At 64.4% G+C, this 114,449-nt stretch carries 104 protein-coding genes, 4 pseudogenes and 1 riboswitch (2 of these 109 only partly in view); of the genes and pseudogenes, 69 read left to right on the top strand and 39 right to left on the bottom strand.

The annotated features are described in order from the left end of the window. The 5 genes from BO1_RS07815 to ansP all read left to right on the top strand — a co-directional run. Positions 1-282 carry the 3' end of an RraA family protein gene (locus BO1_RS07815; protein WP_028217095.1) on the top strand. It extends 399 nt beyond the left edge of the window, so 282 of the gene's 681 nt are visible here — the last part of the coding sequence; its start codon lies beyond the left edge, outside the window; it ends in the stop codon at positions 280-282. Then, on the top strand, positions 282-923 hold the full coding sequence (locus BO1_RS07810; RefSeq protein ID WP_028217094.1) for an RraA family protein: 642 nt from the start codon (positions 282-284) through the stop codon (positions 921-923). The genes BO1_RS07815 and BO1_RS07810 overlap by 1 nt, the downstream gene beginning before the upstream one ends. After that, complete coding sequence (locus BO1_RS07805; RefSeq protein ID WP_028217093.1) at positions 923-2,140, top strand: pyridoxal phosphate-dependent aminotransferase; 1,218 nt, start codon at positions 923-925, stop codon at positions 2,138-2,140. The genes BO1_RS07810 and BO1_RS07805 overlap by 1 nt, the downstream gene beginning before the upstream one ends. 84 nt (positions 2,141-2,224) lie before the next feature. Then, entirely contained in the window at positions 2,225-3,031 is an 807-nt protein-coding gene (locus BO1_RS07800; RefSeq protein WP_028217092.1) for an alpha/beta fold hydrolase, read from the top strand. A 151-nt stretch (positions 3,032-3,182) separates the two neighbouring features. Next, positions 3,183-4,688, top strand: a complete 1,506-nt coding sequence (gene ansP / locus BO1_RS50035; protein ID WP_281179160.1) for an L-asparagine permease — start codon at positions 3,183-3,185, stop codon at positions 4,686-4,688. Positions 4,689-4,742: 54 nt separating this feature from the next. Here the strand turns inward: ansP and BO1_RS07790 are convergent, their stop codons facing one another. Beyond that, on the bottom strand, positions 4,743-5,675 hold the full coding sequence (locus BO1_RS07790) for a LysR family transcriptional regulator (RefSeq protein ID WP_028217091.1): 933 nt from the start codon (positions 5,673-5,675) through the stop codon (positions 4,743-4,745). 119 nt (positions 5,676-5,794) lie between these two features. Here BO1_RS07790 and BO1_RS07785 point away from each other — a divergent pair, with 119 nt between their 5' ends. From BO1_RS07785 to BO1_RS07770, 4 genes are all read left to right on the top strand, one after another. Then, complete coding sequence (locus BO1_RS07785; protein ID WP_028217090.1) at positions 5,795-6,331, top strand: phosphonopyruvate decarboxylase; 537 nt, start codon at positions 5,795-5,797, stop codon at positions 6,329-6,331. An 18-nt stretch (positions 6,332-6,349) separates the two neighbouring features. After that, positions 6,350-6,928, top strand: coding sequence for a thiamine pyrophosphate-dependent enzyme (locus BO1_RS07780; RefSeq protein ID WP_245643727.1), 579 nt, complete (start codon positions 6,350-6,352; stop codon positions 6,926-6,928). Positions 6,929-6,947: 19 nt separating this feature from the next. Further along, positions 6,948-8,426 carry an aldehyde dehydrogenase gene (locus BO1_RS07775; protein WP_028217088.1) on the top strand — a complete coding sequence of 493 codons (1,479 nt, stop codon included), beginning with the start codon at positions 6,948-6,950 and terminating at the stop codon, positions 8,424-8,426. A 158-nt stretch (positions 8,427-8,584) separates the two neighbouring features. After that, positions 8,585-9,889 (top strand): MFS family transporter, encoded by a 1,305-nt coding sequence (locus BO1_RS07770; protein WP_043284069.1) that lies wholly within the window; start codon positions 8,585-8,587, stop codon positions 9,887-9,889. A 126-nt stretch (positions 9,890-10,015) separates the two neighbouring features. On the opposite strand, the gene BO1_RS50030 is transcribed toward BO1_RS07770, so the two are convergent. Together BO1_RS50030 and BO1_RS07760 are read right to left on the bottom strand one after the other, a co-directional pair. Further along, a complete protein-coding gene (locus tag BO1_RS50030) occupies positions 10,016-13,063 on the bottom strand; it encodes a helix-turn-helix transcriptional regulator (RefSeq protein ID WP_084687807.1) in 3,048 nt (1,015 codons plus the stop codon). Positions 13,064-13,081: 18 nt separating this feature from the next. Beyond that, positions 13,082-13,339 carry a DUF4242 domain-containing protein gene (locus BO1_RS07760; protein WP_028217086.1) on the bottom strand — a complete coding sequence of 86 codons (258 nt, stop codon included), beginning with the start codon at positions 13,337-13,339 and terminating at the stop codon, positions 13,082-13,084. A gap of 213 nt (positions 13,340-13,552) precedes the next feature. On the opposite strand from BO1_RS07760, the gene BO1_RS07755 reads away from it, so the two are divergent. Both BO1_RS07755 and BO1_RS61865 read left to right on the top strand, forming a co-directional pair. Beyond that, positions 13,553-14,935 carry an FAD-binding oxidoreductase gene (locus tag BO1_RS07755; RefSeq protein ID WP_043284065.1) on the top strand — a complete coding sequence of 461 codons (1,383 nt, stop codon included), beginning with the start codon at positions 13,553-13,555 and terminating at the stop codon, positions 14,933-14,935. A 43-nt stretch (positions 14,936-14,978) separates the two neighbouring features. Beyond that, a pseudogene (locus tag BO1_RS61865) lies at positions 14,979-15,077 on the top strand (IS6 family transposase); the annotation flags it as partial. Positions 15,078-15,081: 4 nt separating this feature from the next. Here BO1_RS61865 and BO1_RS50025 read toward each other — a convergent pair. Then, positions 15,082-15,963 (bottom strand): annotated as a pseudogene (locus tag BO1_RS50025) (amidohydrolase family protein); the annotation flags it as partial. A 51-nt stretch (positions 15,964-16,014) separates the two neighbouring features. Continuing rightward, positions 16,015-16,512: a MarR family winged helix-turn-helix transcriptional regulator gene (locus tag BO1_RS07745; RefSeq protein WP_043284063.1), complete on the bottom strand. Its 498-nt coding sequence runs from the start codon at positions 16,510-16,512 to the stop codon at positions 16,015-16,017. Between the two features lie 121 nt (positions 16,513-16,633). On the opposite strand from BO1_RS07745, the gene BO1_RS07740 reads away from it, so the two are divergent. The 5 genes from BO1_RS07740 to mhpT all read left to right on the top strand — a co-directional run bounded on the left by BO1_RS07740 (position 16,634) and on the right by mhpT (position 24,046). Next, entirely contained in the window at positions 16,634-17,461 is an 828-nt protein-coding gene (locus BO1_RS07740) for a p-hydroxycinnamoyl CoA hydratase/lyase (RefSeq protein WP_028217083.1), read from the top strand. A 41-nt stretch (positions 17,462-17,502) separates the two neighbouring features. Beyond that, positions 17,503-18,954 carry an aldehyde dehydrogenase gene (locus tag BO1_RS07735; protein ID WP_028217082.1) on the top strand — a complete coding sequence of 484 codons (1,452 nt, stop codon included), beginning with the start codon at positions 17,503-17,505 and terminating at the stop codon, positions 18,952-18,954. 96 nt (positions 18,955-19,050) lie between these two features. Further along, positions 19,051-20,955, top strand: a complete 1,905-nt coding sequence (locus BO1_RS07730) for a feruloyl-CoA synthase (RefSeq protein ID WP_028217081.1) — start codon at positions 19,051-19,053, stop codon at positions 20,953-20,955. 12 nt (positions 20,956-20,967) lie between these two features. After that, positions 20,968-22,749 (top strand): acyl-CoA dehydrogenase, encoded by a 1,782-nt coding sequence (locus tag BO1_RS07725; protein ID WP_028217080.1) that lies wholly within the window; start codon positions 20,968-20,970, stop codon positions 22,747-22,749. Positions 22,750-22,819: 70 nt separating this feature from the next. Next, positions 22,820-24,046, top strand: coding sequence for a 3-(3-hydroxy-phenyl)propionate transporter MhpT (gene mhpT / locus BO1_RS07720; RefSeq protein ID WP_028217079.1), 1,227 nt, complete (start codon positions 22,820-22,822; stop codon positions 24,044-24,046). A gap of 110 nt (positions 24,047-24,156) precedes the next feature. Here the strand turns inward: mhpT and BO1_RS07715 are convergent, their stop codons facing one another. The 3 genes from BO1_RS07715 to BO1_RS07705 all read right to left on the bottom strand — a co-directional run bounded on the left by BO1_RS07715 (position 24,157) and on the right by BO1_RS07705 (position 27,100). Continuing rightward, positions 24,157-25,101 (bottom strand): PDR/VanB family oxidoreductase, encoded by a 945-nt coding sequence (locus BO1_RS07715; RefSeq protein WP_028217078.1) that lies wholly within the window; start codon positions 25,099-25,101, stop codon positions 24,157-24,159. Positions 25,102-25,186: 85 nt separating this feature from the next. After that, the gene (locus tag BO1_RS07710; RefSeq protein WP_028217077.1) at positions 25,187-26,239 is read right to left on the bottom strand and encodes an aromatic ring-hydroxylating dioxygenase subunit alpha; all 1,053 of its coding nucleotides are present in this window, start codon (positions 26,237-26,239) and stop codon (positions 25,187-25,189) included. Positions 26,240-26,329: 90 nt separating this feature from the next. Then, positions 26,330-27,100: a GntR family transcriptional regulator gene (locus BO1_RS07705; protein WP_028217076.1), complete on the bottom strand. Its 771-nt coding sequence runs from the start codon at positions 27,098-27,100 to the stop codon at positions 26,330-26,332. Positions 27,101-27,381: 281 nt separating this feature from the next. Between BO1_RS07705 and BO1_RS07700 the strand changes: the two genes are divergently transcribed. Both BO1_RS07700 and BO1_RS07695 read left to right on the top strand, forming a co-directional pair. Then, positions 27,382-28,629: an MFS transporter gene (locus BO1_RS07700; protein WP_043284061.1), complete on the top strand. Its 1,248-nt coding sequence runs from the start codon at positions 27,382-27,384 to the stop codon at positions 28,627-28,629. Between the two features lie 125 nt (positions 28,630-28,754). Then, positions 28,755-29,867: a porin gene (locus BO1_RS07695; RefSeq protein WP_043284060.1), complete on the top strand. Its 1,113-nt coding sequence runs from the start codon at positions 28,755-28,757 to the stop codon at positions 29,865-29,867. A gap of 460 nt (positions 29,868-30,327) precedes the next feature. On the opposite strand, the gene BO1_RS07690 is transcribed toward BO1_RS07695, so the two are convergent. Further along, positions 30,328-30,846 carry a hypothetical protein gene (locus BO1_RS07690; protein ID WP_156992171.1) on the bottom strand — a complete coding sequence of 173 codons (519 nt, stop codon included), beginning with the start codon at positions 30,844-30,846 and terminating at the stop codon, positions 30,328-30,330. 342 nt (positions 30,847-31,188) lie between these two features. Here BO1_RS07690 and BO1_RS07685 point away from each other — a divergent pair, with 342 nt between their 5' ends. The 3 genes from BO1_RS07685 (at position 31,189) to BO1_RS07675 (ending at position 33,974) form a co-directional block, all read left to right on the top strand. Beyond that, positions 31,189-31,509, top strand: coding sequence for a hypothetical protein (locus BO1_RS07685; protein WP_245643726.1), 321 nt, complete (start codon positions 31,189-31,191; stop codon positions 31,507-31,509). Between the two features lie 530 nt (positions 31,510-32,039). Continuing rightward, the gene (locus BO1_RS07680) at positions 32,040-33,110 is read left to right on the top strand and encodes a porin (RefSeq protein WP_028217071.1); all 1,071 of its coding nucleotides are present in this window, start codon (positions 32,040-32,042) and stop codon (positions 33,108-33,110) included. A 123-nt stretch (positions 33,111-33,233) separates the two neighbouring features. Next, positions 33,234-33,974: an SDR family NAD(P)-dependent oxidoreductase gene (locus BO1_RS07675; RefSeq protein ID WP_028217070.1), complete on the top strand. Its 741-nt coding sequence runs from the start codon at positions 33,234-33,236 to the stop codon at positions 33,972-33,974. A gap of 52 nt (positions 33,975-34,026) precedes the next feature. Here the strand turns inward: BO1_RS07675 and BO1_RS07670 are convergent, their stop codons facing one another. The 12 genes from BO1_RS07670 to BO1_RS07615 all read right to left on the bottom strand — a co-directional run bounded on the left by BO1_RS07670 (position 34,027) and on the right by BO1_RS07615 (position 46,149). Further along, positions 34,027-34,779 carry an SDR family NAD(P)-dependent oxidoreductase gene (locus BO1_RS07670; protein WP_028217069.1) on the bottom strand — a complete coding sequence of 251 codons (753 nt, stop codon included), beginning with the start codon at positions 34,777-34,779 and terminating at the stop codon, positions 34,027-34,029. Positions 34,780-34,811: 32 nt separating this feature from the next. Further along, a complete protein-coding gene (locus tag BO1_RS07665) occupies positions 34,812-35,945 on the bottom strand; it encodes an FAD-dependent oxidoreductase (protein WP_028217068.1) in 1,134 nt (377 codons plus the stop codon). A gap of 46 nt (positions 35,946-35,991) precedes the next feature. Next, a complete protein-coding gene (locus BO1_RS07660; protein WP_028217067.1) occupies positions 35,992-37,155 on the bottom strand; it encodes an alpha/beta hydrolase family protein in 1,164 nt (387 codons plus the stop codon). Positions 37,156-37,192: 37 nt separating this feature from the next. Then, positions 37,193-37,555, bottom strand: a complete 363-nt coding sequence (locus tag BO1_RS07655) for a Rieske (2Fe-2S) protein (RefSeq protein ID WP_028217066.1) — start codon at positions 37,553-37,555, stop codon at positions 37,193-37,195. A gap of 24 nt (positions 37,556-37,579) precedes the next feature. Further along, positions 37,580-38,512 (bottom strand): VOC family protein, encoded by a 933-nt coding sequence (locus BO1_RS07650; RefSeq protein WP_028217065.1) that lies wholly within the window; start codon positions 38,510-38,512, stop codon positions 37,580-37,582. Between the two features lie 66 nt (positions 38,513-38,578). After that, a complete protein-coding gene (locus tag BO1_RS07645; RefSeq protein ID WP_028217064.1) occupies positions 38,579-39,523 on the bottom strand; it encodes an NAD-dependent epimerase/dehydratase family protein in 945 nt (314 codons plus the stop codon). Then, complete coding sequence (locus BO1_RS07640; protein WP_028217063.1) at positions 39,520-41,394, bottom strand: phytoene desaturase family protein; 1,875 nt, start codon at positions 41,392-41,394, stop codon at positions 39,520-39,522. Before BO1_RS07640 ends, BO1_RS07645 begins: the two co-directional genes overlap by 4 nt. Further along, positions 41,391-42,416, bottom strand: coding sequence for a fumarylacetoacetate hydrolase family protein (locus BO1_RS07635; protein WP_028217062.1), 1,026 nt, complete (start codon positions 42,414-42,416; stop codon positions 41,391-41,393). Before BO1_RS07635 ends, BO1_RS07640 begins: the two co-directional genes overlap by 4 nt. 40 nt (positions 42,417-42,456) lie before the next feature. After that, positions 42,457-43,227, bottom strand: a complete 771-nt coding sequence (locus BO1_RS07630) for an SDR family NAD(P)-dependent oxidoreductase (protein WP_043284057.1) — start codon at positions 43,225-43,227, stop codon at positions 42,457-42,459. A 7-nt stretch (positions 43,228-43,234) separates the two neighbouring features. Continuing rightward, positions 43,235-44,518, bottom strand: a complete 1,284-nt coding sequence (gene hisD, locus BO1_RS07625) for a histidinol dehydrogenase (protein WP_028217060.1) — start codon at positions 44,516-44,518, stop codon at positions 43,235-43,237. 57 nt (positions 44,519-44,575) lie between these two features. Then, a complete protein-coding gene (locus BO1_RS07620; RefSeq protein WP_028217059.1) occupies positions 44,576-45,619 on the bottom strand; it encodes an SMP-30/gluconolactonase/LRE family protein in 1,044 nt (347 codons plus the stop codon). A gap of 59 nt (positions 45,620-45,678) precedes the next feature. Continuing rightward, positions 45,679-46,149, bottom strand: a complete 471-nt coding sequence (locus BO1_RS07615) for a VOC family protein (RefSeq protein ID WP_084687806.1) — start codon at positions 46,147-46,149, stop codon at positions 45,679-45,681. 157 nt (positions 46,150-46,306) lie between these two features. On the opposite strand from BO1_RS07615, the gene BO1_RS07610 reads away from it, so the two are divergent. Together BO1_RS07610 and BO1_RS07605 are read left to right on the top strand one after the other, a co-directional pair. Further along, positions 46,307-47,248: a LysR substrate-binding domain-containing protein gene (locus BO1_RS07610; protein WP_028217057.1), complete on the top strand. Its 942-nt coding sequence runs from the start codon at positions 46,307-46,309 to the stop codon at positions 47,246-47,248. Between the two features lie 176 nt (positions 47,249-47,424). Continuing rightward, positions 47,425-48,651 (top strand): MFS transporter, encoded by a 1,227-nt coding sequence (locus tag BO1_RS07605; RefSeq protein WP_028217056.1) that lies wholly within the window; start codon positions 47,425-47,427, stop codon positions 48,649-48,651. Here the strand turns inward: BO1_RS07605 and BO1_RS56885 are convergent. After that, positions 48,583-49,410 carry an SDR family oxidoreductase gene (locus BO1_RS56885; protein ID WP_028217055.1) on the bottom strand — a complete coding sequence of 276 codons (828 nt, stop codon included), beginning with the start codon at positions 49,408-49,410 and terminating at the stop codon, positions 48,583-48,585. The two genes, BO1_RS07605 and BO1_RS56885, sit on opposite strands and share 69 nt — an antisense overlap. Positions 49,411-49,780: 370 nt before the next feature. On the opposite strand from BO1_RS56885, the gene BO1_RS07595 reads away from it, so the two are divergent. Together BO1_RS07595 and BO1_RS07590 are read left to right on the top strand one after the other, a co-directional pair. Then, positions 49,781-50,896, top strand: coding sequence for an alkene reductase (locus tag BO1_RS07595; protein WP_028217054.1), 1,116 nt, complete (start codon positions 49,781-49,783; stop codon positions 50,894-50,896). Beyond that, positions 50,897-51,283, top strand: coding sequence for a DUF1330 domain-containing protein (locus tag BO1_RS07590; protein ID WP_218002793.1), 387 nt, complete (start codon positions 50,897-50,899; stop codon positions 51,281-51,283). A 173-nt stretch (positions 51,284-51,456) separates the two neighbouring features. Here BO1_RS07590 and BO1_RS07585 read toward each other — a convergent pair whose 3' ends face one another. Then, on the bottom strand, positions 51,457-52,200 hold the full coding sequence (locus BO1_RS07585; protein WP_028217052.1) for a TetR/AcrR family transcriptional regulator: 744 nt from the start codon (positions 52,198-52,200) through the stop codon (positions 51,457-51,459). 396 nt (positions 52,201-52,596) lie between these two features. Between BO1_RS07585 and BO1_RS58875 the strand changes: the two genes are divergently transcribed. From BO1_RS58875 to BO1_RS07550, 7 genes and pseudogenes are all read left to right on the top strand, one after another. Further along, the gene (locus BO1_RS58875; RefSeq protein WP_156992170.1) at positions 52,597-52,947 is read left to right on the top strand and encodes a hypothetical protein; all 351 of its coding nucleotides are present in this window, start codon (positions 52,597-52,599) and stop codon (positions 52,945-52,947) included. Positions 52,948-53,195: 248 nt separating this feature from the next. Then, positions 53,196-53,531: pseudogene (locus tag BO1_RS57180) on the top strand (naphthalene 1,2-dioxygenase); the annotation flags it as partial. 121 nt (positions 53,532-53,652) lie between these two features. Then, positions 53,653-54,699 (top strand): gentisate 1,2-dioxygenase, encoded by a 1,047-nt coding sequence (gene gtdA / locus BO1_RS07570; RefSeq protein WP_028217050.1) that lies wholly within the window; start codon positions 53,653-53,655, stop codon positions 54,697-54,699. 16 nt (positions 54,700-54,715) lie between these two features. Beyond that, positions 54,716-55,432 carry a fumarylacetoacetate hydrolase family protein gene (locus tag BO1_RS07565; RefSeq protein WP_028217049.1) on the top strand — a complete coding sequence of 239 codons (717 nt, stop codon included), beginning with the start codon at positions 54,716-54,718 and terminating at the stop codon, positions 55,430-55,432. Beyond that, positions 55,429-56,691 (top strand): aromatic ring-hydroxylating dioxygenase subunit alpha, encoded by a 1,263-nt coding sequence (locus BO1_RS07560; protein WP_028217048.1) that lies wholly within the window; start codon positions 55,429-55,431, stop codon positions 56,689-56,691. Before BO1_RS07565 ends, BO1_RS07560 begins: the two co-directional genes overlap by 4 nt. After that, positions 56,691-57,164 (top strand): aromatic-ring-hydroxylating dioxygenase subunit beta, encoded by a 474-nt coding sequence (locus BO1_RS07555; protein WP_043284053.1) that lies wholly within the window; start codon positions 56,691-56,693, stop codon positions 57,162-57,164. Before BO1_RS07560 ends, BO1_RS07555 begins: the two co-directional genes overlap by 1 nt. An 866-nt stretch (positions 57,165-58,030) precedes the next feature. Further along, the gene (locus BO1_RS07550) at positions 58,031-58,801 is read left to right on the top strand and encodes a TauD/TfdA dioxygenase family protein (RefSeq protein WP_028217046.1); all 771 of its coding nucleotides are present in this window, start codon (positions 58,031-58,033) and stop codon (positions 58,799-58,801) included. A gap of 112 nt (positions 58,802-58,913) precedes the next feature. On the opposite strand, the gene BO1_RS07545 is transcribed toward BO1_RS07550, so the two are convergent. From BO1_RS07545 to BO1_RS07520, 6 genes are all read right to left on the bottom strand, one after another. After that, a complete protein-coding gene (locus BO1_RS07545) occupies positions 58,914-60,119 on the bottom strand; it encodes an MFS transporter (RefSeq protein WP_028217045.1) in 1,206 nt (401 codons plus the stop codon). Positions 60,120-60,209: 90 nt separating this feature from the next. Further along, positions 60,210-60,434 carry an AEC family transporter gene (locus tag BO1_RS07540; RefSeq protein WP_028217044.1) on the bottom strand — a complete coding sequence of 75 codons (225 nt, stop codon included), beginning with the start codon at positions 60,432-60,434 and terminating at the stop codon, positions 60,210-60,212. Between the two features lie 8 nt (positions 60,435-60,442). Next, positions 60,443-61,165 (bottom strand): AEC family transporter, encoded by a 723-nt coding sequence (locus BO1_RS07535; protein WP_156992169.1) that lies wholly within the window; start codon positions 61,163-61,165, stop codon positions 60,443-60,445. A 75-nt stretch (positions 61,166-61,240) separates the two neighbouring features. Continuing rightward, positions 61,241-62,110, bottom strand: coding sequence for an alpha/beta fold hydrolase (locus tag BO1_RS07530; RefSeq protein ID WP_043284052.1), 870 nt, complete (start codon positions 62,108-62,110; stop codon positions 61,241-61,243). A gap of 2 nt (positions 62,111-62,112) precedes the next feature. Further along, positions 62,113-62,442 (bottom strand): DUF4148 domain-containing protein, encoded by a 330-nt coding sequence (locus BO1_RS07525; protein ID WP_028217041.1) that lies wholly within the window; start codon positions 62,440-62,442, stop codon positions 62,113-62,115. Between the two features lie 262 nt (positions 62,443-62,704). Further along, entirely contained in the window at positions 62,705-63,655 is a 951-nt protein-coding gene (locus tag BO1_RS07520) for a LysR family transcriptional regulator (RefSeq protein ID WP_043284051.1), read from the bottom strand. A gap of 225 nt (positions 63,656-63,880) precedes the next feature. On the opposite strand from BO1_RS07520, the gene BO1_RS57175 reads away from it, so the two are divergent. From BO1_RS57175 to BO1_RS07500, 4 genes are all read left to right on the top strand, one after another. Further along, on the top strand, positions 63,881-64,078 hold the full coding sequence (locus tag BO1_RS57175) for a hypothetical protein (RefSeq protein WP_174490585.1): 198 nt from the start codon (positions 63,881-63,883) through the stop codon (positions 64,076-64,078). 43 nt (positions 64,079-64,121) lie between these two features. Next, on the top strand, positions 64,122-64,664 hold the full coding sequence (locus BO1_RS07510; RefSeq protein ID WP_028217038.1) for a 2,4'-dihydroxyacetophenone dioxygenase family protein: 543 nt from the start codon (positions 64,122-64,124) through the stop codon (positions 64,662-64,664). Positions 64,665-64,704: 40 nt separating this feature from the next. Further along, complete coding sequence (locus BO1_RS07505; RefSeq protein ID WP_245643725.1) at positions 64,705-65,604, top strand: alpha/beta fold hydrolase; 900 nt, start codon at positions 64,705-64,707, stop codon at positions 65,602-65,604. A gap of 105 nt (positions 65,605-65,709) precedes the next feature. Continuing rightward, complete coding sequence (locus tag BO1_RS07500) at positions 65,710-66,486, top strand: enoyl-CoA hydratase/isomerase family protein (protein WP_028217036.1); 777 nt, start codon at positions 65,710-65,712, stop codon at positions 66,484-66,486. Positions 66,487-66,588: 102 nt separating this feature from the next. Here the strand turns inward: BO1_RS07500 and BO1_RS61740 are convergent, their stop codons facing one another. Further along, the gene (locus BO1_RS61740) at positions 66,589-66,711 is read right to left on the bottom strand and encodes a hypothetical protein (protein WP_281179157.1); all 123 of its coding nucleotides are present in this window, start codon (positions 66,709-66,711) and stop codon (positions 66,589-66,591) included. A 312-nt stretch (positions 66,712-67,023) separates the two neighbouring features. After that, positions 67,024-67,158: riboswitch (guanidine-I (ykkC/yxkD leader) on the top strand. Between the two features lie 57 nt (positions 67,159-67,215). On the opposite strand from BO1_RS61740, the gene BO1_RS07490 reads away from it, so the two are divergent. From BO1_RS07490 to BO1_RS07460, 7 genes are read left to right on the top strand one after another with little or no spacing between them, the layout of a single operon-like run. Then, entirely contained in the window at positions 67,216-67,980 is a 765-nt protein-coding gene (locus BO1_RS07490) for an urea amidolyase associated protein UAAP1 (RefSeq protein WP_028217035.1), read from the top strand. A gap of 10 nt (positions 67,981-67,990) precedes the next feature. Next, complete coding sequence (locus BO1_RS07485) at positions 67,991-68,644, top strand: urea amidolyase associated protein UAAP2 (protein WP_028217034.1); 654 nt, start codon at positions 67,991-67,993, stop codon at positions 68,642-68,644. Further along, on the top strand, positions 68,644-72,288 hold the full coding sequence (gene uca / locus BO1_RS07480; protein WP_028217033.1) for an urea carboxylase: 3,645 nt from the start codon (positions 68,644-68,646) through the stop codon (positions 72,286-72,288). The genes BO1_RS07485 and uca overlap by 1 nt, the downstream gene beginning before the upstream one ends. Next, the gene (gene atzF / locus BO1_RS07475) at positions 72,279-74,126 is read left to right on the top strand and encodes an allophanate hydrolase (protein ID WP_028217032.1); all 1,848 of its coding nucleotides are present in this window, start codon (positions 72,279-72,281) and stop codon (positions 74,124-74,126) included. The genes uca and atzF overlap by 10 nt, the downstream gene beginning before the upstream one ends. A 56-nt stretch (positions 74,127-74,182) precedes the next feature. Further along, positions 74,183-75,229: an ABC transporter substrate-binding protein gene (locus tag BO1_RS07470; protein WP_084687803.1), complete on the top strand. Its 1,047-nt coding sequence runs from the start codon at positions 74,183-74,185 to the stop codon at positions 75,227-75,229. 28 nt (positions 75,230-75,257) lie between these two features. Then, positions 75,258-76,229, top strand: coding sequence for an ABC transporter permease (locus BO1_RS07465; RefSeq protein ID WP_028217030.1), 972 nt, complete (start codon positions 75,258-75,260; stop codon positions 76,227-76,229). Positions 76,230-76,280: 51 nt separating this feature from the next. Next, positions 76,281-77,207: an ABC transporter ATP-binding protein gene (locus BO1_RS07460; RefSeq protein WP_028217029.1), complete on the top strand. Its 927-nt coding sequence runs from the start codon at positions 76,281-76,283 to the stop codon at positions 77,205-77,207. A gap of 51 nt (positions 77,208-77,258) precedes the next feature. On the opposite strand, the gene BO1_RS60975 is transcribed toward BO1_RS07460, so the two are convergent. Both BO1_RS60975 and BO1_RS50020 read right to left on the bottom strand, forming a co-directional pair. Continuing rightward, positions 77,259-77,456 (bottom strand): DUF3225 domain-containing protein, encoded by a 198-nt coding sequence (locus tag BO1_RS60975; RefSeq protein ID WP_245643731.1) that lies wholly within the window; start codon positions 77,454-77,456, stop codon positions 77,259-77,261. 203 nt (positions 77,457-77,659) lie between these two features. Next, positions 77,660-78,121: pseudogene (locus BO1_RS50020) on the bottom strand (ABC transporter permease); the annotation flags it as partial. Between the two features lie 14 nt (positions 78,122-78,135). Between BO1_RS50020 and BO1_RS07445 the strand changes: the two are divergent. Then, a complete protein-coding gene (locus tag BO1_RS07445) occupies positions 78,136-78,339 on the top strand; it encodes an FCD domain-containing protein (protein WP_028217027.1) in 204 nt (67 codons plus the stop codon). 679 nt (positions 78,340-79,018) lie between these two features. Here BO1_RS07445 and BO1_RS50015 read toward each other — a convergent pair. Next, positions 79,019-79,672 carry a TetR/AcrR family transcriptional regulator gene (locus BO1_RS50015; protein WP_167338319.1) on the bottom strand — a complete coding sequence of 218 codons (654 nt, stop codon included), beginning with the start codon at positions 79,670-79,672 and terminating at the stop codon, positions 79,019-79,021. Positions 79,673-80,116: 444 nt separating this feature from the next. On the opposite strand from BO1_RS50015, the gene BO1_RS07435 reads away from it, so the two are divergent. The 10 genes from BO1_RS07435 to BO1_RS07390 all read left to right on the top strand — a co-directional run bounded on the left by BO1_RS07435 (position 80,117) and on the right by BO1_RS07390 (position 89,389). Further along, entirely contained in the window at positions 80,117-81,205 is a 1,089-nt protein-coding gene (locus tag BO1_RS07435; RefSeq protein ID WP_028217026.1) for an aromatic ring-hydroxylating dioxygenase subunit alpha, read from the top strand. A 26-nt stretch (positions 81,206-81,231) separates the two neighbouring features. Next, positions 81,232-82,056 carry an alpha/beta fold hydrolase gene (locus BO1_RS07430; protein ID WP_028217025.1) on the top strand — a complete coding sequence of 275 codons (825 nt, stop codon included), beginning with the start codon at positions 81,232-81,234 and terminating at the stop codon, positions 82,054-82,056. Then, positions 82,053-83,108 (top strand): M29 family metallopeptidase, encoded by a 1,056-nt coding sequence (locus BO1_RS07425; RefSeq protein WP_052409381.1) that lies wholly within the window; start codon positions 82,053-82,055, stop codon positions 83,106-83,108. Before BO1_RS07430 ends, BO1_RS07425 begins: the two co-directional genes overlap by 4 nt. Before the next feature lie 30 nt (positions 83,109-83,138). After that, a complete protein-coding gene (locus BO1_RS50010; protein ID WP_043284048.1) occupies positions 83,139-83,918 on the top strand; it encodes a maleate cis-trans isomerase family protein in 780 nt (259 codons plus the stop codon). Continuing rightward, entirely contained in the window at positions 83,915-84,553 is a 639-nt protein-coding gene (locus BO1_RS07415) for an isochorismatase family protein (protein ID WP_028217023.1), read from the top strand. The genes BO1_RS50010 and BO1_RS07415 overlap by 4 nt, the downstream gene beginning before the upstream one ends. Positions 84,554-84,600: 47 nt before the next feature. Then, positions 84,601-85,926: a purine-cytosine permease family protein gene (locus tag BO1_RS07410; RefSeq protein WP_218002791.1), complete on the top strand. Its 1,326-nt coding sequence runs from the start codon at positions 84,601-84,603 to the stop codon at positions 85,924-85,926. A 176-nt stretch (positions 85,927-86,102) separates the two neighbouring features. After that, the gene (locus BO1_RS07405; RefSeq protein WP_028217021.1) at positions 86,103-87,200 is read left to right on the top strand and encodes a porin; all 1,098 of its coding nucleotides are present in this window, start codon (positions 86,103-86,105) and stop codon (positions 87,198-87,200) included. A gap of 46 nt (positions 87,201-87,246) precedes the next feature. Continuing rightward, entirely contained in the window at positions 87,247-87,810 is a 564-nt protein-coding gene (locus tag BO1_RS07400; protein WP_028217020.1) for a cyclase family protein, read from the top strand. Between the two features lie 82 nt (positions 87,811-87,892). After that, entirely contained in the window at positions 87,893-88,834 is a 942-nt protein-coding gene (locus BO1_RS07395; protein WP_043284046.1) for a PDR/VanB family oxidoreductase, read from the top strand. A gap of 105 nt (positions 88,835-88,939) precedes the next feature. Further along, positions 88,940-89,389: a hypothetical protein gene (locus tag BO1_RS07390; RefSeq protein WP_028217018.1), complete on the top strand. Its 450-nt coding sequence runs from the start codon at positions 88,940-88,942 to the stop codon at positions 89,387-89,389. 616 nt (positions 89,390-90,005) lie between these two features. On the opposite strand, the gene BO1_RS07385 is transcribed toward BO1_RS07390, so the two are convergent. The 3 genes from BO1_RS07385 to BO1_RS07375 all read right to left on the bottom strand — a co-directional run bounded on the left by BO1_RS07385 (position 90,006) and on the right by BO1_RS07375 (position 93,990). After that, complete coding sequence (locus BO1_RS07385; RefSeq protein WP_028217017.1) at positions 90,006-91,604, bottom strand: GMC family oxidoreductase; 1,599 nt, start codon at positions 91,602-91,604, stop codon at positions 90,006-90,008. Positions 91,605-91,880: 276 nt separating this feature from the next. After that, complete coding sequence (locus tag BO1_RS56235) at positions 91,881-92,822, bottom strand: helix-turn-helix domain-containing protein (RefSeq protein WP_167338318.1); 942 nt, start codon at positions 92,820-92,822, stop codon at positions 91,881-91,883. Between the two features lie 256 nt (positions 92,823-93,078). Continuing rightward, on the bottom strand, positions 93,079-93,990 hold the full coding sequence (locus BO1_RS07375) for a LysR family transcriptional regulator (protein ID WP_028217016.1): 912 nt from the start codon (positions 93,988-93,990) through the stop codon (positions 93,079-93,081). A gap of 108 nt (positions 93,991-94,098) precedes the next feature. Between BO1_RS07375 and BO1_RS07370 the strand changes: the two genes are divergently transcribed. From BO1_RS07370 to BO1_RS07340, 7 genes are all read left to right on the top strand, one after another. Next, the gene (locus tag BO1_RS07370) at positions 94,099-95,325 is read left to right on the top strand and encodes a CaiB/BaiF CoA transferase family protein (RefSeq protein WP_028217015.1); all 1,227 of its coding nucleotides are present in this window, start codon (positions 94,099-94,101) and stop codon (positions 95,323-95,325) included. 15 nt (positions 95,326-95,340) lie between these two features. After that, a complete protein-coding gene (locus BO1_RS07365; protein WP_028217014.1) occupies positions 95,341-96,480 on the top strand; it encodes an acyl-CoA dehydrogenase family protein in 1,140 nt (379 codons plus the stop codon). A 230-nt stretch (positions 96,481-96,710) separates the two neighbouring features. Next, the gene (locus BO1_RS07360) at positions 96,711-97,598 is read left to right on the top strand and encodes an isocitrate lyase/PEP mutase family protein (protein WP_043284043.1); all 888 of its coding nucleotides are present in this window, start codon (positions 96,711-96,713) and stop codon (positions 97,596-97,598) included. After that, positions 97,595-99,004, top strand: a complete 1,410-nt coding sequence (leuC, locus tag BO1_RS07355) for a 3-isopropylmalate dehydratase large subunit (RefSeq protein ID WP_028217012.1) — start codon at positions 97,595-97,597, stop codon at positions 99,002-99,004. The genes BO1_RS07360 and leuC overlap by 4 nt, the downstream gene beginning before the upstream one ends. Beyond that, the gene (gene leuD, locus BO1_RS07350) at positions 98,997-99,638 is read left to right on the top strand and encodes a 3-isopropylmalate dehydratase small subunit (protein WP_028217011.1); all 642 of its coding nucleotides are present in this window, start codon (positions 98,997-98,999) and stop codon (positions 99,636-99,638) included. Before leuC ends, leuD begins: the two co-directional genes overlap by 8 nt. Positions 99,639-99,698: 60 nt before the next feature. Beyond that, complete coding sequence (locus BO1_RS07345; RefSeq protein WP_043284041.1) at positions 99,699-101,156, top strand: MmgE/PrpD family protein; 1,458 nt, start codon at positions 99,699-99,701, stop codon at positions 101,154-101,156. A 37-nt stretch (positions 101,157-101,193) separates the two neighbouring features. Then, a complete protein-coding gene (locus BO1_RS07340; protein ID WP_028217009.1) occupies positions 101,194-102,627 on the top strand; it encodes an MFS transporter in 1,434 nt (477 codons plus the stop codon). Positions 102,628-102,669: 42 nt separating this feature from the next. On the opposite strand, the gene BO1_RS50000 is transcribed toward BO1_RS07340, so the two are convergent. After that, the gene (locus tag BO1_RS50000) at positions 102,670-103,509 is read right to left on the bottom strand and encodes a GntR family transcriptional regulator (protein WP_043284039.1); all 840 of its coding nucleotides are present in this window, start codon (positions 103,507-103,509) and stop codon (positions 102,670-102,672) included. Positions 103,510-103,615: 106 nt separating this feature from the next. Continuing rightward, positions 103,616-104,725 carry a porin gene (locus tag BO1_RS07330; RefSeq protein ID WP_028217008.1) on the bottom strand — a complete coding sequence of 370 codons (1,110 nt, stop codon included), beginning with the start codon at positions 104,723-104,725 and terminating at the stop codon, positions 103,616-103,618. A 253-nt stretch (positions 104,726-104,978) separates the two neighbouring features. On the opposite strand from BO1_RS07330, the gene BO1_RS07325 reads away from it, so the two are divergent. The 3 genes from BO1_RS07325 (at position 104,979) to BO1_RS07315 (ending at position 106,841) form a co-directional block, all read left to right on the top strand. Beyond that, positions 104,979-105,332 carry a BON domain-containing protein gene (locus BO1_RS07325; protein WP_043284037.1) on the top strand — a complete coding sequence of 118 codons (354 nt, stop codon included), beginning with the start codon at positions 104,979-104,981 and terminating at the stop codon, positions 105,330-105,332. A gap of 83 nt (positions 105,333-105,415) precedes the next feature. Further along, entirely contained in the window at positions 105,416-105,985 is a 570-nt protein-coding gene (locus BO1_RS56880) for a YbhB/YbcL family Raf kinase inhibitor-like protein (protein WP_043284035.1), read from the top strand. An 85-nt stretch (positions 105,986-106,070) separates the two neighbouring features. Then, on the top strand, positions 106,071-106,841 hold the full coding sequence (locus BO1_RS07315) for an alpha/beta hydrolase (RefSeq protein ID WP_028217005.1): 771 nt from the start codon (positions 106,071-106,073) through the stop codon (positions 106,839-106,841). Positions 106,842-107,023: 182 nt separating this feature from the next. On the opposite strand, the gene BO1_RS07305 is transcribed toward BO1_RS07315, so the two are convergent. After that, positions 107,024-107,896 (bottom strand): GNAT family N-acetyltransferase, encoded by an 873-nt coding sequence (locus tag BO1_RS07305; protein ID WP_028217004.1) that lies wholly within the window; start codon positions 107,894-107,896, stop codon positions 107,024-107,026. 259 nt (positions 107,897-108,155) lie between these two features. Between BO1_RS07305 and BO1_RS07300 the strand changes: the two genes are divergently transcribed. From BO1_RS07300 to BO1_RS07280, 5 genes are all read left to right on the top strand, one after another. Continuing rightward, positions 108,156-109,634, top strand: a complete 1,479-nt coding sequence (locus BO1_RS07300) for an aldehyde dehydrogenase family protein (RefSeq protein ID WP_028217003.1) — start codon at positions 108,156-108,158, stop codon at positions 109,632-109,634. A gap of 266 nt (positions 109,635-109,900) precedes the next feature. Further along, positions 109,901-110,569, top strand: coding sequence for a haloacid dehalogenase type II (locus BO1_RS07295; RefSeq protein WP_028217002.1), 669 nt, complete (start codon positions 109,901-109,903; stop codon positions 110,567-110,569). Positions 110,570-110,635: 66 nt separating this feature from the next. Continuing rightward, positions 110,636-111,910: an NAD(P)/FAD-dependent oxidoreductase gene (locus BO1_RS07290; protein ID WP_028217001.1), complete on the top strand. Its 1,275-nt coding sequence runs from the start codon at positions 110,636-110,638 to the stop codon at positions 111,908-111,910. A gap of 74 nt (positions 111,911-111,984) precedes the next feature. Further along, positions 111,985-113,601 carry an ABC transporter substrate-binding protein gene (locus tag BO1_RS07285; RefSeq protein ID WP_028217000.1) on the top strand — a complete coding sequence of 539 codons (1,617 nt, stop codon included), beginning with the start codon at positions 111,985-111,987 and terminating at the stop codon, positions 113,599-113,601. A 67-nt stretch (positions 113,602-113,668) separates the two neighbouring features. Then, positions 113,669-114,449: the 5' portion of an ABC transporter permease gene (locus tag BO1_RS07280; RefSeq protein WP_028216999.1), read on the top strand. The gene runs 176 nt beyond the window's last position; 781 of the gene's 957 nt are visible here — the first part of the coding sequence; the start codon lies at positions 113,669-113,671; its stop codon lies off the right edge, out of view.

Here is a 114,449-nt window from a genome sequence, read left to right as displayed (position 1 = left end):
ACCGCGGGGCGCTTCATGCGCACCGGCAAGGATCGCGTGCAGGTCGAATCGGTCAACACCACGGTGGGGATCGGTACCGTGCGCGTGGCTGCGCGCGACATCGTGGTCGCCGACGCCAACGGCGTCGTCATCGTGCCGCGTGGCCGCGCACGCGAGGTCGCCGAAACCGCCCGCAAGATCGAAGAAACCGAATCAAGCATCCGTGAACAGCTTGCACAGGGCAAGACGCTGGGCGAAGCACGTGCTGCGCTCGGTTATCACACACTGCAAAGGAAGGCATGATGTCTGCGATCAAAACCTGGGATGCCGCGGTTCTGGAGCAGGCCCGCAAACTCGGTACCTCAACGCTGTACGAAGCGTCGGGAATTTCCACCAGCTCGGTTGATCCGACCGTCCGCACGGTATGGCCGGGCGCGTCGGTCGCGGGTCCGGCCTATCCGCTCGAGTGCTCGCCCGGTGACAATCTGTCCATCCATATCGCGATGGAGCGGGTGCCGCGTGGCAGCGTACTCGTCATCTCGACCGGCGGCTTTGTTGCGGGCTACTGGGGCGAGGTGCTGACGGTCGCCGCCGAGGCGGCTGGCGTGGCGGGTCTCGTTATCGATGGTGGTGTTCGCGATATCGCCGCGCTTACGGCGCGACGGTTCCCGGTGTTCACCCGGGGCATTTCCATGCGCGGCACGATCAAGGCCAGTGCTCCGTCCGTGGGGCAGCCTGTCAGCTTCACAGGCACTCCGGTGTCGGCCGGAGATCTGGTCGTGGCGGACGACGACGGTGTCCTGATCATTCCGGCGACTCGCGTCGAGTACACGCTGACCCAGGGTCAGGCGCGCGCCGACAAGGAGGCCCGGATGATGGAAGCACTGACGAAAGGGCAATCCACCCTGGAGCTGATGGGTCTGACGAACTGGAGGGAAGCGTGATGACGGCGGCAGCCTATGGGTTGAATCGTTTTCTGGCCGCAGCCAGGCCCTCGGCCACCTATCGCGTGATGGATCGCGTGGCGGCACGGCGCGCGAGCGGCGCACAGGTCATTTCGCTGAGCGCCGGCGAGCCGGATTTCGACACACCCGAGCACGTGTGCGAGGCGGGCATTGCGGCCATTCGCGCGGGCCATACCCGCTATACGCAGGTGGCGGGACTGCGCGCACTGCGGGAGGCGATCGCTACCAAGTTCCAGCACGAGAACGGCCTCGACGTGGACTGGCGTAACACGCTGGTGTGCAGCGGTGGCAAGCAGGTGATCTTCAACGCGCTGGCCGCAACGCTCAACGAGGGCGACGAGGTGATCGTGCCTGCGCCGTACTGGGTCAGTTACCCCGAGATCGTGCAGCTGTGCGGTGGCAAGTCGGTGATCGTCCCGTGCGGCAGCGACAGTGGCTTCAAGCTCACGCCGCACGCGTTGCAGGCCGCGCTCACACCGAATACGCGCTGGCTGATCCTGAACTCGCCATCGAACCCGACAGGCGCTGTTTATAGCCGGGCAGAGCTGCTGGCGCTGGCCGAAGTATTGCTCGCGCATCCGCAGGTGCTGGTCCTGTCCGACGACATCTACGAGCATCTGATCTTCGATGGCATCGAGTTTTTCACGATCGCCCAGGTCGAGCCGAGACTACGCGATCGCGTCCTGACGATGAATGGCGTGTCGAAGGCCTATGCGATGACGGGCTGGCGTATTGGCTTCGGCACGGGTCCTGGCTGGTTGATCGAAGCGATGGCGAAGCTGCAGGGGCAACAGACCTCGGGGGCCTCGACGATTTCCCAGTACGCCGCGCTCGCCGCTTTGACGGGGCCGCAGGATTTTATCCTGCACTCACGCGTGGCGTTCCAGCGTCGGCGCGATTCCGTGGTCGAACAGCTCAATCAGGCGCCGGGGCTGCACTGCGAGGTCCCGCAAGGCGCGTTCTACGCTTTTGCGTCGTGCGAAGGCCTGATTGGCAAGATGACGCCGGCGGGTACGCACCTGGACAGTGACGAGGCCGTCGTGAATGCGCTGCTCGACGAGGCCGGTGTAGCAACCGTACACGGAAGCGCGTTCGGACTCGGGCCGTATATTCGTATCGCCTATGCACTGGACGACACGTCACTCTCGCGTGCATGCACAGTCGTCCAGGACTTCTGCCGGACGCTGACGGATTGAGCCACGTTGCAACAATCTCCGGTCCCGATTGCCGGGAAGCATTGAGGCCGGGGCAAAACGATCCTCATCTGGAGAGTGAATTCCATGAGCCTTGAATTTACCAGGCCGCGGTTCTCGTTCACCGTCGACGGTACGGCGGTGGACGTTTCAGCCATTCATCGCGATGGCGACAAGGCACCGATCGTTTTCCTGCACGGTTTCGGTTCAACGAAAGAGGATTACGCGGACATTGTGCGATATGCGCAATTCGACGGGCACCCGTTCGTCGCCTACGACGCACCAGGCTGCGGCGAAACCGTTTGTGCCGACCTGTCGAAGATCAGCATTCCGTTCCTCGTGGAAACAGCGCTGGCCGTGCTCAAGCGCGTCGCGTTTGATCGCTTCCATCTCGTTGGGCACTCGATGGGCGGTCTGACTGCATTGATGCTCGCACATCGCCATCCGGAGCGGGTGCTCAGCTTCACCGACATCGAGGGAAACATTGCGCCCGAGGACTGTTTCCTAAGCAGACAGATCGTCGAGCACCCACGCGAAGACGCCGACCGCTTCTTCGACGACTTCATCGAGCGAACCCGTCATGCACCGGCTTATGCAAGCGCGTTGTATGCGGCGAGTTTGCGTCACAAGGTGCGGGCTGAGGCCGTGAGCGGCATCTTCCGGTCGATGGTCGATCTGTCCGACAACGCGGACCTGATGGAGAAATTCCTCGGTCTTCCGTTTCCGAGAATGTTCATGTACGGCGAACAAAATGCCTCGCTGTCCTATCTGGGGCCTATCCGGGAGCAGGGGGTCGAACTGGCTGAAATCCCGCATTGCGGACACTTCCCGATGTATTCGAACCCGGTGCTGATGTGGAATGCCATCGCGGCGTTTCATGCGCGTGCAGGCTGACTTGCCTTTCAGTTGATGCGGACCGGTGATGCGGTCGTCGATATGACGTCCGCGTCGCATGCGGCCGTCCACGGAAGCTTGATTGGCAAGCGTATCAACCAGCACGAGACTGCATCAGCTGCAAGGATCAAGACTGATGGCGGAGACTATTTTGAATATCGATAAACAGAAAAGAGCACCCGTTGCGCAGGGCGACGACGCGGTTAGCCGCAAGGAGTGGCTGGAATCTCACGAATCTGGATATCACCAGACCCTGGGCAAGCGCCAGATCCAGATGATCGCCATTGGCGGAGCAATCGGCACGGGCCTCTTCCTCGGAGCAGGTGCACGTCTGCAGGCCGCGGGGCCGTCTCTCGCAATCGTCTATCTTGTATGCGGCGTGTTTTCCTTTTTTATCCTGAGAGCGCTCGGCGAACTGGTGATGCATCGGCCGAGCAGTGGCAGCTTTGTCTCGTATGCCCGTGAATTCCTCGGCGAGAAAGCGTCGTTTGTGGCCGGCTGGATGTACTTCCTCAACTGGGCGATGACTGGCATCGTCGATATCACCGCGGTTGCCCTGTACATGCACTATTGGGGCGCATTCGGCGCAGTGCCGCAATGGGTATTCGCGCTGATCGCGCTCCTCATCGTTGCCGCAATGAACCTGATCGGCGTGAAGTGGTTCGCCGAGATGGAGTTCTGGTTTGCGCTGATCAAGGTCGCGGCGATCGTGGTGTTCCTGCTGGTTGGCACTGCGATTCTCGGCAGCGGCGGCAGCGTCGCGGGACACGACACTGGCATGCACCTGATTAGTGACAACGGCGGCTTGTTTCCGCATGGAATGATGCCTGCGCTGGTGCTGGTCCAGGGCGTCGTGTTCGCATTCGCGGGCGTCGAACTGGTTGGCACTGCCGCCGGGGAAACGAAGGACGCGCGCAAGGTGCTGCCACGCGCCATCAACAGCGTGATCTGGCGGACCGCGCTGTTCTATGTCGCGTCGGTCGTGCTGCTGGTGTGTTTGTTGCCATGGAGTGCATACAAGGCCGGGCAAAGCCCGTTCGTGACGTTCTTCGCCGCGCTCGGCGTACCGGGCATCGGGGCCACGATGAATGTGGTTGTGTTGTCAGCCGCACTGTCGAGCCTCAATTCCGGGCTGTATTCCACCGGCCGCGTGTTGCGATCCCTGGCGATGGGAGGCTCTGCGCCTGCGTTTCTCGCCCGGATGAGCGCACAGTCTGTGCCGTATGGGGGCATTCTCGTAACTGTCGCGATCTATGTGGTGGGTGTGGTGCTGAATTATCTGGTGCCGTCGAGTGTATTCGAGATCGTGCTTAACGTCGCGTCGCTCGGTGTGATCAGCACGTGGGGTTTCATCATCGTATGCCAGATGAAGTTCCGTGCGGCAGTCGCGCGTGGGGAGGTCGACGACGTGTCGTTCCGGATGCCCGGCGCGCCATTCACGTCGTGGCTGACGCTGTTGTTCCTGCTGGGTGTGCTCGTGCTGACGGCATTCGACTATCCGAACGGTACGTGGACCGTTGCAGCGATTCCGTTTGTTGTGCTTCTTCTCGTCGTCGGCTGGACGTGGATGAGCGGACGCGCGCGGCGGGCAATGATCACGCCAACGATTCCTTCGGTCGCGCTCACGCAGGATCTGCTGGAAAACGAAGGAAATTGATAGTGTGCGATGTGATTCCCCAGGATGCCTGAGCGGGGGACGATCCCGCCGACACTACTCGCCGAGCCAACGCGCGGAAGGCCAGTCTCCCCGCTCGACGGCCATTCTCATTTCGTTGACCAGCAATGCCGTTGTACAGCGTACTGCGGTTGCCAGGCGGCGCGTATTCGGCAACGCCAGGACGATACGGCGTTGCAGCGCCGGCTCGCAAAGAGGGGCCATCTGCAATTGGCCGCGCGCGACATCTTCTTTCACGGCGATGGCCGGCAGAACGGTGAAGCCGTGCCCACTTGCCACGAGCGTCTTTTGCACGTCCATGGAATTCGTCTCCGCCACGACGCCCAGCGTAATGCTGGCATCGCGGCAAGCCTGCTCGAGAAGACTGCGAATGCCGTGGGGCGCGCTCGTCAGGATGATTGGCCACTTACCCAGTTCGACGAATGGAACCGGGTGTGACGGATCCAGTTTCGACGAAGGCGGCCCGACCACGCACAAACTTTCTTCAAGCAGGACCTGAGCTTGAAGGGTCGGCGTCGCTTTGGGGTTGTATAGCAAGGCGGCGTCGACTTCGCCCGATTCCAGCCACTTCTGAAGATGGCCCGCATAACCCACCGCGATCCGTAAGCGGATCGCGGGATACTGGGCTTTGACGGCACTGACGAGCGGGCCGGCGAGCAGACTCGACGTGCTTGGCAACAGCCCGATCGTTGCGACACCCGAGACCTGCGCGTTGTTTGGCTGGATTTCAGTCCGGGCCCGGTCCAGTTCCTGCAGTGCGCGCCGTGCATATTCCACAAGAATCTCCCCGGCCTCGGTGAGCTCCATGCCATAGCGCCCACGATCGAACAGGGTCGTGCCGACGTCCTCTTCCAGCAGTTTCAAATGCCGCGACACGGCCGGTTGCACGATATGCAGGGTCTCAGCTGCCCGGGTCACGCTGCCCGTCTCGGCGACGGCGAGAAGCGCCCGCAATTGCTTGATGTCCATCCTGATCTCCCCCGTCATCCCATGCTGTTTTGTGATGCCTGAATCACAAATCTCTATTTCATGGCGGTTCATATCGCATTCTATGATGCGTCCATGAACTTTGCTAAGGAGCAAATCGTATGAGTACTGCAACGGGACAAGCGCCGGCGTGGCAGGAGTCCATTTTTTCGGTCCTCAAGGCCGGTGACGTACGGCAACTCGCGTACGTGCCGGACGCGGGGCATTCGCACGTGATTCGCCGTGCCAAGGAAGACCCCGATATCGAGGACGTCGTGCTGACGACCGAGGAAGAGGGGGTAGCCGTGGTTAGCGGCGCCTGGCTGGGCGGCCAGCGGGCCGTGCTGCTGATGCAGAGCAGCGGCGTCGGCAATTGCGTGAACATGTTTTCGCTGCTGCGCAGCTGCAATTTTCCTTTCTTCACGCTCGTCACGATGCGCGGCGAGTACGCCGAATTCAATCCGTGGCAGGGGCCGATGGGCAAGACGACGCAGGCAGCGCTTGAATTGATGGGAATTACGGTGCTGCGTGCAGATCGCCCGGAGGACGTAGAGGAAATCGTGAGTGCCGGTTTCGATGCGGCATTCGAGGCGGGGGAGCAGGTCGCGGTCCTGCTTTCTCAAAGCCTTATTGGTCGCAAGAAGTGGGAGAGAAAGTAAATGAGTGAGCAGAGCAGAATGGCGATGATCGATCGCCGCCGATTCGTGGCCCAGGTGATGGCGGATGTACCGGATGCGCTGGTCGTGACCGGGCTGGGCTCGCCGTCTTATGACGTGTTCGCCGCGGGTGATCGGGCCGGCAACTTCTATCTCTGGGGCGCGATGGGTGGCGCGGCGGCGATGGGCCTGGGGCTTGCGCTCGCGCAGCCCCAAAAGTCGGTCCTCGTCGTGACCGGCGACGGGGAGCAACTGATGGGTATAGGCGCACTCGGCACGATTGGCGCGAAGCAGCCGAAGAACCTGACGATTGTTGTTCTCGACAACGGCCACTACGGCGAGACCGGCATGCAACAGAGTCACTCGAGCCTCGGTACCGACATGGTTGCAGTGTCGAAGGGCTTTGGCATTGCCGATTCGTTCGCCGTGTGGAAGGAAACGGACTATTCGCAGGTCGTCGAACGCGTGAAGGCTCGCCAGGGAACGAGCTTGGCGCAGGTCCATATCCGGGCCGACGAGCCGCCGCGTGCACTCCCTTCGCGCGATGGCGTTTACATCAAGAATCGATTCCGGGCAGGGCTCGGTTTCCAACCTTTCTGATGGTACTGGCGAGACCGACATGCAGCGCTATTCACTCTATATCGGCGGCCACCTGTGCGAGCCCGCGAGTGGTCAGTGGTTCAACAGCGACAACCCCTATTCCGGTGCACCGTGGGCAGAGATTGCACGCGGAAATGAAGCCGATGTGTACCGTGCAGTGAAGGCCGCACATCGTGCATTTAGTGCGGGCTCGTGGAAGGATTTGACTCCGAGTGCCCGCGGGCAGCTGTTATGCAGGCTCGCCGACCGCATCGCCGAGCACGCGGCCCGCCTGGCAGAAATCGAAGTACGGGATAACGGCAAGCTGTTCGCCGAGATGCATGCGCAACTGCAGTATCTGCCGCAGTGGTACCGCTACTACGGAGGCCTCGCCGACAAGATCCAGGGCGACGTGATCCCGCTCGACAAGAAGGGCCACTTCAATTTCACGCGTCGTGAGCCGCTCGGTGTGGTGGCAATCATCACGCCGTGGAACTCGCCGCTGATGCTTCTGACCTGGAAGCTCGCGCCGGCGCTCGCGGCGGGATGCACGGTCGTGATCAAGCCGTCCGAGTTCACGTCGGCTTCTACGCTCGAGTTTGTCGCGCTGCTCGAGGACGTGGGATTCCCCGCCGGCGTGGTGAACGTCGTGACGGGATTCGGCAATGAAGTAGGCAGTGCGCTCGTCGCACATCCGCTCGTACGCAAGATTACGTTTACCGGAGCCGACTCGACCGGGCGGCGGATCAATGAGCAGGCCGCACGCGATTTCAAGCATGTCGGCCTCGAGTTGGGAGGGAAGTCGCCCAATATCATTTTCGACGATGCAAAGCTGGACGATGCAGTGAATGGTGCGGTCTCGGGCATCTTCGCTGCGACCGGCCAGACCTGTATTGCAGGCTCACGCCTGCTCGTGCAGTCCGGCGTTCATGACGAGGTGGTCGAGCGCGTCGTGGCACTCGCGAAGACTGCGCGGATGGGCGATCCGATGCACGCCGACACCCAGGTCGGTCCCATCACCACGCCGCCACAATACGAGAAGGTGCTGGACTACATCGGCATCGCGCAGGCCGAAGGAGCGCGGCTTGCGCTGGGTGGCAGGGCCGCGACGCGAGAGGAATGTGGCGCGGGGTGGTTCGTCGAGCCCACCATCTTTGCCGATGTGACTAACGACATGCGCATCGCGCAGGAGGAAGTGTTTGGTCCGGTGTTATCAGTCATACGGTTCGATACCGAGGAGGAGGCCATCTCGATCGCGAATGACGTGCGCTTTGGCCTTGGCGCCGGCGTCTGGACAAGCGACATCGGGCGTGCCTTCAGGATGGCCGAGCGTATCGAGTCCGGCACCGTGTGGGTGAACACGTACCGCGCGGTGAGCTACCTGTCGCCGTTCGGTGGCTACAAGGACTCGGGCCTTGGGCGCGAGAACGGCATCAACGCAATCGACGAATATCTGCAGACCAAGAGCGTCTGGATCAATACCGGCGCCCCCACCGGCAACCCATTCGTACTTCGCTAGCCCAGATTCCCGGGATGGGCGTGACGTGCTCGCCCCGCTAGCCAACCCATATCGGATTTTCTCAGGCGGCGACAGATCGCCAGCGGAGTCCTTGTGGCCGCGAAGCATGGGATCAGGGTAAGTGCAAAAGCACCGACTCTGATCGACAGGAGACATATATGAAAGCCAATACACTCGCATCAAACGCGATGCCAACCAGTGCCGACACACGGCGCACCATCCGTGCGATCGTCGGGGCGTCAGCCGGCAATATGGTCGAGTGGTTCGATTTCTTCATCTACTCGTTTTGCTCGTTGTATTTTGCGCATACCTTTTTTCCTTCCGGAAACAGAACGACCGAATTGCTGAATACAGCGGGCGTGTTTGCAACTGGATTCATGATGCGTCCCGTAGGCGGCTGGCTTTTTGGCCGACTCGCCGACAGGCACGGCCGGCGCAAGGCGATGCTGACGTCGGTGCTGATGATGTGCGGGGGCTCCCTTGCGATTGCCGTTTTGCCAACCTATGAGCAAATCGGCGTGGCCGCGCCTGCGTTCCTGCTGGTCGCGCGTTGCATCCAGGGCCTCTCCGTCGGCGGCGAGTACGGTACGAGTGCGACCTACATGAGCGAAATCGCGCAGGCGGGGCGCCGGGGATTCTTCGCGTCCTTTCAATACGTCACGATCATTGCCGGCCAGATCGCGGCGCTCATCGTGGTCGTTTTGTTGCAGCAATTCCTCTCGCATGCGCAACTGGTGTCATGGGGATGGCGGATCCCTTTTGCAATGGGTGGAGTCGGTGCGCTGGTGGCCGTCTATCTACGCCGCTCGCTCGAAGAGACCACGACCGCACGCAGCCAGCACAACGCGCAAGCGGGAACCCTCTCTGGCCTCGCCATGCACAAGCGGGCAGTGGCGACCGTAATCGGCTTTACGGCGGGCGGTTCACTGGCTTTCTACACGTTCACGACATATATGCAGAAATATCTGGTCAATAGCGCGGGTATGTCGGCGAGAACCGCTAGCGGTCTGATGACCGTTGCGCTTTTCGCATACATGGCGATGCAGCCGATATTTGGAGCACTGTCCGATCGGATAGGCGTGAAGCGTTCAATGATCCTGTTCGGCGTACTCGCGACGCTCGGTACCGTTCCCTTTCTCAATGCGCTCAGGACGGTCTCCAATCCCTACGAGGCGTTCGCGCTGATCGTTCTCGCGCTCGCCGTACTCAGCCTGTATACGTCGATTAGCGGCTTGATCAAGGCGGAGTTGTTCCCATCCGAGGTGCGTGCGCTGGGCGTCGGCCTGCCATACGCACTGGCCAACGCCATATTTGGCGGAACGGCTGAATTTGCTGCATTGTATTTGAAGGCACGGGATGCCGAGCAGGTGTTCTTTTGGTACGTCACCGCGCTGTGTGCCATTGTTGCGCTTGTCTCTTTTCTGATGCGTGATCCGGCAACCAACGGCTATCTGCGGCGATAGCCTCTCGCGCGTGCGGGTTTCGGCAGCGAGGCGCCGCGCGAGCGCCATTCGGCACCATCGCCCTGAGTGGTGGATCGAGGCTCCCTTGCGACAGGTGGCGCGCTTGTCAGCGCGCCTGGTGCAGCCTCAGATTAAACCGTTACGGATCGCGAACGCAGCGGCCTCTGTACGATTGGCGGAATCCGTCTTGGCCAGGATCGCCCGAATATGGTTGGCAACCGTGTTCGGACTCAGGAAGAGCCGTTCGGCGATTTCGCGATTTCCAAGCCCGCTCGAGACGAGGCGCAGCACCTCGGCTTCCCGCGTGCTCAGCCCGGCCGGATAGGCTGGCGATGCCGCTTGCCCGATCGCGCGTCGTACGCCATCGATCTCCTCGGTTAGCGCGCGCATGCCCATGCGCTCCGCCGCGGCACGTGCGTCCTCGAGCAGCGCACGCGCTGCATCGCTGTCACCGTCGGCATTGCGGGCAAGCCGCATCGAAGCGTAGCGCAAGCGTGTCCGCGCGAGGGCCGGTTCGGCGCCCTGCCGTAGATTCATCGTCAATGCGGACTCGAAGTGACGTTGGGCGTCTTGCCAATTGCGCCGCGTCGTTGCGAGCAAGCCGAGCAGCGACGCGGCTGCCCCGAAGCATCCGACCGTCGTCCCGATCAGGAGATTGCGGCCTTCATATGGCAGCAGCATCGCATACAGGGTCTCCGCGCGCGCCTTGTCATCGAGCCGCGCACACACCTGGGCCAAATACGCGAGGGTCGCCGCGCGCAAGCTGTCCTGGCGGATAGTGAGAAAGCCGTCCGCTGCGAGCGCTTCGAATTCGCCGCGCGCCTCGTCGAGCAAGCCGATCTCCTCATAGAGCAACGCCAGACCGGGACGCCATAGGCCGGCCTTGGGCATCGCATGCACGAATGCCCGTACGAGCGGCGTCAGCTCGCGCAATCGGCCCTGCTCGTAGCGCAGCGTAAACATCTGCATGCCATAAACGCCCGGCGCGTCCAACCCCGGCATGCGACGGCCAATTTGCAATGCCTGTGCGATCAGACGCTCGGCGTCCTCGAAGCGGCCCTCCAGCAGCGCAAAGGTTGCGCGCGACGTGGCGACCACGTAGCGCACGAATGGCTGCCGCAACTCGGCTGCCCGGCACTCGAATTGGTCGAGCCGCACGGCCCAGGTCGAGAGATCCCCCAGTTCCATCAGCTCGAACAACTGCCAGGCCTGCACGTCGAGTGCGCGCAGGACGTCGCCTGCGGCCTCGGCCAGATGAAGCGCTTCATCGATGTCCCGTAGCCGCTGCGCACTGCGCTCGGGCTGCCAGCGTATGGACAGCGTCGAGGCCAGTGTCGAGACGAGCGCGCCCGTGTCACCGCTGCGCCGCGCCATGGCGACTGCCTGCTCACGCACGATCGCCGCCTGGGCATCCTCGCCGCTGAAAATCAGCGCGCGCGCCAGCGAGCTGAGCAATTGCGCCTTGGCGGTGCTGTCGCCGCTGGCCTGGGCGGCGAGCGCTTCGCGCAGCAGCCGTGCCGCTGCCTGCCCCGGAAGGCCCGGCGACCAGGTGGCCATCTCGAAGCCGAGCGCGGCGCTCATCATCCCGTCGATCTCTCCCGCGGCGCTTGAAAGCGACATCGCCTGTTCGAACGCGGCGCGCGCCTGCAAATATTCGCCCACGAACGTGAGCGATTCGCCAAGCGCGTTGAGCAGCCTGCTCTTCAATACCGGATCGTCGTCGCTCATCATGTCCGCCGCCTGAAGCGCGAGCCGGTAATAGCGGGCCGCTTCCTCGTGGGCGAGCAGCCGGGTCGCGCGTTCGGCCGCGCGCCGCGCGACGTCGGTCGCGCGGGCGGCGTCCGCACTGGGCAGCGCACAGGCGTAATGGTGCGCGAGGACCGGCAAATGACGGTCCGCGTCGTCCGCATTCAGACTTTCGATGGCCTGCGCGACTCGCAAATGCAGGCCACAGCGGGTGGGTATCGCGATTTCGTCGTACAGCGTCTCTCGAATCAGCGCGTGCGAGAACTGGTAACAGCCCGGCTGCTCGGCCGATTCGAGTATGCGGGACCGGAGGGCTTCCTCGATCGTATTCTGGAGGCGGCTCACCAGCGGTTCGTCCAGGACGCATCGCAACAACTGAAGATCGAACGTCCGGCCGATCAGCGCGGCACGCTCGAGCACGCGGTTGGTCTGTGGCGACAACTGGTTCAAGCGCCTTCCGATCACCTCCTTCACCCCTTCTGGAATACGGATCAACGCCACCGCGCGCGGTTCAGCCGGCTGCTTTCCCACGTTGCGTTCCAGCACGCCCTCCTGAATCAGCAGACGAGTCATCTCGGCGATGAATAGCGGGTTGCCTTCGGTCTGGCTGTAAATCGCGTCGAGAAGTGCGGGTGTAAAACCGTTGCCACCCGAATGCGCGATCAGCGCCTCCGTCTCGCGACGGCTGAGTCCAGCAAGACGAAACCGGTGGAAATGACCGTACCGGGCCAGGTCGCCGAGCGTGTCCGACAGCGGATGCTGGCGGTTCAATTCGATGTCGCGATACGTGGCGAGCAGCAGGATGCGGTTGTCGCCGATTTCGGGGGCGAGAAACTCGAGCAAGCGCAGCGACGACGCGTCGGCCCAATGGAGGTTGTCGATGATCAGCAATAGCGGCTCGCGCGCTGCCGCGAGCCGCCAGAAGCTGGCCATCGCATCGAACAGCCGGAAGCGCTGCTGCAATGGATCGGACGTCGGCAGCAACGGCGCCAGATCGCCGACGCGCAGCCCGATCTCGGGGAGAATCTCCGCGATGGGCGCGGCAGTGGCGCCCGGCATGGCGTGCAGCGCCTCGTCGTCATGGCTTTCGAGCCAGGCCCGCATGATCTGCAGCCACGGCCAGTATGGCGGGGCGCCCGGCTCCTCATTGCAGCGCCCCCAAAGTGCGCGCACGCCGGTGGCGCGGCTGGCCAGCGCCTGCGCGGTGTGCGACTTGCCGATGCCGGGCTCTCCGGCCAGCATGGTGATCGCACCACGGCCGCTCACCATTCGTCCGAGCAAATCGGCAAGCGCGGCGAGTTCGGTTTCACGGCCGACGATCGATGCCTGGGACGTCGCATCCTCTGCATACGGTGTAAGGCGCGTACCGCAGGCATCGCAGAAGCGGGCGTCCGCGCGACTGTCCCGACCACAGAGAGCGCACCGCATCAGGCCTGCCTCCGAAGCCTAGATGAACGCTTCGGGCCGCAACTCGCTCACTTCGACCACCACGTCGGCCGGCAAGCCAGCGCGTCTGGCCGCTTCGCGGATCGCATCGGCGCTCGCCGCCTCATAGAGACAGTAAGTCTTTCGTCGGTCCGCCGACAGGAACGAGAATAGCCAGTTGACGCCGCTCGCGTCGTTGATTTCCTTGAGCGCCGCCGCATCGGCAGCGTCCAGCTTCAGTTCTTCGGCGAACTGGCGTTCGATGAGAAATAGGGACACCGGTTTCTCTCCTCTGACGGGACGCTTACGGCTCGCCATATGTACGTTGTAGTGACGCCCCTGCGACGCGTCAAGCACGCGCTTGCATCATCGTAGTCAGAATTGACTAGCGAGCCTGTCGCCGGGCAACGGGCAATTTGATCAATCCTGTGGATGGTCTGTGGTCGCCCGTACGCCTACAGTGAGTGCCATGAAACCTGCGAGGAGATCGACATGTTCGACGACGACGATCTGGGCGCCTGGCGCGCAAGCCTTCGTGGAGACGTCATCCAGCCGGCAGATGCTGGCTACGATGACGCCCGCAGAGTCTTCAACGCAATGATTTCGAAACGTCCGGCCTTGATTGCTCGATGTGCCGACGTTGCGGACGTGATCGCGTCCGTGAACTTCGCGCGCCAGCATCGGCTGCTGCTGGCCGTGCGGGGCGGCGGCCATAACGGCGGCGGCCTCGGCATTTGCGACGACGGCCTGGTGATCGATCTTTCCGACATGCGGGGCATCCGCGTCGACCCGGTCGCGCGCACCGTGCGCGCGGAGGGAGGCTGCCGATGGCGCGACGTCGATCACGCGACGCATGCGTTTGGGCTCGCCACGCCGAGCGGAATCATCAGTACAACCGGCGTCGGCGGCCTGACGCTCGGGGGCGGCATCGGTCATTTGACGCGCCGCTACGGGCTCTCGATCGACAACCTGCTGTCCGCCGACGTGGTGCTCGCCGACGGACGGTTCGTCACCGCGAGCGAACACAGCAACGAGGCGCTCTTCTGGGCACTGCGCGGTGGCGGCGGCAATTTTGGGGTGGTGACGTCCTTCGAATTCCGGCTGCATCCGGTATCGACCGTGGTCGCCGGGCCGACACTGTGGCCGCTCGAGCGCGCCACGGAGATCATGAAGTGGTACCGCGCATTCATCGTCGATGCGCCAGACGAGCTCAACGGCTTTTTCGCGTTCATGACCGTTCCGCCAGTGGCGCCGTTTCCGGAGTCCTTGCACCTGCAAAAAATGTGTGCGGTGGTCTGGTGCTGGACCGGTGATCTCGCACTGGCCGATGCGGCTTTCGCCCCGGTGCGGGCGACCGCTCCCGCGCTGCACGGGGTTCACGCGCTGCCATTCCCGATGCTGCAACGCGCGTTCGACGGCCTCTATCCGCCCGGGCTGCAGTGGTATTGGCGTGCGGACTTCTTCAACGATTTGTCCGACGAAGCGATTGCACTGTACGCGCAGTATGCCGAACGACTGCCGACGATGCACTCGACCATGCACCTCTACCCGATCGACGGAGCCGCGCACCGGGTCGGCCGCAACGAAACCGCGTTCAGTTACCGCGATGCCCGTTGGGCGGCGGTGTTCGTCGGCGTCGATCCCGATGCGGCGAATGCGGACCGGATTAGTGCGTGGGCGCGCGACTATCAGACCGCGTTGCATCCCCACTCGGCCGGAGGGGCGTATGTGAACTTCATGATGGAAGAGGGAGAGGGACGGGTGATGGCCAGCTTCCGCGACAACTACCCGCGTCTTTCTGCAGTCAAGCGCACGTTTGACCCCGATAACCTGTTCCGTGTGAACCAGAACATCCAGCCGGCTTTGTCAGGTTGAAGAGGACGTGGGCGGCGGGATCAGGTGATGAAGAAGACGAAATCCGCGCAAGATCGTCACCGATCAGTTGCGCAGCTATCCGGCGGCAAAAGCCGGGATCCCGGAGCTTGCGAACGTGCAGCACGTTCATCGCAAACTTGCCCCGCCGCCGGCACTTGGAGATTCAATAAGCGAATCGCGTTCTCCTTGAGGATCAGCGGTCGCACTTCCGGTTTCACATCGAGCGTATCGAAATCGGCCAGCCAGCGATCCGGCCGGATCAAGGGAAAATCGGAAGCGAACAATACACGCTCGCGCAGCAGCGTATTCGCATACTTCACGAGTTCCGGCGAGAAGTACTTCGGCGACCAGCCGGAAAGATCGATATACACGTTGGGTTTGTGCAGCGCGATGGAGAGCGCCTGCTCCTGCCAGGGCCACGATGGATGCGCGATCACGATCTTCATGTCGGGGAAATCGGCGGCTACATCGTCGAGATGGATGGGCTCCGAATACTTCAGGCGCAACCCGCCGCCGCCGCGCATGCCCGAGCCCATGCCCGAATGGCCGCTGTGAAAGACGGCCGGCAAGCCATGCTCGGCGATCACCTCGTAAAGCGGCCAGGCAAGGCGGTCGTTGGCAAAAAAGCCCTGCATCGTGGGATGAAACTTGAAGCCGCGCACACCGTGCGCTTCGATCAGCCGTCGCGCTTCGCGCGCGCCGAGCTTGCCCTTGTGCGGATCGATGCTGGCGAACGCGATCATGATGTCGGCGTTCTGTTGCGCGAAGTCCGCGATCTCTTCGTTCGCAATGCGTCGCCGTCCGATGTTCGCCTCGCAATCGACCGTGAACATCACGAAGCCGATCTTGCGCTCGCGGTAGTGCGCGATCGTTTCCGGAATCGTCGGACGGCGGCCCTGCCTGAGCACGGTGCCGAAGTACTTGTCGGCCGCCTCGTCAAATTCGCGCGCGAAGAGGTCGGGCGGCTGGCAGCACGACACTTCGGCGTGCACGTGGGTGTCGATGGCAACGAGCTGGTCAATGTTCACGCGTGTCTCCTGCGGTCTTTTTGAGTCGCTTTTTTCGAGTGGCCGTGGGCGCTACGCCGCACGCAGATTACGCACGCAGGCGTGCAGCAACGCGTGCAGCTGCTGCGCCGTTTCGGTGTCCATATCGTCGAGCATTGCGCCTTCGACGTGATCGGCGGCGGCGTCGCATTCGCCCAGCAGCGCATGGCCGGCCTGCGTGAGCGAGAGCAGCACCACGCGCCGGTTCAGCGGGTCGGCCTCACGCATGACCCAGCCGTTCGCCTCCATCGTCTTCACGACTTCGTTGGCGGCCTGTGGCGTGATGAACGAGCGCTCGGCGATCTGCGCGTTCGACGAACGGCCGCGCGCGCGCAGCACGGAAAGCGCGGTGTATTGGGGCAACGTGATGCCGTGGCGTGCGAGCGCTTCGGAAAGCCGGCGCGAGACGACGCGGTCGAGCTGGCCGATCAGATAGCTCAGGCGCATGGGCTGGGCGACATGCAGTCCGCCTTCGGCGGACTCTCGCGTGCGGGCCGCGCGTGGCGCGGCGGCGGAAGTTTTCTGTGTCATCGGGTTCAAAAACGGCTTACGGGTTTGTACCAACGAGATCATATTCTACTTTACATATCAGGTAGCCTGATAGTAAATTGATTTCAAGCCGCGAGTGCGGCAGTGTCCACGGAGATGAAAGATGAGTTACGAAGGTCGCTGGGAAACGGTCAAGGTCGCGGTGCAGGGCGGTATCGCGTGGGTGACGCTCAATCGCCCGGAAAAGCGCAACGCCATGAGCCCGACGCTCAACAAGGAGATGATCGACGTGCTCGAAACCCTCGAGCTCGATGCCGAAGCGCAGGTGCTCGTGCTGACCGGCGAAGGCTCAGCGTGGACGGCGGGCATGGACCTGAAGGAGTACTTCCGCGAAGTCGACGCCGGCCCCGACGTGCTGCAGGAGCGCATCCGCCGCGACGCGAGCCGCTGGCAATGGCAGCTGCTGCGCATGTATTCGAAGCCGACCATCGCGATGGTCAACGGCTGGTGCTTCGGTGGCGGTTTCTCGCCGCTGGTGGCGTGCGATCTCGCGATTGCCGCCGACGAAGCGGTGTTCGGTCTCTCCGAGATCAACTGGGGCATTCCGCCGGGCAACCTGGTGAGCAAGGCGATGGCCGATACGGTCGGCCATCGCGAGGCGCTCTACTACATCATGACGGGCGATACCTTTACCGGCCAGCAGGCCGCGAAGATGGGCCTCGTGAACAGGAGCGTGCCGCTCGCGCAGTTGCGCGAGGAAACGCTGGCGCTGGCCGCGAAGCTGCTCGACAAGAACCCGGTCGTGTTGCGCAACGCCAAGCACGGCTTCAAGCGTTCGCGCGAACTGACGTGGGAGCAGAACGAGGACTATCTCTACGCGAAGCTCGATCAGGCGAACCACCGTGACCCGGAAGGTGGCCGCGAGCAGGGCCTCAAACAGTTCCTCGACGACAAGAGCATCAAGCCGGGTCTGCAGACCTACAAGCGCTAAACGGCGGCATCGAAGAGAACGGACGGAGAGGAAACCACGACATGCACGAAACCAGCCTGCTGATTGGCGGCGCAGCGCAGCCTGCGGCGCACGGCAAGACCTTCACGCGCATCAATCCGGCGACGGGCGAGGTCGCTACGCGTGCGGCGGCCGCGACGGTGGAGGACGCCGATGCCGCAGTCGCGGCGGCGGCGCGCGCATTCCCGGCCTGGGCGGCGCTCACGCCCACCGAGCGCCGCGGGCGCCTGCTCGCCGCCGCCGGGCGCATGGACGCGCGCACCCCGGACTTTATCGCCATCGGCGCCGCGGAAACGGGGGCAATGGCCAACTGGTACGGGTTCAACGTGATGCTCGCGGCCAACATGCTGCGTGAGGCGGCGGCGATGACCACGCAGATCGACGGCGCCGTGATCCCTTCGGACGTGCCCGGCAACCTGGCGATGGCTGTGCGCCAGCCGTGCGGCGTCGTGCTCGGGATGGCGCCGTGGAACGCGCCCGTGATTCTCGCCACGCGTGCGCTGGCCATGCCGCTCGCATGCGGCAACACGGTGGTGCTCAAGGCCTCGGAGGGCTGCCCCGGCGTGCACGCGCTGATTGGCGAAGTGCTGAACGAGGCGGGCCTGGGCGAGGGCGTGGTGAACGTGCTCACGCATGCGCCCGAAGACGCCCCCGCGATCGTCGAGCGCCTGATCGCGAATCCGGCCGTCAAGCGCGTGAATTTCACGGGGTCGACGCGTGTGGGGCGTATCGTCGCCGAGCTCTGCGCGCGGCACCTGAAGCCGGCGCTGCTCGAGCTGGGCGGCAAGGCGCCCGTGCTGGTGCTCGACGACGCCGATCTCGATGCGGCCGTCGATGCCATCGCATTCGGCGCGTTCTTCAATCAAGGGCAGATCTGCATGTCGACTGAACGCGTGATCGTCGATCGCAAGGTCGCCGATGCGTTCGTCGCAAAGCTCGTTGCGAAGGCGCGCACGCTCAGGGCCGGCGACCCGACGCAGCCGGGTTCCGTGCTCGGCACGCTCGAGAGCGAGGCTTCGGCGCGGCGCATTCGCGCGCTGGTGGAGGACGCGCGGGAGAAGGGCGCGAACCTGCCGCTGGGCTGCGAGGTGAATGGCGCGGTCATGCAGCCCGTGATTGTCGAAAACGTCACGCGCGAGATGAAGCTTTATGCCGACGAGTCGTTCGGCCCCGTGGTGACCGTGCAACGGGTGGAGGGCGACGACGAGGCGCTGAAGGTCGCGAACGATAGCGAATACGGTCTTTCGGCCGCGGTGTTCAGCCGCGACATCGCGCGCGCGATGAACGTGGCGAAGCGCGTGGAGTCGGGCATCTGCCACATCAACGGGCCGACCGTGCACGACGAGGCTCAAATGCCGTTCGGCGGCATGAAGGCGAGCGGGTATGGGCGCTTTGGCAGCAAGGCGTCGATTGCCGAGTTCACCGAGCTGCGCTGGATCACGGTGCAGACGGGACCGCGCCACTATCCGGTCTGAGCCATCCGGGCGATCCGAACGCTTCACGCATAACGATATCGATCCCGTACCGGCGCGAGCAACCACGCCGGCACGGGTCTTCCAAGGAGACAGGCTTTGAATCCGGAGCCGACCCTCAAGCATGGCAGTGACGCCGCAAACCCGGCCTTCGCCGGCTACCGGCGCGTCGCCACGGGCTCAGCCGCGCCGCTCATCGAACGGCATGGCGAGAGCTGGTACCTGCGCTCGAGCGAGCCGCTCGGCGCGTATCCCGGGCGCCTCACGGACCGTCTCGTGAGCGGCGCGCAGGCCCATCCCGAGCGCTGGCTCGTCGCGCGCCGCGGCGCCGATGGCCACTGGATCGGCATCAGCTACGCGCAGATGCTCGAGCGCGCCCGTTCGATCGGGCAGGCGCTGCTCGATCGCGGGCTCTCGGCCGAACGTCCCGTGGCGATCCTGTCCGGCAACGACCTCGAACACCTGCAGCTCGCCTTCGGTGCGATGTGGGCCGGAGTGCCGTTCGTGCCGGTTTCGCCCGCGTACTCGCTCGTGTCGAGCGACTTCGGCAAGTTGAAGCACGTGCTGCAACTGCTGAACCCCGGGCTCGTGTTCGCCGCCGACGGCCCAGCGTTCGCGAGAGCGCTCGATGCAGCCGTGGCGCACGATGTCGAGCGCGTGGTCGTGGCGCCCCCGGGCGGCGCGCCTGCCGGGACGCCGTTCGATGCGCTGCTCGCGACGCGGCCCGTCGACGTGGACGCGGCGCAAGCGCGCGTGAACGGCGACACGATCGCGAAGTTCCTCTTCACGTCGGGCTCGACGCGCTTGCCGAAGGCGGTGCCCACGACGCACCGCATGCTGTGCAGCAATCAGCAGATGCTGTTGCAGACGTTCCCGCAGTTCGGCGAGGAGCCGCCGGTGCTGGTGGACTGGCTGCCCTGGAATCACACGTTCGGCGGCAGCCACAACGTGGGCATCGCGCTATACAACGGCGGCACGCTTTATATCGACGACGGCAGGCCGGTGGCCGGCCACTTCGAGCAAACCCTGCGCAACCTGCGCGAGATCTCGCCGACGCTCTATTTCAACGTGCCGAAGGGCTGGGAGGAACTGACTGCGGCGCTCGAAGCCGATGCGCAACTGCGCGAGACATTCTTCGCGCGCGTCAAGATGTACTTCTTTGCCGGCGCGGGTCTTTCGCAGGCCGCGTGGGACCGGCTCGAGCGCGTGACCGAGGCGCATTGCGGCGAGCGCATCCGCATCATGGCCGGGCTCGGCATGACGGAGACGGCGCCCTCGTGCCTGTTCACCACGGGGCCGGTCATGGGTGCAGGCTACATCGGGCTGCCCGCGCCGGGCTGCGAGGCGCGGCTCGTGCCCGTGGACGGCAAGCTGGAAGCGCGCTTTAGCGGGCCGCACGTGATGCGCGGCTACTGGCGCGCGAGCGGGGACGAGCAGCGCGACGTGTTCGACGAGGAGGGCTACTACCGGACCGGCGATGCGGTGCGCTTTTACGATCCGCTGCGGCCAGAATTGGGGCTGATGTTCGACGGGCGCATCGCCGAGGACTTCAAGCTCAGCTCGGGGACGTTCGTGAGCGTCGGCCCGATGCGCGCGCGCATCGTGAGCGGCGGCGCGCCCTGCGTGCAGGACGCGGTGGTGACCGGCATGAACCGCGATGACATCGGCGTGCTGATCTTTCCGCGCATCGATGACTGCCGTCAGCTTGCGGGGCTCGGGCCGGATGCGAGCCCCGCGCAGGTGGTCAGTGCGCCGGCCGTGCGCGCATTCTTCGCCAGCCTCCTGAACCGGCTCAATCGCGACGCGACCGGCAGCGCGACGCGCATCACGCGCCTGCGCGTGATGGACGTTCCGCTGTCCCTCGATCTCGGCGAGGTGACGGACAAGGGTTCGATCAACCAGCGTGTGGTGCTCGCGCAGCGCGCGGCGCTCGTGGACGCGATGTATCGCACGGATCGGGCCGATCCCGCGGTGATCCTCGCGCAACCTCTGCAACAGGCATGAAGGACGCCAGCGATGAGTCTCGACTACTGCGCACCGTTGCGCGACATGCGCTTCGTGATCGACGAATGGATCGGCGCGCCCGAGTGGTGGTGCGGCGTGCCCGGGTGGGCGGATCTGGACGCCGCCACGGCGCACCAGGTGCTCGAGGAGGCGGCACGCTTCGTCATGGAGCGCATCGCGCCGCTCAACGCGGGCGGCGATCTCGCGGGCTGCCGCTTCGAGAACGGCGAACTCACGCTGCCGGAGGGGTTTCGCGCGTCGTACCGCGACTACGTGGAGGCTGGCTGGCCGACGCTCGCGCTCGATGCCGGGCATGGCGGCCAGGGCCTCCCGTACCTGCTCGACGTGGCGCTACAGGAGATGCTGGCAGGCGCCAATCATGCCTGGCTGATGTCGCCGGGCCTCACGCACGGCGCGGCGGCTTGCCTGATCGCACACGGCTCGGCGGATCTCAGGGCCACGTGGCTGCCGAAGATCGCGAGCGGCGAATGGCTCACGACCATGTGCCTGACCGAGCCGCAGGCCGGCAGCGACCTCTCGCTGCTGCGCGCCCGTGCGACGCCCGATGCCGCGCACGACGGCTATCGTATCGACGGCAACAAGATCTTCATCACCGGCGGCGATCACGATCTGACCGAAAACATCGTGCACCTCGTGCTCGCACGGTTACCCGATGCGCCCGCCGGCTCGAAGGGGCTTTCGCTCTTCATCGTGCCGAAATGGCTCGAGGACGGCGCGGCGGGGCGCGTGCGCAACGGCGTGCACTGCGAGGGCATTGAAAAGAAAATGGGCCTCAAGGCGAGCCCGACCTGCTCGATGCGCTTCGAACAGGCGCTTGGCTGGCTCGTGGGGGAGCCGCATCGCGGGCTCGCTTCGATGTTCGTGATGATGAACGCCGCGCGCCTGCAGGTGGCAATGCAGGGCATCGGCCATGCGCACAGCGCCTGGCAGCGCGCGCAGGCCTACGCCGCGCAGCGCGTGCAGATGCGCGCGGTAAGCGCGCCGCCCGACTACGCCGGTGAACCGGGCCAGCCGGCGCCCATCGCCTTTCACCCGGCCATGCGTCGCACGCTGCTCGACCTGCGTGCGGTGGTGGAAGGGGAGCGGGCCATCGGCTACTGGATCGGCCACTGGCTCGATGTGGCGGCCCGCCATGCGCAAGCGCGCGAGCGCGAAGCCGCCGCGCGGCTCGCGTCGCTGCTCACGCCCGTCGCGAAGGCCTTTTTTACCGCGAACGGCTTCGCGGCGGCCTCCGATGCACTTCAGGTGTTCGGCGGCTACGGTTATATCCACGAATACGGCATCGAGCAGACGGTGCGCGACAGCCGCGTCGCCATGCTCTATGAGGGGACGAACGAGATCCAGGCGATCGACCTGCTCGTGCGCAAGGTGCTGGCCGATCGCGGTGAGACGCTGCGTGCGTTGCTTGACCACATGCGGACCGAGGCGCAGCAATGCGGCGCCGTTGCACTCGCGCAGCCGCTGGGCGCGCGGCTCGGAGCGCTGGCGGACGAAGTCGGGCGCGTGAGCGGCGGACTGCTTCGCGCAAGTAGTCAGGATGCCGAACTGCCGTATCGCGTCGCCGGCGACTACCTTGCACTGCTTGGCTGGCTGCTGCTTGGCTTCGCATGGGCGCGCGCGATGCGCCTTGCGTGCGGCGCGAGTGCAGACGATCCGTTCTACGCCGAAAAGCGCGCTACGGCGCAGTACTTCTTCGACTACCCGCTCGCGGCGTTCGATTATCGCCTGCGCCTGATCGAAGCAGGCTGCCAGGCACCGCTGCCGCACGTCTGACCCATCTTCAGCGCACCCGGCGCCGGCGCGGTGAAAGGCCGCGGCAATCCAAAACATACCAGGAGACAACGTGTCGTCATCGACTACGCAATGGCCCGCGCGCACCGCGGCGGGCACCGCATGGGTATTGGGGCTGTGTCTGATCGTGGCAGTTCTGGAGGGCGTGGACCTGCAGTCGACCGGCGTGGCCGCGCCGCGCATGGCGCGCGAGTTTGGGCTCTCCGTGAGCCAGATGGGGCTCGCGTTCAGCGCGGGCATGTTCGGCCTGCTTCCCGGCGCCATGCTGGGTGGGCGGCTCGCCGACCTGCTGGGCCGCAAGCGCGTGCTGCTGCTTTCCATGATTGCGTTCGGCGTGTTTTCGCTGCTTACGGCGCAGGTGTCCACGTTCCCGATGCTGCTCGCCGCGCGCCTGTTGACCGGGCTCGGGCTCGGCGGCGCGATGCCGAACCTCATCGCGCTCTCGGCGGAGGCCGTGGCGCCGCGCCAGCGCAACACGGCGGTGAGTGTCATGTACTGCGGGATGCCGCTGGGCGGCGCGCTTGCCGCGCTGATCGGCGTGCTGGCCGCGGGCGACATGGGGTGGCGTCACATCTTCTACGCGGGCGGACTCGGGCCGCTCGTCGTGGCGCCGCTCATCCTCCTGTGGCTGCCCGAGTCCGCGGCCTTTGCCGCCGAAGCCTCACGCACCCGCTCCCCGGACGGGCCAGTACCGACACTGCGCGTGCTGTTCGGCGAAGGCCGCGCCGCGCCGACGCTGCAAATCTGGCTCAGCTTCTTCTGCACGCTGATCGTGCTGTATTTCCTGCTCAACTGGCTGCCGTCGCTGATCGTCAGCCGAGGACTGAGCCGCAGCCAGGCGGGCATCACACAGATTTTCTTCAACCTCGGCAGCGTGATCGGCGTGCTTGCGATCGGCATGCTGATGGATCGCCTGCGGCCGACGCGCGTCGTCACGGCCGTCTATGCGGGCATCGCGATCTCACTGTTCATGCTGGCGGGCGCTGGCAGCATGGTGTGGCTCTCGATTTCCGTCCTGCTGGCCGGCATGGGCGTCGTAGGTGCGCAGTCGATGCTCTATGCGCTCTCGGCGGCGAGCTATGCAACCGCCATGCGTGGAACGGGCGTGGGCGCGGCCGTGGCCGTCGGGCGCGTGGGCTCGATTGTCGGCCCGCTCGCGGCCGGGCAACTGCTCGCGGGCGGCGCCAGTGCGGCCACCGTGATTGGCGCGAGCGTGCCCGTCACCGTCGTGGCCGCGATAGCTGCGATGGCCGCGTTGCGGCGCGCGCATACGCAATGACCGCCCGACAGCCGCGCGCTCGCCGTGAGGCACAGCGGCCACGGCGCGCCGCATCCACGCCGCCGCGCGTGTGACGCGGCGTGGCGCCGATGCGGCGGTCGCTGGCGGCATCAGAGATCGAGCACCAGCATCGGCGTGCGCGCGCGCGAGCAGCACGGCAGCAGTTGATCGTTGGCGGCGCGCTCGTCGTCGGTCAGATAGACGTCGCGATGGTCGGGCTCGCCACTGAGCACGCGCGTAAGGCACGTGCCGCACACCCCCTGTTCGCACGAGACGCTCACCTCGACGCCGCCTGCGCGCAACGCCTCCACAATCGTCGTGCCGGCCGGCACCTCCACGATGCGCCCCGAGCGGGCGAGCGTGACCTGGAAGGGGCCGTCCGCGTCGCGTGGCGGCTGCGCGGCGCCGAAGTATTCGCGATGCACGTTCTGCGCGGGCCAGCCATTTGCCGAGGCGGCAGCGAGCACCGCTTCGATGAAGCCGGCCGGACCGCAGACATAGACATGCGTTTGCGCGGACGGCCGCGCGAGCACGGCCTGCAGATCGATGCGCCGCTCCTCGCCTTCGCTGTCGAAGTAGAAATGCGTGCGGCCGGCGAATCCCGGCTCGGCAAGACGATCGCGGAATGCCGCGCGTGCGGGCTCGCGCGCGCAGTAGTGCAGCTCGAACGAACGGCCTGTCTCGCGCAGTTGCTCGGCCATCGCGATGAGCGGTGTGATCCCGATGCCGCCCGCCAGCAGGAGCGTGTGCGCGGCGCGGGTATCGAGCGGGAAGTGATTCTTCGGCGTACTGATTTCCAGATGCGTACCGGATTCGAGCGCATGCATCGCGGCCGAGCCGCCTCGCGACGCCGGATCGCGCAGCACGCCGATGTGGTAGCGGCCAGCTTCGGTGGCACGGTGGCACAGCGAGTACTGACGCACGAAGCCGTCGACATGCACGTCGATATGGGCGCCGGCCTCGAACGGCGGCAGGGGGGCATCTGCGGCTCCGGCCAGTTCGAAGACACAGATATCGGTTGCAACCGGGACTTTGCGGATGAGGGTGACTTTCATGGTGCGTGGCGAGGACAGGGGGGAGGCAAGCGCCGCGCGCGCAAGACGCGCGGCGGCGGGCTCAAGTGGGCACCCGGGTGAACACTCAGGCGGGCACGCCGGCGTCTGCCGCCTGGCGCTCCTTTTCGATCAGCCGTTCGATCACGCGACGCGACTGCACGCCGCCCGCATCGATGTTGAGCTTGAGAAGCGGCCGCTCGGGCCACGTGAGCAGATTGCGCTGTTGCGCCTCGAGCATGCCAAGATCCTCGGCGAAGATCTTCCCCTGGCCGGTCCGGATCGTGTCGGTCAGCGCGGTGTCGTGCACGGCGAAGTTGCGCGCCATGCCCCAGAAGTACCAGATCGACGTCTCGGACTCGGGAGTGATGAAGTCGACGACGATGCTCGACGCCTTGTCGCGCGCATCGGCCTCGTAGCCGCCCTTGCCCGCGTGCGCGACCCCCACTTCGATCATCACGTGGCTCGGCGGCGTGAAGTGGCAGATCTGCCAGCGGTCGCACGGCACATCGTCGGCGAGGCCGTTGCCACGCAGCGCTGCGGCCCAGAACGGCGGCGGCACGATGTTGTGCATGAAGCGGCTCGTCGTCACGGTGTCGCCGTCCACCTTCGTCGCGGGCGGCGCTTCCTCGATCTCGGGCTGGCCGATGCTCGACGCGTGCACGTAGGTCTCGTGCGTGAGGTCCATGAGGTTGTCGATCATGAGCCGGTAATCGCATGCGATGTGGTAGAGCCCGCCTCCATAGGCCCACGCGGGGTTGTGGGCCCATTCGAGATGATGGATCTTCGCCGGATCGGCGAGGGCCGCGTCGCCGGGCCAGACCCAGATGAAACCGTAGCGCTCGACAGCCGGAAAGACCCGCACGGACGGAATGCCGCCCACGCGCTGGCACGGCATGCTCACGCATTTGCCGTTGGCACCCATCGTCAGGCCGTGATAGCCGCATACGAGCTGGCCGTCGCGCACGCTGCCGAGCGAGAGCGGCGCGCCGCGATGCGGGCAAAAGTCTTCGAGCGCGGCGACGGCGCCATCCGCAGCACGGTAGAACACCATGCGCTCGCCGCAGATCATCCGGCCGAGCGGCTTGCCGGCGATCTCGTCCGGCGTGCAAGCGACATACCACGCGTTTTTCAGGAACATGTGTCTCCTTCGGGGCGTATCGACACGCCTCTCGTCAAGTTGAGGCGGCGGTGCCGCCGCCCGTCATGGAAAGCCGCAATGGCCCGCACGTCAGCGGACGTTGCGACGAATCAGGTTGCCGCCGATCAGCCTCGTCATTGCACGCTGGTTGTCGAGCACGCGCTTGAGGTTCCCATGGGCGATATGCGAGTGTTCGCGCATGAGCGCTTCGGCGCGCGCACCCTCGCGGCTCTCGATGGCCTCGAGCACGGCACGGTGCTGTGCCTGCGCGACGATCAGCGTTTCCCGCGCGCGCGGATCAAGCGACTGCACGACCACGAACGCGCTTGCCGACGCAAAGGGCAGCGTCGACACCTTCTCGATCTGGCGAGCCACCACCTCGCTGTCCGACGCCGCAGCGAGCAGGCGATGAAAGCGGCGGTTCGCGTCGACATAGCGCGAGAACGTGTCCTCGGTGAGCTCGCCCACGAGCAACTGGTCGATCTCGTCGATGCAGTCGTGCAGATCGCGAAACATCGAATGCGTAATGCCGCGTTCGGCCGCGAGCCGAGCGGCAAGCCCTTCGAGCGTGCCGCGCAATTCGATGGAGTCGCGAATCTCGTTCTCGGAGAAGGAGCGCACCGCGTAGCCGCCGGTGGGAATCGCGTCGAGCAGACCTTCTTCCTGCAGGCGCATGAGCGCCGCGCGCACGGGCGTGCGCGACATGCCGAGGCGCTCGACCACCCAGAGCTCGGAGAGGCGTTCTCCCGGCCCCAGTTCGCCGCCGAGGATCAACTCGCGCAGCCCGAGCAGGGCCTTGACGGTTTGCGAAGCAGAAGAGGCGGCTTTTGCGCCGGAAGCGGGCTGATCGAGATCGTTCATGGATCGTTCGGGGAGCGTGATGGGCGGGACGCATACCTCAGTAACGTCTGACGTATTGCGTCATTCATGCGTACCGATTGTATACAACTAGATGGCGCGATCAAGCGAGATTCGGAGTTTTAAAGGGTAAACGAGCATAAGTAAGGGGTGTGAAAAGAAAAATTGTGTACAACGAGGGTCGTTTGCAATTGACACCGGCATACCTGCTTCCCTAGCATCCTGCTTCGAAGTTCTATAAACGAAACTGAGTTCGTATATCGAACGAGACAAAGGAGACGGAGATGACGAAGCTGGATGACGGACACGACAGTCGAAACGAACGCAGGACCCTGGTGTTGCTCGCGACAGGCTTCGGCCTCGTCGGGCTCGACCGGTGGATGATTGCGCCGTTGTTTCCGCACATGATGAAAGACCTCGGACTGGGCTATCAGCAGCTGGGGTCGCTGATCGGCATCCTCAGCATTGCCTGGGGCGTGTGCTCGATCGCGATGGGCAGGCTCTCGGACCGCATTGGGCGCCACAAGATCATGATCGCGGCGATGGTGATGTTCTCGCTGCTCTCGAGCTTCTCGGGCTTCGCGAGCGGGTTCCTCAGCCTGCTGCTGATCCGCGCGGTGATGGGCGTAGCCGAAGGCGCCTTCACGCCTGCCAGCGTGGCCGCAGTGGGCGAGGCGTCGCATCCGTCACGGCGCGGTTTCAATCAGGGGCTCCAGCTCAGCATGTTCGCGCTGATGGGCCTCGGCCTCGCGCCGATTATCGCGACGCAACTGCTGCGCGTCGTGCCGTCCTGGCACTGGGTCTTCGCGGTATCGGCGATTCCGGGACTGATCGTGGCCCTGCTGATTGCGAAGCTGCTGCGCGATGCCCCGCAGCCCGCGCCCGTCGCAATGCGTGCGGCGCACGCTGATCCGCGCTGGGGGGCGCTCTTTGGCAGCCGCAACGTCGTGCTCGCGATGCTCGCGACGCTGTGCGCCATGGCCGGCATCTTCGTGATTGGCGCGATGGTGCCGAATTACCTCGTCGACTATCTCCACCTGGATACGGCGCATATGGGCTTCGTCGTGTCGGCCATCGGCTTCGGCGGCTGTCTCGGCGAGTTCGGCCTCGCTGGCCTGTCCGACTTCGCCGGACGGCGCGTGACTTCGGTGATCGCCTTCGTGGGCGCGGCGGTCTCGCTCTATGTTTTCGCCCGCACGGGCGCGAATCCGTGGGCGCTCTTTATCGTGCTGTTCGTCGTGTCGTTCTTCGCACTCGGCATGCTGGGCGTGCTGACGGGCCCCATTGCGACCGAGGCGGCGCCGGCCGGCCTCGTGGCGTCGGCAATCGGCATCACGTCGGGCGCGGGCGAGATCTTCGGCGGCGGGATCGCGCCGGCGATCGCGGGCTTTATCGCGCAGCACTACGGCATTCAGTTCACGCTGCAGTTCGCGCTGTGCGGCCTGATAGGCGGCGCGTTTGTGTCGCTCTTTCTCATCGAGACGGCGCCGCGCGCGCTGGCGCGCCGCTCCCCGGCCGTCGCGCTGCAGTAAAGCAGGCGCTGAGCGCGTGACGGTGCGGACGCATCGTCACGCTGTCGCAAGACACACAAGCAAATAAATTAAGTAGGTATGCGAATTAATAGTTCGTTTTGGACAAAGATAAAGGAGAGAGCAAAATGAAGAACCTCGCACTATGGTGCACGGCCGTTTCGGCTTTGGCCTGCGTTCAGGCGCACGCCCAGGGCGCACCTGCCGGCGACAGTGTCACGCTCTATGGCATGGTGGACGCTGGAGTGTCCTGGGTGAGCAACGAAGGCGGCCATTCGAATCTCAAGTTCGATGACGGCATCTTTACGCCTAACCTGCTCGGCATCCGGGGCAGCGAAGACCTGGGCGGCGGCCTGCACGCCATCTTCGATCTCGTCGATCAGTTCTCGATGGGTACGGGCGCGATCATCTCTGGCCAGGGCCTGTTTGGCCGCAATGCTTATGTAGGTCTGTCGAGCGACCGATACGGCAAGCTTACGCTCGGCAACCAGTACGATTTCATGACCGACTCGCTGTTCTTCGGCCACGATGACGCGGCGATGGAGGTGGGCGGCCTCTACAACTTCCGCGCCGGACCGTTCTCCAGAATTGGCATTCCGGGCAATCCGCCGTTCGCTTCGCAGTTCAACTGGGATCGCATGGCCGGCGCGACGGTACAGAACTCGATCAAGTATCAGTCGCCGTCGATCGCGGGCTTCAGCTTCGGAGGGCTCTATGGCTTCGGCGGCATTCCGGGTGCGCTCGGGAGCGGCGACTCGGTCAGCGCGGGCGTCAATTACGCCCAGGGCCCGCTCGGGTTGGGCGCGGCCTACACGGAGGTGAAGTATGTGGAGTCGGGCGAGCCCGACGTGGGTATACGCAATTGGGGCGTCGGCGCGCATTACGACTTCGGCAAAGTCACGGCGACGCTGCTCGTGACGACCGTGCGCAACACACAGAACGGCGGCGCCATCGCGGAGGCCGAGACGGGCGCGAGCTGGCTTCTTGCGCCGGACTGGGCCATCGGCGGCAGCTACATGTATATGAAAGGCAACGGGTATCTGGACAACAATCACGGGCATCAGATCAACGCGATCGTCGATCACTTCCTCTCGAAGCGGACGGTGGTGTATGCCGAGGCTGTCTGGCAGCGCACCAACGCGGGTGCGCAGGCGCTGATCAGCGGTGTGCTCGATCCGGACGGCACCTCGGGCGGGCCGAATCAAGTCATCGCGCGCGTAGGGGTGCAGACCCGCTTCTGATGGACCCTCCACCATCGTGGATTGCGCGAACGAAAACCGCGGCAAGCCGTGCAGAATGCGCGGCTGGCCGCGCGCCGTATTGCCTGATGTTTCGCGCTATTTTGTTGTCTATTGATCATCTGCTGCTGAGGCTGCTCTCGCGTCACGCCTTCGGCATGCCAATGCTGACGCATGGGTTCGACACTTCTCAACACTCATTTTGCGGAGCGCTGCCGTCCGAATCCGATACCGGTTGCGCGGCGAGGTATAGGGGGGCGAACAAGGTAAGCGTTTATGCGGCAGAGGATAAACGCTTATCTTGCCGCTACCGCAAAAAAAGCCGCAGACACATGTCTGCGGCCGAAAAACATACACCCATCGCGGCAAGGGCATCACGCCGCCTACCGAAGTCTATACGCGCACCTTCCGATTTCATCCAGGGAATGCACCGACGCAACGTAAGACAACATTGTTGGGGGCCTCAGAACTCAATGCCGACCCGAATGGAACGCTCAAGGTGCGCTTCGCCTTCGGCGATGAGTTCGTCAGCCGTCTCCAGCACTTCGGCCATCCGATACAGAAACTCGTCGCGCCACTCCATGCCGTCGTCAAACGCTGGAGGCTTCGCGAGGGCTTCAAGCAGTGAGCTAGCCGTTTCGAGAAAGAGGAGCGCGTTGTGGTAACGCTGGACGGCAAGCGTCGCTTCGTCGATGGCCTGTTTCAGCGCGCGCAGATAGTCGTCGGCATGCACGTTGTTCGGTGGCGACTGCGCCGCGGTGGCGAGCTGGCCGATGCGTGACGCGCCAAGCGCTTCAAGGTGCAACGCGCGCTGTTGGAGGTCCGCATACTGCTCGCGCAGTTCGGTTTCACTGAGCATTGGGATATCCGCTGGTTCCATATTCATGGACGGTATTTTACGGCACCCCAAAAAGAGACCGCAGACCCTTCGCGAAGGTCCTGACGTCATGAACGAGGCATTGGGTGGAAGATCTGTGCGCATGTGCCCGATCTCCACCTGTTACACGCGCCGCCGTTCTGTTTCCAGCGCGACTCGACACTGTTCGAAGTGGCGCGCTATCAACGATGCAGATTTCATGCATTTTTTTCATCCGGTACCGTATCCGAGTTCGATTCAACTTTTGTTCCCGCCCTTGAAGGCTGCCGAATTCGCAAGGCCGGGACTCTACAAGAAGATATTCTTTCGCCGTCTGCGCCTGACGGCGTTGAAAACACCGCGTGAAGCGTCGTTATGGATGCAGACGCGACGGGACCGCGCGCAGCATATACTTCGCGAGTATGGCGTTAGCCGGACGTTGGCCCATTTGATATGGAGGCGGTGCATATGAAATCCCTACCGTTTGCAGTCGCGCTTCTCTCCGCCATCAGCATGAGCGGCTGTGAAACGTCGTGCAGCACGGCGTCGGCAGCGTCGGGCACGTCGGTGAGCAGTTCGTCGACGTCCGGCAAGAGCGAGGCGACCCTGATGGGCACGAACGGCCAGGCACAGGTCGCGGGCGATACGGTCGTGCTGAGAGACGGCACCGTGTTCGTCAACGGCACGTCGTACGGCGCCGTGTCGGCTACGCAACGGGTGCAGTACATCGTGACGGGCAACACGAAGACGCTGCTGGTCGACGGCAAGCAGCGCGCGCCGGCACCGTGACAGGCGAGGCCGCGCGAGCGGCGACGGGTGACGGTCCGCTGGAACCAGGCGTTAGAACATCTGGCTGGCGATGAGCGAGAGGTCGCCAACGGCGGCAACTCGTACCGATGCCGCACGAGTTCCTCGAGCAGGACGTTGACGATATCGGGCCGCTCGGCCCTGGTGCGCGCCGCCCCGAAGACCCATATTTTGGCGACAATTTCACGAATCCCGGCCGACCCTCCAAGTCGCACAGGCGCCACCGTCCGCAGCACCTTCCGACACGATCAATTCTTGCCTTCATCCAGAATGGATTGTCGTGAACATTCAGGCTCGGTACATTCGCAATAGGGCCAGCGCCCGAACACCAATCCGGTTTGAGTTGCTGCCAACAGGATCAGACACCTGGCGGCGCTGAAGCGATAACCGCCCGGCGCGCAATGAGCCTACCCAGTATGGGGCCTCCGGCATTGGCATTGAGAGTCAAACCGAAGAGAAAAAATAAGCAGTACGAAAGACCATAATTATATTTATCAGGTAAGGAGACGTTAATGAAGAAGGTGCACGTAGCCAGGTCTGCCATTGCGGTGGCTTCCGGTCTGATTTTCGCTGGTGCCGCTCATGCGCAAAGCAGCGTCACGCTGTACGGCATCGTGGATGCAGGTCTGATTTACATGAACAAAACCACTGGAAACAGCGGAAGTCTGGCGGCCTTCAATGACAGCGGCAACATGCCGTCGATATTCGGCCTGACGGGTATTGAGGATCTTGGCGGTGGAATCTCGGCGGTGTTCAAGCTCGAAGGCGGTTTCTCCGCCGCGAATGGCAGCTTCAACAACTCCAACGGCAACTTGTTTGGCCGCGACGCCTACGTCGGGGTGAAAGGCAGCTTTGGTGAGATCCACGCTGGCCTGCAGCAATCTCCCTTCTTCATGTCGCTGATTTATCAGGACCCGCGCAACCTGTCGAACTTTGGCAGTTCGATGCTGTTTCTCGCGACCACTGCGGGCGCGACGAGCATTTTCACCCCGAATGCCATCACTTACACAAGCCCGGTGGTCGCGGGCTTTCAAGGTAGCGCGCTGTTCAGCTTTGGCGGCGTGGCGGGGGATTTCCAGTCCGGCCGTCAATATTCCGCCAATCTGAGCTACCACGGGGGTGGGCTAGGCTTGAACGCCGCTTATTTCAACGGGAGCGCGGGCGGCACGGTGTCAACAACGCCGCCAACCACCGAGGGCCTCACTGGCGAGTTGCTTGGCGCGACATACACGCTCGGTTCGTTGACCGCGAAGGGCTCGTACACGAAGATCAAGGTTGCGGGCGGGAAAAACGAAGATGTGTATGGTGGCGGCCTCGATTACTGGGTCCGCCCGGATATCGACGTGAATGGCGGACTCTGGTATGCCAACAACCGCAATGAATCTGGCAGCCATACCTGGTTGGGGTCGATAGGCGCCTATTACTTCCTCTCGAAACGGACGTCGGTCTATGCCCAGTTCGGCATGGTGAACAACCACGGTACGCAGGATATCGGTCTTTCGATGGGTCTGGGTAGCTCCACCATGTTCGGCACAACAGGGACAACGACCGGAGGCTCCATCGGGATCACCCACACGTTCTAAGCGGGCCGCCCGGGGAAGGGGGCGCACAAGCCCCTGATCGGAACCTGAGCGAGACGATAAACTGTTTAATGGCGGCGGCATCGAGCATGCGGGCCGCCTGTTTCTTTTAGCGAGCACGGCAACATGAACCACACAGGCAGACTGGCCGGCAAAACGGCATTGATCACGGGTGCGGGCAACGGCATTGGCCGCGGTTGCGCGGAACTTTTCGCCAGTCAGGGCGCGCGCGTGATCGCGGTGGATTTGAATCGCGACGCACTCGCGGGACTTGATCCTGCCATCAAGTTGCATGGCGGCGTCAATCTCGTGAACGAGGACGAAGTGGGGCGGCTCATAGGCGGTTTACAGACGCTCGATATCGTCGTGAATGCTGCCGCGTTTGCCGAGTTCGCGTGGATCGAGGAGATGAGTTATGAAGCGTGGCGACGCACGTTGACTGGCGAACTCGATATCGTCTTTCTGATGTGCCGTGCGGCATGGCCGCTGCTCAAGAAAAGCGGTGTGGCTTCGATCGTGAATTTTGCGTCGGCCAATGCGCGTCATGCGCTCGATGGTTCGCCGGCGCTCGCGCATTGTGCCGGCAAGGGCGGCGTGCTCGCCATGACGCGGCAGCTCGCGATGGAAGGCGCGCCCCACGGCATCCGGGTGAATACGATTTCGCCGGGCTTCATTCTCACCGCGGCGACGCGGGCGCACCTCGCACGTGATCCGACGATCGAAGCAAAAGTGCTGGAAAAGAACATGCTGAAACGTCTTGGCGAACCGGCCGATATCGCGGAGTGCGCACTCTGGCTCTCCTCCGACGCGGCACGTTATGTGACGGGCGCGGATTTCGCAGTCGATGGAGGCGCGACGGCGTGGTAATGCGGTAGTGCGTGTAAAAAGAGGGGCGTTGCCCCTCTTCGCTCAGTGACAGTCAGAATCCGAAACCGCCGCCATCCACATTGAGCACCTGGCCCGTGACGAATCGCGCATCGTCGGAAACGAGAAACGCGAGCGCGCCGGTCAGGTCGTCGGGCTCTTCGGTGCGCGGAATGAATTGACGCACACGCACGGCTTCGAACGCCTCGGGCGGCAGATTCGCCGCGCTGCCCGGATGACGCGTCAATCCCGGCGAGATGGCGTTGACGGTGACGCCATGCGCGCCAAGCTCGGCCGCCAACGCGCGCGTGAGCCCGATCACCGCCATCTTGCTGCTCGCATAGGCGCTCATGCCGGGCGGCGGCCCCCACACGGTACTCGAAGCGAGATTGACGATGCGGCCCCAGCCGCGCTCGATCATGCCTGCGAAAAACGCCTGCGCGAGTAGAAACGGCGCATCCACATTGACGGTCATGATCTGCCGCCACAGCGTCGCGGTGATATCGGCGAGCGGCGCCATTGGCATGAAGGCCGCGTTGTTCACGAGCACGTCGACCTTGCCGGTCTGCTCGAGCACGCGTGAAGCAAAGCGCGCGACATCCGCCGGTTCGCTCAAATCGCAGGGCAGGGCGATGGCGCGGCCGCCCTCGGCTTCGATGCGCGCGGCGAGCGTCTCGCATGGTTCGCGGTCGGTCAGCACGAGCGTGTGCCCCGCGGCGGCAAGGCGCAGGGCAAAGGCGGTGCCCAGGCCCCCCGCGGCCCCTGTGACGACCGCCACGCGGCCGTTGTTGGTAGTGAAAGCTGTCATGACGGATTCCGTAGATTCAATGTTGCGGCGCTTCAGATCGGCTCGCGCAGCGCCTGGATCGCATCGACCATGGTGCGCGTATGCTCGTCGCGCGAGCCGCCCGCACGTTCGATCTCGCCCAGACGACCGGAAGCGGACACGACGAGCCGCGCACGATCGTAGTGGCGGCCCGCATAGGCGAGCAGCGCGCCTTCGAGCGAATGGCGGCGCGCCAGTTCGGCGGCGAGCACGAGCGCGCCCTCGACGGCGATGCCCGCGCCGGAGGCCAGATGCGGCGTCGTGGCGTGCACAGCGTCGCCGAGCAGCACGATGCGCCCGCGATGCCATGGACCATCGATCATATGCCCCATGAGCGGCCGGTACAAAACGCGGTGATCCTCGAGCGTTCCGTCGAGCAAGCCCTCGCGCAGTTCGGCGAGCGGTCCGTCGAATTCTTCGAGCAGTCCGGCGAGCAGTTGCGGCCACTTGTCCTGCGTGATGAAGTCCATACCCTCACGCTTGTCGAGCAGAAACAAATAGCTCTGCGTCGCGCTGATCGGATTCATGCCGGCCTTGGTGGTCTTGCCCATGTAGATCGATGAGTTCTCGCGCAGCCGCGGCACCACGGCGCGCCACGATCCCTGGCCCGTGAACTGCGGCCCCGCGAAATCCGGCTTCACGTAGCGGCGCACCGCGGAGTTCACGCCATCCGCGCCGATCACGAGATCGTAGCGCGCGCGGCTGCCGTCGGTGAACCCGACGTCCACGCCTTCGGCATCCTGTGCGAGCGTCTCGAAGCTCACGCCAAGACGCACGCCTGCACCCGCGCTGCGCGTTGCATCAGCGAGGATGGCGGCGAGTGCGCTGCGCATGATGCCCGCGCCGCCGGGCAGGTCATCGGCGCCGTGGGCCGCCGCGATCGGCACGGTGGCCGTGAGCTGGCCGCTCGCGTCGCAGAAGTCGACGGCACGCCACGAACCGCCGACGCGCAGCACTTCATCGACAACGCCGACTTCGCGCAGTGCGCGCAGCGTCGGCCCGCTGATGGTGATGCCCGCGCCGTCGGGGGCCCATTGAGGATTGAGTTCGACGAGGTCGACGTCGATGCCTTGCCGGCGCAGCAGGATCGCCGCGCACATGCCGCCGATGCCGCCTCCGACGATCAGAACCTTGTTGACGAGTGCCATGGTGTCTCCCGGTATTTATCGTTTGCGTAGGTGTTTGTGTCAGGGCTCAGGCGAGCGTGCCGCCCAGTTGTTCTGCGAGCCAGTCCGCAATGCGGTTGCCGGCATGCAGCGGATTGTCGAGCGAACTGTGTTCGACGCCGCCTTCGCGTTCCGTGAAAATGAAGAGATCTTTCTTCGGACAATTGACTAGTTGATCAAAAGTTTCGTGCGCGTACTTGAGTGGAATCTGGCGATCGTTCTCGCCGTGCGTGACGAGAAACGGCACGCGGATGCGATCGAGCACGCCGTTCAGATGCATGTGTTCGGCCTTGGCGAAGAAGTCGTCCTGATCCTTCGCGCCGAATACCCATTGCACGTGCTTCCAGTAGTGCGGCACTGGATTTTCGCCTTCGCGCTTCAGGCGCGCCTGCTGCACCGCACGCCAGTCGTGGTTGGCGCCCCACACGGCCCCGCAGGCAAAGCGTGGCTCGAACGCGACCGCGCGCGGGCAGTAGTAGCCACCGAGCGACACGCCGAGCGCACCGATGCGGCGTGCGTCCACTTCCACGTGCTGTTCGAGCCAGTCGACAAGCGTCGCGGCCCAGATTTCCGTGTTGTGCACGGCGTGAAGTTCTTGCAGACGCAAGGCTTCGCCGGTGCCCGGTTGATCGACGAACAGCGCCGAGAGACCACGCCGCGCGAACATCGTGCCCATCACGCTCTTTTGCAGCATCTCCTTGGTCGAATCGAGTCCGTTCATGACGACGACCACTGGCGCGCGGTGTCCGGGCTGCAAGCCCTCTGCACGCACGTAAAGCGCGGCGAGATGCGTGTTGCCATAGGGGATTTCCACGCGCGCGCAATTCTCGCGGCCCAGCGTGCGGCCGCGCTCGAATTGTTCGAGCGAGCGGCGGTAAATGGCGAGACGCGCTTCGAAACCATGTGCCTGCATGCGCTCGGCCACGCCGTAATACAGGCCCGCTCGCGCATATTTTTCTCCGGCGGAAAGCGTGTGGCCGCGCGCGAGATCTTCGTCGGCAAGTGCGGAGAGCTTGTCGGCGCCGGCCTTCCATGCCTCGTAGAACGCGACCGTGCCGGGATCGTCGCCGGCCAGCGCGGCGTCGCGCAGCGGTGCGCACATCGCATCGACCTCGCCGATGTTGCCGCCGTGCGTGAGGGCGATCATCGTCGAAAGGCTCCACACGTAGTTGGTGGGAAAGTACTGGAACATGGTGGTCTCGGTCCGGTGGTGATTCGGTGGTTTGGTTTCAGTCGAAGATCGAGGGCAGTTCGGCGGCAATCCACACCTCGCCGTTCTCCACGCGTGTGGGCACCTTGACGAGCGACTGGCCCGCACACGGCCCCGCGAAACACAGGCCCGTGCGGATGTCGAAGTGCGCCGAATGCGCGTAGCAGACGATGTGCGTGCCATCGCCCGAAAGAAAGTGGTCCCGGCGGTATTCCATGGGCCGATGCTCATGCGGGCAGTCGTTGAGCCACGCGAACACCTCGGCGCCATGGCGCACGACGCACAACTGATCGTCGAGACCTGCGCGCAGCAGGCCGCGCGCGCCGCCATCGGGGATGTCCTCGAGTCTGCAAAGCAGACGTTCGTCAGCGCGCGCGGTCATGCTTGCATTCCCTCGTTCTTGCATTTACTCGCCCGGTGCCCATTTGTTGCGGGCGTCGAACAGGAAGATCTGCGAGTTGTCGGCGCCGGGATCGACGGCGCGCGGCGTCCAGGTTTCATCGTGGAGGTCCATGTCGGCGTCGAACTCGATCGTCGCGCCGAACGGGCTGTTGAAATACCAGAAGTAGTTGCTGCCGAGCACGTGACGCCCCGGTCCCCAAAAAGTCTGGTAGCCCTTCTTCACGAAGTTCCAGCCGTGCTGCAGCACTTCGCCCGACGAGCCGAGGTGGAACGTGAAGTGATTGCAGCCGATCATGTGATCGTTCTGGCTCTCGATCATGAAAAGCGTGTGATGGTCGTTCGTGCCGGCGGGACGCATGAACGGGCCGAGATGATTGAAGCGGTCGGTCACGGTGAAGCCGAGTCGCGCGTAGAACGCCTCAGCCTTCTTCACGTCTTCGACGAAATACACCACGTGCGAGAGCGTGCGCGGCTTGATGAGTTCACCGTGATTCGCTGCGCAGTCATTGGGTGCGCGGCCCGGCGGCTGGCCGGGTACGTTGAAGCCCAGATAGCGGGCTTCGTACGGTCGCCGCTGCGTGACCATGAACGCGACGCCGAAGCCCGCGTCGTCGATGCAATGCACGGTGCCGTCTTCGTCCACCTGCACCGCGCGCTCGGCTTCGAGATGCGCGCGGATCGTGGCGAGCGTGTCTGCGTTGTCCACGCCGTAGACCGTTTCGCGCAGGCTGGGCGTGGCCGCTTTGGGCGGCAACGGCGGCAGGCGCGGATCATCGGCGGCGCGCATCACGAGGCCCGTGCCATCGAGCGCGGTGAAAACGCCGCCACGCACGGGGTCGTATTCGACTTCGTCGAGGCCGTAATCGAGCAGGTATTGGCGCGCTCCCGCCATGTCGTCGATACCGAAGACGAGGAATTCAAGTCCAACGATCTGCATGATAAGTAATCCTTTTTATTTGCCGCGTGCACCGCTTGCATTGCGGTGCTGATGAAGCGGGTAGGGTCAGTGCGCCATTGCGCGTTCGATCAGCCGGTCCACGCCGCCGTCGTGGCGCAAGCCGAGCTGTTCGGCTTCGGGCGTGAAAAGTGGCGGATAGGCTGCAAAGAGCCGCTCGACGAACGGGTCGGGCGCGTAGGTCACGAGCGCTTTGCGTTCGCTGCCGAAGCGCGCGGCCAATGCATCGACCACTTCGGCGATGGTGAGGCGCAGCACCGGCATCTGATAGCTGCGCCGGGCGTTGAAGCGCTCCGCATCTACGCTCGCCGCATGCAGCAGGTTGTCGACGCACGCGCCCACGGAAATCCACCACGCGACGCCTTCGGGCGAGACGGGGACCGTAAGCGGTTCGTTTGCGGCGAGCTTCCAGAAGAGCTGGCTCATGAACGCGGACATCAGACCGGCGCCGTCGCCGGGCCGCGCGACTACGCCGGGCAGGCGCAGCGAGCAGCCTTGAACCCAGCCGAGTCGCGTGGCATCGGCGACCAGCGCCTCGCCCATCAGCTTGTGCGCGCCGTAGCTCAACGCCGGCGCCGGCAGCGTCTGTTCGTCGACGACCTCGGGCAGCTTTTCGCCATAAACGGCGACCGTGCTCGCGAATACGAAGCGCGGCGCACGCGGCTGGCCGCGCAAGTCTTCGAGCAGGCCGAGCGTGGCGTCGAGATTGATCGCGCGGCCGAGTGCGTAGTCGCGCTCCGCTGCGCCGCCGGGAATGCTCGCGAGATGGAACACGGCGTCCACTGGCGAGGCATAGGCCTGTGCGCGAACTTCAGCGTCGGCGATGCTGCCCGCGATCTGATTCACGCGCGCGTCCGCGGGCGCGGCGTCGAAGCCGATATCGAGAAGCGTGAGCTTCGACACGGCGCGCCTGCCAATGCCATCAGCGAGCAGCCGCTTGACGAGCGCGCGGCCCACGAAGCCCTGTGCGCCAGTAACGACGACATGGCTCATTGCGCACCTCCCTTGCGAAACGGTAGCGTCGCGAGAAAGGCAAGGCGCGAAGCGCCGAGCATCTTCAACCCGGCGCGTGCCGAAGCGGCATCGAGACGCGCTTCCATCGGCATGGTGCCGAAGCTCTTGCCCTTGATGACGAGTTCGTTGCCTACGCGCTCGAGCGACTCCACGTGCATCAGCTCTTCGTCGGCTGGGCCGCGCAGCACCATGCCTTCCTTCTTCGCAGCGCGACCGTTCACGTGGTTGGCGGTGGCAGGAACGCCGCTGTCCTGGCGCGCGCCCTTCGCCACGCTGCCGAAGTCCATGCCGAGTTGCTCGAACATCCTGATCGCCGTGGCGCGGCCCGCGCCGTACACGCCGCCGCCTGGATGCTGGAACGGCCCCGCGAGATAGAGGCGCTCGACGCCGGGCACGGTGAACTGCCCGAGGTCGGGCGTGGGCCGATGGCCTGCGCTCTGGTAGAAGTAGGGCGCCACGCCGTGCAAGTCGCCGCGCATCATGCTGTTCGGGCTCGAGCGCTCGAGATCGACGGGGCTCACGATGCTGCGGGCGACGATGTTCTCGCTCGTGAGGTTCGAGACGAACTGGCGATAGTGCGCAAGCGAGAGATCGCCGATCTCTTCCTTGAACTCGTCCCAGTGACGGCCGGCCCAGCGCTTGTCCTTCACGCTGTACGGCGCGAACGTGATGCCGTGGAACATGCCCTTGCCGGCCGGCACGCGCGTCTTGTCGCCGATGCTTTCGTCGCCGCCCGCGCACAGTCGGCGCTCGGTGATGAGGCCGCGCTTGAGGTCGTCGAAATCAGCGAGCATGTCGTCGAGTTTGTCAGTCGCCATGAACTCGAGCATGGTGGCGTAGCCCACTTCCTCGCCCGCGTAATAGCGCGCGTTCTCCTTGAGATCATAGTGGCTCACCATGATCGAGAAGGGCGCGAGCGTGGCGCGTTCCGCGCGCTTGAGCACCGGCTCTGGCACGCCTTCCACGAAGCGGCGAATCACGTGCGGATGAATCGCGCCGATCACGGCGTCTTTCGCGAGGATCGTTTCGCCGCTCGCAAGCTGCACACCGCTGGCCCGGCCCGCGCTCGTCAGTATCTTCGCGACCTCGGCATTGCAGCGCACTTCGCCGCCGTACGATTCGATGCAGCGCACGAGCGATTCGGTCAGCTTGCCGCTGCCGCCGATGGGCTGCGAAACGCTATACGTGTGGATGATGCCTGGCATCAGCAGCACACCCATGCCGGTGCCGAGTTCGTTCGGCGCCTGCAGGTTTTCGCTCACGAGGCGCAGCAGATGAATCTTGATCTTGTCGCTCTCATAGAGTTGATTCACGAGATCGAGGCAATCGCGATTCATGTAGTCGAGCATGAGGCGGCCTTCGTCGCTGCGATCGAGCATCGCGACGAGTTCGCCCAGCGGAGGCGGCGGCGCATAGAGACCCGGCATGAACATCTGCAGGACCTGCTGGCTCATCTTCACGAATTCGCGGTAGGTGTCGGCGTCTTTCTGCGAAACCTTCGCGAAACATTCGCAGGTCTTGTCGATGTCCTTGTACGTGAACAGCACCGACTGATCGGGAAAGATCGTGGCATGCGGCACGGGTGAATAGTGGTACTTCAGGCCGTGTTCCGAAAGCAGGCCCAACTCGTCCTGGCGCAGCATCGGATTGCCCTGGATCATGATGTGCACGCTCGAATGCTCGTCGTGCCAGTAGCCCGGCGTGTTCAGTTCGCGCGTGCTCACGCCGCCGCCGGGCCATGCCTTGCGTTCGAGCACGAGCACTTTCTTGCCCGCTTTCGCAAGATACGCGGCGGCGACGAGGCCATTGTGCCCCGCGCCCATCGCGACGATGTCGTATTGCTCGCTCATGCGCTTGCTCCTGCCTTTTCCACTGTTGCTTGTTGATTCACATAAGCCGCCTGCACGAAGCGATGATCGATGGCGCCGAAGATCGACTGGCCGTCACGGTCTTTCATTTCGAAGCGCAAGCGTTCGCCGAATTGCAGCCACGGCGTGCGCGATTCGCCATGTTCCAGCGTTTCGATGGCGCGTTGCTCCGCGAGGCACGCCGAACCCGTCGCCCGATAATCAGCGTTCGAGAACGTACCGGAGCCGAGCAGCATGCCCGCGCGCAGATTGCGGTTGTACGCGATATACGCAATGAGGTCGTGAAAGCCGAAACTCATCTCGCGGCCGTTCGGCGCGCCGAAGCGCTCGCCGTTGCGCGCGACCTCCAGGTCGAGCTGCACGCGGCCGTCGCGCCATGCGTCGCCGAGTTCGTCGGGCGTGACCGCCACGGGTGCGAAAGCCGTAGCGGGCTTGGCGAGGATGAAGCCAAAGCCCATGCCGAGTTCGCGAAAGAGATGCTTGCGCATGCTCACGTCGTTGAACAGCGTGATGAGGCGCACGTGGGCGAGCGCGTCGGCGGGGCGCGTGCCCATCGGCACGTCGCCGAGAATCACGCCCACTTCGCCTTCGAAGTCGCAGTTGTCGGCTTCGTCGGGGAAGGCGTAGTCGTCGTGCGGGCCCGCGAAGTCATCGGCCTGGCGCTGGATCAACACGGGAATCGACGGGTCCGACTTCTTCTCCGGGTGATACGCCTGCGTCATGATGCGGCCGTGATTGAGGAAGGCCGAGGCGTCGATGAACTGATGCGTGCGCGGCAGCGGCGCTGTGCAAGCATAAGGGTCGAACCCGAATGCATCGGCAGCCGTGCCCGCGTCAAGCGCATTGTAGAGTGCCTGCAAGGCCGGTTCTGCACGCGACCAGTCATCGAGCGCGGCGCGCAGCGTCGGCGCAATGGCGGTTGCGCGAACCGCACGTTGGAGATCGCGCGAGACGACGATCAAGGCGCCATCGGGGTGACCGGTGTTGAGCGACGCAAGTTTCATGTTGGCTGTCTCCTTCGTTGTCTCTTTGATGTTGACTCTTTTAGCGCAGTGGACGGCCGCCGTCGACTGGCAGCACGCAGCCGGTGCTAAAACGCAGATCGCGCGCGGCGGCGAGCACGGCTTGCGCGATTTCCTGCGGATCGGCGAGGCGGCCGAGCGGCGTGCGCGCCGCTTGCTCGTCGCGCCAGGCGGTGTCCATCGACTTCACGAACTCGGTGTCGACGAGTCCAGGCGACACCGAAACCACGCGAATCTGCGGGGCCAGAGCGCGTGCCAGCGATTTCGTGAGATTGTCCAGCGCGGCCTTCGAGGCGCAATAAATCACATTGCTGCCCATTGCCGTTTGCGCCGCGATCGACGAGATGTTGACGACGACCGCGCCGCCCGCGAGCGCGCTTTTCGCGAGCAGCGGGCGCAGCGCGCGCACCATCGCGAACGGACCGCGCACGTTGGTCGCGAGCACGTCGTCGATGAGCGCGTCGTTCATGCCGTCGAGATCGTCGTGGGCGACGAAGCGTGTCGTGCCCGCGCAGTTCACGAGCACGTCGCAGCGGCCGTAATGCGTGGCGACGGCGTCGGCCAGGCGCGCAAGTGCGGCGCTGTCCGTGACGGGCGCGGCGAGCGCGCGATGACCCACGCCGTCGAGTTGCGCAACTAGCGTTTGCGCCACGTCGGCCGAGCTGCGATACCCGGCGACGACGGCGCAGCCCGCCTGCGCGAGTGTGCGGCAGATCTGCTCGCCGAGGCCGCCCGTCGCGCCGGTCACGAGCGCGACCGGGCGTTCGCCGGAAGGGGTGGTGAACGTTGTCATGCCGGCCTCAATCGCGCTTGCCGAGGCGGCGCACGCGAATATCGGCCTGCTCCTTGTGGCCCGAGAAGTGCTCGAGCGCGCACAGCCGCGAGCACACTTCGCCGATCTTGACCGAGGCTTCGTCGGTGAGGATGCGCTGGTAGCTGTGCGTCTTGATGAACTTGCCGACCCACAGGCCGCCCGTGTAGCGCCCCGCGCCCATCGTCGGCAGCGTGTGGTTCGTGCCGATCACCTTGTCGCCGTAAGAAACGTTGGTGCGATGCCCGAGGAACAGCGCGCCGTAGTTCGTCATGCGCTGCAGGAACCAGTCGGGGTCGCGCGTCATGACCTGGACGTGCTCGGAGCACAGGCGCTCGGCTTCCTGAAGCATTTCCTCGTCGGTATCGCACACGATGATCTCGCCATAGTCGCGCCACGCGACGCTGGCAACGGGCGCGGTATCGAGGCGCGCGAGCACGGTTTCGATCGCAGCGGGCAATTCGGCGGCAATCTTCTTGCTCGTCGTGATGCAATACGCGGGCGACGTCGGGCCGTGTTCGGCCTGGCCGAGCAGATCGACGGCCACCAGTTCGGCGTCCACGGTGTCGTCGCAGATCACGAGCGTTTCGGTCGGACCCGCGAACAGGTCGATGCCCACGCGGCCATAAAGCTGGCGCTTCGCCTCGGCAACGAACGCATTGCCGGGGCCGACGATCATGTCGACGGGCGCGATGTGTTCCGTGCCGAGCGCCATCGCGGCTACGCCTTGCACGCCGCCCATCACGTAGATTTCGTCGGCACCCGCGAGCGCCATCGCCGCGATGATCTCCGACGAAGGCTTGCCGTCGAACGGCGGCGCGCAGGCAATTACGCGCTTCACACCAGCGACCTTCGCGGTGAGCACGCTCATATGGGCCGAAGCGAGCAGCGGATATTTGCCACCGGGAATGTAGCAGCCCACCGAATTCACCGGAATGTTCTTGTGGCCGAGCACGACGCCGGGCAGCGTTTCCACTTCCACGTCGCGCAGCGAAAGCAGCTGGATTTGCGCGAAGCGGCGAATCTGCGCCTGGGCGAACTTGATATCCTCGATCGCTTGCGGCGAAAGCGCGTCGATGCACGCCTGGATCTCTTGCTGCGAGAGCCGGAAGTTCTCGGGGTTCCATTTGTCGAACCGTTCGGAATACTCACGAACGGCGGATTCGCCGCGTGCTTCGATGTCGGCGATGATCTTCTCGACCGTCATGCGCACTTGCGCGTTGTTGTCGGCTTTGACCTGGGCCGTCTGGCCCTTCTTGAGATGTTCGATCATGTCGTTCTATCCGTGCAGATAAGGTGAAATCGTGGCGCGGCGCGGGCCGCGAATTCGTTATCCGGCGTGCGTGGGCGATGCGTGCCAGTGCGCGAGCGGCAGGCCCGGCACGGGCGAGCGGAAGCTCGCGAGCGTGTTGCCGCCAAGGCTCCCCAGATACACGGTGCGCAAGTCGGGGCCGCCAAACGTGAGGCTCGCCATCATCGGAGCGAGTGTGCCGCGGCAGGCGCCCATGAGTTCGGGCGTCGTGCTGCCGTTGCGATAGTGTTCTTCGTAACGCGCGATGGCTTCGGGGTTGCCGTCGTCGAGCAGCGTGAGGACTTCGCCCTCGGGCGTGAGGGCGATGAGCTTCTCAGTGAGGATCAGCGTGATCCACAGATTACCGTGCGCGTCGAATGCGAAACCGTCGGGAAATCCGCCCAGATCATGCGGGCCGTAGATCTCGCGGTCGGTGAGCGAACCGTCGTCCTGCACGCGCAGACGCGAGATGCGGCGCGCGTTGGTCTCGACAACGTAGAGCCATTCCTCGTTTGCGTCGAGGCGAATCTCATTCGTGCCCACAAAGCCGTCCGCGACGATGCGGATACCATTTTCGTCGATCAGGCCCACGTAACCGTCGGCGGTTTTTTCGTTGATCGAACGAGTCCACGGCAGCTGGCGCGTGGTCACGGTGAACCAGATGCGCCCGCGCGTATCGGTGAGCACGAAGTTGGTCTTGCCGAGCGGCTTGCCGTCGATGCTGTCGTACAGCGTGCGCGAAGCCCCTTCACGCGTCATCAGTTCGATGGCATCGGTGCCGAAGTTCGCGATGACGATGTTGCCGTCGCGATCGAAGGCGAGGCCATTGGGCAGCGTGCCGCCCAGCATGAGTTGCTTCGCGTCCTGCGAAGAGGGCTTCTGCGCATGCTCATTTTGTTGCGCGATCAACGTTTGCGTACCGTCGGGTGCGATGCATACGACGCCGCCGCGTGCGTCGGCGGTCCAGAGCGTGCCGTCGGGCTCGGCGAGAATGCATTCGGGGCGCAGCAGATCGTGGCCGACCATGCGGATGTCGTTGCGGTTGACCTGCCAGCCATGCAGCGGGTTATGCGAAGTCGTCATGGGAACGGATGCGCGTGAGCGTGTGAAAGTAAGACCTGTAAGGGACTTGGCGAGCCGATTCAGCGAAGATCGCGATCGGCGGCGAACGGTTCGAGCAGCTCGATCAGGTTGCCGCTCAGGTCGCGAATGAAGGCGGTGGGATTGCCGTCCACCTTCAGTTCGAAGGCGATGTCGGCGCCCGCCTCGCGTAGTGCGGCCACGGCCGCGCTCACGTCGGGCACTTCGAAGCACATGTGCTTGTTGCCGTGCGTGCGCAGATCGAGGTTCGGCTCGCGACGTTCGGCGGGCAGGGGCGCGGCGCCCGGCACTTCGAAAAGCTCGATGCGGTAGTGATCGCGGCGCACGAAGGCGATGCGCGCGGGAATCTTTTCGACGGTGAGTTGCTGCTCCAGGGTGAAGCCGAGCATGCGGCCATACCAGTCGACCGCGGCATCGAGGTCGGGCACGCTGATGCCAAAGTGATGGGGCCGCAACATGGGAAGCAGCGGTTGGGATGGCTCGCGAAGCTGCGTGAAAGGCACCGACTGCATGGGGGTTGTCTCCGGCTCTGTTTGGAGCCGACGCAAGCGAAGGCCCGATGAATCATTCCGTATGGACGTACTGTAGGGTGATTCACTTGTCGCTTCCATCAATTCCTAGTGGAAACACGCATTGATGCAATCGGATGATTGCGGGATAGTGCGCCCCATGAGACTGGGTCACTTCGACATGAATCTGCTGGTCGCGCTCGATGCGCTGCTCGACACGCGCAGCGTCACGCGCGCGAGCGAGCGGCTGCACATTGGCGCGTCGGCAACGAGCAGCGCGCTGGGCCGCTTGCGCGAGTACTTCAACGATCCGCTGTTGATGCAGGTGGGGCGGCGCATGGAACTCACGCCGCTGGGGCGCAGTCTCGCGCAGCCGGTACGTGAAATTCTGCTGCGCGTGCAGTCGACGGTGGTCGCGCGGCTGGAGTTCGACCCGGCGCAGGCGCGTCGCAACTTCGTCATACGCGCGTCGGACTACCTGACGACAGTATTGCTGATCGATGTGGTTCAGCGCCTGCAGCGCGAGGCGCCGGGCATCACGCTGCACATCGCCAACATGACCGACGATGTGCCCGACCGGCTGGATCGCGGCGAACTCGATCTGGTGATTTATCCGAGCGTGTCGGTCAACCCGGATCACCCCTCGCAGGCGCTCTTTGAGGAAACCTACAGTTGCGTGGTGTGGGAGGGCAACCCGCTAGTCGGCGAGACGCTCACAGCCGAACAGTACGGCGAACTGGGCCACGTCGCCGCGACTTTCGGGGACAGCCGCAGTGCGAGCGTCGAAGGGTTTCTGCTGGCGAGCCGCGGCATCTCGCGCAATATCGAAGTGACGACCACCAATTTCAGCACGCTGCCACAACTGGTCATCGGCACGACGCGCATTGCGACCGTGCTCACACGGCTTGCGAAGATCTACGCGCATTTCCTGCCGCTGCGCGTGCTGCCGCTGCCGATGGACCTGCCGCCGCTCGTCGAGATGATGCAGTGGCACGCGATCAACGACGGCGACCCGGCGCATGCATGGCTGCGCCGCGTGCTGCTGGAGCAGGCGCAAGCGAGCGCGCAGGCGCCCGGCGCAGCGCTCCAGCAACGTGGCTGACGCCCGCGCGACGTGAAGCGGGGGCATCGATTCGACGACATCAAATGGTCTTGTCAACGCAATCTGATTGTGTCGTAACGTTGCGGGCGGAATCATTCGTCTCACACAAACGGGAAGCGTGCGGTTCTGCATGGCAGCACCGTGTGCCCCACTTTGAATAAAACGGAGACGACCTCATGCATGTCCAGGTGGAAAGGCGCGCCGGTGCGCCGGCGAATCGCGAAGCGAACGTCCTTCACGCGCTCATTCTGTTGAGCACAGTAATCTGCGGCACGCTGGCGCCAACGGTGATCGGCCCGGTGCTGCCCGCGATGCAGCAGCATTTCGCGAGCGTGCCCGGCATCGAAACGCTGGTGCCCGTGGTCGTGACCATGCCGATGCTCGTGCTCGGCGCGCTGGCGATGGTGATCGGCGCAGTCAGCGACAAGATCGGCCGCAAGCGCGTGCTGGTTGGCTCGCTGGTGCTCTATGCGATCGCCGGCACCGCGCCGCTCTATCTCGACTCGATTCATACGATTCTCGCGAGCCGCGCGCTGGTCGGATTCGCGGAAGCCGCGGCAATGACCGTGAGCACGTCGTTCATCGGCGACTACTTCACGGGCGCGAAGCGTGACCGCTATGCGGCACTGCAGGTCACGGTGGCTTCGACCTCGGCCTTCGTCTTCAACCTGATGGGCGGCGTGCTGGGGGCCTACGGCTGGCGCGCACCGTTCATCGCGTATGCGCTGCCGCTGCTGCTCGCGCCGCTCGTGCAGATTTTCATCTGGGACACGCGCGGCACGATTCCCGATGGCCATGAACGTGGCGCCGCCGACGAGCCCGAATTCCGGCCGTGGCTGCTCGCGCTGATCTGCCTCGCGGCATTCGGCGTTGGACTCGTGTTCATGATCGTGCCGGTGCATCTTTCGTTCATGCTCGTTCAACTCGGCGTGCATTCAACGAGCGCAATCGGCTTTGCCTATGCAATGAACAGCGCCGGAATCATCGTGGGCACACTCGGCTTCGGCTGGTTCATTGCGAGCCGCAGCCCGGTGCTCCAGCAGTTCGTGCTGGGGTTGCTCGTGTGCGGGCTCGGCTTCGTCTGCATGGGCACGGCGCACGACGAGACGATGCTGACGGTGGGCGGCGCGATCAACGGCCTCGGCTGCGGCATCGCACTGCCCGCGCTGGTGAGCTGGGGCCTGCGCTCGATGCCGTTCGCGCGCCGCGGCTTTGGGACGGGTGCGTTCACGGCTGCACAGTTCATCGGCTACTTCTGCAGTCCGATCATCGTCATGGGCATGGTCATGCACTGGGGATCGCGCTTCGCGGTCGTACAGGCCTGGGGAATTGCGCTATTCGTGCTTGCGGGGGTGTGCGTGACGGGATCGCTGCTGCGCGTGCGCCGTCTGAAACTCGGCTGAGCGAATCGGTCTCGCTTTTGAAACGGGCCACCCACCAGAGAAGTCGACAACTGCACCCGTCAGGAAGCGAGACTCGGTTGACGCAAGGTATCTGATCAGCTCTCCAATTTCATCTGGACGCCCAAGTTGGCCAATCGGGACTTCAGATGTCACGTAATCGCGTCCGATCGGATTCTCGACAAACGTCGCGCGCGGGTAGTAGGCTTCGCTGTAGAGGAAGTTCGGAGCAACGGCATTGACCGCAATGTTGAGTGGCGCGAGTTCAATGGCAAAGGAACGCACAAGTGCATTGGCGGCCGCTCGAGCCGCGTCCGGAATAGCTCCGCCGGACATTGGGAGGTGTGTCCGGCACGACGTGACCATGACGATGTTTCCTCCCCCTTGAGCGTGCAATCGAGGGATCGCCGCTCTGATAAGTGCGAACGGGTCAACAACGAGCTTCTCAAGCGTCTGCCGCAGGTCATCCAGCGTCACCTCAGGCGACGGGCGGTGAATTGCGGGGAAGTGGTCATTGCTGACGATGACGTCCAGACGTCCATAGGTACGCCATATAACGTCCAGGCGTTGCTCGGGTGTCTCAGCATCGATACGGCTCACGCCAGGGTGGGCATTCAGGAATCCTTGCCAAGTTGACTCATCTTCGAACGTGTCGTCCTCGACCAGTACCTGGAACCCCCCCTCGAGAAGTGCGGTCGCTGCCGGCGGACCCGCATAGTCAGAGGCGTTTGTTACGAGCGCCACTTTACGGACTTGTTCCATTGCAGTCTCTGGTTGGTGATTCAGGCAAGATATGGGCTGGTTGCGTCGGCAGATGCGCGCATGCGGTCACTTCCGCACCGAATCTTCTCCAATCTGGAACGCGAAGAGAAGCTGGCCGCGAGATATATCAATAATTCCAGATCGGAATGCTACTGCATATCACGTGTGAGTGCTGTTTCTGTTTCGACGTCAAAGCGCAAGCGCGTGAGAAGCACCTTCGTGCCGGTATCCGGATTGCCAGAACTCGGCTGTCGCGAGTAAGCGCTCCCTATTCCGCTCAGGAATTATAGCTATTGCGTCATGGTCCCTACTGCCCGTGGGCACTTGCGGTCAATATATTCGCACTTCACACTCTTTTGGGGATGTCTCCATGGGCAAGCTCTTCAGCCGTACGCAAGTCGGCCGTTTCGAACTTCAACATCGGGTGGTGCTCGCGCCGCTCACGAGAATGCGTACCGATCCGGGCAACGTCCCTGGCGATCTGATGGTGGAGTACTACACGCAGCGCGCGACGGAAGGGGGGCTGCTCATCACCGACGCAACGGCGGTGTCCCCGCTCGGCATCGCCTACGTTGACGCCCCGGGGATCTATACCGAGGAACAGGTCAGGGGCTGGAAACGGGTGATCGAGGCCGTTCATGCGAAGGGCGCCCGCATCTTCCTGCAAATGTGGCACGCAGGCCGTCAGGCGCATCCGGCAAATACCGGCGGCATCACGCCGGTTGCGCCTTCGGCGTTGCGTTCGCTCGAGCACGCGGCGATTCGCGACGACAGCGGGCAGATCGCCGAGGCGGAGCTGATCGTACCGCGTCCGCTCGAAAAGGCCGAGATTCCCGGCATTGTTGACCAGTTCCGCCACGGCGCCGAACTTGCGAAGCGGGCTGGATTTGACGGCATCGAACTCCACAGCGCGAACGGCTACCTGTTCGAGCAGTTCCTGCTCGACGGGACGAACCATCGCGACGACGAGTACGGCGGCTCGATCGAGAACCGGGCGCGCTTCCTGTTCGACACGCTCGATGCGGTCGTTTCCGTCTGGGGGGCGGGCCGTGTGGCCGTTCGTCTGTCGCCGAGCGGCACTTACGGCACGATGTCCGACAGCAATCCACATGCGACCTTTGGTTATGTGGCGGACCGACTGAACCAGTATGACCTGGCCTATGTCCACGTGATCGAGCCTCGCATTCGCGGCATCGTCGAGCAGGAGACGACGGACGTCGACGTCACATCGAAGGACATTCGCCGGATCTACAAGGGCACGATTATCGCTGCCGGCGGCTTCACGGGCGAGAGTGCTGAGCAGATCGTCACCGATGGTCACGCGGACCTCGTTGCCTTTGGCCGCATGTTCATCTCCAACCCCGATCTTCCGGAGCGGCTGCGCACCGGCGCGCCGCTCACGCGATACGATCGGTCGACGTTCTACGGCGGCGACGCCCGCGGTTATACCGATTACACGTCGCGCGCCGACGCGGTCGCTGCTTGAATCAATTGCGCAGGGGAAGCGTGGGGGCACGGCGGTCGTCGACCGTTCGGCCCCCTGAACCGTCGAAGCCGTGCTCTCTCAGGACGCGAGGCGCCAGCTTACATCGTAAGGAGAGTTCGATCATGGTCGCTGACAAACCAGGCGGAGCTTGAGGCTTATGGCCGTAAGGCGCCGGCCGCTGCGAATGGGCACAACGTGTCTTTTCTGACCCTCTACGGGAAGCACGAGATGCTTGAGGGGCTGGCAATGGAGGGTGCCGCCATCCTGCAGTTCCCGACCGTCGAGGAAGCTCGACGCTGGTACAACAGCGAAGCCTGTCAGGAGGCGGCGGCACATCGACATGCTGGCGCCGACTACCGGGTCTTCATCGTTGAAGGAACTGAGTAGTCCGCTGGCACCTCGATTGTCGTTGAGTATGCCGACGGGGCGTCGTGATGAAAGCGGCCGTGCTTGCATCAATCCTCACGCACGTCGCCCCGGCCCTTGGCTGGCGTTGAGGCGGTCAGGAATTGACGAGCGGCTGTCGGCCGGAAAGGAGACGCACGCGCCGGAGCGTCGTTTCAGGTGCGGCGCGCGCGCAAACGCTTCGCTGCCGGTTCCCGGATTACATTCTTCAGGGCGGTCGGCGTGCCGTTCAGGAACGCGTCTACCTGGCGCTCGACATGAGCGTCCATGTCTTTCGGCACGGGCAGGCCATAAACCCACTTGCGCACGCCGACATAGAAGATGCTCGCGTGCAGGCTCCAGATCAGTTCCAGTTCCGCTTCCCGCTCAGCCGGAGTGGTGGGGGCCGGAAGACGGTAAGTGTCGCGGATCTCGGCCATGACGGGCTGAAATACGCGCTCGCGCAGCTTCTCCAGATAGCGCTTGTTGATGCCTTCGCGGGTCAGTCCCGCGAAGATGAAGGTGCGTATCCACTCGCGCTGCAAGATAACCTGCGAATACGCCTTGTACAGCGAGCAAAGACGCTCCTGCAGCGGAAGGCTGCGGTCGACGATCAGCTTCTCCCACGTGGGGTCCCATCGATAGACCTCACTGTACACGCGGTCGATGAGCGCTTCCTTGCTGGGGAAGTACCGGTACAGCAGAGGCTGGGTCACGCCGATTTGCTTTGCGAGCTCGCGCGTGCTGCCGGAGAATCCATGTGTGGCGAAATGCTCGATGGCCTTGTCCACGATCTGCTGTTCGCGTTCCTCTGGCGCCATGCGGCGAGCCGGCGGCGTGATGGGCCTGACAGGTTCGCTTGAGCGAACCTGTTCGGCAAACTGGGGTTTCGCGGCCGCGGGCCGCTTCTGGGCTGGCATATCGCTTTTCGTGTTGGGTGATCGATCGTCTGGCACAAACTATAGCAGCCAGGGCGGCCGCAAGAACGCTAGTGCAAGTCAGCTATCGAATCGCCATCCGCGGTGGCCGACGCAGGGAGATGCGGCCCGTGTTCGACTTCTACCGACTGGCTGTGCATCCGCAAAAGGGGCGCTCGGCAAGTCCAATAAAAGGGTGGAGACGAGCGTTCCCGGATCCCACCGGATATACGGCTCTATAAGTCGCACATCCTCGTTTAGAAGCCAGGATACCCGTTTGTACAATGGTTTTCAACGGCCTCAACGACTACCTTGAGCTCATGACGAGCGAGGCCGTCGTGCGTCGCTACGCATCTGGGGAAAAGTGGTGAGCAAGGGAAATGATGGATGGGGTGGCCAATGGGTACGACGACCCTCCCCTGTGAAGAACACCGCTTTCAGAACGATGCAGGGACAGTCAGCGTATTTTCCAGGCGATTGTTCAATACTCGCGTACTTGTCATCTGTGGATGGTCGTTGCTCGAAACGCTGCCAGAGACAGGTGTGTCTGATTCACCCACACGGCTGCTCGCATTATCTCTTTTGAAGCTCGTAGTGATCGGCACGGGAGTCGCTGCAGTTTCCAAAGTGCGTTTTGCTCGTGAGACGTTTTCGTTTGTCTGCAGTGCGAGCCTGCTAGCCATCGCACCCGGATTGCTGATGGAATTCAAACTGTCCTTTTCCCATTCAAAAATCTCATGCAAAAACTGAGAAAAATACGTTTGCCCGGTATATGCCGGGTGAGCAGGATATAACGGCAAGAAGGGCAGACATTGGTGTAGTCCCCTGTACGCCGACCCACAATGGATCGACGGTGACCACGTCGTCTGGAGACGTTCTCGTTCAGTTCGATCACATCATTCACCGTATCAATGTTCAAAATTGACGATATCGTCTTTACCAATGTCAGGCCGGTTTCTATGATTTAGCCACTGCCGCTTTTGCTGAGAATAAATGCCATGGAGCTCGTCGTCCGTCCCCTTGATCGCACGCTGACTGTCCCGCCAGGTGCCAATCTGTTCGCACGCATGAGTCTATTGACTGAAAGTTGCGAGATCGAGGTTCCCGAGCCGGACGAGGTGGTCGTTCATCCCGCACGCGTGCTGAAGGCCTCGGTCGTGGCAGTCGAAGACATGACGCACGACATCAAGCGCATCGTTCTGCGACCGGCAAAACCCCTGTCGTTTTCTCCCGGGCAATACGCGCAGGTCCAGTTCTCGCCAAATCACATTCGGCCGTACTCGATGGCCCGCCTCCCGTCGGATGAAGAACTGGAGTTCCACGTGCGTCTGGTTCTGCGGTTCGCCACCGATGGGGGAGGCCGCCACACGGCTTCTCAAACAGCGCGGGGTACCACCCGAGCATGTCTACGCCGACGCGTTTTATGCGAGCGGCTCGTAATCCGGAGACAATCACATGCGTGACCACACCATAGAACCTGCGCAAGTGCAGGCAAGACGCGAGTACTACGATCGCATCGACAAACAGAACTTGACTCCGCTGTGGGAAGTTCTCGACCGACTGGTCACGCCGGAGCCCGTCTCTCCGGTGGTGCCGGCGCTGTGGCGCTACGCAGAGGTGAGAGAGCCCCTCATGGAAGCGGGCCGCCTCATTAGCGCGGCCGAGGCAGAGCGCCGTGTCCTGATTCTGGAGAACCCGGCGCTGCGCGGACGCTCCGCAATCACACAGACGATGTACGCAGGCCTGCAGTTGATCATGCCTGGCGAAGTGGCCGCAGCGCACCGGCACACGCAGTCGGCACTGCGTCTCCTGCTTGAAGGGGAGGGCGCCTACACCGCGGTGGACGGAGAGCGCACGACGATGCGCCGCGGTGACTTCATCCTCACGCCGGCTTGGACATGGCATGACCACGGCAATCCTGGTATCCAGCCCGCCATCTGGCTTGACGGACTCGACGTGCCGCTCGTGCGCACGCTCGATGCCAGTTTTTCGGAAAGGTCCAGCGTGGCAGCCCAGTTGCAGGCGAAACCGGAAGGCGACGCCCTGAAGCGCTACGGCGCCAATATGTTGCCGATCGATTATCAACCAGCCGCTGTTTCGCCGAGCCCGGTATTCGTCTACCCCTATGAACGCGCCCGGGAGTCACTGCTGGGCATCGCGCACGGCGAGCCGGACTCGCACCTCGGCTTCAAGTTGCGTTACGTAAATCCTGCCACTGGCGGGTCTCCGATGCCGACGATCGGCGCCTACGCTCAGCGTCTTCCTGACGGCTTTGAGACGCGGCCGTATCGGTGCACGGACGGCACCGTCTACGTATGTCTGGAAGGCTCGGGCGAAGCCGAGATCGACGGCGAACTCCTTCGCTTCGGCACCAACGATATCTTTGTCGTTCCCTCGTGGAACGTGCTGCGCATCCACGCGACGTCGGATACGCATTTGTTCAGTTTCAGTGACCGTCCGGTTCATCAGGCGCTCGGCCTTTGGCGCGAAGCGCGGGAGTAATGCAATGACAAACCCAATCGAATTCGCAGTTCCGGCTGCGCCCATTTATACGCTGACCGTCCATGGCCGCTCTCAGCGCTTCCCCGTCAACCGCGTCTTCTGCGTTGGGCGCAACTATGCTGCGCATGCGCGAGAGATGGGTAAGGATCCCGATCGCGATCCGCCGTTCTTCTTCATGAAGCCAGCGAGCGCGATCGTCGACGCAGCGGCGCCAATATCGGTTTCCTATCCGTCAATGACCTCGAACTACCAGTACGAGGTCGAACTAGTGGTTGCTATCGATAAGGGCGGATTCGAGATTCCGGTGGCCCAGGCGCTTGAACATGTGTTCGGCTATGCCGTGGGCCTCGACATGACCCGTCGCGATCTGCAGCTCGCGGCCCGCGACGCCGGCCGGCCGTGGGAATTCGGGAAGAGCTTCAGTGACTCGGCGCCGATCGGCGCCCTGCATACCGTCGCGGATGGTGGCCACGTCGACGCCGCAGCGATCGAGCTCACGGTCAACGGGACTGTCCAACAGTCGTCCAACGTCGCGAAGCTCATCTGGTCGACCGCTGAGTGCATCGCGCACCTCTCGCGCTATGAAGCGCTGCGACCCGGCGACTTGATCATGACGGGAACCCCCGAAGGTGTGGGTCCAGTCCTGGCCGGCGACATGATGCGTGGCCGTATCGATGGACTGACCGAAGTGTTCGTGACTGTGGACCAGCAGGCGAAGGGGGGCGCGCAATGACATCCACCGTATTCCCCCAGACCATCAAGTGGGAAAACGAGGGTACCAGCCGTATCCCGTTCATGGCGTACACCGACGAGTCGATCTACAAGAAAGAACTAGAGCGGTTCTTCTATCGCAAGCACTGGTGCTACGTCGGCCTGGAAGCGGAAATTCCCAACCCGGGTGATTTTACGCGCACGACTATCGGCGAGCGCTCGGTCATCATGGTCCGCGGCGCGGACGGCAACGTCAATGTCATCGAGAACGCGTGCGCCCACCGTGGCATGGCGTTTTGCAGGGAGCGCCACGGCAACCGCAAGGAGGGGTTCACGTGCCCGTACCACCAGTGGAATTACACGCTGGAGGGCGATCTGCAGGGCGTGCCGTTCCGTCGCGGTGTGAAGCAGGACGGCAAGGTTCATGGCGGCATGCCGTCCGATTTCAGGCTCGAAGACCACAGCCTGACCAAACTCAAGGTTGCCACGCGCGGCGGCGTTGTCTTTGCGTCCTTCGACCACGACATTGAGTCGTTCGAGGACTTCCTCGGACCGACGATCCTTGAATGTTTCGACCGGACGTTCAATGGTCGGAAGCTCAAGATTCTCGGCTACAACCGACAGCGCATTCCGGGCAACTGGAAGCTGATGCAGGAAAACATCAAGGATTCCTATCATCCGGGTTTGCTGCACACGTGGTTCGTGACTTTCGGACTTTGGCGAGCCGACAACCGTTCGGCGCTAAAGATGGACGAGCACAATCGCCATGCGGCGATGATTTCCACGCGAGGCAACTCTCTGAAGACGTCGGAAGTGTCGCAAGTCGCGCGCTTCAAGGAGGACATGCAACTCAACGATCCGCGCTTCCTTGATATTGTGCAGGAGCCGTGGTGGGGCGGCCCGACCGCCGTGATGACGACCATCTTCCCGAGTGTCATTCTCCAGCAGTCCGTGAACAGCGTTTCGACGCGCCAGATCCAGCCCAATGGGCACGGCTCGTTCGACTTCTTCTGGACGCACTTCGGATTTGAAGACGACTCGGAGGAAATGACCCAGCGACGGCTGCGGCAGGCCAACCTGTTTGGTCCTGCAGGCTTCGTCTCGGCCGACGACGGCGAGGTAATCGAGTTCTCCCAATCGTCATTCGAGACCCGGCCGTTTCATCGAGCCGTAGCAGAGCTTGGTGGGCATGAAGTTGCAGAGACAGATCACATGGTAAGCGACACGCTTATCCGCGGTATGTACCGCTACTGGCGTGAAGTCATGGAGGCACCGGAGTGATGGAGAACATCAGGGACTGGATGGCGCTTACGCAACTGTATGCGGACTATGCGAGCGCAGTTGATTCCGGCGACTGGGCACTGTGGCCGGAATTCTTCACCGAAGATTGCCTGTACCGACTGCAGCCCCGGGAGAATTTCGAGCGCGGATTCCCCTTGGCCACGCTTTCGTTCGAGAGCAAGGGGATGCTCAGGGATCGCGTCTATGGCATTCAGGAGACGCTGTTCCACGACCCGTACTACCAACGGCACATTGTGGGAGCGCCGCTGGTGCGCAAGGTTGAGAACGGTCGGATTCATAGCGAAGCCAACTACGCCGTGATACGGACGAAGTTGAATCAGTTGTCGACGGTGTTCAATGCCGGCCGCTACATCGACGAGATTGTTGCGACAGCTGACGGCCTCAAGTTCGCCTCGAGACTTGCCATCTACGACAGCGAAATGATTCCGAACTCCATCATCTATCCGGTCTGATCATGAATACCGATGCGAGCCCTTCGTGGCAGGAAGTCATATCGGGAGCGCTCACTCTGTCGATGCCGGCATGGCTCGGCGCGCAGTAGAGTTCAGAGCGCCGACGGTTTCCCCATACGCTGTGGGCCTTGCCGTCGAGGTTTCGCGGGGGGCCGTTCGCGCGGAGGTCGTCATCGTCTGAAAGGTCACTGCAGTCGCTTGTCGGGACGCTATTCATCGTGATCCTCCTGACGGCGGATCCAGGTCAATCGGAGAGGCCTGTCTTATGCCTCGTGGCAGCGTTGCGCGCCCAACGGAGTCGAAGTAGCGGTGGCCGATGAAGGCCGTCGCGACGGCGTTGAGCGAAGACGATTGCGATGGGGCGCGAGAAGAAGCCGATAACGTCTTATTCATCCGTTGTACTGAATCAATCATGTGTCAACGTATTCACAGTCACAAGAGAATGGACAATCGCGCAAAGAGTCGAGGTGCGGTACGTCAGCGACACATTCAAGGAAATTCTTCAGTTCCATTCATGCCCGCGCGAGGGAAAAGTAGCCATGGTGATGTGGAGTCGGGTACCGATAGGGTCAGTTTGGCGAGGCTGCCGCTTCCGTAGAAGGCTGCGACGGGGAATAGGAGCTATTCCTGGAAAGCATGGGCAGATCACGGAAGAATGTTCCAGCGTGGAGACGCCAGTTGACCCGCATGAAAGCGATCGTATTCGTAGAGCCCGGCCATGCGGCGCGGCATTGCCTGCTGGAATGAAAGCTATGCCGCGCGGGACACTACCTCGCTGAATCCCCTATCGCTAGCATGTTCTGCATCGATACAGGGTCGCATTGTCACGGCAAAGACCTGGAACTGCTAGCACATTCGGAGGAACGATGAAGATAAGGGCGATGCAAATGGGCTTTGGCGCGCACGTTGAGGAAGCCGATCTGACCTCGTTGTCGCACGACGATGTGAACCGGTTACGCACAGCGCTTCTAGAGCACGGCTTGCTGGTCATCCAGAATCAGGAGCTTTCACCTGCCGGGCAGGTCAGGATGTCGGAGGCCTTTGGCACGCTCGAGACATTTCCGCCGGGTCAAGGACAGTTGGCCGAATACCCGCAAATCTTTCGCGTGGCCAGCCAGCCCGCGAAAGGTCATACGAACGTTGGCCGCTACTGGCATTCCGATGGCTCGTTCCTCGCCGCGGCGACGCCTATTTCGATCTGGTATCTGGTCGCGCAGCCGGCCATGGGTGGCGAGACGCTTTTCGCCGATCTGCGGGAGGCCTACAGGGCCTATCCGGAAGAGAGGAAGCCCGCAATCGACGGTCTCGTCACGCTGCATCGAAACGGGACAAAACATCCGCTCGTCATGCAGCATCCTGCGACACGCGAGCCATCGTTGTACTTCAATGTCGGCCTCACTGGCGGTGTCGTGGGCTATACGCCAGAACAGTTCATGGCATTGCGAACCGATCTCGACGATCATCTTTCGCGCGCAGGTGCCGCTTACGTCCATCATTGGGACGAAGGTGACGTCGTTATTGCCGACAACTTCCGGGTTGCCCACCGAGCTACGCCGATCTCGGCAGATCAGCATCGTATTCTGGACAGAACGACGGTACGGGCTGATGGTGTGTACTGGGGCAAAAATCAGAACTGACAGGCCGTAGCCCGGGCGCGTGGCGGCTCGCGCGAAAAACGCCCTCTTGTCGATGACTGCCGCGCGTGCTGCACAATGCGGCGCGTCGTCATCGCCGTGCCAGCCTCCCGGGTCATGGTCGAACACCGCTACCGGAAAACAGAAAGCGGCTCAGTGCGAGGAGCGGGAACAACATGCCGCCGACGGCGACCCAGGTCCAGCCGCCGTGTCTGTACAGCGTGCTCGCGATTGCCGACCCAACGGCGCCGCCAACGAAGACGCTCGTCATGTAGATCGAGTTCAGACGGTTGCGGCTGTTCGGATCGAGCTGGAAAATTTCGCGTTGGCCCAGGACCAGGTTCATCTGCACCGCGAAGTCGAGCAGCAGGCCGGTGCCAACGAGCCCAAACACGCCGAGGCCCGGAACTAACATGACCGGCAGGTAGCCGATCGCCGCCAGCGCGAGCGCGAATGCCGTTGCGCGATGCGTGTGGCCGGCGTCGGCGAGGCGCCCGGCAATGGGTGCCGATGTTGCGCCCATGGCGCCGACCAACGAGAACATGGCGACTGCCGTCTGCGATAGATGGTAGTGATTCATCAGCTCGATTGGTACCGCAGTCCAGAACAGGCTAAATGATCCGAATAGCAGTCCCTGGTAGAGTGAGCGCTGACGCAGCACCGGCAGCGTCGTGACGAGGTGCCCGAGCGAACGGATCAGTTCCAGATAGCTTGCCGAATGGTTGGGGCGCCGGCCCGGCAGCGTCAGTGCCAGCAGGACCGTGACGACCGTCATCACGACCGCGCCGAAGCCGAATACCGCGCGCCATCCGAACTGCCCGGCAATGAAGCTCGAGATTGGACGCGAGAGCAGGATGCCGAGCACCAGCCCGCTCATGATCGTGCCGACCACGCGGCCGCGCGTCTCAGACGACGCAAAATGCGCTGCGAGCGGGACCAGCAGTTGCACCGCAACCGACGTGAAGCCAATCAACAGCGAAATCCCAAGAAAGAGAACCGGCTCGTCCAATGTCGCCGCGGCAGCGAGGCTCACAATCGACAGCGCAGCGCTGATCATCATCAGCCGCTTGCTTTCGACGAGATCGCCGAGTGGCACAACGAAGAATAGCCCGGCGGCGTAGCCGATTTGCGTGAGCGAGACGATCAGGCTCGCGGTACCTTCGGACATATGCAGGTCAGGGGCGATCAGCGAGACGATGGGTTGCGCGTAATACAGGTTCGCGGCGATCGCGCCGCAACTGAACGCGAACAGCAGGATCAGGCTGCGCGCCATCGTCGGCGCGGCGCCTGCTCGGGCCAAGGAAGCGGGGTTTGTGCTCATGAGGCTCTATCTCGTAGTGGGTTGAAGGTCCCTGTGTGGCGAGGGGTCTCCCGCCATTTGCGATGGCTCTAGCGTGACGACTGCTGCGCGCTACAGGTGCCCCAGCAAGACGATGGTGGCGCTCAGCGTCACGGCGGAGAGCAGGCTCGACGCCACAAGTGTCGTTCCCGCGGAGGCATCGCTGACGCCGTACGGCAAGCCAAACAGGATGCCGAAGGAACCGCAGGGGATCGCCGCCAGCAGAATCACCTGTCCGGCGAGAGCCTTCGGCACGTCGAGCAGGCTAACGAGCGCCAGCGCAATCAGCGGTTGCACGACGTTACTCAACACGATGCCGAAACCCGCCTGTGCGTCGAACCTGAACGTTGTACTGCGAGCACAAGCCCGGTCGAGAACAGCGCCAGACCCGCCGTCGTGCTTCCGATGATGTTGAGCGACTGTGCCAGGAGATCGGGCAGCGTCCATCCACAGAGCGACACGAGCACACCCCCTATGGGGGCTAGCACGACCGGCTTGAGGAACGTGTTGTGCAACGCCCTGACGAGTAACCCATCGGTCCGCTGGACCTCGCTCGAGCGGGAGGGCGCCGCGCAACGCGCACGTTCGAGCAGAAGGAGCGCCGCGGGCGACATGACGACTGCAGCCGTCGTGACGGCGATGGCGACCGTCAGGTCGCTTTCTGGGCCGTACACCGCACGCAGTAGCGGCAGACCAACTGACGCGAAATTCGGCATGCCGATCGTGACGGCCCTCACGGCAGCGGTGGCGGGATCGGATTTGAACACGAAGCGGGAAGCGAGCAGGGACGCGAAATAGGGTGCCAGCATCACACCGACCAGCACCGCGATCAGTACGGCATGCTGGGCAAGGCTCGCCCGCTGCATGCTGGCGGTGTAAAGGAACAGCGCAAATGGCATCGCATAGTCGACGAGCATCGTGTTGATCGACGATAGCGGCATCGCGCCTTGTTTGACTCTTCCGGCAAAGTACCCCGCGCCCATGGAGAACAGGAAGGGGATCAACGCACTTGCGATTCTGTAAATCATGATTGTCACCTCTGGGCGAGCCTGGCGAAGCGTCGCGACCACGCTGGCGCCGGTGGTGGTCGCTTCCGATTTGCCTTAGCCTTTCCAACCGTGGAGAAATTCGACCAGAAGCCGATTGACGATTTCCGGCTGCTCTTCATGCGGCAAATGCCCCGCATGTGGGATGGCATGGGTGACGACGTCGCGCGCCATGCCTTTCCACACGCTCGCCATATCGAACATCTTGCCCACCGCATAGAACTCCTCGCCCCAAAGGGCGAGTGTCGGAGCCTGAATCAACACGTCTGCATCCTCCATGTCCTGGGCGACATCGACAGCGTTGGCGCGGTAGTCCGCCAGGGCGCCGCGCACGGCCCCCGGTGCTTCGTAGGCGCGCACGTAGGTCTCGAACGCTTCGCCCGAAATCGCGTGCGGGTTGTAGCACCAGTCGGAGAAGAAGTGCCGCAGCCACGCGCGCTCCTTGCCCGCGATCAGGGTCTCCGGGAGATCGGGAACCTGATGGAACAGGAAGAACCAGTACGCGCGGGTGATCCGTGCGTCGATTGACTGGGCGACGACTCGCGTCGGCACGTTGTCCATGACGACGAGGCGATCGACCACTTCAGGATGGTCCTTTGCAAAGCGTGTCGCGACTCGCGCACCGCGATCGTGACTCACGAGCGCAATGCGTTCGATCGACAGTTCGCGCAGGAGCGCGCGCAGGTCGTTCGCCATCGACCGCTTGTCGTAGCCGCCAGCGGGCTTTTCCGTTTCGCCGTAGCCGCGCAGATCCGGTGCGATGACGCGGTAGTGCTGTGCAAGCACGGGGATCTGATGGCGCCATGCGTAGTGTGTTTCGGGAAAGCCGTGCAGCAGGACCACGGGCGCGCCTTCGCCTGCTTCGACATAGTGCTGGCGGATTCCGTTTGCCGTCATCGTGTGATGCGTGACCTCGAGATGGCTCATGATCAGCTCCCGAAGTAGACGGGCCGCAGACCCGGGATCTCGGAGGCAGGGGGCGGGCGGCTGCCGGACGAAGTCGAGCCGGACATGGGCGCGCCGTAGCCGCTGTCCGCTCGGCCGCCTGCATGCGAGACGTTGCGGGTCGCCACGCGCTGTTCCGCTGCGAGCAGTTCGGATGGGTACGTGGCATCGGACGTCGTGCCGCGATATCCCGACTGTTGCAACTCGACTAGCTCGGTTCGTACCTGCGCGCGTGTGACGCTGGATTGAGCGAATACTGTGACTGGGAGGGCCGTTGCGGCCGTGAGCAGTGAAGCAATGAGGATGCGTTTCATGATCGATTCTCCAATAAGCGACCCAGTCAACGCGTTCGATGAGGTGAACGGCTACCGGTTGGGAATCAGTCTATTGAGCAGCATCCACGCAATTAAGCCGGTGGCGTGGATAAAGATTTTTGATGGCGCTGTACGGAATCCACGTGCGCGCCTTTTGGGCGGCATCGGCGGGACGTGTCAGGCGGCAGGGCCGCGCAAGCAGCAAACCGAAGGGGCGAGAAAGCCGTCCGCGTCGCATGGCCCTCGCCGCAAGGCTTCAGGTCTACTGCGAATCCACGCGGGACAGCGCTTCGATGCGCTCGATGGCATGATTCAGGGACGATGAGAGCGCCGGGCGCAGGTGCTCGAGCAGTGTGCGGACCTTGGCATCGAGATAGCGGCGCGAGGGATAAACCGCGAACACGGTGAACGGCCTGAGACGATAGTGAGGGAGTACGCGCACGAGCTTTCCGTCGACGAGATCGTCGACGGCGGTGTAGGTCGCAAGTGTGCCGATGCCAGCCCCCTGCAGCAGGGCTGCCCGCATCACATCGGGGACATTGATCTGGAGTGGCGACTTCGGAATCTTCCAGATCTGGGCGTCCGCTTCGCTTTCGATATGCCATTCGTCAGGCGGCGACACGGGCGATTCGAGCATCAGCAACGTGTGAGCACTCAGCTCCTCGCGCGTGCGTGGCGCGCCGTGACTTTTCAGATAATCCGGCGAGGCCACCATGACTGCGTATGCCGGGCCGAGCGGCTGCGCGACGTACACGGAGTCGGGAAGCTCTGTGGCGGAGATCAGTGAGAGGTCATACCCCTCCTCGACCAGATTGGGCATGCTTTGTTCGATCTTCAGTTCGACGAAGACCTCGGGGTAGGCGTTCCGGTAACTGGTCAGCGCCGCGACCACCACGCTCTGCGCAAGGCCTGGCGCGCAGTGCAGCCGCAACCTGCCAGCCGGAGACACACTTGCGCTGCGAGCCTCGTCGGTTGCCGAGTCGATGGCTGCAAGAATCGCCTTGGCGCGCTCGTAGAAACGTCCACCGGGCTCGGTGACGGAGAGGTGTCGCGTCGTGCGATGCAGCACGACGGTCTGCAATTGTTGCTCCAGCGCCGTGACCGCACGCGAAACCTGCGCAGCCGTTGCATTGTTTTCATTGGCGACGGCGGTGAAGGAACCGGTTTCGACCACGCGGATGAATATCCGCATATTGCTGACGATATCTGCCATTCTGTTCCCGAACGGTGAGCGCCCCCATTTTTCCGGAGCGCCGGATAGAAGCCGACCTCTCTCAATGTGCCGACGCTTTCTGACGCGGTCCGGCATCACGCGTGGTGGCGGCATCCAACGTCTTATGCCTGCCAGGAATGGAAGCTATGTCCCTGGGGGGGCTTCTGCCAGCGCGCCGCCGCGAGCATCATCTGCATAACACGAATTTTCCGTTTGGAGAAGAACGTGAGCATGTTCCCGTCGTACACGATGACGACCGCACCGGCCGCTTCGAAACCCGACTTGGGCCAGAACGTGTTTGAAGTGATGCCCGGAGTCGCCACGACGCTCATGAGCAACTTTACGAACCCCAACGTACATACGCAGTACGACCCGTTCATGAAGGGCAACGAGTGGGCGATGACGGTAAGGTGCGCGGCCTGACGTGTGCGCACCGTGCGCCGATATCTTATGGAGGTCTCTTAACATGACCAGCACAACCGCACGTAAGCCTGATGAGCTTGCTATCTCGTATCAGTTGCCTCAACCCGCCGACATGTCGCCCGACATCGTGCATCCGGGCATACTCGACAAATGGCTGGAGGACGATAACCTTTGGGTGCCGATGACGCCGACGGTTTCGTTCAAGCCGCTGCTTCTCAGCGCCAGCCAGGGTTACTACGTCAATCTGCTTAGAGTGCGTCAGTCCGGCGTGCTCTCGCGCCACCGCCATACCGGGCCTGTACACGCGATCGTTCTGCGAGGCAGGTGGTATTACCTCGAGCACGATTGGGTTGCGGAGCAGGGTGGCTACGCACACGAGCCGGCAGGCGAGACGCACACCTTGTACGTACCCGAGGACGTAAAAGAGATGATCACGTGGTTCCACGTCACGGGCGGGTACACCTACGTCGATCCCCAGGGCACGGCGGTGGGATACGAAGACGTGTTCACGAAAATCGAAGCGGCTCGCAAGCATTATGAAGAGATTGGGCTAGGCGCCGACCACGTAAAGCAATTCATTCGCTAGGCGTCTTCGTTGCAGACGAACTGTTGAATGCCGTGAAAGCGTGAATGACGACGTGCCCCGGGCGCGGCTGCGGCCGGGAACATCGATCGACCGGCACCACGGCCCGCAATTGAGGGTTTTCACCATGGAACGACGAACTGTTGACGTGGCCGGCGTACCGGTCAGCTACCTGAGCGCCGGTGACCCGGCAGGCCCCGTCCTGCTGTTGCTGCACGGCACCTATTGGAGCCGGGTATGGCAACCGGTGCTGGACGACCTGGCCGCCGCCGGCTTGCGCCCCATCGCGGTAGATTTCCCGGGCTTTGGTCGCTCGGGTGGCGAGCTGACCGTCGCGGATGCCTCGATTCCCGCTTTGGCGAATTGGCTGCCGCGCTTCCTGGATGCGCTTGGCATCGCGGGACCGGTCGGGGTCGCGGGGCACGACATTGGCGGGGGGGTTGCGCAGCAGGTGTTCGCCGATGGGAAGATAGCGGTCAGCAAGCTCGCACTCGTCAACGCCGTCATGTTCGATTCATGGCCGGTGCCCGGCGTTGCCCGGTTCCGCGATCCGGCGGTGGCCGCTGCGACGACGACGGAGGATATCCTTGCTGCCCGGCGCAAGTCAGTCCTCACGGCACTGGCCAGGCCAGCCACGGAAAGCGAAGTAACGGAGTATCTCGAACCCTGGACGGACCCGCGGGTTGCCCGGTCGTGGCTCGCCCTTGCCGGTGCGGCGGACAATCGTTACACGATGGAGCTGTTGCCGCGTCTTCGCGCGTCACAGACGCCAAAGCTCCTCGTCTGGGGCGAAGACGACAGCTTCCAGCTCGTCGAGCATGCGGAGCGGTTCGCCAAAGAGATTCCGAATACGCAGCTTGTCCGGATTCCGAAAGCCGGCCACATCCCCATGGAGAACGACGCTGTCGCAGTGGCACGTGCGCTGGCTGGGTTCTTCGTCTGAATATTCCAGGGAGCTTGGTGACAAGCCCTTCCACAGTATCTGGTGAAGTTGGCCCGCCGCAGCCTGGCAGGGCTCGTTCAGTCCGTTTGGACTCAGGAGAACACGATGAATACGAATCAGGACAACTATTTCACTGCCTACCGCAACCTGAAGTTGACGCGGGATCAGGACGGCGTGCTGGTCGTGCAATTCCATAGCAATGGCGGCCCGCTCACTTTCACGGCGGAGGCCCACACGGAGGTTGTCGATGCGTTCTACCGGATTTCGCAGGACCGGGCGAACAAGATCGTTATCCTCACGGGTGCAGGCGGGGACTTCATGACCGGGGTTGACTGGGCATCTTTCAAGGATGTCTCCGATCCCGACGTCTGGAGCCAGATCCATGATGAGGGCGTTCAGGTCCTGGAAAACATTGCCAATATACGCGTGCCAGTCATCGCGGCCATCGAGGGGCGGGCCCACATCCACTCGGAGTATATTTTGCTGTCCAACGTCATCGTGGCAGCAGAAGGCGCAAGCTTCCATGACATGGGCCACTATGCAGCGGGTGTCGTTCCTGGCGACGGCATCTTTACCACCTGGAGCTATCGCGCGGGAGCGGGGCGGGCGGAAGCTTTCCTGCTCAACGCAGAGCCAATCGCGGCGGCTGTCGCACGCGAGTGGGGCGTGGTTGCTGAGGTCGTGCCTGACGGTCAGGCGCTTGTCCGCGCACAGGAATTGGCGAGGCAGTATTTGAAAGCGCCCGAAGTGGCACGCCGCAACACGCGCGTCCACTTTATTTGGCCCTTGAAGCAACGCATCGTGCAGGAAGTTGGCTATGGGTTGTCGCTTGAAGGCGCCTCCGCAGCCGCCCTTGTGAAATCGATGCAGGCGAAGAGTTGACCGCTACCCGCTCCGGGCCTGCCGAGCAGAGCGTTGCAAGCGGTACCACGCTAGCGCGGTGACTCGCGGACCTGATCGTCGAGTCAGCCGATATGACGAAGCTCAGTCCGGGCCCCCCCGTTTCGCCCGCTCGATCTGGCATGAGCTTTCGATTCGCTTCAACTCGATGAAGCGCGAGGCCATGATCTCGTAGAGCAGGCGGCGAAGGCGGGCAAGAAATGGCATGAGTGCACTCCAGATGACGGTCTATCAGACAGGAATGCAATCGCCATGCCATTGCGCGAGCACCGCCAGCGGCCCCGACTGCTGACACTGTATGCTTCGACGTGGTGCAGTGTCCTCACGGCGGTGCACTGAACGCCCCGCGAGCGCGCGCCAGTGAGCTGCAAGCGTCGTCAATGCTGTTCAATCTTTCAGCGCGGCACGCCGAGACAGGCACAGTCCGCCGGCCTGCACACGTTTTCGGATCGGTCTCTCGTTGTGCTGGCATGGAACTGGCTTATCTACGCCGCGAGAGGTGCGAAGCAATTTGCATCATCTTAGGATCGCTAGGGTTCCGGTCGCCGTGCAGTCTCGCGTGCGATGCCTGGTCCGAGAGCAATCCGGTCTCGTCTCCCACCTTGATGGCAAGGCGGCGGCGGGGCTCCACGGAGGGATAAAAGCCCGGGAGGTCGCGATGTCGTTCGGTCGCCCTCTCACGCTTTTTCCCTTTCGACACCAGGAGCCTCGATGCCTTCCCACTACTCCCCCGATCTTGCGGCGTTGCCGCCCATCGTCGCGCCGCTGTGGACCACCATCATTCCCGCGGGCGCGCACTGGTCCGGCGTGTTGCGTCGTGGACTCGCGCTGCGCATCGTCGATATCGAAGGCGGCGCGAATCTTTCGGCCGTCTTCCATCGCCAGGAAGATCCGCTCGAGCGCTACAACATGGCGGACACGCTCAAGGCGCAGCACACGGCGCATTTCACGCAGGGCCACGCGCTTTACACCGACATGGGCCGCGTGATCGCGTCGATCACCGGCGACACGCTGGGCTGGCACGATCCGTTGGGGGGCGTGGGCGACGCCGCGCTGTTCTCGCGCAAATATGGCGAGACGCACTACCAGACGCATCGCAACGACATGATCCGCAACGGTCGCGACAGTCTCGTGCTCGAACTCGCTAAGTACGGCCTCTCGGAGCGTGACCTCGTAGCGAACGTGAACTTCTTCAGCAAGGTGGCCGTAGCTGACGATGGTGCACTCGCGTACATGAGTGGGCACTCGCCGGCCGGTGCCGCATTCGATCTGCGCTTCGAGATGAACGCGCTCGCCGCGTTTTCGACGGCGCCGCATCCGCTCGACCCACGCAGCGACTACGCGCCGAAACCCGTGAAGCTGATCGCATGGCGCGCCTATCCCGCCGACTCGACGGCCCCAGCCGACGATCCGTGTCGCACCGCGTGCCCCGAGAACGGCCGCGGCTTCGAAAACACCGACCGTCTGTTCTCCTGAGGGGACCGCCATGACCATCATCGAAAGCACGCGCGACGCGCGCGATGCCCACTATGACTTCACGCTGCGTGCCGGCGAGCCGTGGCTCTACGATCTCAAGCGCGGCGAGACGCTGCGCATCGTCGACCTCGAGGGCAATCAGGCTGTCGATACGCTGTTCTACAGCAGTGCCGATCCTACCGAGCGCTACAGCACGCAGGACACGATCCGCGCGCAAGGCAACCTGTATCTATCGGCAGGCAGCGTGCTGATGTCGAACCATAACAACGCACTCCTGACCATTGTCGCCGATACGTGTGGGCGCCACGATACCCTGGGCGGCGCATGCGCGGCGGAGAGCAACACGGTGCGTTACGCGCTCGACAAGCGCCACATGCATAGCTGCCGCGACAGCTTCCTCAACGCGATCACGCATTGCACCTGCGGCGCGGGGATGCGGCTCACGAAGCGCGACATCGTCAGCAACATCAACTTCTTCATGAATGTGCCGGTCACGCCGCAGGGCGGCCTCACCTTCGAAGACGGCATTTCCGCGCCGGGCAAGTACGTGGAGGTTCGCGCGGAACAGGACGTGACCGTGCTGATCTCGAACTGCCCTCAGTTGAACAATCCCTGCAACGGCTACAACCCCACGCCGGTGCGCCTCCTCGTCTGGGAGGCATGATGGCATTCGACAAGATTCTCATTGCCAATCGCGGCGAGATTGCGTGCCGCGTGATCCGCACGCTCAAACGGCTCGGCATCGCATCGGTGGCCGTTTACTCGGAAGCCGACCGCCATGCGATGCATGTGATGCAGGCCGACGAGGCCGTCTGCATCGGTCCGGCGCCGGTTGCCGCGAGCTATCTGAACGCAGAGGCCATACTCGAAGCCGCGCGGCGCACGGGCGCGCAGGCGGTCCACCCGGGCTATGGCTTCCTGTCTGAGAACGCGGCGTTCGCCCAGGCCTGCGAAGCGGCGGGCATCCGCTTCATCGGCCCGCGTCCGGAGCACATGAAGGTGTTCGGTCTCAAGCACACAGCGCGCGAAATTGCACAGGCGAATGGCGTGGCGCTGCTGCCGGGCACAGGGCTTTTACCCGACGTGGTTGCGGCGCTCGAAGCGGCGCGCTCGCTGGGCTATCCGGTCATGCTCAAGAGCACGGCGGGCGGCGGCGGAATCGGCATGTCGCTATGCCGCGACGCCGCGCAGCTCGAAGCGGCCTTTGCATCCGTCGCGCGGCTTGGCGAGAGCAACTTCGCGAATGCGGGCGTCTACCTCGAAAAGTTCGTCGGCAATGCACGCCATATCGAGGTGCAGGTGTTCGGCGACGGCGCGGGCAACGTGATCGCGCTGGGCGAGCGCGACTGCTCGGTGCAGCGGCGCAACCAGAAGGTGATCGAGGAAACGCCCGCGCCGGGCCTCACCGACGCCGAGCGCAGCGCGCTGCACGCAACGGCCGTGCGCCTCGCGAAGGCCGTGAACTATGCATCGGCGGGTACCGTGGAGTTCGTGTTCGATGCCGATACGCGCGCGTTCTATTTTCTCGAGGTCAACACGCGTCTGCAGGTCGAGCATGGCGTGACCGAAGCAGTCACGGGCGTCGATCTCGTCGAATGGATGATTCGCGAGGCCGAGGGCACGCTCGCGCCGCTCGATACACTGGCGTGCGAACCGCATGGGGCCAGCATCCAGGTGCGCGTCTACGCCGAAGACCCGAACAAGCAGTTCCAGCCAAGCTCCGGCCAGCTCACCCATGTGGCCTTCGCGCCGCGCGTGCGCGTGGATACGTGGGTCGAGGCCGGCACGGAAGTCAGCGCATTCTACGATCCGCTGCTCGCGAAGATCATCGCGACGGGCGCGACGCGCGAGGCCGCGCTGGTCCAACTGCGCGAGGCGCTGAGCGGCACGGAGCTTTACGGTATCGAAACGAATCTCGACTACCTGCGCGCGATTGCCGGGTCGGCGACGTTCGCGGCCGGCGAGCAGACCACGGGCTTTCTGGGCCGCTTCGTGTTCGCGCCGCACACGATCGATGTGCTCGACGGCGGGGTGCAGACCACCGTGCAGCAGGCGCCGGGCCGCCTCGGCTATTGGGACGTGGGCGTGCCGCCCTCCGGTCCGATGGATGACCTGTCGTTCCGGCTCGCGAACGAACTGATCGGCAACGCGCCCGATGCCGCCGGACTCGAGTTCACGATGGCAGGCGCGACGCTGCGGTTCAACACGGATACGCTCTTCGTGCTGGGCGGCGCGCCGCTCGCCGCCACGCTCGACCGCGAGCCGGTGGCGCAGTGGCAGGTGGTGCGCGCGAGCGCGGGCAGCGTGCTCAAGCTCGGTGGCGTGACCGGCGCGGGCGTGCGCGCGTGTCTTGCCGTGAAGGGCGGGCTGCAGGTGCCGGATTACCTCGGCAGCAAGGCCACGTTCACGCTCGGCCAGTTCGGCGGCCATGCGGGCCGGGCGCTGCGCAAGGGCGATGTGCTGCACCTTGGGCCTGAGGCCGGACGCGGCGAGGCCGGTGCGCAACTCGATGCGGCGCGCGCACCGCGCCTCACGCACGCGTGGGAACTCGCGGTGCTGGACGGCCCGCACGGTGCGCCGGACTTCCTCACGCCCGCCGACATCGCGATGCTCTACGAAGCAAGCTGGACCGTTCACTACAACTCCAGCCGCACGGGGGTGCGCCTGATCGGGCCGAAGCCGCAGTGGGCGCGCCCGGACGGCGGCGAAGCGGGGCTGCATCCGTCGAACATTCACGACAACGCCTATGCAATCGGCGCGGTGGACTTCACGGGCGACATGCCCGTGATCCTCGGCCCGGACGGCCCGAGCCTCGGTGGCTTCGTGTGTCCCGTCACGGTCGTCGCCGACGAGCTCTGGAAGCTCGGCCAGCTGCGTCCCGGCGATACGGTGCGATTCGTGCCTGCGCCGGTGCCCGCGCCGGTACAAGCGTCCCTGGCCACGCCCGCACCCGGGCCCGCCGCGCTCGCCCCGCGCAACGGCGTGCGCGAGTGTGTGCTGTACAGCGACAGCCATGCGGGCGACGGCGTGGGCGTGGTCTATCGCCGCTCGGGCGACCGCAATCTGCTGATCGAGTATGGGCCGCCCGTGCTCGACCTGAAGCTGCGCTTTCGTGTTCACGCGCTCATGAACTGGCTTGCCGATCATCGACTGCCGGGCATCGTCGACCTCACGCCGGGCATCCGCTCGCTGCAGGTTCATTTCGATCCCAAGCTGCTGTCGCGCGAGCGCTTGATCGGGCACCTGAAGGAAGCCGAACTCCAGCTTCCCGCCGTCGATGCGATGCGCGTGCCCAACCGTATCGTCCATCTGCCGCTTTCGTGGGACGACCCGTCCACGCGCGTGGCGATCGAACGCTACATGCAGTCGGTGCGGCCCGACGCGCCATGGTGCCCGAGCAATATCGAATTCATCCGGCGCATCAACGGGCTCGACCGTATCGAAGACGTCAAGCGCATCGTGTTCGATGCGCGCTATCTCGTGCTCGGACTCGGCGACGTCTACCTGGGCGCCCCCGTGGCGACACCCGTCGATCCGCGCCACCGGCTCGTGACGACGAAGTACAACCCCGCCCGCACGTGGACGCCCGAGAACGCGGTGGGCATCGGCGGCGCCTATCTGTGCGTCTACGGCATGGAGGGGCCCGGCGGCTACCAGTTCGTGGGCCGCACCGTGCAGATGTGGAACCGCTATAAAACCACCGCGGAATTCGAGGCTGGCAAGCCGTGGCTGCTGCGCTTCTTCGACGAGATCCGCTTCCATGAGGTGAGCGAAGCCGAGCTCGAGGCGTGGCGCAGCGATTTCGTGGCGGGACGCCGCCGCCTGCGCATCGAGGAGTCGGTGTTCGATCTCGGCGAATACGAGCGTTTCCTGCGCGACGAGGCCGTCTCGATCGCCACGTTCAAGGCCACGCAGCAGGCCGCGTTCGAGGCGGAGCGCGAGCGCTGGCGAGCGGCGGGGCAGGCCGGTTACGCGGGAGAGCCCGGTGCGCAGGAGGCCGCGGCAGCGGGTGCGTTGAGCGATGCGTCCGCACTCGATGAGGACTGCCGTGCAATCGGCGCAGACGTGTCGGGTAGCGTCTGGAAGCTGCTCGTGGCCGAAGGTGAGCGTGTCGTGGAGGGGCAGGACGTGGCGATTCTGGAGTCGATGAAGATGGAAGTGACGGTGGCCGCGAGCGCCGATGGCGTGATCGAGTGGCTCGACTGCGCGGCGGGGGATGCCGTGGTGGCGGGCCAGCGCCTGATGGTGATCCGTGTGGACGCCGCGAACGCAGATGCCGTGAGCGGCGAGGAGGCCGCATGTCAATGAAACCGCAGACCCTGCCCTTCGAAACGATGTCGATTGCGGCTTTGCGCGCGCGCTATCGGGATGGCACGCTGACGCCGTCGCAACTCGTCGCGCAGCTCGCGGCCCGCACAGCGGGCGACGATCCCCATCGCGTCTGGATCCGGGCCCTGACGCGCGACGAGATGATGCGCTATGCCGATGCGCTGGCGGACAAGGATCCGGCCTCGCTGCCGCTCTATGGCATCCCGTTCGCGATCAAGGACAACATCGATCTCGCGGGCGTGCCGACCACGGCGGGCTGCCCCGAATTCGCCTACACCCCGGCGCAGAGCGCGCCCGTGGTCGAGCGGCTGATCGCGGCGGGCGCGATTCCCGTGGGCAAGACCAACCTCGACCAGTTCGCCACGGGCCTCTCGGGGCAGCGTTCGCCATACGGCGCCTGCCGCAATGCGCTCGATCCTCGCTATGCGTCCGGTGGATCCAGTTCGGGCTCGGCCGTGGCGGTGGCGCTCGGGCTCGCCTCCTTTTCGCTCGGGACGGACACGGCCGGATCGGGACGCGTGCCTGCCGCGTTTCATGGCCTCGTCGGGCTGAAGCCGACGAAAGGCGTGCTCAGCACGCTGGGCGTCGTACCGGCGTGCCGCTCGCTCGACAGCGTGTCGATCTTCGCCCACACGGCAAACGACGCTCAACGCGTGTTCGACTGCGCGCGCGGCACGACGGAGGGCGATCCGTATGCGCGTGAATGGACGCCGCCCGCGGCTGTGCCCACGCGCGCTTCACTGCGCGGCGTGCGCTTTGGCGTGCCGCGCGCGGCGCAGCTCGAGTTCTACGGCGATACGTCGTACGCGCGGGCGTTCGATGGCGCGCTGGCGAGGCTGCGCGCGGCGGGCGCGGAGCGGGTCGAGATCGACTTCGAGCCCTTTCTCGCCACCGCCCGGCTGCTCTATGAAGGGCCGTGGGTGGCCGAGCGGCTAGCCGCGATCCGGCCGTTCTTCGAGGCACATCCTGACGCACTGCATCCGGTCACGCGCGCCATTATCGGCGGCGCCACGCGCTGGAGCGCCGCCGATGCGTTCGCGGCGTTCGACCGGCTCGCGACGCTGCGCGAGGCCGCGAGCCATGTCTGGACGCAGGTCGATGCGCTCGTGATGCCCACGTCGCCCACCACAGCGACGGTGGAAGCGCTGGAGGCCGATCCCGTCGGCGTGAACGCCCGCTTTGGCTATTACACGAACTTTGTGAATCTCCTCGATCTTTCGGCGCTGGCGGTGCCGGCGGGTGCGGGCGGCGAGGGCGCACACGAGGGCAAGCCCTTCGGCGTGACCTTCGTGGGCCGCGCGCATGAAGACGCGCAACTACTCGATCTCGCGCGGGCGTGGCTGGAGGAACCCGGCGAACCTGCGCCAGGTGCGAGCAGTCAGTCAACCGGGCCGGAGACGATCCGCGTCGCCGTGGTCGGCGCGCACCTGAGCGGCGAGCCGTTGAACGGACAGTTGACCGAGCGTGGCGCGACTCTCCTTGAAACGACCACGACCGCACCGGCGTATCGCCTCCACGTGCTGCCGCAACGCGACGTCAAGGCACCCGCGAAGCCCGGCCTCCTCCGTGTGAATGGCGGTGGCGCGGCGATCGAGGTCGAGGTCTGGTCGATGCCGGCCGCCGCGTTCGGTTCGTTCGTCGCCCTGATTCCCGCGCCGCTTGGCATCGGCACGCTCGAGCTCGCGAACGGCGAAGCCGTGCTCGGCTTCCTTTGCGAACACGCGGCGCTCGAAGGCACAGCCGATATCACCGGTTACGGCGGCTGGCGCGCCTGGCGCGCGCATGAGGCCGCCGGCCAAGCCGCGGCCGGGGCGTAGCGAAATCGTAAGTTATCCAAAGCAATGCAATGTGGTACTCATCCAGGAGATTTGCCATGAAGACGACCCGCAGCGTTTGTGCACCCGTCACGTCCGCAAGCCCACTTTTCACCTTGCGCCGGCGCTTGAAGCGTGCGGCGAGCACCCTCGCGCTCGCCGCCGGCTGCTTCGCGGCGCACGCCCAGACCGCAAGCGCCGCGCCGCTGCGCATCGGCTATAGCGACTGGCCCGGCTGGGTGGCCTGGCAGGTAGCGATCGACAAGGGCTGGTTCAAGGAGGCCGGCCTCGACGTGAAGTTCGAATGGTTCGACTACGCGGCCTCGATGGATGCGTATGCGGCGAACAAGCTGGACGCCGTGCTCGTCACCAACGGCGATGCGCTGACGATGGGCGCGAACGGCGCGAAGAACGTCATGGCGCTGATCACCGACTACTCGAACGGCAACGACATGATCGTGGCCAAGCCGCCCGCGCGCCGCATCCAGGACCTGAAGGGCAAGAAGATCGGCGTGGAGTTCGGCGTGGTCGATCACCTGCTGCTGCTCGATGCGCTCCAGCGCGCCGGCATGAAGGAGAGCGACGTCACGCTCGTCAACGCGAAGACCAACGAGACCCCGCAGGTGCTCGGCTCGTCCGACGTTTCGGCCATCGCGGCCTGGCAGCCGAATGCCGGTGAAGCCTTGCGCCAGGTGCCGGGCGCGCGGCCGGTATTCACGTCCGCCGACGAGCCGGGCCTCATCTACGACGTGCTCGCGGTGAATCCCGTGAGCCTCGCGGCGCATCGCGACGACTACGAGACGCTCACAAAAGTCTGGTATCGCGTCGTGCACTATATCGACGACCCGGCTACCCAGGGCGATGCCGTGAAGATCATGGCGGCGCGCGTGGGCCTCACGCCGCAGCAGTATCTGCCGCTGCTCAAGGGCACGAAGCTGCTGACGCTGCCCGAGGCGCAGCAGGCCTATGCAAAGGGCGACGGCTTCCGGTCGCTCTATGGCTCGAGCCATGCAGCCGACGCGTTCAACGTGAAGTACCAGGTCTACAAGACCTCGCAGGACGTGAACGCCTATATCGAGCCGTCTCTCACGGGCGCGTTGAAGTAACGCATATTGCCAGCCACAGGAGAACGCCATGGCGGAATTCAGCCAGACCGGATGGTTAGCCGTGCGCCGCGAGCTGTCGCCGCGCGGCAAGTGGATATTGGGGATCGGCGCGTTCGTGCTGCCGCTGTTCGTGTGGTGCGTGGTGAGCTATGTGCCGTTCGTCTGGCATCCGCAGGTGCTGCTCACGCAGCCGGGCAGCGTGGACTACTTCCAGCCCGGCATGCGCGTGGACAAGGACGTGTTCGCCGACGAGCTCGCGCATGCGCGCGCGTCGCATACCGCGCTGCCCGCGGGCGTGCCGGCGAATCCGGTCTATCTGCCCGCACCGCACGAAGTGCTCGAGGCGTTCTATACGGCGTTCACCACGCCGCCCGCTTCACACGACGGCGTGTGGCTGCACCAGAGCCTCTGGCACAGCATCCAGATCATCTTCTGGGGCTTCGTGCTGTCGTCGGTGATCGGTGTGCCGCTTGGCATCGTCTGCGGGACCTACAGCGCGCTCGCGCGCCTGCAGGAGCCGTTCTTCGAGTTCTTCCGCTATCTGCCCGCGCCCGCATTCGGCGCGCTGATGGTGGCGGTGCTGGGCATCTACGACGCGCCGAAGATTGCCATCATCGTCATCGGCACGTTGTTCCAGCAGGTGCTCATCATCGCGAATACCACGCGCAAACTCGAATATGGCCTGCTCGAAGCGGCGATGACGCTCGGCACGACGCGCCTGAAGCTGCTCACGCATGTCGTGGTGCCAGGCGTCTTGCCCGATCTGTACCGCGACCAGCGCATCCTGCTTGGCTGGGCCTGGACGTACCTGATTGTCGCGGAGCTCGTGGGCACGAGTTCGGGCATCACCTGGTACATCACGCAGCAGGCGCGCTACCAGCATTTCGACAACGTATACGCGGCGATCATGATGATCGGGATCATCGGTCTGGGCACCGATCTCGTGCTCGCATTCATCGGGCGCAGGCTCTTTCCATGGGACCGCACGCTGAAGGCTTAAGCCCGCACACGGCAGCGCTGCCTGTCGCATTGACTCACAAGGACCCGCGTCATGTTAAATCCGAAGACCGTCCCCGACTATCTCCTCCAGTCCGATGCGGTGCGTGCGCGCTTCGAGCGCCTGAAAGCCCGCGAGCCGATTCTCGAAGTGCGTAATCTCACCAAGCGCTACGCGACGCCCCAGGGCGAGCACACCGCGCTTGCCGATATCAGCTTCACGACGCACCGGCGCGAGTTCGTCTGCGTGATCGGACCCTCGGGCTGCGGGAAATCCACGCTGATCCGCATTCTCGCTGGTCTGGAGACGCCCACGAGCGGTGAGGTGTGTGTCAAGGGGCAGGCCGTGCGCGGTCCGGGCGCGGACCGTGGCATGGTGTTCCAGGGCTATACCTTGTTTCCGTGGCTCACGGTCAAGAAGAACGTGATGTTCGGACTGCGTATGAACGGGCAGGGCGCCGCGCAGGCCGAGCGCGAGGCGCTGCAATGGCTCGATCTGGTTGGGCTGGAGAAGTTCGCCGACGCGTATCCGCACCAGCTTTCCGGCGGCATGAAGCAACGCGTGGCGATCGCGCGCGCGCTCGCGAACCGGCCCGGGATCCTGCTGATGGACGAGCCATTTGGCGCACTCGACGCGCAGACGCGCTCGAAAATGCAGGCGCATCTGCTCGATATCTGGCGCAACGTGGATGTCACGATCCTGTTCATCACACATGACCTCGACGAAGCGATTTTTCTCGCCGACCGGATTCTCGTGCTGAAGGCGCATCCAGGCGAAGTGCAGGAGCTGATCGAGGTGCCGGTGCCACGCCCACGCAGCTATGCGCAGTTCAATTCGCCGGAGTTCCTCGCGACGCGCGCGCGGCTTGACGCGCTCATCCATCCGCCTGTCGAGGACGAAGCAGACGACCAGGCAAACGACGAAGCGCAGCTCCGTCCGCACATGATCCGGCTCACCGACGTGAATGACTCGGTCGAGTAGCTGCCGCCACCGGCCATACCCACCACGCATGCGAATGAGAGCGTGTGCAAGCTAGCCCTCCATCCAGCTGACATGGGCGCTCACCACACGCCAACCTTCCGGCATCTTCACCCCGGGCAGGAGCGCGCCTGCGAGCGGGGGCAACGCTTCGCCGCGCGCGCGGCGTGCATCGAGCGCATCCGCTGCGGCAAGCGCCCGTTCTCGTGTGATTGCGGTGTAGGCATTGACCTGCGCATCGTACGCATCGATGCGCGCGAGCGTCGCCTCGATCAGCTCGCTGTCGTGGGAAAAACTGAACCGGGCGCGAGCGCTAAAGAAGTCGAAAGTGATTCAGGCGATGTCCTCGCCGGAGAGCGCGTGCTCGAACTGACGTGAGCGCCTTCAGCCCACGGGTTTTCTTCTCCTCGCAATGGATCTGACGATTAGCAGTCCGCCGATCATCACGAGAAGCGAAGCGCCGAGGTGAAGAGGCCCATCGAGGTGGTCCAGCCGTCCGCGAACGACGCGAAGCCCCATTCGTTCGCGAGAGACTTGATGAGCATGTCGAGCAGGCGAAAGGTCAGGCCGATACCGAGCGAGACGATGATCGACGGCATGATGAGGCTGGCGATCGAAACATGGAACACGGCGGTATCGCCGCGAAAGCGCCGCCGGAACGCGAGGCCCGCCATCACGGAGAACAGCGTGGTCAGCACGGTGACCGTGAGCGCCAGCTTGACCGAACGGCCGAACGCGGCCCAGATGTCGATATCGCCGACGCCGTCGCGCAACGCGGCAAACCAGTGCAGCGATACGCCGCGCATCGGAAAGGTGAGGCCGCCTTCGGCACCTTGAAACGACAGAATGAAAATCGTGATGACCGGGCCGTAGAGAAACAGCACAAAGAGCCCGAAGACGAGCGCGAGCCAGTAAAAGCGCCTGCGAGCCGGTGGGTCATGCGCCGTGCAAGCATGACGAGCACCGCGCGATCCTCGATTGCCTCGAGTCCGGCGATGCGGACGGCGCGGTGGCGCACATGAGCGCGCATCTGCGTGAGCTGGAGGCGCGTATCGAGACTACGCGCATGCCAGGGGCGAGAGGGCTGGCGCATCTGCTCGGCATGGATCCCTCACTACCGGGCGCAGTGGAGTGAAATGGATCTGGCGTAGCCGGGCGGAAATGGGCGCTGGACTGAATCTCAATGACCTGCTATAGAACCAGGCGGGGACCTGCTTCATTCAACGCGCGATGCTGCATTCTGATGTCGTTTTCGTCGGGATGTAAGGGTTCTCAGTACCGGATGATTCCAGACGAGTCGACGGCATCGGGGCAGACTGCCTCGATTCGGGCATCGGCCATTGGAGGCACTCATGTTTGCTACTGACGTCGCCAGGTCACGGACCGTAGCAGTCAGAGATGGGACCAGCAAGCAGTCGCATCCGCGCAGTATCGACAATCAAGTCACACGCAGGTTACTTCCTGACGGGTCGCGAACGTTGCGTCGCGACGCGCGCACGACGATCAAGAGAATCACCCGGCCATGCCGGCCGCTCGGGCGGGCATGGCGGGGACGTTGTGGGATTTCAGCAAAACACCGATATTTCCGCATGAACGGGCACGCGGAGATCACGCGCAACGGTTGCCGGGAGAGCGCTGGCCGGCGGCTCATGCCCGCTAGACGAAAACATGCCGGAAGTCAGGCTCGGTTGGTCAGGGAGTCACGCGGACGGGATGACTGAATTGCGCATTGGATCCACTTTGCGCGATTGCAAATGCCGGACGTCACGGTTTCTTTGGCAGTTGCTGGCGGCGCAAGCGCCGCTTTTCCGGAATCAGGTTCGCTTCGGGCGCGCGCGGCTGCCTGGCTTCGGTATTTCGGCGGCCAGCACCGTCGCGGGCGCCTCCATCCCCGCCGTGAGGAACTGCACCATGCGCTCAAGCATCTCCTCGTCGTTGCCCGAGTGGAACCGCCCGCCCGAGAGGTCCTCCAGCCGGTCGACGCCCGAGAGCATGTAGAGGAACGTGCCGATCATGAAGGTCACGCGCCAGTTGACATCCGCGGCGCTGACGTCCGGCAGCGCTTTCTCGAACGCCTCAACGTACTGTCTGGTCACCGCGTCGTAGATCCGTCGGCGCAGCTGAAATGCGATCTCCTGCGGCTCGTGATGCAGGCGCGCCTGCATGCGGATGAAGTTGCGTCCTTCCGCGCCGTGCTGATGCATCTCGATCTGCGGCTTGATGAACGCACGGACCAGCTCGCGTACGGTCGGCGCACGCTTGCCGTGACGGGTGAGCTCTATCAGAAGTTCAGCATAGCGGTCCATCAGGGTGGCACCGCGCCGCGCGAACGTTTCCTCAAAAAGATTCTGCTTCGAGCCGAAGTAGTAATTGATCAGTGCCTGGGTCACGTTGGCTTCTTCGGCGATCAGCCGCATTGACGCGCCCAGATAGCCCTGCTCGGCGAAAACCCGCTCGGCCACGTCCATGATCGTCTGCTTCGTCACGCCGTCACCGCTGAGGCTCGACTTGCGTCGACCCATCGCGCGCGGCCGCTTTTCGCGTTTATCTTGCGTCATCTCCATACGCCCGGATCCATGACCAGTAAAAAATCGCCTGCACCTGGAAGACCAGGCCCCGACGTGCAACCCCTTTCCCCGTCGGACACCCGACGACGATGCGGCGCGGGACGTCTCGTCTGTGCCGCCCCCCAAGGCTCGCCATCTTAACAGCAGTCGTCGGCAGCGACGGGCACGCAGACGCCCGACGCCCCAGCCATCGAGGCCCGAAGAGCGGTCATCCCGCTTCAACCCAGGGAAAACCGTGATTTAATTAACTGGTCGACCAGTTAAACTGCGGGCATCGAATCATGCATTGCGGGGAACCTTTACCGACCCGTCGTCGCCGCACGACCTCCTGAACGAGAACAAACCATGAGCACTCCGAGTAAAAAGGAATGGCTGTTGAATCCCTCACGCCAGCCGTACCCACGCAACCAGTGGTATGTGGCGGCCTTGTCGACGGAAGTCGGCCGCACGCCGCTCGGCCGCAAGATTCTGGGCACCGACGTCGTGCTGTACCGCACGACGGACGGCATGCCCATCGCACTGTACGATCGCTGCCCGCACCGCAGCCTCCCGCTCTCGATGGGCGAACTGGTCGGCGACGAGATCCAGTGCGCGTATCACGGCATGAGATTTGACACACAGGGCGCGTGCGTCGCCATTCCCGGGCAGTGCACGATTTCTGGGGCGTTGCTGCACGCGAGGTCCTACCCCCTGGTAGAAAAGTCGCTCTGGATCTGGATCTGGATGGGCGACGCCGAGCGCGCCGATCCGGCGCTGATCCCCGATCACCATTACCTGCACCTCGACGGCCCCGCATTCCGGCCCGAGCCGCTCTTCTCGATGCAGATCGACTGCAACTTTCAGCTGTGCCATGAAAACCTGGTCGACCTGACTCACCTCACGTACCTGCACAAGGGTGCGTTCGAGACGGGCGGCGTGGACATCGTCGACACGACCTCGCGCCTCGACTTCGGTGAGAACTCGGTGCGCCTGACCTATACCTATCGCAATCTGCTTGTCGAGCCGACCTACGCCGCGATCTCCGGATTCGCGGCCGGGACGCGCATCAACCGCACGCTCGTGACCGAAACCCTCGTGCCGAGCCTCTGCCTGATCTGCAATACCTACACGTCACCCGACGATCCGGCCGCGCCGCCGAAGATCTGGAGCACGCCGTTTGCGATGACGCCGCGCAACACGCGGTCGACGAATTACTTCTTCGTGTCATCGGCGAACTACGACCTCGTTTATACAGACGAGGCAAAAGCCCAGATTTACGAAACGTTCATGCAGGACAAGGTCGCGCTGGAGAGAATCCAGCAGGTGTTCGACGAGAGCGACCCCGACTTCGAGTACGAGTTCAGCGTGAAGGCCGACGCCGGCGCCCTGCGTGTGCGCCGCATGATCCAGGCGATGGCGCTCGCGGAGCGCAGCGACGCAGCGTCGGGCCGCTGAGTGGCCGCATCGGAGAGAAATCCGTCATGCCTCTGGAAAATTTTCGAAACGGCTCGCTGAACGTCCGGCAATGGGGGGAGGGCGCGCCCCTGCTGCTGGTTCACGGCCTCGGCACGTCATCCGATTTGTGGGCGCATCAACTGCGAGCGTTCGCCAGCCGGTATCGTGTCGTCGCCATGGATCTGCCCGGCTTCGGACGCTCGCAGCGATTGCCGGGCCGCGAGGACGGCGGCGATGGCCTGCCGGCGATCGTCGACGACCTCGCCGAGCTGTGCTCGCGCCTTGGCAGCCCCGTGCATTACGTCGGCACGTCGATGGGCGGCTTCTTCGGCCTTGCGCTCGCGCTTGCGCGCCCCGACCTGTTGCGCAGCCTTGTGCTCTGCAACACGGCGGCCCGCAACGTGATTCCACCGGAGATCGTGGCCGGGCGTCTTGCCGCGTTGCGCACTGCGACGACCGATGAGCTCGGCGAAATGGTCACGCGCCAGGCACTCGGGCCGCAGGCCGATCCGTTCCTGCACGAATGGTTTCGCGAGCTGATTGCACGGAATTCGGCGTTTTTTTACGGTCATTATCTTTCAGTCATCCTAAGCGGATTCGACGTGGCCGACCGGCTCGGAGAAATAACGCTGCCCGCGCTCGTTCTCACCGGCGAGTGCGATCGCGTGATTCCGCCCGCGCATGGTGCCGAACTCGCGCGCCGCCTGAGCGCGAGCACCCTTCACGAGCTCGTCGATACGGGGCACATCGCCTGCGCCGAGCAGCCTGAAGCGTTCAATCGCGCCATCCTCGATTTTCTCGCCGGTGTGGATCGCATCGACGCCGGCCAACCCACGGAAACCCGCTCATGAGCACGCCCTTCGACGAAGCAGCCGGCATCGACGCGATGACGCGTCTCTTTCGCGCGCACCTCGAGCTCTGCCGCGTGAGCCCCGGTGAAACCGTGGCGATCCTGACCGAAGGCGGCCAGTTCGCCGCGCGCGTGCGCGCCTACGAGGCCGCGGTGCGCGCGCTCGGCGCCGAGCCTCGCCACGTCGACTTCCGGCCGCCCGGCGGCGCGACCGAACCGGCCGCGCGCCTCGGCAACGTCGGCCGTAGCGGGCTCGGCGCGGACCGCGGGGCGATGGCGACGCTCAAGGCGTCCGATCTCGTCATCGACATGATGCTGCTGCTTTTCTCGCAGGAGCAGCTGGAGATCCAGCAGGCCGGCGCGCGCATCGTGCTCGTCGTCGAGCCGTTCGAGACGCTCGCGCGCCTGTTCCCCACCGAGGACCTGCGCCGCCGCGTCGAAGCCGCTGAACGCCGCCTTGCCCGCGCCGGCACGCTGCGCTTCACGAACGCGGCGGGCACGGACGTGACCTACGACATCGCGGATCAGCCCATCCTGACCGAGTACGGCTACGCGGACCAGCCGGGCCGCTGGGACCACTGGCCGGGCGGCTTTCTCGCCACCACGGCGCGGCCGCGCGGCGTGAACGGGCGCGTCGTGCTCGCGGCAGGCGACCTGCTCTATCCGCTCATGCGCGTGGTGGGCGAGCCCATCGGCATCACGATTCGCGACGGCATGATCGTCGACATCGCGGGCGGCGCCGAAGCCGGCGCGCTGCGCGAATACATCGAGCGTTACGACGACCCGCGCGCCTACGCGATCTCGCACATCGGCTGGGGGCTCAACGAACGCTGCGAATGGGACGCGACGCTGCCCGGCATCGGCATGGACGGCCGCGCGTACTACGGCAATGTGCTGTTCTCGACCGGCCCCGACACCGAGCTCGGTGGCACGAACGACACGGCCTGCCATCTCGACATTCCGATGCGCAACTGCACGCTCACGCTCGACGGCGAGCCGATCGTGGCCGCCGGCCGCGTGATGCCGGCCGACATGCGCGCGTTCGGGCGCTGAGCGCATTTTTTTTCACTCCCGAGGATTCACATGAAACAGCACTACCGGATCGGACAGGTCGTCCCCAGTTCGAACGTCACGATGGAAACCGAAATCCCGCTGATTCTGGGGCGCCGCCAGACCGTCCTGCCCGAGACCTTCAGCTTCCACGCGAGCCGTATGCGCATGAAAAAGGTCACGCGCGAAGAGCTGGCCGCCATGGACGCGTCGGCCGGGCGCTGCGTGCAGGAGCTCACCGACGCACGCGTGGACATCATCGGCTACGCGTGCCTCGTCGCGATCATGAGCATGGGCGCCGGCTATCATCGCCAGTCCGAAGCACAGCTCGGCGAAGTGGCGCGCGCGAACGACGCGCCGACGCCGATCGTCACGAGTGCGGGTGCGTTGATCCAGGGCCTGCGCGCGCTGGGCGCGCGGCGCGTGTCGATCATCACGCCATACATGAAACCGCTCACGCGGCTCGTCGCGGCGTACCTCGAAGAAGAGGGCATCGAGGTCGTGGACGCGCTATCGCTCGAAATCGAGGACAACCTCGCCGTCGGCGCGCGCGATCCGCTGGCGCTCGTCGACCTGTCCCGCAACGTGCGAACCACCGGCATCGACGTGCTCGTCGCCTCGGCCTGCGTGCAGATGCCGTCGCTCGCGGCGCTCGATCCCATCGAACGGTGCACCGGCATTCCCACCGTGTCGGCCGCCAGCTGCACTGCCTTCGCGATGTTGAGCGCACTTGGGCTCGACCCCGTCGCGCCGGGTTTCGGCGCGATTCTCGCGCCCACGCGCCCGCTGGCGCTCGAGGAGCCGGCGCCATGACGCACGACGCGGATCACGAGGTCTACCGGCGGCAAGGTTTCGGCGCCGAGCTCGGCCTGCATGGAAACATGGGATTCCTGCTGGTTGACTTCGTCAACGGATTTGCGGATCCCGCGAAGTTCGGCGGCGGCAACATCGCGCCGGCCATCGAGCGCAGCCGCGATCTGCTCGCACAGGCGAGGGCGCTGCGCTGGCCCGTCGCGCACAGCCGGATCGTGTTCGCCGACGACGGCGCCGACGCGAACGTGTTCGCCGCCAAGGTGCCGGGGCTCCTCGCGCTGACCGAGCACGCGCCGGCCAGTGCGATCGTCGATGCCCTGGCGCCGGTGGCTGGCGAACTCGTCGTGCGCAAGACCACGCCGTCCGCGTTCTTCGGCACGGCGCTCGCCGCGTGGCTCACTGCGCACGGCGTGGGCACGCTCGCGATCGCGGGCTGCACGACGAGCGGATGCGTGCGCGCGAGCGCCGTCGACGCGATGTCGCATGGCTTTCGCCCGGTGATCGTCGAGGACTGCGTCGGCGACCGGGCGCAGGCCCCGCATCGCGCCAGCCTCTTCGACCTCCGGCAGAAATGCGCGGACGTCATGATGCGGGACGCGTTGCTCGCAGCGGTACGCCGTCGCGACGCACCCTGACGCACCCCACGCAAATCGCCCAACGAAAACGACAGGAGACGATGAAAATGGCAGGAAAAATCGAAACTGGCGATCTCGCGAACGAGGTCGTCCCCGCCGGCGCGCGCATGAACCGGGGCGCGCTCACGATGGCGTACTGGTCGCTCTGCTCGGCGATGTTCTACATCTTCCTCTCGGCGGCGCTCGCGGTCGGCTACGGGGCCGTCAACGCGCTCATTGGCATGGCGCTGTCGATTCCGGTGTTCGCGCTCATCAACGCCGCGTTCGTCCGCTTCTCGATCCGTACGGGTCTTTCGGCCACGCTGCTCTCGCGGCGGCTGTTCGGCGATCGCGGTGCGTCGCTGGCCACCTTGCTGCTCTTCGTCACGGCGATGTACTACGCCGTGTTCGAAGGCTCGGTGCTCGCCGTGGCTGCGAGCAAGGTGTTTCCCGCGCTTGACTACGGCACCGCCTGCCTCATTATCGCCGCGTATTCGGCGCCGCTGGTGATCGGCAGCGTCCAGCGCTTTCTCGACAAGCTCAATGCGATCCTGCTGCCCGTCTACGCGATCGGCCTCGTTCTGCTCGTGGCGCTGACGGGCCAGCGCTACGGCTGGTCGCTGCGCTGGCTCGACGTGGGCGCTGCTCACGCGAGCGCTGGCGGCTGGTGGTATTGCTTCGTCGCGTACATGGGCAACTGGATACTCGCGATGATCACGATGGACTTCGCGCGCTTCGGCAAGCCCGCGGACATGCGCTACCACGCGCTGTTCAGCTTCGGCGTGCCGTTCTATCTGGTGGCGTTCGCCGTCAACGGCGTCGTGGGCATTTTCCTCGTCGGCACCGTCGACCTCGTGCACGTCACCGAGACGGCCGTCGTGGACGCGAGCCTTGCCGTGCTCGGCGCGGGCATCGGCTTGCCCTTCCTGTGGGCGACGCAGACCCGCATCAACACGGCCAACTACTACGTGTCCACGCTCAACATGGGCGCGTTCGCGCAGACGGCGTTCGGGCTGCGCTGGCCGAAGTGGGCGTGGGCCGGCATCGTTGGCGTCGTCGTACTGGTGCTGATGCGCTCGACCGACATCTTCGGCTACATGCTCATCGCGCTGAACTACCAGGCGATCTTCATCACCGCGTGGGTTGGCGTCGCGCTCGCCTACATCCTGCGGGCACGCGCAAACCACGACGATCCGCACCCGGGCGCGGGCTCGCATGCCGGCGCGCTGCCCGCGTGGCTCGCAGCCAGCGCGGCGGGGCTCGTCGTCTCGCAGTTGCAGGCGCCTGTGGGCAGCTTCGCGGTGCCGCTGTCGATCGGGCTCGCGTTCGCGTTCGAATGCATGATCGCGCGGCGGGAGGCGTCGGCCCGGATGGCGGCGGCACGCGACGCCTGAGCGTGCCGCGCATTGGCCGGCAGGCACGCCCGCGTTTTAATCTGGACAACTCTATAAATAGAATCGCTGGAAACACCCACCAATACGTCGTTCAACCGCTTTTCCATTGTCCAGCGTCGCCCATCGGCCCACGGTCCGGCAATGACGCCTGGCGTTTCGTCCACGAAGGGGAAGACATGAAACGCAAACCGGTTTGCAGGCTGATCGCCGCGGCGGTCGCCTCGGCCGCTGCGCACGCGGCATGCGCGCAGAGCTCGGTCACGCTGTACGGCAACGTATCCGCCGGCGTGAACTACGTCAGCAACGTGGGCGGGCACGCCCGCTATCTGCTCGACGACGGCAACTTCATTCCCAACCTGTTCGGCTTCACTGGCAGGGAAGACCTGGGCGGCGGGCTTGCCGCCATCTTCAAGCTCGAAGCGAACTTCTTCATCGGCACCGGCAATCTGTACGTGCCGAACCAGCTCTTCACGCGCCAGTCCTATGTGGGCCTCAACTCAACGCGCTTCGGCCAGCTGACGCTCGGCCATCAGCCGAGCTTCAACTACGACCTGCTCGGTCCGCTCGCCAACGGATACGCCGTGTCGAGCTTCTTTGCGTTCCACCCCGGCAACTTCGACGAGCTCGCGAACACCTTCGAGTATGACAACGCGCTGAAGTACCTGAGCGCCGACTATGGCGGCCTTCGGTTCGGCGCGATGTTCGGCTTTGGCGGACTGGCCGGCGACTTCGCGCGCGGCCGCAACTACGGCTTCGGCTCGCAATACCGCAACGGCCCGTTCACGCTCAGCGCCGCGTACGAAAGCGAGAACAACCGCCTGCTCGAACTGGCCGGCTACGTCGGGCTGCCGACCTTCATGGGCACGCCGATCGACAGCAGCGCACCGTTCGTTGCGGACAACCTGAAGAACCTTGGCGTGGGCGCTTCGTACCAGCTCGGCAACGTGCTGCTGCGCGCGCTCTTCACGCAGTCCCGCATCGACTACGGCGGGACGTCGGCGAACGTCAATAACTATGACATCGGCGCCAACTGGCAAATAACGCCTTTCAACTCGATCAACGGCGGTGTCAGCCTCTCGCGCTTCGAAGGCGGGCGGTGGATCACGCCGATCATCACGGACGTCTACTCGCTCTCGAAACGCACGAGCCTGTACTCGACGTTCCTTTATCAGTTCGCCTCGGGCAACGGCGCGGTGGCGTCGATGCCCGGGGCCGGACAGTCGGCGAGCCGGTGCCAGGCCAGCGTGAGCGTCGGGATCCAGCATTGGTTCTAGCAGTTGTGTCTTTTCCCTAGATGTAGTCCCACCAGGAGAGTTAGTCATGCTTATCGATTTATCGCTGCCCATCGACGCCGTCAAACTGACTTCGGAGAACGCCCACAAGGCATTCATCGATTCCGGCCATGCGGGCACGCACTTCGACGTGGTCGACAAGACGTTTCCGCTCGAGAGTTTCCGCACGCGAGGCAAGGTTGTCGACATCTCGCACATCCGCGGCCGCGAGATCGAGGCCGCGGATTTCGCCGATGCGGTCATCGAGGCGGGTGACTTCGTCATCTTCCATACCGGCTACGTCGACGAGCTCGGGTACAACACGCGGCCCTATACGGCCCGCAGCGCGGAGCTGTCGGACCGCGCGGTCGACTATCTGCTCGACATGAAGGTGAAGCTGATCGGCGTAGACGCGGCCGGCGTGCAGAACCCCCGCAAGCACGCAGACGTCGATCAGCTCTGCGCCGACCAGGGCGTGTTCATCGTCGAGAACCTCAACAACGTGAAGCAACTGCTCGGGCGCATGCCCGCGTCGTTCACCGTCTACACGGCACCAGTGTCGAGGACGGACTTGACGGGCCTGCCCTGCCGCGTCATCGCCGAATTCGCCTGATCCGACGGCTCTTCCCGCTTGCCTCACGCCGGTCGCCCGATCGGGGCGGCAAGCGGTTCGCGTCATCAACGTCATCAAGCTCATGAAAGTCATCATTCTCGACACACGCATCACGGCGAGCGGTATTGCCGCGCTCACACTCGCGAAGCCGGACGGCAGCCCGATGCCTGCCTTCACCGCCGGCGCGCATATCGACGTGCATCTGCCGGGCGGGCTCGTCCGCCAATATTCGCTGTGCAACGGCCCCGACGAGCGGCAGGTCTTCCGACTCGGCGTACTGCTCGAGCCGGTGTCGCGCGGCGGGTCGCGCGCGATGCACGCGCTGGGGCAGGGCGCAACGCTAGAAATCGGCGAGCCGCGAAACCACTTCTGTCTCGCAGATGGCCAGGACCGCGCGGTGCTCGTGGCGGGCGGCATCGGTATCACGCCGCTCCTCAGCATGGCCGAGCACCTGCTGCGCACGGGCACCCCGTTCGATCTGCACTACTGCGTAAGGTCGAGCGACCGGATCGCCTTTGCGGAGCGGCTGTCCGGCAGCGATCTCGCGCCGCACGTACACATTCACGCCGACGCGCTGCCCGATACACGTTTCGATCCGCTGCGCGATCTACCACCCGCCGCACCCGGCACGCACCTCTACGTGTGCGGACCGCAGGGTTTCATCGAATGGGTGCTCGGCGCGGCGGCGTCGTGCGCATGGCTCACGCACAACCTGCACCGGGAATTCTTCGGCCAGACGGAAACCGCCGCGGCGAACGCACCGTTCCGCATTCGCCTCGCGCGCAGCGGTGCGGTCGTCGAAGTCCGCGCCGACCAGAGCGCCTCGCAGGCGCTCAAGGAGCATGGCGTCGAGCTGGAGACGTCGTGCGAGCAGGGGGTCTGCGGCAAGTGCCTGACGCGCGTGCTGGACGGCACGCCCGACCATCGCGACGTTTACCTGACCGATGCCGAGCGCGACAGCAACACGCTGTTCACGCCTTGCTGCTCGCGTGCGCTATCGCCATTCCTGCTCGTGGACCTGTGACGCCGTCGCGGGGTCCGTTGCCTAATGTGCGGCGGCGAACGTTTCGCGGGCTGGAGATATGCTGGAGTACAGGCGTGGGATTGACCTCTGAAAGGAGCGAGTCACATGACGTACGTTTCCTCCTTCGCGTCCAGGCGCAGTGTTCTCACGCTGTTGGTCGTTTTGGGCGGGTGTGCGTCCTCGTCCGTCAGCGTACCGGACGGGACGGCTCCGCTATCCCACGACGAAGTCATGGCCCTCTTCTCTGGAGCGACCGTGCACCGCAGTGTTCCCGGCACAGCCGATACAACGGTGGTCTTGAAAACAAGTGCGGACGGCACTGTCGAGGCCTTCCTTCACCCAGGAAAGTCCAGATTCGCCCATGCGGGGCTGGTGGTACACGAGACGGGCACCTGGACGGTCGAGCCAGGCGGCCGGTTTTGCGTCAAGTTGACGCGCGATGCGACGGCGACCAGCACGTGGTGCCGCTTCATTTTCCGCACGGAGACCGCCTTTGGCGCAGGACAGAGCGCACACGCAACCCGCCTGGAGAGCCTGGATATTTCGAAAAACTGACGGCGCCGCTCGTTACGTGCGGATCGTGCAGCCGAGTTTGCGGAGTTCGGGGACGTCGGCTTTGAGATTAGCCGGGCGCTGCCAGGACGGGCGGGACGCGACACGCGCCGCCCGCCACTCCCCAGTCCAGTCAATCGTCGTATTCCGACGACGCGTTAAATCCGATTTTCTTTGAAGTCCACAACTCGCCACCCGGGTCAATGATGCAAATGCACCATTGACCCGGGTGGCGAGGTCTGCCGTCGAAGGTCCGTTGGCGAGCTAAAGTCGGAAGTGGTGTACGGCGGAGTTGAGGCGGGGATCGAAGGCGGTGGAGGTTTCAGCTGAGAATCTGATTGTCGAAGTCGGAAACCAGCGAACAACAAAACCATCCACCATGAGCAAGGATACGGAAAAGACGGCTTTGTCGCGATAACGATTGAAGGGTGAGGAAAGTCTGATATAAACAGGATTACTTATGAAGTGAGCGAGTAGAACTCCTCAGTGGGAGTCCTTTGGCCGGATCTCGTGATCGCCTTGCCCGGCTATCGGATGACCGCGGCAAGTCATTGCGCCTTACTCAAGGAGCGCCTCGCCCCCTCGCTGCTGGAGCGGGATAGCGGTGCTGCGCCGCGGCTTACTTCGAAGCCGAGCGGATCATATCGGCAGCCTTTTCAGCGATCATGATCGTGGGGGCATTGGTGTTGCCGCTGACGACAGTCGGCATGATCGAAGCGTCCACGACGCGCAGCCCCTCGATGCCGTGGACGCGCAACCGGGCATCCACGACGGCGAGCGGATCGTTGCCCATTTTGCAGGTGCCGACCGGGTGGTACTGGGTGTCGGCGCGGTTGCGGATATCCTGCTCGACGGCGCGCTGGTCGGATTGGTCGACGGGATAGAGCGGCTTCGCGCCCAACGCCTTCAGAGGCGGCGCCTCAAGAATGCGGCGCTGCAGATTCGCGCCCTTGAGCATGACGGCCATATCCGCGGGATCGGAAAAGAAGCGCGGATCGATCTGCGGCGCGTCGAAGGGATCGGTCGTGGCCAACGTCACCTTGCCCCGGCTCTTCGGGCGCAGAACGTCGACGTGACAACTGAAACCATGTGACAGGTGCAATTTGCGAGCGTGGTCGTCCACGATGGCCTCCACGAAGATCATCTGGAGGTCGGGCGCCGGCACATCGGGGCTGCTGCGCACGAACGCGCCCGCGCCGGCGTAGGGCGTGGTCATCAAGCCCTTGCGCTCGCGACGCCATTGCGCAATCCCCTTGACCACACGCGCACTTCCGCCGAGCGACATGCCGAATGTCTCGGGGCTGCCCGCCATCGAGTAGCTGTAGACGTAGTCGATATGGTCCTGGAGGTTTTCGCCCACACCGGGCAGATCGTGCACCACGGGTATGCCCATGGCTTGCAGTTGAGCGCCGGCACCGATGCCGGAAAGCATGAGGATTTGCGGCGAGCCGAAGGCGCCGGCGCTCAGGATCACTTCGCGATTGGCCTTGAGGTCTCGGGTCTCGCCGCCAATCTTGACGCGCACGCCAATGGCACGGCCGCCTGCCAGCAGCAAGCGCTCGGTTCGCGCTCCCGTCATGACCATGAGGTTGGTTCGCGCCAGATTGGGCGTGAGATAGGCTTTAGCCGCGCTGCAACGTTCGCCGTTCTTCTGCGTGACCTGGTACATGAAGGCGCCGTCGCGATCCGCTCCGTTGTAATCCGCAACGATCGGCACGCCGCAGTGCACTGCAGCGTTCAGAAATCGTTGATGGATGGGGCTTGGGGCGTGGAGATCCGCCACATTGAGCGGGCCGCCCCTGCCGTGGAACGCGTTGTCGATCGTTTCGTTGTGCTCAGACTTTCTGAAGTAGGGGAGCACGTCCCCGAATGACCAGCCCCGGTTGCCCTGCGCCGCCCAATTGTCGTAGTCCCAACGATCGCCGCGCACATAGAGCATGGCGTTGATGGAGCTGGATCCGCCAAGGGTCTTGCCACGCGGCTGATATCCGCGGCGTCCGTTCAGGCCCGCTTGCGGCACGGTCTTGAACGCCCAGTTATGCAGGCGCGTCGGCAACATGGCGACCACGGCCGCGGGCATCTGGATGAGCGCGCTTTTGTCCGAATCCCCGGCTTCAAGCAGGCAAACGGTGGTGTGGGGGTCTTCGCTCAGACGGCTGGCGAGCGTGCTCCCGGCAGACCCGCCGCCGATCACGATGTAGTCGAAAGAAGTATGCATATCGAGGCAGGTAGATAACGGAGGACGTTGGCGCAATGCAGTCCGGCCTGCCCGTGATTTCCTGGATCAGGGCCGCTAGCGATATGCGCTTGTCGGGTTGTCGTTATGGAGCCGGGCCCGGGGGCGCCAGCACGCCAGCGGCGCATCGTCATACGTGCACCCGGCTGAACGAAAGGCTTCCGTGGGCGGGCCAGGCTTAACCGATGAGGAAGTCTGGAGCAGGCGCGCGGGATCGACTATCCACTTTTCGGCAAGTTGCGCACGCAGCCGCGGGTTTCAGGGGAAATCCCAGGTATGGCCGGCGCCATGGATGGGCTGGCGCAAGGTGTCAGAAGGACGTTCGTGAAAGAGCTTCGCGTAGTCCACGGCAAAGCGGCCTAAGTGGAAGAAGCCCCAACGCGTGGCGACTTCGGTCACCGAGGTCGTGGGTTCGCCGCGCAACAGTTCCTGCCGGACGGCCGACATGCGTCTCAGGATCAGGAATCGGCGCGGGCTGCAGCCGAACGCCTCCTGAAAGGCGCGTTCGAGCGTCGACAAGCTTGTGTGGGCGGCCTGGCACAGATCGTCGATACGGACTAGCGGGCTGCTCTGGGCGTCGAGGAAGTCCTGGGCGCGCCGCACGATCCGCCACGGTTCCCCGGCATCGAGAAATGCGCCGCGGCCCGCTTGCCGGCAATTCAACTCGCCGAGCAAGACCGAAAGGATGTCTTCGTGCGCAAGCGCCAGCTCCGCACTGGCCTCATCGGTCCCTGCGCCGCTGGCCAGCAGCACGGGTGACCAATGCTGGAGCGTACGCATCATCGCGTCGCTGTATCCGGTCAGGCGCGAACCACCGCTGCGCGACGTGAGCCCCAGATCGACGCCGATGGCGTCGAGCCGCTCGCGCTCCACCTGGATGGATACCCACTGCGGTTGCGTGGGCAGGCAGAGCACCAGTTCGCTGCCTTCCGGCGCGACCACGAGGAGCCCGTTTTCGACGGGGGTGCCGAACAGCCGCCAGTCGCCCTTGCCACTGAGCAACATGCCCAGCGTGACGCGGTTGCGGTTGAGCGCGCCTCGTGCCATGACAGACAGACTGTAATTGCCCCAGTCGACCTGGACCTCACGGCTCGCACTGTGGGCGATCGTGCCGCGGAACTGTCCGACTTCCAGCTGGACGTGCTCAAGCACGCCCTCCTGGAGCGCCTCGCGCATGGTGTGCGGGTCGAATCCGCTCAAGCGGGTCTTCTGGCGAACTGGACCCGATTGCGGAAATGAGGGAGAGATGGGGGGCCGCATGATGACGAGCGCGCGTGGGCTACAGTCTTCCGAGTCGGGGCGAGGTCTTTATTCTGACATGGCATGGCTGCTGGAGCCAAATCCGCGTTGTCGTGCGCTGTTCAGGATACGCTTCGTTTCAAGGCATCGTTTCGATATTGAATACCGGACGCTATTCTCACCTCAATTGCGGGTCTGCACCGGGCCACCATTCCCTTCACTTACCCACGCGCTCACGCATTGCTTCGGCCACTGCGTCGCGCACGCACGCCGTGAGCAATTCCGAAGCGCGCGAGTGCGGCACGCGAGCCGGGCGCGCAATGACGAGCGGCTGGATCACGGTGGCCTCACGGATTGGCCGCTCTGCAACGAGCGAGGTCTGCGCCGTGGTCGAACTTTGCGTGATCAGCAACGACACGCCCAGCCCGTTCGCCACCATCGCACGCACGAGTTCGATGGATGCCGCCCGATACCGCACGTCGGGCGAGAGGCCATGCTGCCAGAACGGAGCCATCAGAAAGTCGCGGCTCTGCGGCAGATCGATCTGGATAAAAGGCTGCGCGGCGAGTTCGTGCAGCGAGACGGTGCGTCGCCGTTTTGCGAGCGGCGAGTCGCTGGGTACGAGCGCATAGGGCTTGAGCTCGGCGAGGCATTCGCGCTCGATATCGCCGGGCAGGCCAACGTCATACATGAGTGCGAAATCGATCTGACGCTTGTGCAGCCATTGTTCGAGTTGCGCGAGATCGCCGTCCCGGAACTGGACCGTAAGACCCGGAAAGCGCGTCTGCGCGAGCTTGAGCACGCGTGGCAGATAGACGGGCGCGATCGTGTGAAAGATGCCGATCTGCACGAGGCCGCCATCGCCTTCGCCCACGTCGTCGGTTGCGAACGCGGAGGCCGATGCGAGCAGGTGGCGCGCCTCATTCAGCTTGCGCTGGCCGAACTGCGTGAGTGTCATGCGCGTGCCGGCGCCACGCGTGAAAAGTGGCGCGTCGAATAGCGCTTCCAGTTCACGAACGGCCACGGAGATCGAAGGCTGCGAGACGTTGAGCTGTTTCGCGGCGGTGGTCGTGCTGCCTGTTTCGGCCGCGGTGACGAAGTAGCGCAACAGCCTGAGCGACAAAGCCATAATATTTTCGTATAACCGTTAATTTATTCCAGTATTTTATCTTATTGGCTGAGCGGCCCAGAATCAGTCCACCAGTCGAATGGGCTGGCTGTTCTGGAGGACAACGCTGTGACACTGCCCGCGCTGCCGCTCGACGGCATTCGTGTGATCGACTTTTCCCGTGTGCTCGCGGGGCCGCTGTGCTCCGCGCTGCTCGGCGACCTGGGCGCCGAGGTAGTCAAGATCGAACCGCCCAGCGGCGACGACTATCGCGCAATTGGCCCGTTTTCCGCAGGCGAAAGCGGACTGTTCAATGCGATGAACCGCAACAAGCAAAGCGTCGTGATCGACCTGAAGCACGATGAAGGCCGTGCGCTCGCACAGGCGCTCTGCGCGCAGGCGGATGTGGTCGTGGAGAACTTCCGGCCAGGCGTTGCCGAGCGTCTTGGCATCGGCTACGCGCAACTTTCCGCGCAGCATCCCGCGCTCGTCTACGCGAGCGTTTCGGGTTTCGGCCAGACCGGCCCTGAATCGCATCGTCCCGCGTACGACATCATCCTGCAAGCCCTGTGCGGTCTCATGGATGCAACGGGATCGCCCGATGGTGCGCCGACGCTGGTAGGCGATTCGATCTCGGACGCGGTCAGCGGACTTTTCGCCTCGTGGGGCGTACTTGCCGCACTGCTCGCACGCGAGCGCACCGGCAAGGGTACGCACGTGGACGTGGCGATGTTCGATGCCACGCTCAGCCTCACTGCGGGTCTGGTCGCCCGCTATGCAGCGAATGGTGTCGCGCCGCGGCGCGTGGGCAACCGGCATGCGTCGTCCGCGCCATTCGGGGCTTATCGTGCGAAAGACGGCCATTTCGTGCTAGCCGTGCTCAACAACCGTTTGTTCGAGCGCTTCGCGCAGGCAATCGGCCAGCCCGAACTCGTCGACGACCCGCGTTTTGCCGACGACGCAACGCGCAGCGAGCATGAAGCCGCGTTGCGCGCCCGTATCGAATCATGGTCAGTCGTGCTTGGCATCTCGGAAGTCAACGCGCGCTTGAGCGACGCGGGAATTCCGGTCGCGCCGATCCAGAACATCGGCGAAGCGCTGGAGAGCGAGCAGGCGCGCGAGCGTGGCCTGCTGGTCGAAACGCCTGCCGCGAGCGGCGGCACCGTGCGCGTGCCACGGCAGCCAGTTCGGTTCTCGGCGTGGCCCGCCACGCGAACCACGCGTGCGCCCGCGCTTGGCGAACACACGCAGACCGTGCTCCAAAAACTCGTCGGGCTGGATGTCGCGCGCATCGCCGAGTTGCGTGCGGGCGGCGTGCTGGGCGGCCACGTCACCGCGCAACGCGAAACACAATGATTGAGGAGACGAAGCATGCTTAAACGAATGGGTGTTACCGACGCCGATGTCGAGATCGCGGAAGCCATCCGGCGCTACGCGCAAGCGGAGCTGGCGCCGCACGCGGCACAAACCGACCGCGAGGAAATCTCTACGACACGCTATCTTCCAGCGCTCGCGGAACTGGGGGTGATGGGCATGAATCTGCCGGAGCGTTGGGGTGGCATCGGCGCGTCGCCTGCCGCCATCATTCTTGCGCTGGCAGAGATCGCGGCCGCGTGCGCGTCGACTTCGTCGATGATCGGCGCCCACTATCTCGCAACCGATTCGATCCTGATCGGCGGCGACGACATACTGCGATCGCGCTATCTGCCTGAGGCGGCAGCTGGCGTGAAACTCGGCGCATTCGCGCTGACGGAACCTCAAGCCGGTTCGAACCCGGCGGGAATGACGACACAGGCAGTACGCGAAGGCGACGGCTATCGGCTGCGTGGCGTGAAGCATTTCATCTCGAACGCGGCGGCTGCGCAGTTCATCGTGGTCTATGCGAAGACCGCGCCCGAACTCGGGACGCGCGGAATCAGCGCCTTCGTGGTGGACCGCAATACGCCCGGTGTGTCGGTGTCTTCCGCGGAAATGCTGATGGGGATTCGCGGCGCGCCGGCGCATGAAGTCGCGCTCGACTGCTACGTGCCCGCCGTGAACCGCCTGGGTGAAGAGGGCACGGGCTTTCGCACGGCAATGAAAGTGCTCGACAACAGCCGCCTCGACGTGGCGGCGACGAGTCTCGGTCTGGCCGAAGCCGCGCTGGCCGATGCGGTGCAATGGGCGAAGACGCGGCAGGTCGGCAATGAGCCGCTCGCGGCCAGGCAGGGCTTGCAATGGAAATTTGCCGACATGAAAACGCAACTCGAGGCGGCGTGGCTCCTGAGCTTGCAGGCGGCCGCGCGGCGCGCGGCAGGCGAGCCGTTCACGGACGCCGCTTCGATGGCCAAGCTCTATGCGTCGGAGATGGTCGGGTTCGTCACCGATGCTGCGCTGCAGATGCACGGCGGCTACGGCTTCACACGCGAGCTGCGGATCGAGCGGCTGCTGCGTGACGCGCGAATCCTGCGCATCTACGAAGGGTCCTCGGAGATTCAGCGCACCGTGATTGCGCGATCGGTTCTGGCGTAACGAAGCAAGAAGAGAGAACGTGAAAGTGCTGGTAGCGGTGAAGCGTGTCGTCGATGCTGCGATGGTTGAGTTGATGGAGTACGTATTTCCAAAGTGTCGGACGCGGAGGTTGTAGTTGCGCTATGACGTTATATAGATATAACATGATGACTAATGGGCGGCACGCCTTCGGGTGCGCCGCTGCCATACCGTCTCAACGTCACTCGCACCGCACAACCTGGAGCATTGGAATGAAGCAGACTCAGGCGCTACGCGCGCTGCTGAACGAAGCCGGGCTGATCGTCGCCCCGGGCGTCTACGATGGATTGACTGCGCGCATCGCCCAGCACGCCGGCTTTTCGGCGCTCTATATGACGGGCGCTGGCACGGCTGCGGCTAGAGGCTTTCCCGACTACGGCCTGCTGACGATGAGCGAAATGGTCGAGAACGCCGGCGTGATCGCACGCAGCGCTTCCGTCCCCTTGATCGCCGACGCGGATACCGGCTTCGGCAACGAGCTCAACGTCACGCGCACCGTGCGCGAATACGAGCAGCGTGGCGTCGCCTCGATCCATATCGAAGACCAGGTGATGCCCAAGAAGTGCGGTCATCTCGACGGCAAGGAACTGGTGCCGCGCGAGGACTTCGTCGCGAAGATCCGCGCGGCGGTGGCCGCGCGCAGCGACAGGGATTTCGTGATCATTGCCCGTACGGACGCGCGCGCCGTCGAGGGCTTCGATGAGGCCATCTGGCGCGCGAATGCGGCGCTCGAAGCGGGCGCCGACGTCGCGTTCGTGGAGGCGCCGCAGGGATTGAGCGAGGTCGAAGCGGTGCCGCGCCTCGTTCACGGGCCATGCCTGCTCAACATCGTGCGCGGCGGCAAGACGCCCGACGTCCACCTGCGCGACGTGGAGCAGATGGGCTACCGCATCGCGATCCTGCCGAGCCTGCTGATCGGCGCGGTCGCCCAGGCCTGCGAAACGGCGCTCGTGTCGCTGCGCGAGAGCCGCGAGCCACCGCCGTCGGCCGGCGATGCCCCGGTGCGCGAGCGGTTCCGCCGGCTTGGCGCGGACGAGTGGGATGCCTTGCGCACCCGTTTCCGCGCGGACGCGGTCTCGACGGAAGGCAACGCATCATGAGCGCGGCCTCGCTCTTCGAAAAGGTCTGGGCGCGCCATGTGATCACGACGCTCGGGGAAGACTGGGCGCTGTTGCATATCGACCGGCACCTGCTGCACGACCTGTCCGGCACGCAGGGCCTGTATGCGCTGGCCCAGCGCGGCCTCGCCGTGGCGAGTCCCGAACTGGCCTTCGCGACGCCCGACCACGCCGTGTCGAGCGTGCCGGGGCGCACCGGACTCAGCTATGCAGGCGGCGCGAAGCTCTATGCGGGCCTGAAGGGGCTTGCCGCGCAGAGCGGCATTCAGTTCTTCGATCTCGGCGAGCCGGGGCAGGGCATCGTGCATGTGGCCGCACCGGAGCTGGGTTTCACGTTGCCGGGCAGCACGCTGGTCTGCGGCGACAGCCACACCTGCACAAACGGCGGGCTGGGTGCGCTCGCGTTCGGCATCGGCTCTTCCGAAGTCGCGCATGTGCTGGCCACCCAGACGCTTTGGCAGCAGCGGCCGAAAACCCTGCGCGCCAGCTTCGACGGCCGCCTTCCAGCCAGTAGCAGTGCGAAGGATCTGATCCTCTATCTGATCGGCCAGCTCGGCGCCCATGGCGCAGGGGGCTATGCCGTCGAATATGCGGGCGAGGCCGTCGAGGCGTTGTCCGTCGAGGCCCGCATGACGCTCTGCAATCTGTCCATCGAGCTGGGTGCGAAGATCGGCATGGTTGCACCGGACGAGACGACATTTGCGTGGATCGAGGGCAGGCCGTTCGCGCCGGCGGGCGACCAGTGGGCATTGGCGCTGGCCGACTGGCGAACGCTTGCAACCGACGTGGCGGCGCGATTCGATCGCGAGCATCGCTTCGACGCAAGCCGTATCACGCCGATGATGACGTGGGGCACGAGCCCGGAGCACGTGATTCCGGTCGATGGCGTCATTCCTTCGCCGGAAGCGGCGCCGGACGCGGCTCGTCGTGAAGCCTGGCGCAGCGCGCTCGAGTACATGGGGCTCGAGCCCGGCAAGCCGCTGCTCGGCACGGCAGTCGACTGGGTTTTTATCGGCTCGTGCACGAACTCGCGCCTCTCTGACCTGCGCGACGCGGCGCAGATCGTACGCGGCCGCCGCGTGGCAGCGGGTGTCAAGGCATGGGTCGTACCCGGGTCGGAAAACGTGAAGCGCGAAGCGCAGGCGGAAGGGCTCGACCGCGTCTTTCTCGAAGCGGGTTTCGAATGGCGCGAGCCAGGCTGCAGCATGTGCGTGGCGGCAAACGGCGAGGTCGTGCCGCCCGGCAAGCGGGCGATTTCCACCTCGAACCGCAATTTCGTGGGGCGGCAAGGCCCGGGCGCGCGCACGCATCTGGCCAGTCCGCAAAGCGCCGCGGCTGCCGCTGTCACCGGCGTCATAACGGATATCAGGAGTCTCGTTCATGGATAAGGTGACGACGGTCGCTGGCATCGTCGCGCCCCTGTTGCGCGACAACGTCGATACGGACATCGTGATCCGGATCGAGCGACTCACCCAGCAGACGCGCGACGCGCTCGGGCAATACGCGTTCGAAGCCTGGCGTTACCACGAGGACGGCACCGAAAATCCGGCGTTCGTCCTGAACCGCGCGCCCTGGCGAGGTGCGCCCGTGTTGCTCGCCGGCGCGAACTTCGGCTGCGGTTCATCGCGTGAAGGGGCCGTGTGGGCGCTGATGAGCATGGGTATTCGCAGTGTGATTGCCGAGAGCTTTGGCGAAATCTTCTACAACAACTGCTTCCAGAACGGGCTGTTGCCGGTGCGGCTCGCGAAAGCGCAGATCCAGATGCTGGCTGATCTGGCGCAGACGGGCGCGAGCGTGAAGGTCGATCTGGTAGCGCAGCAGATCACCGCAGACGATCTGACCATCCCGTTCGAAATCGAAGGGCTGCGGCGCGAAGCGCTGCTTCAGGGCCTCGATGAGATCGGCCAGACGCTGCAATTGCGCGAGGCGATTCGCGACTGGCAGCGAGCCGATCGCGAGGCGCGTCCATGGATCTGGAGCACGATGGAAACGGCCCGGAAGGGGGAATCGCCTCGCGCATGAATCAATACTCAGGATAGCGAACATAATCGAACGCGCACAGTCGCAAATGGAGTGAGACAAATGAGAATAGCAGATCAAGTGCAGCATACGGTGAAAGAGACTGCGGGCCCCACCGATCCCCAGGGCCCGACCGGCGCGCTCGCAAGCTGGCTGGCAGGGCTGCAGGCGGGTGACATCCCGCAGGCGGTCAGCGAACGCGCGAGGCATCTGACACTCGACGGCATCGGCTGTGCGCTGGTGGGCGCGCAACTGCCGTGGTCCACGCGCGCGGTAGACAGCGTGTGCGAGATGGAAGGCAACGGCGCATCCGTGCTGATCGGCCGGGGACGCTGCGCGCCCGCGCCGGCCGCCGCGCTGCTCAACGGCACGTTCATTCAGGGATTCGAACTCGACGATTTCCACCCGCTTGCGCCGCTGCACGCGGCTTCGGTCGTCCTGCCATCGCTCTTTGCAACGACCGAACTGTTGGGCGGCGTGAGCGGCGAGCGCTTCCTGCTCGCGGCGATCGCGGGCTACGAAGTCGGGCCGCGCGTGGGACTGGCGCTCCACGGCTCGGAGATGCTGACGCGGGGATGGCATTCGGGCGCAGTGTTCGGCACGCACGCGAGCGCGGCGGCGGCGGCCAGGCTGCGCGGACTCGACGCGTCTCAATTCGAAGATGCGCTCGGGCTGGCCGCCACGCAGTCGGGCGGACTCATGGCCGCGCAGTTCGAGGCCATGTCGAAGCGCATGCACCACGGCTTTGCGGCGCGCGCGGGCCTCTACGCCGCCGCGCTTGCGGCCAGCGGCTACACGGGCATCAAGCGCGTATTCGAGCGCGAATACGGCGGCTTTCTTTCGACCTTCGGTGAAGGGCATGCCCCGGACGCGTCGCAGATCGCGGCCGAGCTGGGCGCGCGGTGGGAAACGCCGCGCTACGTCATCAAGCCGTTCTCCGCCATGGGCGCGTTGCTTGCCCCCATTGGCGCGATGCTCGAAATCCGGACGCGCCGTGGCGTGACGGCAGACGACATCGAGGCGATCGAGCTCGAGTGCGCAAGTGCGGCCTTTCATCATGGCGGCTGGCAGGCCGAGCGCCCGCTCACGCCCATCGGCGCGCAGATGAACATGGCCTATGCGGTGGCGGTGGCCGCACTCGATGGCGCCGCCCTGATGCAGCAGTTCAGCCCGGCGCGTATCGATGCCGACGACGTCTGGGCCTTCATGCGCAAGATCACGGTGACGCACGATGCGTCGTTCGACGAGGACGGTCCGCTGGCGCGCGGCGCCGTCCGCATGCGTGTGACGTTCAGCGATGGAAGCCACGAGGCCATGCTGCTGCGGCATCCGCGTGGCGAGCCACTCGAGCCGATGACGAATGAGGCGATTGTCGCGAAGTTCAGGGCGTTGACCGGTGGCGTGATCGATACGGCGCGCCAGAAGCAGATCGAATCGCTGGTGCTGAACCTCGAGCGGCTCGACGACGCCCGCGAACTGCTGGCGCTGCTCGCGCAGCCGGTCGCGAACGCCCTTGCCTGAAGCACGCTGGCCCAACGATAAAAGACTGGAGGAGACGATGGCTTCGAAACCGGGCGCGTTGCGAGACGCTGCCGTGCTGGACCTTGCCGCCGTGCAGGAGACGACGGGTCGCATCGGCGCGAGGCTGGACCGAATGCCTGCCACGCGCTCGGTCTGGTGGACCGTGGTGCTGCTGTCAACGGGTGGCTTTTTCGAGTTCTACGAACTGTTCTCGACCGCCTATATCGCGCCGGGCATCATCCGCTCGGGTGTGCTGCGCGCGACGACGAGCGGATTCTTCAGCTTCGACGGACTCGCCAGTTTCATCGCCGCGGCATTCGCCGGGCTGCTCATCGGCACCTTGCTGTTCGGTACGGTCGCGGACCGGCTGGGGCGGCGCGCGGTGTTCACGTTCGCGCTGCTGTGGTACACCGTGTCGGCGGCGATCATGGCGTTTCAGCATGGCGCTGCCGGGCTGAACTTCTGGCGGTTGATGGTCGGGATCGGCCTGGGCGTAGAGCTGGTGACGATCGACAGCTATCTGGGCGAGATCGTGCCCAGACGGATTCGCGGCCGCGCCTTCGCGCTGAATCAGCTCATTACCTATCTTGCGGTGCCGGTGATCGCCGGCCTTTCATGGCAGCTCGTGCCGCGCGCACCCTTCGGCCTCGATGGCTGGCGCTGGGTCGTGCTGTCCGGTTCGGTCGGCGCGTTGTTTATCTGGGTCATCCGCCGGCGTTTGCCCGAGAGTCCTCGCTGGCTCGCCGCGCATGGCCGCCACGAGGAGGCCGAGGCCGTTCTGGCCGCGCTCGAGGCCCGCGTGGCGCGCGAAGCGGGCGGCGCGTTGCCGGAACCGGAGGCGCAGGAGGGCGAGCGCGTTGAAGCAGGGCGGTTCCGGAAAGTATTCAGTCCTGCTTACCGGTCCAGAACCTTGATGCTGTGCCTGTTCCATCTCTTCCAGACCGTGGGGCTGTACGGATTTTCGAACTGGGTGCCGACATTCCTGATCCATCGCGGCGTGGAAGTGGCAGCGAGCCTTGGCTACACGCTAGGCATGACGCTTGTCATGCCGCTTGGACCGCTGCTCGCGATGGCATACGGGGACCGGTTCGAACGCAAATGGCAGATCGTCGTCTCGTCACTGTTCGTCGCGAGCGCGGGGCTATGCTTTGCGCAGGCGCGCGAACCGCTCATGATCGTGCTCACCGGCGCGTGCGTGACGCTGGGCGCAACGACGCTTTCGTATGGATTCCACGCCTATCAGTCCGAGCTCTACCCCACGCGCATCCGGGCCCGTGCCGTTGGCTTCGTCTACTCGTGGAGCCGGCTCTCGGGCATCTTCAGCGGCTTTCTGGTGGCCTGGGCGCTGGGCCACGGAGGCGTCGCCGCGGCGCTGTGGCTGATCGCATCGTGCATGATCGTCGACGCCTGCGTGATCGCACTGCTCGGTCCGGCCACGAAGGGCCGCTCGCTCGAGTCGCTCGCGCAGTAGCGGCCGTGCGCGGACTCTGCCGGCGACGGGGTGCGCCCTGGCTCAGCCCGCGCCGCGCCGTCGGCTGCCGCTGGCAGCCGGCCTGGCATTGCCATGCGCGACATCGTGCACGATCTGGCCGGTGCGCAGCGTATTCATGGCGTCGGCCTGCATGTCGGTCACGATGCGGCTGCGCTCGGGCGACACGGTAATCGTCAGATGCTGGACCGGCGTCTGGTCGGTGTCGTAGACGATCCGCGTGACGCGCATGAGCGGCATGCCGACCTCCACGTCGAGCCACTGCGCCAGCGTGGGCGTGGCTGAGACAGCCGTGACTTCCTGGATCACCCGGCCGAAGGCCACCCCCTGGCTCATCAGAATCTCGTAGAGTGCCTGCTTCTTCAGGCTGGCGGCTGTGACCCACTTGCTGTAGCGCTCGGGCACCCACGCGTCGGACACCATCAACACCGTGTTGCCGCTTTTGCGCAGACGGACTGCGTGGATGGCCTGCGCCTGCGGCTCGAGCTGCAATTGCGCGGCGACGAGGGCGGGGACGGCTTCGAGCTTGACGCCGATGACTTCGACGCGGGTTTCCAGCGCCGTCTTGTGCAGGGCGTCGACATAGCCGAGCGTGGCGGCCTGGCGCGGCACCGGCAGATCCGCGGGCACGAAAGTCCCAAGCCCCTGGCGGCGCTGCACGAAGCCTTGCGCTTCGAGGTCGGCCAGCGTGCGGCGCACGGTGATGCGCGAGACGCCGAACATCGTGCAGAGGTCTTCTTCCTTGGGGATCAGGCTGCCGGCCGGATACTCGCCAGCAATGATCCGCTCGCGCAAGACGAGAAACATCTGCCGATGGAGCGGCGTGCCGCGTGCACGAGGGAGGGCCTGGTCGGTAGTGGGCATCGGGAAAGGAGCGGGGGTTGGTCTGGGGTGCGCCGCACACCGGCGCAGGCGTCATGTAGATATTACAAGAAAACGTCTGCCACCGGGACTGCCTCTCTCGCGCGCCTCAGAACGTGTGCTTGATGCCGGTGTTCAAACCCACCGTCGTGCCCTTGGCGCCAACGAGGCCGCCGTCTTCGACCGTGAGTCCGATGCTTTCGTTGCCGTGATTGTCGGTTACGCCGAACTGGGCGTAGAGGCTGGTGTTTTTGGAGAGGTAGTAGGTCGTTCCCAGCGTGGACGTGATCGCGTGATTGGCGGATTCGTGCGGATCACGAATGTACCAGGCGCCGGCGTCGACGTCGAGTTGAGGGAGCGCGTGCCAGTTCAGCCCCGCGTTGTAGACATGGTTGGCGCCGCCAAAGCGGGCGCCGCCCACGAGCAGACGCGGGGCGTCGTAGGTCGTGAACGATGCCTTCACGGTGACGCTGGAGAAGTTGTACGCCGCGCCGAACGTCTTCGCTACGACCGGCATCGTGAAGGCGGAAAGGTTCAGCGCCTTGTCGTCGCTTTGCGATTCGTCCAGGATGGCCGCGTTCAGCATGAGTCCGCCGAACTGATACTTGAGGCTGCCGGAATACTGAAAGCCGGCGCGGAAATCGCCGGCCACGCCACCGAGCGCGACCAGCGCCCGGGCGGTGAATCCGGCAACCGTCGGACTGGACCAGGAAATGGCATTCGACACGAAAGTGCCGGTGCCCACATTGTCCGCATAGACGACGATCGAGCTTCCGAACTGGGAAAAACTGCGCGGGTCGGATTCGAACAAGGCGACCTCGAAGGGCGAGTATTGCAGGCCGAACGCGGCCTCGCCGTACGGGCTGGATATCGACACCCACGCCTGCCGGCCAAAGAGGTTGCCATTCGTGTTGTCGAATCCGCCATTGGCGACGCTGATCCCGCTCACGAGATTGAAGTTGGCCTTGTAGCCGCCGCCCAGGTCCTCGTGCCCCAGCAGCCCGAATATACTGGGCGACAGCCCGCTGCTGGTAAAGCCGAAGAGGCTGCCGTTGTTGCGCTGATTGGCCTCGCTCCCGGTTTTGTTCAGATACAGCAATCCGCCATCGACCGTTCCATACAACGTGACGCTGCTCTGCGCCCAGCCGACGTTGGCCGAAGCCAGCATCACTGCTGTTGCAATCGTCTGCAAACTGGACTTCACCACACGGATTCTCATTCCTGCCTCCTGATTAGTTATACGAATTAATCTGAAAGAATGAATCGATCCGGAAGTCGCTGGCCGACGGCTAACCCACCCAGCGACACCGCGGAATCCTGCCTCTAGTTGTATTATTACCATGACAACATGACATAATCAGCGGGGTTTACGCGGAGACTGCCAGAAGCACCAGGGAATGCTGCGGACGGTGTTGGCAAATGCGGTTTAGTTGATATAATGACATTACAACATTGTATGAAAGGAGACGCCAATGAAGCCACTTGCCGTTGCGAAGGCCGCCTGCATCTCTTTGTTGTTGTCGGCAACGCTGGGCGCGTTCGCGCAGGACGGGACCGTCGCTGCGAATGTGCCGGAAGCCCCGGCCAGTGCGAAGACCGTCAAGGCAGCCGACCGCGCGCTGCAAAAGAAGGTGCGCCGCGTACTCGCGAAGGCCAAAGGCCTCGACATCACCAATGTCACGGTTCGTGCGCGCAGCGGCTTCGTGACGCTTCAAGGGTCCGTGCCGGATGCCCAGCAGGTCGATCTGGCTGGCCGGGTAGCGAGCGGTGTTGAAGGCGTTACGTCGGTGAAAAACGACCTGCGGGTGCGCAGTATCGACGGCTGAGATGGCATTCAGTCCGGCTTTATCGTTTGGGACGGCACGACCCCGTGTCGGTCAGGTTCAGACGCTGACGTGAGTGACGAATAATGATCTCCCACATCATTGGCAAGCTATTGCGCGGTCGGCGCGCAGGTGACCGACATCTTCTATGGAACGAGTTGCCGCCGTCTCCCGGTGAAGCCTCGCTTCGGCTGGCGAGCCCGGCGTTCGAAGACGGCATGCCGATTCCCCGCAGATTTGCGGGGAAAGGCGTTGGGGATAACGTGTCGCCTGCCTTTTCATGGAGCGGCGTACCCGCTCATGCGGCCGAACTGGTCATGGTGATGGAAGACCCCGATGCGCCTCTGCGCCGCCCATTCGTCCATTTGATCGCGTCGATCCCGCAGCCCGTCCCCGGCGGGCTGGGCGAAGGGGCGCTGTCGGCAGAAGGGGGCGCGCCTGGCATCACCTACGGGCTCTCCACGTTCCGCAGGCCCGGCTATAGCGGTCCCCGCGCGTTGGTGGCGCATGGTCCGCATCGTTACCTGTTTCAACTCTACGCGCTGGCTCAGCCTTCCGGTATTCGGCCGGGTGCAAAGCGCGAGGAGATGGTGCCGGCGCTCGACGGGAAGATCATCGCGCGCGGCCGCCTGTGTGGTTATTTCGAGCGGACCTGAACGCAGCGGCCGTCGACCGCTTCGGCACGAAGCGCCGTAGACACAGGACGATGCTTTCGCACTACCCACCCTGAGGAGCATGAAAATGAAGATCCCCACGCAGATAAGCCGTGCCGCCGCCGCAGTCGCCTTTTTTGTCACAGCCCTCGGCACACACGCAGCCGTGGCCGCGCCCGTGAAGAACATCGTCCTCGTACACGGCTATTTTGCCGACGGCTCGGGCTGGCAGGCCGTGTCGAAGATCCTCACGCGCGACGGCTACAAGGTCTCCGTCGTGCAGGAGCCTGAAACCTCGTTCGGCGACGACGTGCAGGCCACCACCCGCGTGATCGATGCGCAGGACGGCCCGAGCATCCTCGTCGGCCACAGCTACGGCGGCGCGGTGGTGACCGAGGCCGGCAACGACAACAAGGTTGCAGGGCTCGTCTACGTGGCCGCGTTCCAGCCGGACACGGGAGAAAGCCCACTCGAGCTGACCAGAAAGATGCCGCCCGCAACCAAGGCCATCAAGGCGACCGCCGACGGCCATCTGTATATCGATCCAGCCGATTTCCACGAGGATTTCGCCGCCGACTTGCCCGCGGCCGAGACCCGCTTCATGGCCATCTCGCAGGTGACGCCCGCCGCGCAATCGTTCGGTATGCCAATCACGCATGCCGCGTGGAGGACGAAGCCGAGCTGGGCGGTCGTCGCAACGGCCGATCGCGCGATCAATCCCGACCTGGAGCGCTTCATGACCCAGCGCGCGGGCAGCAAGACGGTCGAGATCGACTCGAGCCACGTGGCCTATATGTCGCATCCGGCCGACGTGGCGAAGCTGATCGAGCAGGCCGCGACGCAGTCCGGCAAGGAATGACGAAACGCTCGGCGCCTCGTCAAGGAGTTGCGGCTGCCCGTTCTCTTTGCCGGGGTCGTCTCGATGTTCGTTCTCAAGGCGCGGCATGAGCCCGGCTGTCCTTTTGCCGCGATGGTCATTCTGCTGGGCGCCATGGCAATCAAGCTGGCGTGAGCACAGCGCCTGGCGGGTCCCGCCAATCATCACCACACCGCCTGGCTCGTGATCGCGAACTGTTTGAATTCCGTATCCACGGGTAGCGGGGCGCCGCGCTCCGTCTTCTCGATGGTGTCCACGAGCGGCAGCCCCACGCTTTCGATCCAGTCGGACAGACCGAGATCGACCGGCGTGTCGATGCGCACGAACATGCCGGCGTTGGACGCGAGCCAATGGCTGATCAGCGCCTTCGCGCGGCACGCGTCGGGCGAGTCCGGGGCGATCACGGGGCCGATCACGTGGCCGTCGCCGAAGCGGCGAAACAGCGCGAAGCCGATGAGCGTGCCGTCGCGGTCGAGCGCGATGCCGCTCGCGGTCTCCAGCAGTTTCGGCAGCATGTCCGAGCGATCGAGGCCGCTTGCGCGCGTGGCCAGCTCGATCAGGCGCGGCCGGTCGCTCGCGCCGATCGGGCGCAGCCGCTCGCCCGCCGGCAGCGAGACGAGCGGCGGCTGGAACGCCGCGCCCTGGTGCTGATGGATGCGCCCGGTGCGCGTGAAGCCGAGCCGCTCGACGAGCGGCAAGCCCGCATCGCTTGCATGGAGCAGCAGCGTGCGCGAATCCAGTGCCTGCATCCAGTGCTCGATCATGGCCCGGCCGATGCCGCAGCGCTGATGGCTGGGCTTCACGATCAGCATGCCGAGCGTGGCCGCGTTGGGGCCGAAGGCCCACGCGAACGCGGTGCCGACAATGGCGCCGCTTTCGTCCACGGCAACGATCCCGTCGCCGATACGCGCGGCGAAGCGCCAGTCTTCAGGACGGTGGCGCCAGCGCACGGCCGCAGATAGCGCATGGGCGGCGCTCAGGTCGTCGGTTGTATAGGCCCGCAAGGTGATGTCGCTGCCTGGAGTTGGGTCGGACACGCCGGCCTCCTCATTCTGTATACGCGTACCGTGACTATCGCATTGGCCGTTCTGGCTGACTAGGACGATCTTCCTGTTTTGCGCCCGCGCACCGTGCGGGCCGCGCTCGCCGTGCGTGCGCCGCTGGTGCAATGCAAAACGCGCGGTCTGGCGGCCCATAACGCGTCGAATCTGCTGATTGGGCAATTTTGTCGGCGAAATATGCGGCGGGGGTGGCCCTACGATGTATTCCATCGAGACCATTCGAGGAATGCCATCCATGGACCAGTTCGATCCCGGCGCAGTCGTTGTCAAGAGCGGCCATTTCATCGGCGGCTCGCTGGTGGACGAGGGCGCATCGCACCTCGACGTGGCGCGGCCGTCGGACGGCGTGGCGTACGCCTCGGTGCCGGTGGCGCACGCGCAGATGGTCGACCGTGCCGTCGAGAACGCATCGCATGCGTTTCGCGAGAGTGGCTGGGCGCGCATCGCGCCACGCGAGCGCGCCCGCATCCTGCGCCGCTTCGCCGATCTGATCGCCGCCGACACGGCCACGCTCGCTCCGCTCGAAGCGCTCGGCTCGACGCGGCCCGTGCGCGATGTCTCGGCATGGGACGTGCCCTTCACGGCGGAAGGCATCCGCTTTTACGCCGAGTTCGCCGACAAGGTCGGCGGCGAGGTGGCGGCCACCGACCACGACCATCTGGGCATGACGATCGCCGAGCCGTATGGCGTGGTCGGCGCCATTGCACCGTGGAATTTCCCGCTCGTGATGGCGTCGTGGAAGATCGCCCCGGCGCTCGCGGCCGGCAACGCCGTGGTGCTCAAGCCCTCGGAGATGACGCCGTTTTCGGTGCTGCGTCTGGCCGAGCTCGCGATCGAAGCGGGCATCCCGCCCGGCATCTTCAATGTCGTGCAGGGCGATGGCGCGAACACGGGCGATGCGCTCGTGCGGCATCCGCGTGTCGCCAAGGTCACGTTCACGGGCTCGACGCGCGCGGGCGCCGCGATCATGGCCGCGTGCGCGCAAAGCGGCACGAAGCCCGTCACGCTCGAGCTGGGCGGCAAGAGCCCGCAAATCGTTTTCGCCGATGCGCCCAGGCTCGACGAGGTGGCGCGCCGTATCGCGGGCGCCATCACGGGGAACGCGGGCCAGGTCTGCGTGGCCGGCTCACGGCTGCTCGTCGAGCGCACCATCGCCGACGACCTGGTCTCGCGCATCGCACAAGCTTTCACGGCGTTGCGCGCGGGCGCAACGTGGGCGCCGGGCACCACGCTGCCGCCCATCATTTCCGAGGCGCAGGCCGCGCGCATCGAGTCGATCGTCGAGCGCAGCGTGGCCGAAGGCGCGCGCGCGTATTGCGGCGGCCGGCGTGCCGACGCGAGCGTGCCCGGCGCGTTCTATCAGCCCACCATCCTCACCGGCGTGACGTCGGAGACCGAGGCCGTGCGCGCCGAAATCTTCGGCCCGGTGCTCACGGTGCAGACCTTCGAGACGGAGGAGGAGGCGCTTGCGCTGGCCTCGCATCCCGACTACGGACTCGCCGCCGGCGTGCACACCGCCGACCTGGGCCGCGCGCTGCGTTTCGTGCGCGCACTGGAGTCCGGCACGGTATGGGTCAATCGCTATGGACGCACGAGCGATTTCATGATCCCGACGGGCGGCTACAAGCGCTCGGGTATCGGCAAGGACCTCGGCCGGCAGGGTTATGAAGCGCACTTGCGCTTCAAGAGCGTGCTGATCGATACGCGCATCTGACGATGCGCGTGGCGTGCCCCGGCAGGCGCACGGTCGTGCGTAGCGCGAAGCCTGCCGGGGCGTCGCCGGGACGTTGAAGGGCGCCCGGGCGCACCACCGCAGAATCTGCTGTGGCGGCCCCTTCAAACGAGTGGTTTGTACCGTTCGCGCCCATCGAATCGATGACATTTGCAAATTTTGCGCTGTTTAAATTTTCCTCAGGGACGCATTTCCTGTAACCGCCACTGAGCCCGCTAGCGGGTTCGTCATACGAAAGGATTGCCATCATGATCGATTTCGAGCCGAAGTACATCACGTTCGACTGCTACGGCACGCTGACGAAATTCCGCATGGCCGACATGGCGCGCGAAATGTACGGCGAGCGCCTCAAGGGTGCGGACCTCGAAAAGTTTGTCGCGTTCTTCGCGGCCTACCGCCGCGACGAGGTGCTCGGCGCATGGAAGCCGTATCGCGACGTGATCGTGAGCGCCGTGCGCCGCACCTGCAAGCGCATGAACGTCGAGTTCATCGAGTCGGAAGCCGAGCAGTTCTACCTTGCGGTGCCCACCTGGGGCCCGCACCCGGACGTGCCCGAGGGCCTCTCGCGCCTCGCGAAGAAGTACAAGCTCGTGATTCTCTCGAACGCCTCGGACGACCAGATCCAGAGCAACGTCGACAAGCTCGGCGCGCCGTTCCACCGCGTGTTCACGGCGCAGCAGGCGCAGTCGTACAAGCCGCGCATGCAGGGCTTCGAATACATGTTCGACCAGCTGAACTGCAATCCGGGCGACGTGCTGCACGTTTCGTCGAGCCTGCGCTACGACCTCATGACCGCGCACGACCTGGGCATCAAGCACAAGGCCTTCGTCAAGCGCGGCCACGAGCCGGGCACGCCCTACTATGAGTACTACGAAGTGGAGACGATCGGCGATCTTGCGACGCAGCTTGGCTTGTAAGCACGAAGGGCGCAGGCCCACCTCACCACCTGAATTGCCCGACTCGCCCAGCCCCGAGGCCACCCGATGAAGCTCGATTCCTACTGGCTCGATACCGCACCACCCGGTCTCCCTGCAAGCGAGGGGCCGGTGGAGGGGCGCTACGACGTGGCCGTGATCGGCGGCGGCTTCACGGGGCTCTCCGCGGCGCTGGCGTTCGGCCGCCGCGGGGCCAGCGTCGCGGTGCTGGACGCGGGCCGCATGGGCGGCGGCGCGTCCGGTCGCAACGGCGGCCAGTGCAACACGGGCGTGGCGCAGGACTACGCGGCGCTGCGCGCACAGTTGGGCGTCGAGCGCGCGCAGGACTGCTACCGCGCCTATGCGGCGGCCGTCGACACGGTCGAGCGCTTGATCCGCGAGGAAGGCATCGACTGCGACTACCGGGCGAGCGGCAAGCTCAAGCTCGCCGCGAAGCCGCATCACCTCGAACATCTCGAACGCACGGCCGAGCTGATTTACCGCGAGGTCGATCAGGATATCGAAATCATCGGCCGGGACCGCATCCGCAGCGAAGTGGACTCGGAGAGTTTTTTCGGCGGCCTGCTGCAGCGGCACGGCGGACAGATGCACATGGGCCGCTTCGCCGTGGGGCTCGCGAAAGCGGGGGCGCGGCGCGGCGCGAGGCTCTACGAGCATGCCGCGGTGACGTCGATCGCGAAGGAGGGCGGCGCGTACCGCGTGGAGTCGGCGCGCGGAACGTTGCGCGCGCAACAGGTGTTGATCGCCACGGGGCCGTCGCGCCATGGCCCGTTCGCGTGGTACCGGCGGCGGCTCGCGCCGGTGGGCTCGTTCATCATCGTGACCGAGCCGCTGCCTGAGGAAACGCTCGCGCGTCTCTTGCCGCAGCGCCGTTCGTACACGACGAGCCGGCTCATGCACAACTACTTTCGCGTGACGCCCGACTCGCGCCTGCTGTTCGGCGGCCGGGCGCGCTTCACGGCCTCGGAGCAGCCCTCCGACGCGAAGAGCTGCCGCATCCTGCGGGGCAATCTCGCGCAGCTGTTTCCGGGCCTGGCGCTGGCGCGCATCGACTACTGCTGGGGCGGGCTCGTCGACATCACGGCCGACCGCCTGCCGCGCGCCGGCGAGCACGACGGCGTGTGGTACTCGATGGGCTACAGCGGCCACGGCACGCAGATGGCGACGCACATGGGCCAGGCGATGGCCGACGTGATGAGCGGCAACGCGCAGGCCAACCCGTGGCGCAATTTCGCGTGGCCCGCCATTCCCGGACACACGGGCAAGCCGTGGTTCTTGCCGCTCGTCGGCGCGTATTACCAGCTCAAAGACGTTTTTTACTGAAGCTCAAATAGATAACGACACGGCCTCGACGCACAGAGGCGCGGCCCCCCACTTATCCCATGCGGAGAAGCATCATGAGCATCGATCGATCGCCCGAAGACCTCGTCCACCCCGGCGTGCGGCTCGAAGAGCTGACCCGGCGCGGCGCCACGCGCCGCGATCTGCTGCGCGCGATGGTGGCGGGCGGCATGATGTCGATGACGGGTGCGGGCCTGCTCAGCGCGAGCGGCGCGGCTTTCGCGCAGGAGAAGCCGAAGCAGGGCGGCAAGATCCGCGCGGCCACGCAGTCGTCTTCGGCGTCCGACACGCTCGATCCCGCGAAGGGCTCGGTGTCCACCGACTATGTGCGCGCGAACATGCTGTACAACGGCCTGACCGAGTACGACGCGCACCTTGGCGCGCAGATGGCGCTGGCGCAGTCGCTCGAGACGAAGGACGCGACGGTGTGGGTCGTGAAGCTGCGCAACGGCGTGCAGTTCCACGACGGCAAGACGCTCGCGCCGGCCGACGTGGTCTACTCGCTGATGCGCCACAAGGACCCCGCCGTGGGCTCGAAGGCGAAAACGCTCGCCGACCAGTTCAAGGACATCAAGGCCACGGGCCCGAACGAAGTGACGATCACGCTCGCGGGCGCGAACGCGGACCTGCCCGTGATCCTGGCCGATTCGCATTTCATGATCGTCAAGGACGGCACGAACGATTTCAAAACGGCGATCGGCACCGGGCCGTTCAAGCTCAAGGACTTCTCGCCGGGTGTGCGCACGCTCGTCGTGCGCAACGAACGCTACTGGAAGCCGGGCCTGCCGCATCTCGACGAAATCGAGCTCGTGGGCATCGGCGACGAGTCGGCGCGCGTGAATGCGCTGCTCTCGGGCGACGTGCAGCTCATCAACCAGGTGAGCCCGCGCTCGACCTCGCGCATCAAGGGCACGCCGGGCTTCGCCGTGAAGGAGACGAAGACGGGCCAGTACACCGACCTCATCATGCGCGACGAAGGCGGCGTGACGGGCAACGCCGATTTCCGCCGCGGCATGATGCACCTGTTCGATCGCGAGCAGATCCGCAGCGCCGTGTTCCTCGGCTATGGCGAGATCGGCAACGACCAGCCGATCGATCCGACCAACAAGTACTACTTCGCCGGCCTGCCCGAGCGCACGTTCGATCCGCAGAAGGCGAAGTTCTATTTCCAGAAGGCGAAGCTCGGCAGCGCGCCGCTGCAGATCTATGCGTCGCCGGCTGCGGACGGCTCGGTCGAAATGGCGATGCTGCTGCAGCAGGTGGCGCCGCAGGCGGGGCTGAACCTGCAGGTCGTGCGCACGCCCTCGGACGGCTACTGGTCGAACCACTGGATGAAGCATCCGCTGACCTTCGGCAACATCAACGCGCGCCCGAGCGCCGACGTGATCTTCACGCAGTTCTTCAAGTCCGATGCGCCCTGGAACGAGGCGAACTGGAAGGACCCGAAGTTCGACCAGATGCTGCTGGCGGCGCGCGCCGAGCCCGACGACGCGAAGCGCAAGAAGATCTACGGCGACATGCAGGTGCTCGTGCACAGCGACGGCGGCATTGGCATTCCGCTGTTCCTGAGCTCGCTCGACGCGCACAGCACGAAGCTCAAGGGGCTCGGCTCGATTCCGATTGCGGGCCTCATGGGCTTCAAGTTTGCCGAGAACGTCTGGCTCGAGGCCTGATGCATGCGGCCGGGCGTAGGCCCGGCCGCCCATTCCTCGCTTCATTTGGATCAGGAGGCGATATCCGATGAAAGCTCACGCGCAACGACTCATTGCCGCACGGCTCGGTCTCGCGCTGCTCACGCTGCTGCTCGTCTCGGCGCTCGTGTTTGCCTTGACGGGCCTGCTGTCGGGCGACGCCGCGCAGCAGGCGCTGGGCCAGGCCGCCACGCCCGAGCAGGTGGCCGCGCTGCGCCATCAGTTCGGCCTCGACCAGCCCGCGCTCACGCGCTACCTCCATTGGCTCGTGCACGCCGTGACCGGCAACTTCGGCATGTCGCTCTCGAACAATCTGCCGGTGAGCGAGCTGATCGCCACGCGGTTGCCGAATTCGCTCGTGCTGGCCGGGCTCACCACGCTCGTTTCGGTGCCGCTCGCGCTCGCCATCGGCATTTTCTCGGCCGTGTTCCGCGGCTCGTTCGTCGACCGCGCACTCAATGTGCTCACGCTTTCCACCGTGGCGGTGCCCGAGTTCCTGATCGCGACCGTGGCCGTGCTGATCTTCGCGGTGAAGCTGCGCTGGCTGCCCGCGCTCTCGTATCTCTCGGAGGTGGATTCGTTCGGGACGCTGATGCGCATCTATGCGATGCCGGTCATGACGCTGTGCTGCGTGATCGTCGCGCAGATGGCGCGCATGACGCGCGCGGCGGTGCTCGACCAGCTCGACGCGCCCTATGTGGAAATGGCGCGCCTGAAGGGCGCTTCCCCCGCGCGCCTCGTGCTGCGCCACGTGCTGCCGAACACGATCGGCCCGATCGCCAATGCGGTTGCGCTGAGCCTCTCGTACCTGTTCGGCGGCGTCGTGATCG

The sequence above is a fragment of the Paraburkholderia oxyphila NBRC 105797 genome (assembly GCF_000685075.1).
In the GTDB taxonomy this organism is placed as follows: domain Bacteria; phylum Pseudomonadota; class Gammaproteobacteria; order Burkholderiales; family Burkholderiaceae; genus Paraburkholderia; species Paraburkholderia oxyphila.
This window is presented reverse-complemented; position numbering and strand designations above follow the sequence as displayed.

Bases quoted from the DNA above. Each gene is read 5' to 3' on its own strand.
- BO1_RS07810 (WP_028217094.1), top strand. From the start codon at position 282: ATGTCTGCGATCAAAACCTGGGATGCCGCGGTTCTGGAGCAGGCCCGC.
- BO1_RS07805 (WP_028217093.1), top strand. From the start codon at position 923: ATGACGGCGGCAGCCTATGGGTTGAATCGTTTTCTGGCCGCAGCCAGG.
- BO1_RS07800 (WP_028217092.1), top strand. From the start codon at position 2,225: ATGAGCCTTGAATTTACCAGGCCGCGGTTCTCGTTCACCGTCGACGGT.
- BO1_RS07790 (WP_028217091.1), bottom strand. From the start codon at position 5,675: ATGGACATCAAGCAATTGCGGGCGCTTCTCGCCGTCGCCGAGACGGGC.
- BO1_RS07785 (WP_028217090.1), top strand. From the start codon at position 5,795: ATGAGTACTGCAACGGGACAAGCGCCGGCGTGGCAGGAGTCCATTTTT.
- BO1_RS07780 (WP_245643727.1), top strand. From the start codon at position 6,350: ATGGCGATGATCGATCGCCGCCGATTCGTGGCCCAGGTGATGGCGGAT.
- BO1_RS07775 (WP_028217088.1), top strand. From the start codon at position 6,948: ATGCAGCGCTATTCACTCTATATCGGCGGCCACCTGTGCGAGCCCGCG.
- BO1_RS07770 (WP_043284069.1), top strand. From the start codon at position 8,585: ATGAAAGCCAATACACTCGCATCAAACGCGATGCCAACCAGTGCCGAC.
- BO1_RS50030 (WP_084687807.1), bottom strand. From the start codon at position 13,063: ATGCGGTGCGCTCTCTGTGGTCGGGACAGTCGCGCGGACGCCCGCTTC.
- BO1_RS07755 (WP_043284065.1), top strand. From the start codon at position 13,553: ATGTTCGACGACGACGATCTGGGCGCCTGGCGCGCAAGCCTTCGTGGA.
- BO1_RS07745 (WP_043284063.1), bottom strand. From the start codon at position 16,512: ATGACACAGAAAACTTCCGCCGCCGCGCCACGCGCGGCCCGCACGCGA.
- BO1_RS07740 (WP_028217083.1), top strand. From the start codon at position 16,634: ATGAGTTACGAAGGTCGCTGGGAAACGGTCAAGGTCGCGGTGCAGGGC.
- BO1_RS07735 (WP_028217082.1), top strand. From the start codon at position 17,503: ATGCACGAAACCAGCCTGCTGATTGGCGGCGCAGCGCAGCCTGCGGCG.
- BO1_RS07725 (WP_028217080.1), top strand. From the start codon at position 20,968: ATGAGTCTCGACTACTGCGCACCGTTGCGCGACATGCGCTTCGTGATC.
- BO1_RS07715 (WP_028217078.1), bottom strand. From the start codon at position 25,101: ATGAAAGTCACCCTCATCCGCAAAGTCCCGGTTGCAACCGATATCTGT.
- BO1_RS07710 (WP_028217077.1), bottom strand. From the start codon at position 26,239: ATGTTCCTGAAAAACGCGTGGTATGTCGCTTGCACGCCGGACGAGATC.
- BO1_RS07705 (WP_028217076.1), bottom strand. From the start codon at position 27,100: ATGAACGATCTCGATCAGCCCGCTTCCGGCGCAAAAGCCGCCTCTTCT.
- BO1_RS07700 (WP_043284061.1), top strand. From the start codon at position 27,382: ATGACGAAGCTGGATGACGGACACGACAGTCGAAACGAACGCAGGACC.
- BO1_RS07695 (WP_043284060.1), top strand. From the start codon at position 28,755: ATGAAGAACCTCGCACTATGGTGCACGGCCGTTTCGGCTTTGGCCTGC.
- BO1_RS07690 (WP_156992171.1), bottom strand. From the start codon at position 30,846: ATGCGCACAGATCTTCCACCCAATGCCTCGTTCATGACGTCAGGACCT.
- BO1_RS07685 (WP_245643726.1), top strand. From the start codon at position 31,189: ATGAAATCCCTACCGTTTGCAGTCGCGCTTCTCTCCGCCATCAGCATG.
- BO1_RS07680 (WP_028217071.1), top strand. From the start codon at position 32,040: ATGAAGAAGGTGCACGTAGCCAGGTCTGCCATTGCGGTGGCTTCCGGT.
- BO1_RS07675 (WP_028217070.1), top strand. From the start codon at position 33,234: ATGAACCACACAGGCAGACTGGCCGGCAAAACGGCATTGATCACGGGT.
- BO1_RS07670 (WP_028217069.1), bottom strand. From the start codon at position 34,779: ATGACAGCTTTCACTACCAACAACGGCCGCGTGGCGGTCGTCACAGGG.
- BO1_RS07665 (WP_028217068.1), bottom strand. From the start codon at position 35,945: ATGGCACTCGTCAACAAGGTTCTGATCGTCGGAGGCGGCATCGGCGGC.
- BO1_RS07660 (WP_028217067.1), bottom strand. From the start codon at position 37,155: ATGTTCCAGTACTTTCCCACCAACTACGTGTGGAGCCTTTCGACGATG.
- BO1_RS07655 (WP_028217066.1), bottom strand. From the start codon at position 37,555: ATGACCGCGCGCGCTGACGAACGTCTGCTTTGCAGACTCGAGGACATC.
- BO1_RS07650 (WP_028217065.1), bottom strand. From the start codon at position 38,512: ATGCAGATCGTTGGACTTGAATTCCTCGTCTTCGGTATCGACGACATG.
- BO1_RS07645 (WP_028217064.1), bottom strand. From the start codon at position 39,523: ATGAGCCATGTCGTCGTTACTGGCGCACAGGGCTTCGTGGGCCGCGCG.
- BO1_RS07640 (WP_028217063.1), bottom strand. From the start codon at position 41,394: ATGAGCGAGCAATACGACATCGTCGCGATGGGCGCGGGGCACAATGGC.
- BO1_RS07635 (WP_028217062.1), bottom strand. From the start codon at position 42,416: ATGAAACTTGCGTCGCTCAACACCGGTCACCCCGATGGCGCCTTGATC.
- BO1_RS07630 (WP_043284057.1), bottom strand. From the start codon at position 43,227: ATGACAACGTTCACCACCCCTTCCGGCGAACGCCCGGTCGCGCTCGTG.
- hisD (WP_028217060.1), bottom strand. From the start codon at position 44,518: ATGATCGAACATCTCAAGAAGGGCCAGACGGCCCAGGTCAAAGCCGAC.
- BO1_RS07620 (WP_028217059.1), bottom strand. From the start codon at position 45,619: ATGACGACTTCGCATAACCCGCTGCATGGCTGGCAGGTCAACCGCAAC.
- BO1_RS07615 (WP_084687806.1), bottom strand. From the start codon at position 46,149: ATGCAGTCGGTGCCTTTCACGCAGCTTCGCGAGCCATCCCAACCGCTG.
- BO1_RS07610 (WP_028217057.1), top strand. From the start codon at position 46,307: ATGAGACTGGGTCACTTCGACATGAATCTGCTGGTCGCGCTCGATGCG.
- BO1_RS07605 (WP_028217056.1), top strand. From the start codon at position 47,425: ATGCATGTCCAGGTGGAAAGGCGCGCCGGTGCGCCGGCGAATCGCGAA.
- BO1_RS56885 (WP_028217055.1), bottom strand. From the start codon at position 49,410: ATGGAACAAGTCCGTAAAGTGGCGCTCGTAACAAACGCCTCTGACTAT.
- BO1_RS07595 (WP_028217054.1), top strand. From the start codon at position 49,781: ATGGGCAAGCTCTTCAGCCGTACGCAAGTCGGCCGTTTCGAACTTCAA.
- BO1_RS07585 (WP_028217052.1), bottom strand. From the start codon at position 52,200: ATGCCAGCCCAGAAGCGGCCCGCGGCCGCGAAACCCCAGTTTGCCGAA.
- BO1_RS58875 (WP_156992170.1), top strand. From the start codon at position 52,597: ATGGGTACGACGACCCTCCCCTGTGAAGAACACCGCTTTCAGAACGAT.
- gtdA (WP_028217050.1), top strand. From the start codon at position 53,653: ATGCGTGACCACACCATAGAACCTGCGCAAGTGCAGGCAAGACGCGAG.
- BO1_RS07560 (WP_028217048.1), top strand. From the start codon at position 55,429: ATGACATCCACCGTATTCCCCCAGACCATCAAGTGGGAAAACGAGGGT.
- BO1_RS07555 (WP_043284053.1), top strand. From the start codon at position 56,691: ATGGAGAACATCAGGGACTGGATGGCGCTTACGCAACTGTATGCGGAC.
- BO1_RS07550 (WP_028217046.1), top strand. From the start codon at position 58,031: ATGAAGATAAGGGCGATGCAAATGGGCTTTGGCGCGCACGTTGAGGAA.
- BO1_RS07545 (WP_028217045.1), bottom strand. From the start codon at position 60,119: ATGAGCACAAACCCCGCTTCCTTGGCCCGAGCAGGCGCCGCGCCGACG.
- BO1_RS07535 (WP_156992169.1), bottom strand. From the start codon at position 61,165: ATGATTTACAGAATCGCAAGTGCGTTGATCCCCTTCCTGTTCTCCATG.
- BO1_RS07530 (WP_043284052.1), bottom strand. From the start codon at position 62,110: ATGAGCCATCTCGAGGTCACGCATCACACGATGACGGCAAACGGAATC.
- BO1_RS07525 (WP_028217041.1), bottom strand. From the start codon at position 62,442: ATGAAACGCATCCTCATTGCTTCACTGCTCACGGCCGCAACGGCCCTC.
- BO1_RS07520 (WP_043284051.1), bottom strand. From the start codon at position 63,655: ATGGCAGATATCGTCAGCAATATGCGGATATTCATCCGCGTGGTCGAA.
- BO1_RS07510 (WP_028217038.1), top strand. From the start codon at position 64,122: ATGACCAGCACAACCGCACGTAAGCCTGATGAGCTTGCTATCTCGTAT.
- BO1_RS07500 (WP_028217036.1), top strand. From the start codon at position 65,710: ATGAATACGAATCAGGACAACTATTTCACTGCCTACCGCAACCTGAAG.
- BO1_RS61740 (WP_281179157.1), bottom strand. From the start codon at position 66,711: ATGCCATTTCTTGCCCGCCTTCGCCGCCTGCTCTACGAGATCATGGCC.
- BO1_RS07490 (WP_028217035.1), top strand. From the start codon at position 67,216: ATGCCTTCCCACTACTCCCCCGATCTTGCGGCGTTGCCGCCCATCGTC.
- BO1_RS07485 (WP_028217034.1), top strand. From the start codon at position 67,991: ATGACCATCATCGAAAGCACGCGCGACGCGCGCGATGCCCACTATGAC.
- uca (WP_028217033.1), top strand. From the start codon at position 68,644: ATGGCATTCGACAAGATTCTCATTGCCAATCGCGGCGAGATTGCGTGC.
- atzF (WP_028217032.1), top strand. From the start codon at position 72,279: ATGTCAATGAAACCGCAGACCCTGCCCTTCGAAACGATGTCGATTGCG.
- BO1_RS07470 (WP_084687803.1), top strand. From the start codon at position 74,183: ATGAAGACGACCCGCAGCGTTTGTGCACCCGTCACGTCCGCAAGCCCA.
- BO1_RS07465 (WP_028217030.1), top strand. From the start codon at position 75,258: ATGGCGGAATTCAGCCAGACCGGATGGTTAGCCGTGCGCCGCGAGCTG.
- BO1_RS07460 (WP_028217029.1), top strand. From the start codon at position 76,281: ATGTTAAATCCGAAGACCGTCCCCGACTATCTCCTCCAGTCCGATGCG.
- BO1_RS50015 (WP_167338319.1), bottom strand. From the start codon at position 79,672: ATGGACGTGGCCGAGCGGGTTTTCGCCGAGCAGGGCTATCTGGGCGCG.
- BO1_RS07435 (WP_028217026.1), top strand. From the start codon at position 80,117: ATGAGCACTCCGAGTAAAAAGGAATGGCTGTTGAATCCCTCACGCCAG.
- BO1_RS07430 (WP_028217025.1), top strand. From the start codon at position 81,232: ATGCCTCTGGAAAATTTTCGAAACGGCTCGCTGAACGTCCGGCAATGG.
- BO1_RS07425 (WP_052409381.1), top strand. From the start codon at position 82,053: ATGAGCACGCCCTTCGACGAAGCAGCCGGCATCGACGCGATGACGCGT.
- BO1_RS50010 (WP_043284048.1), top strand. From the start codon at position 83,139: ATGAAACAGCACTACCGGATCGGACAGGTCGTCCCCAGTTCGAACGTC.
- BO1_RS07415 (WP_028217023.1), top strand. From the start codon at position 83,915: ATGACGCACGACGCGGATCACGAGGTCTACCGGCGGCAAGGTTTCGGC.
- BO1_RS07410 (WP_218002791.1), top strand. From the start codon at position 84,601: ATGGCAGGAAAAATCGAAACTGGCGATCTCGCGAACGAGGTCGTCCCC.
- BO1_RS07405 (WP_028217021.1), top strand. From the start codon at position 86,103: ATGAAACGCAAACCGGTTTGCAGGCTGATCGCCGCGGCGGTCGCCTCG.
- BO1_RS07400 (WP_028217020.1), top strand. From the start codon at position 87,247: ATGCTTATCGATTTATCGCTGCCCATCGACGCCGTCAAACTGACTTCG.
- BO1_RS07395 (WP_043284046.1), top strand. From the start codon at position 87,893: ATGAAAGTCATCATTCTCGACACACGCATCACGGCGAGCGGTATTGCC.
- BO1_RS07390 (WP_028217018.1), top strand. From the start codon at position 88,940: ATGACGTACGTTTCCTCCTTCGCGTCCAGGCGCAGTGTTCTCACGCTG.
- BO1_RS07385 (WP_028217017.1), bottom strand. From the start codon at position 91,604: ATGCATACTTCTTTCGACTACATCGTGATCGGCGGCGGGTCTGCCGGG.
- BO1_RS07375 (WP_028217016.1), bottom strand. From the start codon at position 93,990: ATGGCTTTGTCGCTCAGGCTGTTGCGCTACTTCGTCACCGCGGCCGAA.
- BO1_RS07365 (WP_028217014.1), top strand. From the start codon at position 95,341: ATGCTTAAACGAATGGGTGTTACCGACGCCGATGTCGAGATCGCGGAA.
- BO1_RS07360 (WP_043284043.1), top strand. From the start codon at position 96,711: ATGAAGCAGACTCAGGCGCTACGCGCGCTGCTGAACGAAGCCGGGCTG.
- leuC (WP_028217012.1), top strand. From the start codon at position 97,595: ATGAGCGCGGCCTCGCTCTTCGAAAAGGTCTGGGCGCGCCATGTGATC.
- leuD (WP_028217011.1), top strand. From the start codon at position 98,997: ATGGATAAGGTGACGACGGTCGCTGGCATCGTCGCGCCCCTGTTGCGC.
- BO1_RS07345 (WP_043284041.1), top strand. From the start codon at position 99,699: ATGAGAATAGCAGATCAAGTGCAGCATACGGTGAAAGAGACTGCGGGC.
- BO1_RS07340 (WP_028217009.1), top strand. From the start codon at position 101,194: ATGGCTTCGAAACCGGGCGCGTTGCGAGACGCTGCCGTGCTGGACCTT.
- BO1_RS50000 (WP_043284039.1), bottom strand. From the start codon at position 103,509: ATGCCCACTACCGACCAGGCCCTCCCTCGTGCACGCGGCACGCCGCTC.
- BO1_RS07330 (WP_028217008.1), bottom strand. From the start codon at position 104,725: ATGAGAATCCGTGTGGTGAAGTCCAGTTTGCAGACGATTGCAACAGCA.
- BO1_RS07325 (WP_043284037.1), top strand. From the start codon at position 104,979: ATGAAGCCACTTGCCGTTGCGAAGGCCGCCTGCATCTCTTTGTTGTTG.
- BO1_RS56880 (WP_043284035.1), top strand. From the start codon at position 105,416: ATGATCTCCCACATCATTGGCAAGCTATTGCGCGGTCGGCGCGCAGGT.
- BO1_RS07315 (WP_028217005.1), top strand. From the start codon at position 106,071: ATGAAGATCCCCACGCAGATAAGCCGTGCCGCCGCCGCAGTCGCCTTT.
- BO1_RS07300 (WP_028217003.1), top strand. From the start codon at position 108,156: ATGGACCAGTTCGATCCCGGCGCAGTCGTTGTCAAGAGCGGCCATTTC.
- BO1_RS07295 (WP_028217002.1), top strand. From the start codon at position 109,901: ATGATCGATTTCGAGCCGAAGTACATCACGTTCGACTGCTACGGCACG.
- BO1_RS07290 (WP_028217001.1), top strand. From the start codon at position 110,636: ATGAAGCTCGATTCCTACTGGCTCGATACCGCACCACCCGGTCTCCCT.
- BO1_RS07285 (WP_028217000.1), top strand. From the start codon at position 111,985: ATGAGCATCGATCGATCGCCCGAAGACCTCGTCCACCCCGGCGTGCGG.